Raw genomic sequence first — 115,343 nt, 5'->3', positions numbered from 1 at the left:
TTATTATTGAATGTAAAACCGATTTGGTCATTTTGTATTCATACTTTGACTCACTTCGTTATATAATAAAGTAAGTGAAAGTTAATGGGAAAAAATAGTACGTTTTTGGTTAATACACGATGTAGAAAGTGATATAATTGCAAAATGCATGTATCATTTTCTAAAGAAGGAAAAATATATAATTAGGTGATAACTTCTATGAAACAGATTTGGCGTATTTATAAGACAGATTTACGGAATGTAGCCAAACATTGGGCTGCAATTGTTATTGTTTTAGGATTAATGATTTTACCATCGTTATATGCATGGTTTAACATTAAAGCTTCTTGGGATCCGTATGGAAATACAAAAGAGGTTCCCATTGCAGTTTCTAACCAAGATGCAGGTTCTAATTTAAGAGGGAAAGATATTAATATCGGGAAAGAGATTGTAGACTCCCTTAAGAAAAATAAAAATCTTGGCTGGAAATTTGTAGATGAAAAACAAGCGATTTACGGAGTTGAGCGTGGGGATTATTATGCAAGTATTACGATTCCAAAAGACTTCTCTGAAAAAATTGCAACTGTTCTGGATGAAAATCCTAAAAAACCAGAACTGGATTACTATGTGAATGAAAAAGTAAACGCGATTGCACCGAAGATTACAGCAAAAGGTGCATCAGGTATTACAGAAGAAATTAGTAAAAACTTTGTAAAAACAGCAAACGGTGAGATTTTTAAAATTTTCAATGACCTTGGAATCGATTTAGAAACAAACTTACCAAGTATCGAAAAAGTAAAAGATCTTGTATTTAAGTTAGAAGCGCAGTTCCCAGAAATGAATACACTTATGGATAAGGCATTAGATGATGCAACTCGAGCAGAAGATGTTGTGAAAGTAGCGCAAAAAGAGTTGCCAGTTGTAGAGAGTGTTATGAATGATGGGCAAGAAGCGTTAGGGAATTTAGATAAATTCTTTGCGAGAAATGATGAAACATTGAATCGCGCTCCGGGAACTATTAAGAATAATTTAATGGTAATGCAAAAAGGTTTAGATGGTGCCGCGGCAATTACGGATTTCTTAAAGAATCCATCATTGGATTTCAATCTGGCACTTCCAGATCCATCCAAGTTCCCAGACTTACCGAATATAACCATCCCGCAAATACCAACACTTCCAGAGTTACCGCAAGTGAATGGCGAGGGATATAAAAATATTGCTAAAAATATTAATCAAACTGTAAATAATGTTTTTAGTTCAATACGTGTCGGAACAACTTATGCACAAGGCGTTATAAACGGATTGCAAAATGGTAATTTTGATCCAGAAAAAGCAAAACAAGACCTTAATAAGGTTTCTGAAAATCTTCAAGGTCGTGCAGATAGTGTTTCATATTTAATTGATGTCTTTACTAAATTTAAGGAATTTGCACCAACTGATTCTGGAAAAGACTTCTTCCAAAAACGAATAGATAAATTAACGAATCTTAAATCAGCTATAGAAAATGCAAATGGCGGCGTTAAAGATATCGCTAATATTATTGGTACAGGGCAAGAAGTGAAACAAGATGTCAGAGATGCTGCTAATAAAAAGTTAGATGCAATAAATAACTTGGTAAATCAAGCAGAAGCAGATTATAATGCGACGTTTGTAGCAGATTTTGAAAAAGCAGTAAGTACAGCTGAGCAATTGAAAAATAAGGCTGACAATGTAAAAGAAGATGCTCAGCAGCTTAGAGGCAATTTAAATCAAGATATAAATAAGGCTAATGAGATATTAAACAATGGTAGAGAGAACTATGATCAGGCTGTAGCGGATTATGCAAAACTAAAAACCAGTCTTGAAAAGGCAAAAGAAGATTTAAGTAATAAAGGTGTTAACGGCTTAGATTCTACAAAAGTAGCCTTAAATGAATTAAATGGGCAGTTTAAAGCAAGTTGGAATTTAGTTAATGACATGATTCCAGTTCTGGAAAGTACAAATAAAGTGTTAGCTGATGTGAATAGTGATAAAAACCTTAATGGTACAATTTCTAAGTTAAATAAAGCAAAAGATGGTTTGCAAAAAGGAATGGAGTTAACTGATAAAGGAATTGACGCTATTAATAAAGGTCAAAAACCAGCAGCTGATGTTATTGAAAGTATTAATCAAGTGTCTAAAAGTGTTTCGGGTCAAATTGGTGACATTTTAGCTAAATATGACTCAGAAATCACTCCAAATTTCAATGCAGCAATTGCTCGCACAAAAGAGATGTCTAAAAACACATCTCAAATTTTAAAAGAGGCAGACAAAAAGCTTCCAGATGTTAAAAAATTACTAGAAGATTCATCAAAAGGCTTAGTAGATGGTAAAAAGAAATTAGCAGACATTAAAGCTGAAATGCCAGCTACTGAGAAAAAGATTAAAGAATTAGCAGATAAAATTCGTGATTTTGAATCTGAAGAGGATTTAAAAGACATCATACGTTTATTGAAAAATGATGTTGAAAAGCAAAGTGATTACTTTGCGAATCCAGTAAATTTAAAAGAGAATAAATTATTTGCGATGCCGAACTACGGTTCAGCAATGTCACCATTCTATACAGTGCTTGCATTATGGGTAGGCGCATTATTAATGGTTTCATTATTAACAGTAGAAGTACACGAAGAGGGCGCGAATTATAAGAGCCATGAAATTTACTTCGGACGTTTATTAACATTCTTAACGATAGGTCTTTCACAAGCGTTTATCGTATCGATGGGAGATATATTCTTACTCGGTACGTACGTAGTCGATAAGTTCTGGTTTGTGTTATTTAGTTTATTTATTGGTGGAGTCTTCGTTTGTATCGTATACTCACTCGTTTCTATTTTCGGAAACGTTGGGAAATCGATGGCGATCATTTTACTTGTACTACAAGTAGCAGGATCGGGCGGAACATTCCCAATCCAAATGACACCAGCGTTCTTCCAAGCAATTTATCCGTTCTTACCGTTCACATACGCAATTAGTGCAATTCGTGAAACGGTTGGCGGAATGCTTTGGGATATCGTAATAAGAGACTTACTTGTGTTAAGTGTTTTCGTAGTAGTTATGATTGTTGCTGCGTTATTACTGAAAACACCAATTAACAAATCAAGTGAAAAATTTGTTGAGAATGCAAAAGGAAGTAAAATCATTCACTAAGAAAAGGTTCCTACCGAGAGCGGTAGGAACCTTTTTGTTTAATCGAACTTTAATTTTTTTAATGCGTCTGCGAACGGGTTGTTTAATGGTTCTTCTTCTTTTTTCTGTTGTTTCATATATTTTTGGACGTCACGTTTATCAGCTTTGTTTCCAGATTCTTTTTTACGTCTCTCTTGGAATGTAGAAAGTTTCTCACGATAGCCACATTTACATGCAAAGATTTGACCTGCACCTTCACCACGTAATTCTAGTTTCTTCTTACATTGTGGGCAACGAGCGTTTGTTGTGCGAGATACATTTTTACGATGACCACATTCACGGTCTTGGCATACGAGCATTTTTCCTTTTTTGCCGTTTACTTCTAACATCGGTTTACCACAGTCTGGACAAGACTTCGTTGAAATGTTGTCATGTTTATATTTTTTATCACTCGATTTAATTTCAGAAACAATTTCTTTCGTATAGTTCTTCATTTCAGAAATGAATACTTCTTTTTTTAGCTTACCTTTTGCGATAGCCTCAAGTTTTTGTTCCCATTCACCAGTTAGTGTAGGGGATTTTAACTCTTCTGGTACTAAATCAAGTAACTGACGGCCTTTTGAAGTAATATGAATATCTTTGCCGCGTTTTTCAATTAAGAAAGAGTTGAAAAGTTTGTCGATAATATCTGCACGTGTCGCTACAGTACCTAATCCACCAGTCGATTTTAACGTATCAGCAAGTTGTTTATTTTGCGTATCCATATATTTTGTAGGATTCTCCATTGCTGAAAGTAAAGTTGCTTCATTAAAGCGTGCAGGTGCTTTCGTTTGGCCTGATGTTTGCATAATTAACTTTACAGTTAATGTATCGCCCTTTTCAATGCGAGGAAGAAGCTGCTCTTTTACGTCATCAGTTACATCATCGTCTTCAAATCGATTTTCGTATACTTCCTTCCAGCCAGCATGTAAAATCGTTTTTCCGCGTGCAATGAACGTTTCACTACCAACTTTAGTACGTAATGTTAGTTGCTCGTATTCGAATGCTGGGAATAAAACAGCTAAGAAACGTTTTACAACTAAATCATAAATTTTGCGTTCTTTATCTGTGAATGCTGAGAAGTTAACGTATCCTTCTGTTGGAATAATCGCATGATGATCGCTTACTTTACTATCATCAACAAATGATTTGTTAGGTTTGATAGGCTTTTGTAATACTTTATGTGCGAAGGGACGGTATTCTCCAACACCACATGCTTTTAGACGTTCTGGAAGTGTTCCAACGATATCAGATGAAATGTAGCGTGAATCTGTACGAGGGTACGTTAGCACTTTATGCTGTTCATACAATTTCTGCATAATATTTAATGTTTCTTTAGCAGAGTAACCGAACTTTTTATTTGCATCACGTTGCAATTCAGTTAAATCGTAAAGACCAGGAGAGAATGACTTCTTCTGTTTCTTATCAATTTCCACAACAGTAGCATGTTGTTTATCTAAACTTTTTACAATACCATCAATTTTTTCTTTATTAAAACTACGGCTATTGCCATTTGCATCTTGCCAAGTAAGTTTGAGTTTCTCCATCGTTTGAGCTTCGATGCCGTAGTAAGTTTGAGCTTTGAAGTTCTTTATTTCATCCTCACGACTAGCAATCATAGCAACAGTAGGGGTTTGTACACGGCCGCAATTTAACTGGGCATTAAAGCGAGTCGTTAAAGCACGAGTTGCATTAAGACCGATATACCAGTCAGCTTCTGAACGCGCAACTGCTGAAGCGTATAAATTGTCATAGGCTTTACCTGGTTTTAAATTTGCAAAACCATCTTTAATTGCTTTATCGGTTACAGAAGAAATCCATAAACGTTTGATTGGTTTATTTAGCTTAACTTTATCGATAATCCAGCGTGCGACTAATTCCCCTTCACGTCCAGCGTCTGTTGCTACAATAATTTCATTTACATCTTTTCTAAGTAGCTGACTTTTTACAGCATTAAATTGTTTACCAGTTTGTTTAATAACCGTTAATTTCAAACGCTCAGGTAGCATCGGTAAATCTTCTAAATTCCACTTTTTATATTTCACATCATAACTTTCTGGATCTGCTAATGTAACGAGATGACCTAAAGCCCAAGTTACAATATATTTACTACCTTCAAGATAGCCGTTTCCTTTTTTATCACACTTCAGTACACGAGCAATATCTCGTGCAACGGAAGGTTTTTCAGCGATTACAATACTTTTTGCCATTTAATTGAACTCCTTTATTAACTATATATCGTCTAATATACCACAGTTTTCAAGAGGAAATGTAAAGGAGGCTCCTATCTTATAGTCAGATGTTTCTTTCTAGAAATTCCTTTTAAAATTATTAATTGAACTAATATTTTTTGATTAGTTGATTAAGTGGGGATGGGATTTTTATGGGATTTATCCCGCATTAACGGGCAGTAAGACCCCCACCTCAAAATTCAGTGGAAGCAAAGAAGTTAGGTAGGGTCGGGCTGCCCGTAAAAGCCCGATTGGTGAAGGCTAATAATCAGTGAGGGATGAACAAAACCCCACTGATTAAAGTTTCACTTTATTATTTAGTGCTCCTTTTTTGATCTTATTAAGAGTATCAAAATATAAGAATACATTTTGATACATGAGAGAAAGTGCTCATGTATCATATTTAAAAATCTAAAAAACTATTTTTAGAAAATTCTATAAAAGGATATTGCGTATATTTAACTATAATGGTAAACTTTAGTAGAACCCGGGGGATGTTGAGAAGAAGAGTGGAATTATTATTTTTATATTAAAATTAAGTGGATGTTCAAGGAGGATATTTATAATGAAAAAAGTTATGATTATGAATCTTATTGGATGTAGCGCAGCTACTGCATCAGCAATTATGGCCGCTTTAGATTGGATTTCTTATGCTTCTTTACTATTGTCTCTAACTGGAATTGGTGCTGCAGCTTCTGCAGCTGTTTGGAGCTATCGTGCTACAATTTTAGGAATGACTAGAATGGGTAAGAGGGCTGCAGCAAGAGCTCTTTAAAAAGGACATTAGGGGGGCAAAATTGCCCCCTAATTATGATGAGGTGTATTCTAAAATTTAATTTTAGAATGATATGTTTATAGGGTATTAGAGTTATGTAATAGAAGAGGCACACAGCTATTTGTGTATTAAAAAACATAACGATTTATTAATTTACTTATATTAGGGAGATAAAAATGTTTAAGTTAATACATAAAAGGGGCATAAATTTATTATCTTTTTTGCTACTCATTCTAGTAGTGGTCGCAAATTCACTTTTTACAATTAAACAGTTTAAAGTTATTGAAGAATTTCATAAAATGGAAATGCCGTTACAATTATTTACAGATTCTTTTGTCACAGTCTTTTTAATTTTAATACAATTGGTTGTGAGTATTACAGTAGTAGTAATAGAAACATTATTTATTACTTTTAGTACAAATTTTATTACTCATAAAAAACTAAAATTCAGCAATTTTTTTCCAATAATAGTTTCTGCGAATATAGCATCTGTGCTATTAAATATGGTTATTTTTTCGATTGCTGGTTTAAACAATTTATACGATGTTCAATGGATAGGGTGGTCTCCAGGATCTCAACTATTTTTGGCAGGTTTTGTTTATCTATATTTACTTAATTTAGATGATTCTATTTCGAATAGATTGAAAATAAAGCTAAGTACAATTATATTTTTAATAACTTATGGTTTGACAGTTATCTTTCAAATGATGATTACTTTTATTTAGTCTAAATAACTTTAGGAGGGTGTAATAGATGGAAAAGAATTTTAAGTTTAAGATGAAAGTAATGTTAGTAGTATCGATTTTATTTGGTGTAGTAGCGGCATATAGTTTGATAAAAACTGTTATAAATTTATTAGGAAATTAAAGCGGATGAAATACTTTAAATTTAAAAGATTGATGAAAAAAAGAAAAGCATTTGCAAATATGGAAGTTTTATTTGGGGATTTTTTAAACAAATTTGCCGATGGCGATAAAAAATTATTGCTATCTTTTTTTTATAATATAAATATATGTATTACATTTGTTTCAATTTTGGCACCAATCTTTGTTTATGAATTAATGCATTATTTTCGTTCGTCTATAAATCCCTTTTATAGTGCGACTGTCTATCTTTTTTTAACAATTTTGATGACAGATATTAATAATGATGATTATGATTCAGAAGAAATTGAGAATATTTCTCAATGGATGCATAAGGCTCAAAACAATAATTTTAAATTACTTATCATAGAAAAATTGCTACGGACATTTGGAACAAAAATTCTTTTTTATTGTATTTTTAGTATCATTTTTATGGTTGAGCTGCAGTTTAGTTACATAACAATATTTATATATGAATGCTTGGTGATAGTAATAGTTTCAGCGATTATTCTATCAAAATTTTTATGGAGTAATCATCAGATTATCTTTTTCTTTATTCATGGACCAAACTATACGAAAAAGAAAGAGCATATAATCAAGTATCAAAACGGCAAGCAGTTGGATAAGTATCGAATGGCGTTAGCTCGATCTTGCCAAAATAGAACTTTCTTTTTACATATATTTTATACTTATCTGTTTGCAATAGCTTCACTATTGATAATCGGCATTTTAAATTTTTATTTTAGCATTAATAAAATTATTATAATTTCCGTTTATTTAGCTGTTGAAAGTGCGATTCTTAGTTTTCTATCTCAAGGAATTATAAATAGCTCAAAAATGTTACAAACTTCTAACTTGAGTGATTTTTATTATATAAGGAAGTTTGATAAGAAAACATATTTTGAGGATTTACTTTCCAAATTTCTGTCAAGAAAGCTTATAGTAATTCTAATTAGTTATTATATTGGTGCATTTATGTTTTATGGAACTTCATTGTTTACAGGTATTACTATTTTTGGTTCAACAATTATTTACTTCTACTCAATAAAAATCATAACTAAAAGAGTATACCGCTTTAAAAAATTATCAATAGAAGATATAAAAAATAATTTCTTTATGTACTTTTTTAATCCTATTGAAGATTTGTTAGTTTTAGGTTTACCATTTGTAACATGTAGTCTTGTGGCTGTTTATTCAATGAAGCTAGGGAATTTATATCCTGTAATGGGCTTTTTTATCGTTTATTCTATTTATTTGGTATTTTATAATTTCCTAAAAAAAGAGAGGTAAAATATGCTGGAATTAATAAATATAAAAAAAAAATATGGTGAATCAACTTATATTTTTGATGGAGTAAATTTAAAGGTAGATGAAATGAAGATTTTAGAGTTAGTTGGTAAAAATGGGATAGGAAAATCAACTTTATTGAATATAATTGGTGGAATGACAAAGTTTGATGGGGAAGTTATATTAAAGAAATCTTCATTAAAGAACGATTTTAAAGAGTATATTGCAAATGTCTCATTAATTGGTAATACACCGTTCTTATACGAATATTTAACGCCTTCGGAAACAATAGATATGGTACTATCTTTTATTAATAGAACTAGATTAGATTCGTCTTTAGAACATTTGATTCAAGAGATTGGGCTTGATAAATATCAAAATACATATACACGTGAATTATCTTTGGGAACTAGACAAAAGCTGTCATTAATATTGGCTCTTCTAGCTTCACCTAGCTTAATTCTTCTTGATGAACCTTTTGTTAATTTTGACATTAGGTCAAGGAAAGTTACTTTGGATTATTTAAAGGATTACATAATTCAAAATAGATCAATTTTAATTTATGCCACGCATTCAACAGATGTTGATTTAGCAAATTTTTCGGATGGAAAAATAATTTTAAAAAGGGATGAGCGATTGAATAAATTAATTTTGGAGAGTGATAACTGTGAAACCTAAATTATTTATCCTTTGTTTTATTGCTTGTTCAGTTATAGGGAGTTTATTTTTCTTTCTGGGGTTTTTATTGCTGCCTAATGAACAGTTTAGTCCTAATTTAAAGCCCTCTTTCATTACAATTTTTAGTAATAATTTAGAAATTCATTTGTTTACAATAATTTTCTCGATTATTAGTTTTGGCTTTTTTTCTTTAATTTTTTTATTTGAACAGTTTTTTTACTTAGGTTTTTCTTTCCATAGCTTGATAGAGAGAACGTCTTTGAAAACAGCAGCATCTTATTTTGCAGGCCATGGAATAATTGAGATCATAAATATGTTTTTTACTGCAACAATAGGTGTATATGTAGCGGTATCCATTATTAATATAATTAGAAAAAAAGAACTTAGTAAAAATTCTTTTATCATATTAGGGAAAAAAATTTTGATTTTACTAGTCATAGATCTAGTACTTTTATTTGTTGCTGCATTATTGGAAACATATTTATCTCCGCTATTAGTTGATAGAAGTTATATAATTTAATTTATTATGATTCAGATTCATATTTTTTACTAAATTACACCGATAGGGGAGCAAGATGAAGAGACTTACAACGAAATTACAGTAAGTCTCTTATTTTGTTATGTAAATACAAATTGTAACTTCAAAAGTTTAATATATTTAAGAGTAATTTTTTTATCTTTTTAATTGAATAGATAAATTTATATTAACGAAATGAAATTGTTAACTTCTTCGATGGTGTGTACTTCATTTATCTTCTATATAACTTGGATGGAGCAAAGAAGTTAGGCGGGGGTCGGGCTGCCGTAAACGCCCGATTGGTGAAGGCTAATAATCAGTGGGGGATGCCCCCACTGATTAAAGTTTCACTTTATATGGAAAAGTAAAGAACTTGTTATTTTACTAGAATAAGAGTAGACTTTGAAGTAGATGAATAAGAAACACATGGGAGTTTGTGGATACAAACTGAGAGTATGGCTACTAGTCCGTCATTGACCATTTGAACCTGTTGGATAATGCCAGCGTAGGGAGAGTGTAAAAGCACATGTTCAGGCACTTTGCGTACGCGCAAAGTGTCTTTTTGTGTATCTCCCATCATTATAGTTAGGAGATGAAAAGGATGAATATGAAAGAAATTAGTAAAGTAGTGGATTTGGTGAGAGAATCTAATCCGCTTGTTCATAATATTACAAATGTTGTTGTAACAAATTTTACTGCTAACGGTTTGTTGGCACTTGGGGCATCGCCTGTAATGGCGTATGCAAAAGAAGAAGTAGCAGAAATGGCTAGCATTGCTGGAGCGTTAGTATTAAATATGGGGACACTTCGTCCTGAAGAAGTAGAAGCTATGCTACTCGCGGGTAAATCAGCAAATACGAACAATGTGCCAGTACTATTTGATCCAGTTGGTGCAGGAGCAACTTCGTATCGAACAGAAGTTGCGAGACATATTCCGGCTGAAATCGATTTAGCAATTATCCGCGGAAATGCAGCTGAAATAGCAAATGTTATTAATGAGAAATGGGAAATTAAAGGGGTAGACGCTGGTACTGGAAATGGAAATGTTGTAAGTATTGCAAGGCAGGCAGCAGACGAACTAAATACAGTTGCGGTCATTACTGGAAAAGAAGATGTTGTTACAGATGGAGAGAGAACTATTGTTATTCGAAACGGTCACCCTATTTTAACGAAAGTTACGGGAACAGGTTGTTTACTAACTTCTGTAATAGGAGCATTTGTAGCAGTAGAAAAAGATTATGTAAAAGCAGCAGTAGCCGCATTAACGTTTTATGGTGTAGCTGCGGAACTGGCAGCTGTTAAAACAGTAGAAAAAGGGCCAGGTAGTTTCCAAATTGAATTTTTAAATCAATTAGCGAATACAACTTCAGCTGATATCGAGAAGTATGGGAAGATTGAGGAGTTAGAGTAAGGGGGATGAAACATACGATGCGCATTGAAACAAAGAAAATGTCTAAGTTATTACAAGTGTATTTTATTATGGGAAGCAATAACTGCACGAAGGATCCTTTAGCTGTATTGAAAGAAGCGTTAGATGGTGGAGTGACACTTTTTCAGTTTCGCGAGAAGGGGGAAGGTTCTTTAATCGGAGAAGATAGAGTGCGCTTTGCAAAAGAATTGCAGACGCTTTGTAAGGAATATAGTGTTCCTTTCATTGTAAATGATGATGTAGAATTAGCCATTGAATTAGATGCAGATGGTGTTCATGTAGGACAAGATGATGAAGGAATTACATCTGTTCGTGAAAAAATGGGAGATAAAATTATCGGCGTATCTGCTCATACAATTGAAGAAGCACGCTTTGCAATCGAAAATGGAGCAGATTATTTAGGCGTTGGACCTATTTTCACAACGAGTACGAAAAAAGATACGAAAGCGGTTCAAGGAACGAAAGGATTAGCTTATTTTAGAGAACAAGGAATTACAGTGCCAATCGTTGGTATTGGTGGGATTACAATTGAAAATACAGCAGCAGTTATAGAAGCGGGTGCGGACGGTGTTTCAGTTATTTCAGCAATTAGTTTAGCTGAATCTGCGTATGAAAGTACGAGAAAATTAGCTGAAGAAGTAAAGAGAAGTTTGTAGGGAAGGACGTGTAGTATTTTAAGTGCTACATGGAGAAATGGACTGCCCCAAATTTTAAACAAACGTTTGATTAAAAAAGCACAAACCTTTTTAAATAAGGGTTTGTGCTTTTTCTTTAAAACATAATAGAAATTAAAAGCATTCCAATGCCGATAGAAGTAAATGTTGCGATTAAACCTGGAATCATAAAGCTATGATTTAATACGTATTTACCGATACCTGTTGTACCAGTACGGTCAAAGTTAATGGCAGCAACGATTGTTCCATAGTTTGGAATGAAGAAATATCCGTTTACTGCAGGGAACATTGCAATCAGTAGTGCTGGTGGAATACCAAGGGATAGTCCAAGTGGCATTAAGGCACGTACTGTTGCTGCTTGGCTGTACAGTAAAATAGATAGAATGAATAGCGCGATGGCAAATAGCCAAGGTGCACTTGTTACTAAATGCTGAATGGATCCTTGAATCATATTTAAGTTTCCGTTAAAGAAAGTATCTCCCATCCAAGCGATACCGAAAATAGCAACAACTGCTGTTGCCCCTGCTTTAAAGACGTTACCAGACACAATGCTTTCTACATTTGGTTTACAGAAAATAATAATAAGAGCCGCGATAGTTAACATGACCATCTCAATTGTGTTCGGCATGGAAAGGCGAGCTAACTTCCCATCAACTATCCATCCTGGACGAAGTGCTTCAAATGAACCAAGAAGTACAACAAGGAAGGTTCCTACAAGGAAAAGGATAACTGATAATTTTGCGCCCTTTACACCTACAAATTCTTTTTTCTCTTCAAGCTTAGGAATCATTCCTTCTTTTAATCGTTTTAAGTATTCAGGGTCCTCACTTAATTCTTTTCCCATCTTACTAGCAACGAATGCTGCTAACATACAAGCAATGAAAGTGGAGGGAATACTCACTTTTAAAATATCTAATAAAGTGATTTTATAGTCAGCTAACATTGCTAAAAGAGCAACTGTGGCAGCTGAAATTGGACTAGCTGTAATTGCTTGTTGAGAAGCGATTACGGCAATCGACATTGGGCGTTCCGGTCTAATCCCTGATTCACGAGAGACTTCTGCAATAACAGGAAGTACAGAATAGGCAACGTGACCAGTGCCTGCACATAGTGTGAATAAATAAGTAACAATTGGAGCAAAAAAAGTAATACGCTTTGGATTTTTTCGTAATGCCTTTTCAGCTAGATGAACAAGATAGTCCATTCCTCCAGCAGCTTGCAAAGCACCAGCAGCTGTAATTACTGCCAAAATCATAAGCATTACATCGATAGGAGGCGCGGTTGGTTGTAAGTGGAAGACAAAAACGAGTATTGCCATACCAACTCCACCCATTACTCCTAAACCAACTCCGCCTAGGCGTGCACCAATAAAAATACAGAGTAACAAGGTAAGAAATTGTAGCCAAAACATGATAAACTACCTCCGAAATTCATTAGTTAAGATATATTCGAATAGTTTAATTTGAATGAAAATTAAATAAATACCCGAAGAAATCCTTGTTGTTTATACATTTTTTATTATATAACACAAAAAAAGTAACATTCACGTACTTTTTGAAATTATTTTGAAAAAGCAATGCATTAAAAATTTGTATTTATATCTCTAAATAAGTAGACATTTTGATTTATATGTTGTAATCTTTGAAAGAGAATAAATTAATTCTCATAGAACTCCCATATCGTTCAACTCGTTCAGCGAGAAAGGCAAACTGATGGAAACATGAGGACGCAAAACTACAGGAGCTAAGGTCGAAAGGCTACGCTAGCCAGTTACCGGACGGATAGGGTTGGTCTTGGCCAATGCTTTTACATTGGCTTTTTTTTATTCTCGAACATATTGAGAAACATTTTCAAACAAAATATTCATATATTTTGTTTTTTTGTTTATGTTAATTAAGGAAGGTGGATATTAATGAAAAAATATTGGCATAAGTTATCGTTCCTTCAAAAGAACGTCTTATTAACCGTATTAGTTATTTTGACACTTGTTGGAAGTATGGGTGCACTAAGTTTCAACATGTTTCAAAATAGTATGATGTCTTTATTTGAAAGGCAGTCTATTGAAACAGGAGAAATAGTATTGAAAAAATTGGATGTAGAATTAGTTAGAGACATGGCGAAAGATCCTACAGCCGAAAAAGTGAAAAAAGAAAAGTTAACAGAGAAATTAGATGAAGTGTCAAAAGAATTGAAAAGTGTTGGACAAACGTATGTTACAGGAGCAAAGCCGAATGAAAAGCGAGAATTACAACTCGTTGGTTTGACTACAGAGTTAACAAAAGCGTTCCCTATAAAGCCGGGAGATTATTATGAACAACCCGCTCATTGGATGAAGGCATACGATAAAGTCATTGATACGAAAAAGGCCCAAATGACAGAAGTATATGAAGATGAAATAGGTTCGTGGGTGACAATATTAGAACCAATTACAGATGGAGAAAATAATATTGTTGCAATTATTGCGGCTGACTTAGATGCTTCCATTGTTCCTATTACAAAAGAGAAGTTTATGATACAGGGCTTACTCTTTATCATTATTTCATTAGCAATTGCGACTATTACTCAATTCTTTATCGTGCGTCACTCGTTAGCTCCATTAAAAGATTTACGAGAAGGGTTACGTAAAATTGGTGAAGGTGACTTAAGTATTAAATTAAAAGAAAGACCAGATGACATTGGAATTATTAATGTTTATTTCAATAACACGATTGAAAAATTTAAAGGGATTATAGATAAAGTAAGGCAAACTGCTGAGCAAGTTTCTTCTTCTTCACAAGAATTGTCGGCGAGTACAGAGGAAAACAGCATGGCAGTTCAAGAGATTGCAAGTTCTATTGAAGGTTTAAGAGTAGGGGCACAGTCTCAAAAAACTTCAGTACAACAATGTTTAGGAATTGTACATGGAATGGAAGATAAGGTAGAAGAGATAACTGGGGCTGCGAAACAAGTTGCGGTTGCTTCTGAAGGTATGGAGCAACATTCAATTGAAGGTAATGAAGTGATTGGACAAATTATTAATCAAATGAGTTTAATTCAAAATGCAGTACAAGATTTATCTTCCATCATTTATTCGTTAGAAACAAGGTCAAAAGAAATTAGTGATATCGTAACTGTAATTACAGGTATTTCAAATCAAACAAATTTATTAGCTTTAAATGCTTCTATTGAGGCTTCACGTGCTGGAGCAGCGGGGAGAGGGTTTGCAGTTGTTGCTGATGAAGTACGAAAATTAGCAGAACAAACGGAAGCGTCTGCTAAAGATATAGCGAAATTAATTGGTGAAACACAAGCTGAGACAGAAGATGCTGTAGTTTCAATGCAAAAAGGTTCAAAAGAAGTAGAAACTGGAATTTCACTTGTTCAAAGTAGTGGAAATTTCTTTGAAAAAATCTCCAAATCAGCGCAATCTGTTACAGATCAAGTAAAAGCTGTTTCGGGTAATTCGAGTGACATTTTACAAAATAGCCAGAATATCGTTCAAGTCGTAAATGAATTATCACATATTGCAAACACTTATGCCAACAGCAGTAGTAATGTTGAAGAAAGCATGAAAGAGCAAGAAATATCAGTACAAGATATTGCAGAATTAGCGACTTCTTTAAGTTGGCTTTCTCAGGAATTACAAGAGCTTATTGGTGAGTTTAAAAGCGAATAAGGAGAAAGTTCAATTCTAATCAAAGGGGATATCTCCGCTACTGATTATGAATTGAACGAATCTGCCCGTTAATAAGGGATGAAAAAGGTGTGAATTTTCACACCTTTATTATATTTAAGAGAGGAATTTACATAAATATGAAATTAGCAATTTCTTATAATGAGATGGTAAAAGAATTTTTAGGGAAAGTAGAAGGAAGTATTAAAATACCTAAAGATGTGCAAGGAACGGAACTTAGGATAAAAAGGAAAACTGAACTATTTCCAAATTTGACTCATATTGTAGATTTAATAGGAGCGACTGCAACGTGGTTATATCATATTTCTAAAGAAAAACATATTGTCGTGCTTTATCATGTAAGAGGAAGTTTATTTCCGATTACTATTGAAGTTTCTAATTTTCTCTCCTATGAAAGTTTGAATTTACAGATTGAAGAGCAACTGGAACAAATTAAAGAAATGAATGAGGAAGAAATAGAAGAGTTTCAAAACGGTAATACATTATATGAAATGTCACCTATTATTATTGGTAAAACATATTATGAGCTACAAGACACGAATACATTACAATTTGTATTTAGTAAAAATATGCAAAGTGTAGAAATAATATTTAATAGTGTTAATTGGAAGGAAACAACGATTACTCGTTATGCACAACAAATACAAGGTGTTTTAATTGGTACATCACGAAATAAGAATAATTATATAAAGAATTTTAATATTATTACAGAGGCCGAGATGGCACTTTATAGTCAAGTGAATGATACGACAGCAGTATATCCTGAGAAAAGTATCGTCGATATGTTCTATAATACTGTTACTCAATTTCCAAATCGTATAGCTTTATCTTCAAGGGAAGGTACTTTAACTTATGAGGAGCTAAATAAAAAAAGTAATCAAATAGCTCATATGTTAATTAAAAATGGCGTCCAATTAGGAGACTATGTTGGAATATTTATGAAACGTAGCATAGACACAGTAGTAAGTATGGTAGCTATATTAAAAGCTGGTGCAGCGTATGTTCCGATTGATCCAGATTATCCGGAAAGTAGAATACAGTACATTATTCAAGATAGCCAAGCGAAAGTTATATTGATGAAAGAGACGCCTATAACATGTGATGGAGTTCAAACAGTTTCAATGTATGATAGTGAAACTTGTGAAGATATAGATGTAAAGTTGTCTATTCATTGTGATGATGTAGCTTATATGATTTATACGTCTGGTTCAACAGGGAATCCAAAGGGAACGATGTTAGCACATAGAGGGGTTGTTAATCTGTACACTTGGATGCAAAAGCAATATGAATTGACAGAAGAGGATGTATTTGCCCAATTTCCTTCTTTTAGTTTCGATGCTTCTGTATGGGAGTCATTTGCTTCTTTATTCTGCGGAGGAAACTTGTATGTATTATTAGAGGAAGAGCGATTGTCTGTAGAAGCATTTGCAAATGCAATCTATAAAGTGAAAGCAACTTCGATCTTGGCATTAGCAACAATTTTTGTTCGACAAGTAGCAACTTATTTAGCAGAAGAAGATATATATAAGCTAGCTTCCCTAAAAAGAATTGCGATTGGCGGTGAAATGTTGCCTGTAGAGGTTATTAAATTGTGGAGAGAAAGGATAGGTACAAATGTTGAAATTCATAATGTATACGGACCGACAGAATGTACTGTAGTGACGACAACCTATAAAATACCTAGTCAGTTAAATGAGGATGTTGCGAGTATTCCCATTGGTAAACCATGTGCTAATTATCAAGTTATGATTTTGGATGAGAATATGAATCTTTGTCCAATTGGTGTACCTGGTGAATTATATATAGATTCAGTAGGATTAGCAAAAGGGTATTTTAATAAGCCTAATAAAACAATTGAAGCTTTTATTCAGAACCCTTTTAATCCTATAGTTAATATATACAAAACAGGTGATATTGTTAAGTTGTTAGAGGATGGAAATATAGAATTTTTACATCGGAAAGATGATCAAGTAAAGATTAGAGGACATCGTATTGAACTAGGAGAAATCCAAAGTAAAATTTCTCAAAATCATAATATAAAAGAAAATGCTGTTTTTGCTAAGAAGAGTAAGGAAGGTAGCCAATATTTAATCGCGTTCTATACAACTTTAAATAAAAAAGAAATACCAGAATTAGTTTATCAGTTACAAGAGCAATTACCAGATTATATGGTGCCATCTAAACTAATTTATATTAATGAATTACCACTTACACCTAATAAAAAGATTGATGTTAAGAAGTTAGCTCAGTTAGAAGAAAAGTATGAACCGGTTCGTCTACAAGAATATGTTGCACCTTCTAATAAAGCAGAGAAACAAATAGCGCGCGCTTGGGCGGAAGTATTAGGAATTTCAAAAGTTGGAGTGCATGATGATTTCTTTACAATTGGTGGACATTCATTAAAAGTATTACGAGTCTTAACATTGTTAAAAGAAGATTTTTCACATTTAACAATTCAAGATTTCTTTAAAGAAAGAACGATATATGGATTAGCTCGAATTGAGCGAGAAGTAAAAGTAGAGAAAGAAGAAGTATTTCGTGAATATAAACTGATTCACGAACCAGATAATATTACGTATGCAAACGTTTTGGAAGAAACCCAGATTTCAAATGTCTTTTTAACAGGAGCTACTGGTTATTTAGGATCACACATATTATATGAATTGTTGAGAGATACATCTGCTACTATTTATTGTTTAGTAAGACCAACCAAAGATGTGCAACAAAGAATTATAGATACATTAACAGGCTACTTTAGTGATATATGTGAAGAATGGTTACAGCGTATACAGGCCGTAGCTGGTGATCTGGGGGAAGAGTATCTTGGGATGAGCGAAGAAGAATTTATGTTCATCAGTTCTAAGATGGATACGATAATTCATTGCGGTGCAGATGTAAGACATTTTGGAGATGTAAAACAATTTGAAAATATAAATGTCCAAGGAACTAGCCGTATGCTAGCATTAGCGGAGAAAGGTGCTACATTCCATTTTATTTCTACAATTGGTATCCCGTTAGAATTAGCGGTAGATCAATGGGATACATACATGAAAACTGGTGATTTTAATTACAGTGTAGACTTAGAGAATGTATATTCAAATAGTAAACTACAAGCGGAAAACATTGTTCGTGAAGCAATGAAAAATGGTTTGCGCGGAAATATTTATCGTGCAGGTAATTTAGCATGTCATTCAGAAACAGGTTCGTTCCAACAAAATATTGAAGGAAACGCATTTTATCGTCTTATTAAAACAATGCTATTAATTGGGAAAGCACCAAATGTGAAGTGGAAAGTTGATTTCACACCAATTGATTTTGCTAGTAAATCAATTGTATCGTATTTAAAAGATTCGCAAATTGTAGGAGAGACGTTACATATTTGTCATCCACATCAAATTGAGTTTGAACAATTTATACAGTTAATTGGAGAGTGTGGATACAATCTTGAAATGGTTCCACTTTCAGAATATGTAAATACCGGACTTGAATTAGCGAAGGAAAATGAAGTAATAGCAGAGTTAATTGCTTCTCAAGTTGCAGGAGATGGAGCGCAGCAATCTGAAATTGTAATGGGTACGCGTAGAACGAATGAATGGATTAAGAAAAAAGAATTGATAGTACCAGCAATCAATAAAGAATTTATACAGCAGTTATTAGCTCATGGTGAAAAAGTTGGATATTTTCCAAAAATAATGAAATGATTATGCATGCTTTTGTTTGTTCAATAAAATAAATCATGCTACAATGAAAACGAATTAAGGACCGGGGAGCCAATTGGCTGAGAGGATGTAAGTAAACATCGACCCTCAACCTGATCTGGATAATGCCAGCGTAGGGAGTTACTTAAAGTGATGTAGCATATGTTATTCTATAATAACTTGCATACAAGGCTTTCCTACGCAGTAGGAAAGCCTTTTCTTATTTTTGAAATCTAATTTTATAAGGGGGATTTTATTATGTCACAACAAGTTACAATGTCATTTTCAGTAGTACCACAAGCGAAAACGAAAGATGTATATTCTGTTGTCGATAAAGCAATTGAAGTTGTGCAACAATCGGGAGTTCGTTATGAAGTAGGGGCAATGGAAACAACTTTGGAAGGAGAATTAGATGTACTTCTTGATGTCGTTAAACGTGCGCAACAAGCTTGCGTCGATGCTGGAGCAGAAGAAGTGATTACTTCTATTAAAATCCATTATCGTCCAAGCACTGGTGTAACGATAGATGAAAAGGTTTGGAAGTACCGTGATGAATATGCAAAACCAGAAGCAATCTAAACTTATTACAACTATTTGGCTTATCCTTCTCATTGCGATATGGGAAGGATCTGTTTCATTATTTAAAATCGAACCGTGGATTTTACCAAAGCCTTCTGCCATTGTTCAAGAATTAATTGGGATGAAAGATTTACTATTACCAAATACGATGCAAACACTGCAGGAAGTTATAATTGGACTATTCTTTGCAATTTTATTGGGGACGAGCATCGCAATTATTATGGACGTTATACCGTTATTTCGTATTTTAATAAATCCATTGCTCGTTATTTCGCAAACAATTCCAATTGTTGTACTTGCACCGCTATTTATTATTTGGTTTGGATATGGGATGTTGCCGAAAGTAATGGTCGTAATACTCGTTTGTTTCTTCCCAATTGCGCTTAGTATTTTAGAAGGTTTTCAAACAGTAGATAAAAACATGTTGAAGCTTTTACAAACAATGAAGGCGACAAAATGGCAAGTTTACCAGAAAGTAAAATTTCCAGCAGTGCTTCCATACTTTTTCTCCGGTTTAAAAATTGCAGTTACATATAGCGTAATGGGGGCAATTATCGGAGAATGGCTCGGTGCAAGTGAAGGATTAGGCGTTATGCTTACGAGGGCTACAAAATCCTTTTTGACTGCCCGAGTATTTGGTGTTGCAGCAATCATCGTTATAGTGACATTATGCCTGTATTTTATCGTAGAGTTTATGGCAAGAATAACAGCACCATGGATATATAGAAAGGACGGCAGAAAATGAAAAAAGGTTTGAAAGTTATGTTAGCTGCCTTAGTAGCGGTAGGTGTGGCTGGATGTAATCCGGCGAAGAAAGAAGAAAGTGCAAGTAAAGATCAAAAAGTAAAAGTAGTATTAGATTGGTTTCCAAATACGAATCATACTGGCTTGTATGTAGCGCAAACGAAAGATTATTACAAAAAGCAAGGATTAGATGTAGAAATTATTCAACCAGGTGACAATGTAACAGCAGAGCAAATGATAGCATCAGGAAAAGCAGACTTCGCAATAAGCGCACAAGAAAATGTAACATTAGCTCGTGTGGAAGGAATTCCTGTTGTATCTGTAGGAGCGATTATTCAGCATAACACTTCAGCGTTTGCATCGCTTAAGAAAGATAATATGACGTCACCGAAAGATTTTGAAGGTAAACGTTATGGCGGCTGGGGAGGACCAGCGGAAGAAGCGACATTAAAGACGATTATGGATAAGCATCAAGCTGATTTTAATAAAGTTGAAAAAATCATCTTAGGACAAACAGATTTCTTTAAATCAATCGGCCGTGATGCAGATTTCGAATGGATTTATTACGGTTGGGATGGTATTGAAGCGAAGCGCCAAGGAAAAGAGTTAAATACGATTATGGTGAAAGACTTAGATCCAGCGCTTGATTTCTATAGTCCTGTTATTATTACGAGTGAAAAACATACGAAGCAAGATAAAGACTTTGTGAAAAAGTTTATGAGTGCAACAACAGAAGGTTATAATTTTGCAATTAAGGAACCGAAAGAAGCTGCTGATATTCTAATTAAAGCTGTTCCAGATGTAAATAAAGATTTAGTTCAAGAAAGCCAGAAATGGTTAAGTACGAAGTATCAAGATGATGCGAAAGCATGGGGAGTACAGAAGGAAGAAATTTGGACGAATTACATGAATTTCTTATATGACAACAAAGTTATTAAAAAGAAAATCGATGTAAAAGATGCTTTTACAAATGAATTCCTTCCAAGTGAAAAATGAGCGGATTACAAATAAAAAATATAGTGAAATCTTTCGACGGAAAGAATGTATTAGAGAATATTAGTGCCTCTATACAAGAGGGAGAGTTTGTTTCTTTTGTAGGACCGAGTGGTTGCGGGAAAAGCACATTATTAAACATGATTGCAAATGTTGAAAAACCAACAAGCGGGAACGTAATGTATAAAGATAAGCAAGTACAAGAGCAAGATGTTGTTAGTTATATGCCACAACAAGATTTATTACTACCGTGGCGATCAGCTTTGCAAAATATCGTTCTTCCGTTAGAAATTGAAGGAAAGCCGAAAAAACAAAGGCTGACAGAAGGAATGGAAGCATTAAAGCAGTTCGAACTAGATGAATATGCAGACCATTATCCAGATGAATTGTCTGGTGGTATGCGTCAAAGAATTAGTTTTCTGCGCACATATTTATGTGAAAAGCCAATTATGCTGCTTGATGAGCCTTTTGGAAAGTTAGATGCATTTACAAAAATGGAAGTACATAGCTGGCTTTTAAACTCTTGGCATCAAGAGAAGCAAACAATCGTTATGGTGACACATGACTTAGATGAGGCAATCTTGCTTTCAGATCGCGTATTTATTTTATCTCAAAGACCAGCGTCAATTGTTGGCGAGGTACAAGTGAAATTACCTAGACCGAGAACGATGGATATGTTAACATCACTCGAATTAAAAAAGGATAAAGAAGAGATTTTAAGTGTGTTAGCTCCTTATATGAAAAAATAGAAAAAGCCTTTTAACAGTTTTTAGTATAATTACTGTTAAGAGGCTTTTTTTAGAATATGAAAAGATGGAGAAGGAACAAAAGGGAAAATAGAGAATAGAATATAACAGAGTAGTTTATACTCTTAATATAACAAATGTTAAAGGAGTGAAAGGATAAAATGACTTTATCAACTGTTCTTCAAATGGTTTTAGCTTGATATGGGAGAAGTCTGCCCATTTTTTAAGATTAAGCTAAATTGAAGACAGCAGGTAAAGAACCTTAATCCTTTTTTACGATAATATGTAATGGGTAAGGTGTATTCACCTTACCCATTTTTATATGCATAATTAAATAAGGCTTCATACTGTTGGTCTCTCTATTTAGCTTATGGACGATAAGTAAAGGAGAGAAAAAAATGAGTATATTAACAGTAGAAAATTTAAGTCATTCGTATGGTGAGAAAACCATCTTATATAATGCGTGCTTTCGATTATTAAAGGGGGAGCATGTTGGGTTAGTAGGGAAAAATGGGATTGGAAAATCAACACTGCTAAGAATTTTAACAGGAGAACTTATACATGATGATGGGAACATTGAATGGTTTCCACATGTGAAGGTTGGATTTTTGCAGCAGCATATAGATTTACCAGAAGGGATAACAATTGAAGGATACTTGCAAAGTGCATTTTCTAACTTGTATGCAATTGAATACGAAATGTTAAAAATTTCAAAAGAGATGACTGAGGCAGTAGAAGTAGAAAAATTGTTAGTAAGGTATGGAGAGTTACAAACTATATTGGAAAACTCTAATTTCTATCAAATTCATACAGAAATTGAAGAAGTAGCAATTGGTTTAGGGCTGTTTGAAATAGGATTGGAAAAGGATGTTTCAAAGTTAAGTGGAGGACAGCGGACAAAGTTATTACTAGGAAAGCTTCTTCTAGAAAAAGCTGATGTTTTATTGCTAGATGAACCAACGAACTATTTAGATACAGCACATATAGAATGGTTACAATCGTACTTGAAGTTGTATGAAAAAGCTTATATTATCATTTCGCATGACGAAGTGTTTTTGAACAATATTACGAATGTCATTTACCATCTAGAAGAACGAAAAGTTAAGCGATATGTAGGGGATTATGAAAAGTTTTTACAAAGTTATCAAGTGCAAAGGAAACAATTACAATCGGCGTATGTGAAACAACAAAAAGAAATTGCTCAGTTAGAAACATTTATTCAAAAAAATAAAATTCGAAAAGCAAAACAGGCAAAAAGTCGAGAGAAAGTATTGGAGAAAATGCGAAGGGTTGAAAAGGTAAATAATGTACCTCAGTCCTGTTTTGCTTTTACTGTTTATAATGAACCAGTAAGTCGTATATTACAGGCTGAGAAACTAAGAGTGGGTTATAGTGAGCCGTTATTTCCAGACTTGAATTTACAAGTGAAAAAAGGAGAAAAGATAGCTATTGTTGGTCAGAATGGTATTGGAAAAACGACAATATTAAAAACGTTATTAGGTCAAATAAAGCCGCTAAGCGGTTCGATTTTTGTTGGGGACCGAGTAAATCCTGCTTATTTTGCACAGGAAGAGTTTGCTTCAGAAATAACACCGTTAGAGAAAGTTTGGGCACAACGACCAGATATGACAAAGAAAGAAGCGCGCCAAGCATTAGCGAAGTGTGGATTAAAAGAAGAACACGTATTAAAACCTATTCGTTTATTAAGCGGTGGAGAGCAAACGAAAGTGCGTTTATGTGAACTTATCGTAACGAAAAGCAATGTTTTAATTTTAGACGAACCGACTAATCATTTGGATGTAGAAACTAAGATGGCTTTACAGGAAGCGTTACAACAATACAAAGGAACGATTTTAATTGTCTCACATGAACCTTCTTTCTATGAATCGTGGATAACAAAAGTATGGAATATAGAAGATTGGAATGCTGAACAATATGAATAAAGAAAAGGCATTAGCTTTTATGAGCTAATGCCTTTTCTTTGTGATTAACATGATTTTCGAGAACTCTTACATGAGAATTGTATGAAGAAGCACTCTTATGGTGCGCTTATAAGCGTGCTTTTTCTTTTGTTATATTTATAATAATACGAAAGCCTTTCCCTAACAGGTGACTATCTTTCTTTATATATATAGATAGTTCAAAACGGAATGAAAATAATTCCTATATGTAAAGGATAATGTGGATATTATAGGAAGACAATAGAAATTAAAGGAAATTCATGTAAAATTCAAATGAACTTCATATAAACTTCATATTAGAAACTAAATATAATTATAATAGGTTATTGTGATATTTTTGATTTTTCATAAAATTAAAAGTTTGAATTTAGGAAGTCTTGCTCGAACCTAAATTCAAACTTTAGTGAAATAATTAATGGATATTACGTCTAGTTTTCGCTAATGACGGCATTTAAAAGTTCGGCAGGATTACCCGTTCCTGCACCACCAATTGTAATAGATCCACCAGGAGGAATTTCGCCATTCCATCCTGCGTTCGTAATTACATAATGATTATTTGTTTTACTACTAATTTTAGAATCCCAAACTTGTGTTAAATTGCCGCTATAATCAAATTCTAATTTCCAATTTTTAATAGGAGTCGTTCCATTATTTTTGATTATAATCGAGAAGTTATAACCGCTGCCCCAATTCGAAGTGACTGAAAATGTAGCAGTGCCATTTCCATCAGGAGGTGTCGTATTAGCTTCATCCGTTTTGACAGTAAGAGCGGTAGGTTGTGATTTATTTCCAGCAGCATCTTTGGCAATTACTGAAAATGTGTATTCCGTATTAGGTTTTAAGTTTTTAATTGTAATGCTATTTGTTGTTGCACTCCATTTTTCTTCTCCGGCAGTAATTTCGTATTCAGTAACGCCTACGTTATCAGTGGATGCAGTCCAACTTAATTGAACTGAGCTTGAATTTTTATTCGTAACTACAATATTTTTAACATTTGTTGGTGGCTCAGTATCTTTTTGACTAATAGGTCCACCAAGTAATTCTTTTACTAGCGTATCAAGTAATTTTGGACCACTACAACTATATTTTGGACTTGTACGGCAATCCCCGCTTAGTTCCCAAAACATTGCTCCACTTAAACCCTTCGTCTTTATATAGTCTGTTTTATATTTCATAGATTCATTGTCATCGTAGCTAATAAATGTGCCTGTAGTCGCATTATATAAGTAAGGTACTTTAGCTGTGTCATTCCAGTAGCGTACAAAACCATTTTTATTAACGTAATTGGCTGCTAAATCACCGTAATCATACACACCTGTGTCACCGGTAGAATAATCATCCCAAGTACCTTTAGAAGCAAGTTTCCCATCACTACCTGGTTTGCAAGGTTGATATTGTCCGTTATTTTCTTTTCCACAACTTTTCCAGCCACGTCCGTAAAAAGGTACGCCTAATACTAGTTTATCCACTGGAACACCTTCATTTGTATAAACATTTATAGCACCATCTACGTAAAAATTCGTATTTGCTGCTGGGTCATTTGGATCCTTGTATAGAGCTGCATTATGATTAGAAGTAGCTTCCCATCCACCGTGGAAATCGTATGTCATAATATTAATCCAATCGAGTATTTGAGAAATTTTCTTTAGCTCTGTATGATCAGCGTAGCGTTGGCTTGCACCTGACGCGATTGTTAGTAAATATTGTTTGCCATCTTCAGCACCTGCTTTATTCAAAGCATTTCGGACGTCTTGAAGAAGGAGAGTGAAATTTTGTTTATCTTCAGGACGATAACTACCACCAGGAATCGTTTCAACGCCCGGATATTCCCAGTCTAAATCTACGCCATCAAACCCATATGCGCGAAGAAAAGCTACTGTAGATTCAGCAAATACTTTTCTTGTTTTTTCATCAGCGGCCATATCAGAAAAGCGGTTAGACCAAGTCCAGCCACCAACGGAAATAATTGTTTTTAAGTGAGGATATTTAGCTTTTAATCGTTTTAGTTCTCCGAAATTTCCGCAACGGGCATATTTATCGCAATCTTCCCAAGTTGTACCTGAGCCAGGATACGATTTGGTAACATCAGCCCATGGTTCACCGAGTACGAGAGTACCATTAGGAACCTCTTTATTTTGCAATGGTACACCAGATTCTTTACAGTTCCACGTTTGTTTATTTGGATTATCAGGATGGGTAGAAGGATTTCCATGTTTTCCATTCCAACAAATATCCGCGAAAGCATAGTTAAGGTGAGTAAGTTTTGATGCATCAATGTCAGCAACTTGATAATTACGTCCGTAAACGCCCCACGAAGGAAAGTACCCAACAATTTTTTGACTTTGCTTTGGTGAATCTGCTAATGCGAGATTTGGAGTAATAAAATTTGTGAGAAAAAGAGGTAAGAAAAGTAGTAAAGATAGTAATAGCAGTGTGAATTTTTGAGACCTCATAGCCATTTCTCCTTTCAAAATAAAAGATATATTTAAAGGCATACGCCAATAAATCAAAATGAATCTAGACGTATGAAACGTCTAGATAAAATGATCAGACATCACGAAGTCTATACAAGGGAGCTGGGGGTGATTAAATCGTAACAAATGTAAGATTTAGTGTAAACGCTTTATTCAGTTGTAAAAGACTTTCTCAATACAAAAAGGCTTGAATACAAACTATATATGAAAACGAAAGGTCGGTATGGGAGGAAATAGCTCATTATAAATAAATTTGAGAAAAAATTGTATGGAGCCAATTATTAAAGACGTAGAAAGATAAGGAAATATCATGTAAAATAATAGTAAAAATATGTAAAGGAGGGAACAGTGTGGATGTGTTTTTGAACATTGCTGAAGAAAAAATTCGACAAGCGATACGGAATGGTGATCTTGATTATCTTCCGGGAAAAGGAAAACCACTACAATTAGAAGATCTTTCAATGGTACCTCCAGAACTTAGAATGAGTTATAAAATTTTAAAAAATGCGGGAATGATTCCACCAGAGATGGAACTACAAAAAGATATATTAAAAATAGAGGATCTAATTGCTTGCTGTTATGATGAAGAAGAGAGAAAGAAATTAAGAGAAGAGTTAACAGTAAAAACGCTTCGTTTTCAGCAGGTAATGGAAAAGAGAAAGATTAAAGATAGTTCAGCTTTTCGTATGTATCAAGACAAAGTATTTCGTAAACTACGCTAAGAGGGATAAGATGACTACATTTAAAACGATAGAAGAATTAGCGACCTATATCGAAGAACAACAATTGGTACTTCTGTTTATTAAAACGGAAAATTGTGGTGTTTGTGATGTTATGCTAAGAAAAGTAAATTGCGTATTAGAGAATTATGATTACTTAGAGAAAATAGAGATATTACTACAAGACATGCAAGAGATTGCGGGGCGATATGCCGTATTTACAGGACCGACAATTTTATTATTTTATAATGGAAAAGAGATCCTTCGGGAATCGCGCTTCATTTCAATTGAAAATCTAGAGAGAACCATTCAATTATTCGAGGAATAAGGGAGGCTTTTATATGGAATTTATTATTGTCATACTATTATTTGTTGTAGTTGGAATAATCGTAACAGCAGTTCGATCGAACAAAAAGAAGGTAAATCTTACAAAACAAAATAACATTCATAATTCATCTAACAGCTCATCACCATTATTTTTCTTTGCTGGATCTGATAATGATAGCTCGCATGATGGTGGCTCACATGATTGTGGAGGGTCTTTTGGCGGAGATAGCGGAGGAAGCTGCGGTGGCGGTGGTGATTGATGAAAATGCGCCTTATATAGGCGTATTTCTTTTTAAACAAACGTTTGATTAGTTGGCTTACATATTGCATAAACACAGTTAAACAAACGTTTGATTAATATTTTTAATATACTAAGGGGAATGGAAATGAAAAGGGAACCGAAAGTGAAAAATAAGGGGAAAGTAGTGTTATTTTTATTAGCTGCGGGAGGCGTATTTCTTGTTAAATTAGCATTTAAATTTGGAACGATACATATGATTCGAACTTGGTTTGAAAGTACGTTTTCTTAAATAAGGAATATATCCTCTTGCGATAGAGGTTTTTGATTTGTTATTATTAGACTGAACGGTCGGTTTAAAGAGGTGTGAATATGAGAAGAAGCGCAGAAGAGATAAAGAAAGAAATTGCATATAAAGCAGAAAGTCTATTTTCACAGAAGGGCTATGCAGCTACATCTATGGAAGAGATTTGTGAAATTACAGAGCGAAGTAAAGGAAGCATTTATTATCACTTTAAAAGTAAAGAAGAATTATTTTTATTTGTAGTGAAACAGCATACGTATGATTGGGTTGAAAAATGGAATGAAAAAGAGAAGTTGTATAGTACTAGTACTGAAAAACTATATGGTCTCGCGGAATATCATGTAGAGGACATACAGCAACCAATTTCAAATGCAATAGAGGAATTCTCTATGAGCCAAGTTGTAAGTAAAGAGATTCTGGATGAACTGTTAGCTTTAACTAGAGAATCATATGTTATGTTTGAGAAATTAATTGAAGCAGGTATACAGTCTGGAGAGTTCCGTGAAGATAATGCTCGTGATCTTATGTATATTGTGAACGGATTATTATCAGGGCTTGGAGTACTTTACTACGAGTTAGATTATAAAGAGCTGAAACGTATTTATAAAAAGGCAATAGATGTATTGTTAAAAGGAATGGCAGCTGAATAATAAGTCAGTTGCTTTTCTTACAAAACAAATTAGACCGAATGGTCGGTTTATGGAAGGGGAATGAAAGTGAAAGCTTTATTTAAAAACCGAGCATTTATGCTCGTTATGGCATCTGATATTTTACAACAATTTGCAATTTGGATCAGAAATATGGCTCTTTTATATTTCATAATGGAGCGGACAAATAATGATCCAGTTTCAGTGTCTCTATTATCTGTCATGGAGTATGCACCTATCTTTATTTTCTCGTTCATTGGTGGTGCATTAGCAGATCGTTGGAATCCGAAAAGAACAATGGTCGCTGGAGATGTGTTGAGTGTACTGTCTATTATAGGAATTGTCCTGTTGTTAAAGCTGGATTATTGGCAGGCTATATTTTTTGCAACACTCATTTCCGCGATTGTAGGTCAGTTTTCTCAGCCCTCATCTTCGCGTATATTTAAGCGCTATGTAAAAGAAGAACAGGTAGCAAATGCGATTGCATTTAACCAAACATTACAGTCATTATTTCTAATTTTTGGGCCAGTGGTAGGATCGCTTGTGTATACACAACTTGGTTTATTTACGTCACTATATAGCTTAATCATTTTATTTTTGTTATCTGCTATCGCCCTTTCATTTTTACCAAAATGGGTTGAAAAAGAGCAAGTGGCGAGAGATTCATTAAAAAATGATATAAAAGAAGGTTGGAAGTATGTTCTTCATACGAAAAATTTACGTATGATTACGATTACTTTTACAATTATGGGTTTAGCTGTTGGATTAACGAATCCATTAGAAGTATTCCTTGTAATTGAACGTTTAGGCATGGAAAAAGAAGCTGTTCAATATTTAGCGGCAGCTGATGGAATAGGTATGTTACTTGGTGGTATTGTTGCTGCAGTTTTCGCTTCAAAAGTGAATCCGAAAAAGATGTTTGTATTCGGTATGGGTATATTAGCGATTTCGTTTTTAGTAGAAGGGCTATCTACATCATTTTGGATTACTAGTTTCATGAGATTTGGAACAGGTATTTGTTTAGCTTGTGTTAATATTGTTGTCGGTACGCTTATGATTCAACTTGTACCAGAAAATATGGTTGGAAGAGTAAATGGGACGATTTTACCACTGTTTATGGGGGCAATGCTAATTGGAACTTCATTAGCTGGAGGATTAAAGGAACTAACTTCGCTAGTTACTGTGTTTTGTATAGCAATGGCACTTATTTTATTAGCGATAGGGCCAGTTCTACGTATGCAAATAAAGAAAGAAGATATCGCTAATAAAGAGGCACTAACAAATTCATTAGCTTCAAAATAACTATTGTAAGGGAGCAATATTGCTCCCTTTTTCTTTGAGGAACTTTTGACAACTATATGAGCCAATTATATACTGATGTTGTAAAAACGATTTTACAGGTTAGGAGCAATGGTGTGAAAAATCAAATCTATGAATTACGCACTGAAAATAATATTTCACAAGGCGCATTAGCTGATAAATGTAAGGTTTCTAGACAAACGATAAATGCAATTGAGAATAATAAATATGATCCAAGTTTAGCGTTAGCATTCCGCTTAGCTGAAGTATTAGGAACAACTGTTGATAAATTATTTTTGTACAAGCAGTAGAGTCGTTCATTATAAGGCGCACCTTTAAAAATAAAAAAGATCCTCTTCTTATGAGAAGAGGATCTTTTTTTAGAGCGTTTTAGTCTTTGGACTAGGTGGTGTAACGGATGTATTATTTTCTGGAACTCTAGTTAGTAAGAATCCTCCGATAATAAACAGAACAATAATACTAAGAACACCAGCGTTTGTTTTTCCTGTTAATTGCGTTGTAACACCGACTAATACCGGACCCATAATTGCGGCAAACTTCCCAAATATATTATAAAATCCGAAGAATTCATTAGCAGATTCTTTTGGTACTAGTTTTGCAAAGTATGAACGACTTAGTGCTTGAATACCACCTTGAGATGTAGCAACTAACATTGCTAAAATCCAAAAATCAAGTGTCGTTTTTAAGAAATAAGCATATGTGCAAATAATGATATAAATAATGATACCGACATATAACATTTTTTTACCAGTAAATGTTTCAGATAGTTTTCCGTATAGTAACGCAAATGGACAAGCGACAATTTGTGTTACAAATAATATGATTAATAGATTCGTTGCACTGATACCGAGGTCGGTTCCGTAAGCTGTAGACATAGTAATAATTGTATCGACTCCGTCAATATAGAAAAAGTAAGCAATTAGAAACATAAATACAGTTTTATATTCTTTAATATTTTTAAAAGTATCAGCAAGACGTTTGAAGCTCATTTTAATAGGTCTTGGATGACGCTCAATATAGTGTGTTTGCTCTACGTTTTTAAGCATTGGAATTGTAAATAACCCCCACCAAAGAGCAGTTATCGCGAATGAAATTTGACTAGCAATGCCAACTGATAAAGGGATAGTTCCTTTTTGAGCAAGAATAATAAGAGCGATACAACCGATAAAAGGAATAGTACTCCCAATATAGCCTAAAGCGAAACCTCTTGTAGAAATTCGATCCATTCTATCTTCAGAAGTGACATCTACTAAAAATGCATCATAGAAAATGTTGGCTCCAGCAAAACCAACTAAGGCGAGCATATAGCATCCTAATAATAAGTACCACTGAGATGTTGGAACGACTGCTAACATACTTGTAAATACGATACCAAGTCCAAAGAAGAATGTGAAAAATCGTTTTTTAAATCCTTTATAATCAGCAACTGTGCCGAGAATAGGAGCAAGTATAGAAATTAAAAGTGTAGCGAACGAGTTTGCATATCCCCAATATGCTGTTGAAGTTGCACCAGATAGCCCGGCTTCTTTTGCAGCTGCTTTAAAGTAAATTGGAAATAATGCAGTTGTAATGACGAGCGAATATACCGAGTTCGCCCAATCGTATAATATCCAGCTTTTTTCTTGTCTGGACATTTTTTTCATATAGTGTTCCCCCTTAAATTTGTTCTCCTAACAGTGTACAAAAATAAAAATTATAAAAAGAGAAACAGTGATGATTTTTACAGAACTTTTACATATATACACAGTTCTTTACAATTGGAGTAAATCCTCTACAATTGATCCGTCTGTTTCGCCTAAGTGTAAACCGAGTAGTCTAGCGATAGTTGGACCTTCATCAATAAGTCTCATATACGGGACGGTAACGCCGGTTTTTATTCCTTTTCCAGCAGCGATAAAAATTGTTTCATAGTTAGGTTTTGTTGGAGAGTATCCATGCGTACCAAATGTATATTTTTTACTAGGCGTAACATCTTTTTCAGTAATTTCTTTTATAAAATCTCCTGTATAGTTTTCAGTGAAATAATACCCCTCTTGCGCTTCTAACATAAATAAACAATTACCATCTGCACCGCAGTCTTTCGCAGCTTCATCATGAAGTATAAATTCAATTCCATTCTGTTTATTTTGCAGCAGTTCTTCAAGGAGTAGTTGTACTTCTCGAATTGTATCCGTATCATTTTTGTCTTTCACATATACATAGGCAGACCCGTCGCAACTTTGACAATAGGCCTTCCAATCTACTAATAGCCCTTTTTTATTTATAGATACGAGGCCTTTTTGTTGGAATAGCACATTTAATTGAATCGCTTTGTTTTCACTTAAAGCGCTATGGTCACCAAGAGCGATAATTGTACTCTCTTCGTATAGGTCACTGTCTTTTAAAGTTTGAATAATTTTCCCGAGCCGCTCATCATGTCTATGAATTGCAGCTATTGTTTCGTTAGATTCAAAGCCATGATAATGTCTTTGCGTGTCTAAATCAGTGAAATGTACGAACATAACATTAGGCTTTTTCGTCTGAATGGTGTGTACAGCAGAGGCGAGGACGAAATCATCCAGCTCTGGTTGTGATAAACCATTTCTTATATGGCCGAAACGAAGATTTAAATCTAATTGGTATAGTGGGCTACCGCTAAATAAGGAAACTAACACTTGATTTTGCCAAGGTCTATTGGGGAAAATTTCTGGTAAATTGTAATCAATGTTTGCTCTCCCAGTAACAGGCCATAGAAGGGCAGCTGTCGTTAAATTTGCTTTACGCGCTTCATCATACAATGTTGTTCCTTTTATCGATTTTCGGTACCAATGCCAATCAGGTGATTCACGTCCTGGTTGAAGTAACGTATTACTAACAACACCGTGCTTGTTAGGGTAATTACCGGTTACGATTGTTGAGTGGCTTGGATATGTTACAGAAGGATAAATTGGTTCTACTTTTTCGACAACCGTGCCCTTTTTTATTAGAGATTGGAAATGAGGTAGTTTTTGTAGTATAGGAAAATCTAAAGCTGATAAACAGTCGAATGATAAAATAATGACACGATTCGTTAATGCTTTATCCATAAAGTAATCCTCCTAATTATATAAAACCTATTCTTATATATTACTATTAATACCTAGTAATAAAAATATGTTTCTGAATAAAATTTATTGTTTATTTTCAGAAAAATTAAACATATAATAAGTATAAGGGAATCTATGGACGGAGGGAATAGTATGGACTGGTTAGATGGATTCGGTATATTTTACATCATTGGTGGCATCACAATTCTCCTTGTATTTGCTATTTCATATTTACTAAAGAAACGTTTTCCAGACAAACAGTTTGATATTATATTTGCACTGATTGTAATACTTCTTTGCTTAGCATCATTTCCTGTTACCATGATGTTTATTGGTGGGTGGGAAGGAATGGGATATGGATTTATTGGTTTCTTCGTTCTACTAGGTACACTTATTGGTATGATTGCACATCAACTTGTAAAAATCTCTCGAAAAAGCTACGTATAAAACTGTAAAAAATGAAAAGAATATATAATAATAAGAAAATTAGCTATTGTTTTAAAAAAGAATTTGTATTATGATAATCAACAAATTTATTTCGTTATAACGATGAAAAAGGACTAGTACATATTCAACCTTTTTAGCAGAGAGAGAATCCGCCAGGCTGAAAGATTCTTAAAAAGGCAATATGGAACCTGCCTTTGAGTTCTGCATATGCAGCGGGAATTTCCCGTTATCAAAAAGAGAGCATGCGCAATTTTTGTGCATGAATCAGGGTGGTAACGCCGGCAAAGCTCGGTCCCTATTTAGGGACGCGGGCTTTTTTGTATTTTCTAGAAGGAGGAAGACTGACTATGGCAAAAGAACAAGTGCAAGCCATTACGAAGATGGAAGAGGACTTTGCGCAGTGGTATACCGATATTGTAAAAAAAGCCGAACTTGTTGATTATTCAAGTGTAAAAGGGTGCATGATTTTACGTCCGTATGGTTATGCCTTATGGGAGAATATGCAGAAGGTGATGGATGAGAAGTTAAAAGAAACTGGCCATGAAAATGTATATATGCCAATGTTTATCCCAGAGAGTTTATTGCAAAAAGAGAAGGATCATGTTGAAGGATTTGCTCCTGAAGTAGCATGGGTTACACATGGCGGGGATGAAAAGTTAGCGGAAAGACTTTGTGTACGTCCTACATCTGAAACTTTATTCTGTGAGCACTTTTCAAAAATTGTGCAATCCTATAATGATTTGCCAAAGTTATATAATCAGTGGTGTTCAGTAGTTCGTTGGGAGAAGACAACTAGACCATTCCTTCGTACGACTGAATTTTTATGGCAAGAGGGTCATACAATCCATGAAACGGCAGAAGAATCGCAGGCTGAAACATTAAATATTTTAAACTTATATGCTTCTTTCTGTGAGGATTATTTAGCGATACCAGTTATTAAAGGACAAAAAACAGAAAAAGAGAAGTTTGCTGGAGCAAAGGCAACTTATACAATTGAAAGTTTAATGCATGATGGAAAAGCGCTTCAAACAGGAACATCTCATAACTTTGGGACGAATTTCTCAGAAGCATTTGATATTAAGTTTTTAGATCGTAACGGTAAATGGCAATATGTGCACCAAACATCTTGGGGTGTATCAACAAGAATGATAGGCGGGCTAATAATGGTTCATAGCGATAATAATGGACTTGTAATGCCACCAAAAGTCGCTCCAGTGCAAGTTGTTATTGTACCAATTGCTCAGCATAAAGAAGGAGTTTTAGCAAAAGCAACAGAGTTACAAGGACATATTCAAAAGGTTGCACGAGTAAAAATAGATGCTAGTAATAAAACGCCTGGTTGGAAATTTAATGAGTATGAAATGAAGGGTATTCCAATTCGATTAGAAGTTGGCCCTAAAGATATTGAAAAGAATCAAGTTGTACTTGTAAGAAGAGATACGAAGGAAAAAGAGTTTGTACCAATGGATCAATTAGAAGAACGTATTCCAGCATTACTTGAAGAAATTCATATTGCTTTATTTAATAAAGCAAAAGCATTTCGCGATGAGAATACGTATGCTGTGACAAATTTCGAAGAGATGAAAAAAGTAGCTGACGAAAAGCAAGGCTTTATTAAAGCGATGTGGTGCGGGGAATTGGCTTGTGAAGAGAAACTAAAAGAAGAGGTGGGAGTATCTTCACGTTGTATGCCTTTTGAGCAAGAGCATTTAGCTGAAGAATGTATTTGTTGTGGTAAAGAAGCTAAACAAATGGTGTATTGGGGAAAAGCATATTAATACTCTTTTGATAGGGGATAAAAAGGACTTTGGGCTGCATAATAAAATGCAATCCAAAGCCCTTTTTGGTTTTATACAGTATTTCATGTATTCTTTAGATGGAAGGATGTTGTTCTTATTTTACGTTTTTACGACGAATAAACAGTAACATACCAATTAGGAATGTTGAAAGACCCATTAAAATAGATATAGGGTAATGCGTTGCAGTATTAGGTAATTTATCACCTTGTTTTTTTGTATTATCTTTTACATTACCACCTTGAGAACCGTTGCCCTTCTGAGAATTGCTATCGCCTTTAACACGATTGCCGCCGTGAGAGCCATTACCGCCTTGAGAACTGCTATCACCTTTAACACGATTGCCACCTTGAGAGCCACTGCCACCAGAACCGTTACCGCCAGAACCATTGTCACCAGAGCCATTGCCACCAGAACCGTTACCACCGGAACCATTGCCACCAGAACCGTTACCGCCGGAACCATTACCACCGGAACCATTGCCGCCAGAGCCGCTACCACCAGAACCATTACCGCCGGAACCGTTGTCACCAGAGCCACTGCCGCCAGAACCATTGTCACCAGAGCCATTGTCACCAGAGCCATTGCCACCAGAACCGTTACCGCCGGAACCATTGCCGCCAGAGCCACTGCCACCAGAACCGTTACCGCCGGAACCGTTGCCGCCAGAGCCACTGCCACCAGAACCGTTACCACCGGAACCATTGCCGCCAGAGCCACTGCCACCAGAACCGTTACCGCCGGAACCGTTGTCACCAGAGCCACTGCCACCAGAACCGTTACCGCCGGAACCATTGCCACCAGAGCCACTGCCACCAGAACCGTTACCGCCGGAACCATTACCGCCGGAACCATTGCCGCCAGAGCCGCTGCCGCCAGAACTACTATCGTCCTGAGAACCGTTATTTCCTGGAGGTTTATTATTATCCTTTAAATTTCCTTCGGCAAAATGATCGCTATTTTGTACAATAGCGTTTGTTAATGGTTGGAAGTTCTCAGTTGCAGCATTACCGATATTTAAACCGCTAAAAAAAGATAAAGAGAGTGTTGATGCTAAAATGAAGATTTTCGTCATGGTTTTCCTCCTAAGAAATTAATATTCCATCTAAAATACATCCCTTTGTAATATTTCTTAGGAAAAAGAGTTTTATGCAAAAAAAACTATATATAGAAAAAGGTGGTGTATTTGTCAAAGCAGAAAAGAGTTAATGTAGATTTCCTACAAATAGTAGAGGCGGGGAATTTACATTCATAACGGTAGAGGAAGTGGCAGTAGATGAAAGAGTACATAGCGTTTGATATTGGCGGTACGCAAATTAAGTATGGCATTGTTTCAGAAGTAGGGAGAGTATTAAAGCGTAAAACAGTTGCAACAGAAATTCATTTAGGCGGAGAACAAATTATTCAAAAACTTATATATGTATCCAAAAAAATAATGAATGAACATACTATTACAGGAATTGGTATTAGCACTACGGGAATTGTTGATATTAATAAAGGAATTGTGACGGGAGGTGCGGATCATATTCCGGGATATAGTACTATTCCTATTATTGATAGATTGCAAGAGATATTAAAAGTTCCAGTATCGATTGACAATGATGTGAATTGTGCAGCGTTTGGAGAAAAGTGGAATGGTAGTGGAAGAGAGAAAGAGAACTTTATTATGCTCACCCTTGGAACAGGAATTGGAGGAGCAATTTTTATAGATGGAGAATTGTACCGAGGACATTCATTTAGTGCTGGTGAATGGGGGAATATGTTAATAGAAGGAAAAACGTTTGAAGAGGTTGCTTCGATTTCAGGATTAATTCGGCTTGTAAGAAAATATAAAGGCAAAGGCGAGTGGAATGGGAAAAAAATTTTCGAGTTGTATGATAAAGGAGATTGGGAAGTTGCTCAAGCAGTTGGGATCTTCTTTAAACATTTGGCGATCGGAATTAGTAATCTTGCTTATATTTTTAATCCAGAAACGATTATTATTGGTGGAGGAATTACCGATAGAGGAAATGAGTTTTTAAAAGAAGTAAAAGAGGAGGTCAGTAAATACTTAAATCAAGAGATTTATAATAATTGTGAGATTGAACTTGCACAAAACGGTAATTGTGCAGGAATGATTGGTGCTATTTACCACTTCTTACATCATCATAAGTAAATTATATGAATGTTTTCATATAACTGAGAATTTATCCTTTTTATCGCTAGGTAAATAATGCTACAATATAAGAGAAGAATACAATATTTTCCGATTTGGAAAATGCTTTGTAGAAAGGGAGAAACTTCATGCCTATTATTTTAGAAAAAGGTCAAAAGATCGATTTAACGAAAGGACAACCAAAAGTAGCAAAACTACAGGTTGGCTTAGGCTGGGATCCAATTGGGCAATCAGGTGGATTTCTGTCTTCATTATTTGGAAGTAAACCAAATGTAGATTGTGATGCATCTGTTGTTATGTTAGAAGGAGATCGTTTTTTAAACAAAAATGATTTAGTTTACTTCGGAAATAAACTTTCTACTTGTGGTAGTATTATTCATTCAGGAGATAATTTAACAGGCGAAGGCGCTGGTGATGACGAAACAATTTTCGTAGAATTACATAAAGTTCCGAGCCGTATTAATCGTTTAGTATTCGTTGTAAATATTTATGACTGTGTAAATCGTCGTCAAGATTTCGGGATGATTCGTAATGCATATATTCGTATTCAAAACCCGCAAACTGGTGAAGAATTAGCACGCTATAATTTATCGGATAATTATGCTGGCAAAACGACTCTAATTGCAGGTGAAATGTATCGTCACGGAAGTGAATGGAAGTTTTCAGCAGTTGGAGAAGGAACACAAGATAAAAACTTAAGTGAGATTGTATCACGTTATCAATAAAATAACCGAGGAGGAATTGTATATGGCATCAATTTCATTGAAAAAAGGACAAAAGGTAGACTTAACAAAAACGAATCCAGGTCTTTCAAAAGTTCTTGTAGGACTTGGTTGGGATACGAATCGTTATGATGGACAAAACGATTTCGATTTAGATGTTAGTATTTTCTTAGTAGGTGCTAACGGTAAAGTTTCAGGTGCAGAGGATTTCGTCTTCTATAATAACCCAAAAGGTGCGAATGGTGCTGTAGAGCATTTAGGAGATAACCGAACTGGCGAAGGTGAAGGCGATGACGAATCGATTAAAGTAGATTTGAAAAATGTACCTGCACATATCGAACGTATTTGCTTCACAATCACGATTTACGATGGAGAAGGACGCAGCCAAAACTTTGGACAAGTTTCTAACTCTTTCGTACGTATTTTAGATGAAGAAAAGAATGCAGAATTAATTCGTTACGATTTAGGAGAAGATTTCTCTATTGAAACAGCCGTAGTAGTAGGTGAATTATATCGTCATGCAGGTGACTGGAAATTCAATGCAATCGGAAGTGGATTCCAAGGTGGGTTAGCGTCTCTATGTAATAATTTTGGTTTAGATGTAGAGTAATAGATTTGATTTATATATCCATCGGTGAAATGCGTGTATACCGATGGATATATTTTTAAAGATAAAAATATAGAGGTGAATATAGATGGTTATTCAATTACAAAAAGGACAGAAAATCGATTTAGGTAAGACAAGCCCTGGTTTAACAAAAGCAGTAATTGGTCTTGGATGGGATATTAAATCTTATGACGGTGGATCAGATTTCGATTTAGATGCATCTGCCTTTTTATTAGATGCAAACGGAAAATGTACGAAGGAAACTGATTTTATTTTCTATAATAATTTACAGTCTCCTTGTGGATCTGTTTTACATACAGGAGATAACCGTACAGGCGAAGGCGAAGGCGACGATGAGCAACTTGTTGTAGATTTGAAGAAGGTTCCAGCAGATGTTCATAAAATTGCTATTACAGTTACGATTTATGATGCAGAAGGCCGTAGTCAAAACTTTGGGCAAGTTGGAAATGCGTTTGTTCGTTTAGCGAATGAAGAGACGAATGAAGAAGTTCTTCGTTTTGATTTAGGGGAAGATTTCTCCATCGAAACAGCAGTTGTCTTTTGTGAATTATACCGTCATAATGGACAGTGGAAGTTTAATGCAGTAGGAAGTGGATTCCAAGGTGGTTTAGGTGCGCTTGTAAGAGCGTATGGCTTGGATGCATAGAAAGGAAACGATATTCGTTTCCTTTTTTTGACCTTTCTATAAATCTAGCAAAGAATAGGGGATAAAGGTAAGATGAGTATTTTGCAAGGAATCCTTGATACGTATGCTCAGTTTTTCGACTTGGACATGTGGATTAAAGTGTTGCAAGATCCAGTATCTTGGGGATTAATAGGTACACTTGTTGTACTTGAAGGGTTGTTATCTGCTGATAACGCACTTGTGTTAGCGGTAATGGTAAAACACCTTCCGGAAGAAAAACGTAAAAAAGCGTTATTCTATGGACTTATTGGAGCTTATGTGTTCCGCTTTATTGCGATTGGAATCGGGATGTTCTTAATTAAATTAGCATGGGTAAAAGTGTTAGGTGCACTTTACTTAGCGTGGCTTTCAGTTAAATACTTCATTGATAAAAGAAAAGGTAATGCAGAAGAAGAGGAATCTCATGGTATGAACCAAAATAGTATTCTCTTCAGAATGTTCGGTGTCTTCTGGGGAACAGTTGCGATGGTTGAATTAATGGATATCGCATTCTCTGTAGATAGTGTACTTGCTGCATTTGGTGTATCTAATGAAGTTTGGATTTTACTATTAGGCGGAATGCTAGGTATTTTAATGATGCGTGGTATCGCTGGTGTATTCTTAAAATTGTTAGAGCGTATTCCAGAACTTGAAACGACAGCATATATTTTAATTTTAATTATTGCAGCAAAAATGTTATTGTCTGTTATTCATATTGAAATAAGCCATACAGTGTTCTTCATTATTTTAGTTGTAGCATTTGGAGCAACATTTATACTTCACTACATGAAGAATTCTGGACAAGCTAAAGAAGAAGTAGCAGCTACTAAAGAAGACAATAAATAATTGAAATGGGTTTGCTCGTTTTGCGAGCGCCCATTTTTTATAACCAAAAATAGTTTATAATAGAAGAAGGACTTAGAAAAAACGTAAATGTTTTTGGAGGTGAACTGTTGTGTTTTCACGTTTTACACTTCAACCATATGCATTAAAAGATGAATCAGATTTAAAGCAATTTGAAGCGCTTTTAGAAAAACGCCCACAATATGAGCTGACAGAGAATGAGATGAAATTTAGTTATATAGCATGTCGAATCCTAGGCGTTCCTAATGATGTAGATGAATATTTTAATGGACTGTTTGATTATAGTGAAGCGAAAGGAATCGAAGTTTTACACGAACAAAATTTAAACAAAGTGATTGATTCAGAAAAGCTTCGTCATATTCAAGAAGTGTTCGGATTACATCAAGAAGCACCAAATGGTCTGACAGTAAATAGGTTAGTTGCACACTTATCTGGGAAACAACTTTTACCGAAAGTAGACAACCCTGATTTACAGCATTACATACATACGACGTTTATTGCAGTATTGAAATTATATGAGAAACAACATAATCAGTCGTTAAAGACAGAAGGCTTCCGTCGTTTCTTAATCGACATAATTAAACTAAGCGAAAATTACGTAGCGAAGTGGTTCTCTACGATTAATTATAAGAAACAGATGCCACGTATCGTTTGGTATGGTGATGCACAGGAAAGCCGTATATATTTCTTATATTTTCTTATTATGCTCGGTTGTGATGTGCTTTATTATCACCCCGAAGGAAAAGATGGATTTGAAAATATTGATGAAGAGGGAAGAACTTTTATTGTGCCCCATCCGGGTCGCATTTCTCTTGAACCATTCCCTGATCGCCGCCGCGAGCGTGTTGCAACAGTAGCGTATCAAGCTTCGAAAGAAATTGAACAAGTACTTCACCACGATAATTCACTATTATATAAACCGTGGCAATTCCGTTCGTATACACCTGTAGCACGTACGTTAAAAACGACATATGATGAACTCTTTTTAATTACGAAAGAAAAGGCATTTGTACGTCCAACATTCTTTGTTGAAAATAAACATATTTATATTCCTTCTTTATTTGCGAAAATATCAGGCGTTTCAAAGAATGATAAAGAATATTTTCAACGATTAAAGGCTGTTACATCATTTGATAACAGTTTATTAATTAATACATTCCCGTTTACGAAAGAGCAAAAAGCAAACTTCCAATATCATTATCGAGATGCATTGGACCGAGCTGGAAAATTACATCCTGATCTAATTATGAATAGCCATTGGTGGCCGCATAAGCGTTTACCGGAAGGTTTACAACATGGGATTGCAGAGGCGATTATCCATACGTGCGAAAGTGAAATGTGCAAACCAATTGCGAAAGAGACGAAACAAGATGTAGCGCTATATGTTTTCGCACAACTTTCTCAAATACCACCCAATATTTTAGAACAGCTTGAGAAATTTGATTATTCACAAGATGTACCGAAAATTGTTATATTTAATAATGAGAAGAGCGGAGAATTAACTCGTTCTGACGCTGTTTTATTACTATTTTTAAATCAAATTGGAGTAGATGTATTCCATTTCAATCCCACGGGCAGAAACGATATTGAACCATATGTTGAAGCGGGAGCATTTGATTCCCATTGGCTTGAAGAAGTTAATTTCGATCTTGAGTTTCATGGTTCATCAGCCTATAAAAATTTATCACAAACAATAAAAGGACTATTTCGTCCATTTTTATAAGGAAAGGGAGAATACCATATGAATAACCCAGTCGTACTAGATTCGAAAACTGAATTGAATGAGCAAACCGCACAAGATGTTCGCTTGCAACTTAGACAAGATGCAGATGTGCAACGTATTTATAACGCAGTAGATATTAAAGATCAATTGGAATTAATTGAACTTGGAAAAGAACCTTCTATGGAAATTTCGCGTTTTGCTGATCAAATTTTACATACAATGTCATTATCAAAGATAGAAGATTCTGGTGAATTGTTAAAGCAACTTGGTAAAATTATGGACAGATTTGATAGTAAAGACTTTGCAGAAGAAAAAAGTGGTTTCTTCTCGCGCATGTTCAAAAAAGCGGATAAAATGATAGAACAAATCTTTAGTAAATATCAAACGATGGGCCGCGAAATTGATAAGGTTTATGTGGAAATTACGAAGTACCAAGATGAGATGAAAAAATCAATTGGAACGTTAGATGGCTTGTATGAGCAAAACTTAAAATATTATTTAGACTTAGAGAAGTACGTAGTAGCAGGAGAAATGCTATTAGAGCGTTTAAATACAGAATTAGTTCCGATGTATGAAGAGCGCGTGCGTAATAATGATCAATTAGCAGGTATTGAATTAGAGTCGCTTAAAAACTCGGTTGAAATTTTAGAGCAACGTATTGATGATTTAGAAAAAGCGCGTATGGTTGCGCTACTTACAGCGCCGCAAATTCGCATGATTCAACGTGGTAATAATAAATTAATTGGTAAAATCAATACAGCATTTATTACAACGATTCCTATCTTTAAAAATGGTATTATTCAAGCAGTAAATGCGAAACGTCAAAAGCTTGTTGCAGATTCTATGGCTGAACTTGATCGCCGTACAAATGAATTACTTAAGAAAAATGCACAAAATATCGCAACGCAAAGTGTAGAAGTAGCGAGATTATCAGGTTCTTCTAGTATTAAGATGGAAACGCTTGAGGAAACTTGGAACATTATTTCAAGAGGTATGCAAGAAACACAACAAATTGAAGAACAAAATAAACGTGAGCGTGAAGAAAGCCGCAAGCGTATGGCTACATTAACGGAGAATATCAAAAAAGAATTACAAGGATAAATGAAAAGGCAATGAGGAATATTCCTCATTGCCTTTTAGTTTCTCTTCACTAATTTAATAATCTCATTCACAATAAGTGGAATGATACTCAATAAGAGAACAAATCCCCAATCTCGCATCGTTAATGCATGTACACCGAATATATTTGCAAGGGGCGGGATGGAGATGATACAAACTTGCATAAGAACACCGATAAGAAGGGAGAAAACTAAATATTTATTTGTAAAGATCCCAATTGAAAAAATTGATTTCGTTCTTGAACGCAAGTTAAATGAATGAACGAGCTGAGAAAAACTAAGGACGACAAATGCCATCGTTTGAGCGTGTAATAGAGCATCGTCATCAATTCGCTCTGGGAAAAGAGGGAATAAATTTGTATCTCCAGTATAGAATTTTGCTCCGGCGATAAAAGCTATTAGCGTTAAAAGTCCAATGATAACTCCATTGAAAATTAGGAAAGGAACGCTGCCACTAAATAAGCTTTCTTTTGCATGTCGTGGTTTTTCCTTCATCACATCTGGATCTTCAGGATCAACCCCAAGTGATAATGCAGGCAGTGTATCTGTAATTAAATTCACCCATAAAATATGAATAGGTCGTAGTGGTGTTGCCCAGCCGAGTAAAATTGCTAAAAATAAAGCGATAATTTCTCCGAAGTTACAAGAGAGTAGGAAGAGAATTGATTTTTTTATGTTGCGATAAATATTTCTACCTTCTTCAACAGCTTTCACGATAGATGAAAAATTATCATCTGTTAACACAACATCCGCTGCCCCTTTTGCAACGTCTGTTCCTGTAATGCCCATCGCTACGCCGACATCGGCTTGCTTTAAAGATGGTGCATCATTGACGCCATCACCAGTCATAGAAACGATATTTCCTTTCGCGCGTAATGCCTTTACAATTTTCACTTTATGCTCTGGAGAGACTCTAGCGAATACATTTAAATGATTAATTTTGCTAGCTAGTTCTGTATCAGAAATGTTATCTAATTCAGTTCCAATCATAATTTCCGATATTTCTTCAGCAATGCCAAGTTCTTTGGCAATTGCAAAGGCGGTATCTTTATGGTCACCAGTAATCATAACTGTGCGAATACCGGCTTTTTTACATTCTGTAATTGAATCTTTCACTTCAGTTCGTGGTGGATCAATCATACCGACAAGACCAATAAAGATAAGATTTTCTTCAAGATGATTTATATCCACATCGTTTGAATTGTATTGTTTAAATGCGAATGAAAGTACTCTTAAAGCTTCTTGAGACATTGCTCCGGCAGCTTCTAATATTTGATTTTTATCAGAATCAGTTAAAATCTCGATTTTGCCGTTTTTAAAAATATGGGTACATCGAGGTAAGAGCTTATCAATAGCGCCTTTCGTCATGCTATAGTAGCTTTCATCGTATGTATGTACGGTTGACATCATTTTACGATCTGAATCGAAAGGTACTTCGTTAACACGTTCATGTATTTTTTCTAAATGATCTTTTTGCATGTTAAAAGTGGTTCCAGCAACGAGAAGTGCAATTTCAGTCGGGTCTCCCGTTTGTGATTCGTTAGTGTAAGAAGCATCATTACATAGCACCATATTTTCTAACAATAGACGTTGCGCATCATTATTTACATTTAAACTTTCTAAGCGATCGTATGTGTTATCACTATAAAAGTGAGTAACGGTCATTTTATTTTGCGTTAACGTACCTGTTTTATCTGAACAAATAATTGTGACAGAACCGAGGGCTTCAACAGCTGGTAGTTTCCGAATGATAACGTTTTGTTTAATCATACGTTGCACACCAATTGCAAGAACGATGGAAACGATAGCTGGCAAGCCTTCTGGAATAGCTGCAACGGCTAAACTAATAGCAGTCATAAACATTTCTAACGTATCCCGGCCTTGTAAAAAACCGATGAGGAACATAACGATACAAATAGCTACAGCGACAAAGCCTAAATATTTTCCGACTTGTGCTAAGCTTTTTTGAAGTGGTGTCATATCATCGTCTGCTTCATGTAAAAGGGTAGCAATCTTACCAATTTGTGAGTTCATTCCAGTTTCAACAGCAACACCGACGCCTCTTCCGTATGTTACAAGAGTGGACATAAATGCCATGTTTTTTTGATCGCCGAGTGGTACTTGCTCATCACTTTGCATGGAAGGGTGGTAGATTGCATCTTTATCAACAGGGACAGATTCACCAGTTAGAGCAGATTCTTCAACTTTTAAATTTGCGGTTTCAATAAGGCGTAAATCGCATGGGATATATCGTCCGGCGTCGAGCATAACGATATCCCCTGGAACGACGTGCTCAGATGGAATTTCTTTTAGTTCACCATTTCTCTTGACGATAGCTTTAGGTGTTGCCATCTTTTTCAATGCCTCTAAAGCTTGTTCTGCTTTCGATTCTTGGACAACACCGATAACAGCATTTAAAACTACAACAAGCGCGATAATACTGGCATCCGCCCATTCACCTACAAAGGCAGAAATAAGGGCAGCAATAATAAGGACATATACGAGGACGTCATTAATTTGGGCGAAAATACGCTGCCATAAAGTGCGTTTTTGTTTTGTAGCTAATTCATTAGAACCGTATTGCTTTAAACGTTCACTTACAATCTCATCTGTTAAACCGTGTTGTTCGTTTGTTTCTAGGTCAATCAATGTTTGATCTTTCGTCTTACTGTACCAATTGCTCATAAGTAAGCACCTCCAGTAAAAACAGTTAGCAATGGTAGTGTTGCTATTATTTGTGAGTAGTATGTATGGAGAAAAAATCTAAGGTGAGGTTCTACTTCTATTGTACAATATTTTACAGTTGGTTGAGGGAAAGAGAAGAGTTGTCATGAATTTGTTGGAAATAAAAAAGAGCCTCATATAAGAGAGGCTTTTTTACTTTTTAATTAATGTACCTAATTCTTCTGTAATAGCTTGCATTTCACTAATGCTGAATGTTTCACGTTTCATAACATGATCATAAATATCACGTAAATCTTCGTACATTTCTTCGTTAAAACTAGCAGCTCTCATCGCTCCAGCATTAACCATACGTAATTTTTCTTTAATAGCTTCGACCATGTATTCAACGTTTTCTTCTGACTTTACGGATAAATCCACCGAAGTGTCCCCCTTTAAAATAACATAAGGCTATCTTAACATTTTTTATCATTTTCGTTAATGGATCTTTTCAATCCTATTAAATTAGTAGGGATTTCCTTTATATTTCATAATTGGTTGTTTATACTATAAGTATATATGAAGAAATGCACCAAGAAGGGAAGAAACAAAAACATGGTTCAAGTATTGTTTGTTTGTCTTGGGAACATTTGCCGTTCTCCGATGGCAGAAGCGATTTTTCGAAATCTTGTCGTAAAAGAGGGACTTGAAGAGAAAATTGTCATTGATTCTGCAGGAACTGGAGATTGGCATGTTGGCCATCCGCCACATAAAGGAACACAAAAAATTTTAAAAGAAAATGCAGTCACTTTTGAAGGAATTAAAGCAAGGCAAGTAGAAAAAGAAGACTTAACAAAGTTTGATTATATTATTGCCATGGACAACAAGAATATAGCAGATTTAAAAAGTTTAGGTAAAACTGGAGGCTATATTGGTAGGCTGTCCGATTTTGTTCCAGACGGTGGCTGGACAGACGTTCCTGACCCTTACTATACAGGGAATTTCCAAGAAGTATATGACCTTGTAACAGAAGGGTGTGCAAAGCTATTAGCTTTCATTCGAAATGAACAAGGAATATGAGGAAGCTTAGAAAGAAATACTTTCTAACATAAGAAATGAAAGGGTGAAGGAATATGGCAAAGAAAAATAATATTGCTCGAAACATTGCGATTGGTGTAGCTGCAGGTGTAGCGGTATCCATGTTAAAGAAAGAAAACCGTGAAAAAGTAAAAAATACAGCAGAAAAAGCAAAAACAAAGATGATTGAAATTGGTGAAAATGCAAAGATCAAAGAAAAAGTGCAAACTGTTACAGATAAAGGACGCGAACTTGCTGATTTCAATGTGGTAAAAGCGAAAGTAGCAGAAATTAAAAAATTAACGCCATCTGTTGTAGAGACGTTAAAAGAAACGAAAGAAATTTTTAGTAAGAAAAAAGTTGAGCCAGAAGAAAAGCCAGAAACGATTGAAATTCAAGCTGTATCTCCAAAGGTAGATGAGCTGAAAGCAGAAGAAGAGCCAGTAGTTGCTGAAGATGGTGGTATGAAAGAAGCGCGTGAATTATTTATAAAAGACTCAAATGCAGTGGAAAAAAAAACTGAAGCGTACATTGAGTTAAAGCAAGATAAAGAAGAGAAGAAAAGCGTTTAAACATATATGAGAAAAATTTTAGAAAAGGTGAGAAGAAATCGTACTTATTCGTTTGGTAAAGATTTATATGACCGGACGATGCGCGATGATGTAGCGGGCTTGGCAGCACAGCTCGCTTATTTCTTCTTGCTTGCAATTTTTCCTGGGCTCGTTTTCTTAATTACGCTTCTTGGATTTATTCCCATTCAAACAGAGGATGTGCTTAGTTTATTAGAGGTTTATGTACCAGATGATGCAATGAACTTAATTGAGGTAAATGTAGATAAAGTTGTAAACCAGCAAAATGGTGGTTTATTATCATTTGGTTTATTATCCATGTTATGGTTTGCCTCAAATGGTGTTAATGCGGTTATGAATGCTTTTAACCGCGCTTATGACGTAAAGGAAACACGTTCTTTTATTACAACAAGAGCGTTATCAATTGTGTTTACATTAGCTATTATTTTTATGATTGTCTTTGCTTTAATTGTTCCGGTATTCGGACAAGTTATTGGAGCAGCAGTGTTTAAAGCACTCGGTTTATCAGATAGTTTTTCTTTCGTATGGAGCATTACACGATTAGTAGCGAGTTTCTTCGTACTATTTGCTTTGTTTAGTTTCTTATATACATTTGCACCAGATCGAAAGTTAAAAAGAAGAGAAGTTATTTCAGGGGCGTTATTTGCTACTGTAGGATGGATTGTGGTGTCTTACTCATTTGCTTATTATGTAGATAAGTTTGCGAATTACGCCAATACATATGGTGGTCTCGGTGGTATCATTATTTTAATGTTATGGTTTTATTTAACTGGATGGGTAATTTTACTTGGCGGTGAAATTAATGGTTTACTCCACCATTATAGAACCGGTGACAATAATTCCCGTAATGAATAATGAGTTCTTGTTCCATAATAAAAAGGAACAGGGGGGATATTTCATGAGTAATAATAAAAAGAACCATAATAATAAAAGTAATAATAAACAAAAGAGCAGTTCGCATCCAAAGCATAAAACGAGTAGCAGTGCGAACGGTCATAATAGCTATCACTAAAAAAAACGGGTCCTCTATGAGGGACCCGTTTTATTTGCTTCCTTTTAGTAATCGTAAGCCATTCAAAATGACAAGAATCGTACTTCCTTCATGGCCAATAACACCGAATGGAAGAGCTAAAAATTGCAAGAAGTTTGAACAAATTAGCATGGCAATAACGGCTAGCGAAAAGATTACGTTTTGCTTCACAATACGGTTCATTCGTTTTGATAAACGAATTGCTTGGGAAAGGCGAGATAGTTCGTTCTTCATCAGTACAACATCTGCAGTTTCTAAAGCTACATCTGTTCCTTCCCCCATTGCGACACCAATGCTAGCAGTAGCTAGGGCAGGTGCATCATTTATACCGTCTCCAACCATTGCTACTGTACCGTATTTTTCTTTTAACTTTTTAATCGTTTCAACTTTTGTTTCTGGTAAGCATGATGCATAATATTCCTTTATATTACTTTCAGAGGCAATTGCTTTTGCCGTTTCTTCATTATCTCCAGTAATCATAATTGCTTCGACACCAATGCTTTGTAAATCACGAATAGCAGCTATTGTTTCTTGGCGAAGCGTATCTTTTAAAGCGATAAGTCCAAGAATGCCTCCCTCATCACTAATATAAACGACAGTTTTACCTTCTTTTTCAAGTGAGGCAGAAATACCATTATGAAATGTCTTTGTTTCTTCACCGATAAAATCAGCTTTACCTATTTTATAAGCGTTGTTTTCCAATATTCCTTTTAGACCAAAACCAGTTACATCTTCAACCTTTTCTGGTTTTTTTAAAGTAATGTCGTACGCATGTTGTGCATATTTAACAATGGATTCAGCTAAAGGATGTGTAGAGTGACTTTCAATTGATGCTGTAATATAAAGTACTTCTTTTTCTGTTATATTTTCTCGAACATATACATCTGTTACGGTAGGTTTACCTTCTGTTAATGTTCCTGTTTTATCAAACGCGATTGCTTTCACAGAAGCAAGGCGTTCTAAATGTATACCGCCTTTAAAGAGAATACCGTTTCTCGCTCCGTTAGAAATGGCTGATAACGTAGCTGGTGTAATGGCAGCTACGAGCGCACAAGGAGATGCGACTACAAGTAAGATCATAGCGCGATAAAACGTTTCATTCCAGCTCCAGTCAAGTAAGAAATGAGGAACGAACATCATAAGCGCAACAACGAGTAGTACACCTTTTACGTATGTTCCTTCAAACTTTTCAATGAATAGTTGTGATGGTGATTTTTCACTTTGTGCACTTTGGACGAGACGGATAATCTTTTGGAATAATGTTTGATCGCTCGGCTTCGTAATTTTAACTTCGATAGCACCACGTAAATTTACAGTACCGGCAAATACTTCATCGCCATGTCTTTTCTCATTTGGAATAGGTTCTCCTGTGATTGCTGCCTCATCGATATTTGTTTCACCGTTATGAATCGTACCGTCAGCAGGAACACGTTCACCGGGTTTAATTAAAATAATGTCGTTAATTTGTAACTCTCCAACAGGAACACGTTCCTCAGTTCCGGTGGAAATACGTAATGCTTCTTCAGGCTGTAAGTCAAGAAGAGCGGAAATTTCTTTTTGGCTCTTACTTAACGTATAAGATTCCATAGCACCGCTGAGTGCAAAGATGAAGATTAAAATAGCCCCTTCTGCCCAGTAGCCAATAATTGCAGCACCAATAGCTGCAAAGAGCATTAGCATTTCAACATTTAGCTCTTTTTCTTCAATCGTATCTTCAATTCCTTCTTTTGCTTTTGCATATCCACCAACTATATAAGCAAGGATATAGCAAGTAATACCTACATTCATTGCATCGTTCTTTGTAAATAACCAACCAACTAAAATAAAAATACCAGATGCTACTGCAAATACAAGTTCATAATGTTTTTTTAATGTGTCCCATAAAGAGGGATGAGAAATTGTTTCTTTTGCGTGTAACGTTTTTACTTCTGAGTTCATTACTACTCGCTCCTTCCGAATTCTTATTGAGAAAAATAATCAAAATCGAAACCCCTATAAAACGACGAAAGCTGCCATCCATAATGGATAGCAGCATTTCTGTTGAATCTGTTTTTAATCGTTCTTATGTTGTAATTATTCTATAGTATATCATATGTTTTTATGAGATGGTACGGTTTTGTTTCAAGTATAAACGGAAAACTTGTGTTTTCGCAATTCCTTTGGTATATATGAATATTGTTCATAAAAAGGTCGGAAAGGAAGACAACAAGTGAAGACAGAGAAATTTTTTACCCATCCGATTGGCGTATTTATTGCTGCAATAGTAGCAACTTTTTTATGGGGAAGCGCATTTCCTTTTATTAAATTAAGTTATGTTGAACTTGGAATTCAACCACAAGAAGTTGGAGAGCAAATATTATTTGCCGGTTATCGTTTCTTTTTATCTGGATTCATGCTCTTATTATTCTTTAAAGTGTTAGGAAAAGATATGAGCTTCAAAAAAGGAACGGGGAAACAGTTAATACAAATTGGTTTATTCCAAACGTTTCTTCAATATATCTGTTTTTATATTGGAATGAGTTATAGTTCGGGAATTGAAGGAGCTATCATTTCAGGGACATCATCATTCTTTCAAATTTTACTCGCCCATTTTTTATATAAAGATGATGCCCTCAATATGAGAAAAATAATTGGCGTATCGATTGGCTTTTGTGGCGTCGTTTTAGTAAATATGCCAAGTGATGGTAGCTTATCATTTCATTTTGGAATCGGAAGCTTATTACTTCTTAGTGCAGCAATGCTGTATTCATATGGAAACATATTAGCGAAAGAAGGTAGTAAAACGTTAGATGTTGGCTATATGACAGCATACCAAATGATGTTTGGTTCTATAGGATTATTATGTATAGGGGCTTTACAAGTTGGAGTAATGCCATTTACATTTAGTCTACATGCACTACTTATGCTGATTTATTTATCTTTCTTATCTGCAGCTGGTTTTTGCATTTGGAATACAATTATGAAGTACAATAAGGTTGGAAAAGTATCTATGTATATGTTCTTTATACCCGTATTTGGTGTGTTATTATCGAGCATGATTTTAGGTGAAGCAATTCATTCATTTGTGTTACTCGGTTTAGCATGTGTAGCCGCGGGAATTATTGTGGTAAATCGGACGCCAGCTAAGCAAAAAATAGAGAAAGAAAAACAAGTAGCATAGAAAGCAGAAAAGCGATTACAATGGAAGAACAGTACTGTTCTTCTTTTTTTATAGAAAAAGGATAATAGACTAAGTGTAACGAAAAAAGATACAAAAAGCATTTATTGAGGAGAACATATTATGAATCTACTTTACGTGGTGTTAATTGGGCAAATACTTCTTTTTTTAATTGGTGCAATTTATGCAATGCGGCAGACAAAAAGAACGAAAGATAATATGCCGTTACCTTTAGCAATCCGTCTTATTCTTAGTTTTTCTTTAACAGGTAGTGCAATTTGGATATGGTTACAAGATCCATCTGTAGAGTATAGTACGTGGGTTGCACTTGGTATGACTTTATCGACTGTGGGAGATTTGTTTATGGCTGGGCTGATTCCAATTGGTCACAGGTTAATTGGTGGGATGGTTACTTTCGCTCTTGCTCATTGTTTTTATGTAAAAGCATTTTTGCAAACAGGAATTTCGTGGAATGGTTTTTGGATTGGCTTACTCGTATATGGGCTCTTTCTAATTGTAGGATGGTTCTTCTTTATCCGAAATGATAAACAGGATAAATTGTTTACGATAGGAGCTCTAATTTACGGATTGTGGGTTGGAGGAATGGCTTGCTTTGCATTCGCCTTATATTATGAAAATACAGGAATATGGTGGATACCAGCGTTTGGTGGTTTACTGTTTGTGATTTCTGATTTTATTATTGGCGTGACAGATATCGGAGGGCGTAAATTGAAGTATGAGCCACTTTGGATTTGGTTTACATATGTAGCTGCTCAAATGTGTATTGTATATGTGGGATTATAAAAAGATACTCTCAAAATAGTGAATAGACTATTTTGAGAGTATCTTTTTTGCTTGTTTAATTTGATCAGTATTGCCATTTTGAAATTTCTAATATTATAATTTTATAATTCAGAATTTTGTAGAAAAATAACGGTTGTATTATTTATAATAAAAGTAAAAAGATGATGAGATGGTGAAATGATGCAAAAGAAAAAACGTTGGCGTGAATTCTTTGGAACTATTGCAATTGCATGTTTATTGGTGTTTTTGGCGAAAATTTTTGTGTTTTTCCCTACGACTGTAAAAGGAGCATCTATGAGGCCAACGTTGCAAGATGGAGATAAGGTAATTGTTAATAAGTTAGCAAAACAATTTGAAAGCTATGGGAGAGAAGATATTATTGTTGTGAAAACAGATAATTTTTATGTCAAAAGAGTGATTGGATTATCTGGAGATATAATTGAGATGAGAAATGATCAATTATATGTAAATTCTGAAGTGAAAGATGAAGAGTATTTGGATAGTAATAAAAAACAAGCAGAAAAAAAACTTATGAATTTAACAGAGGACTTTGGACCGATTACAGTTCCTAAAAATAAGATTTTTGTTATGGGAGATAATCGCTTAATAAGTAAAGATAGTAGAAATGGTTTAGGTTTTATTGATAGAGAAGATGTGTTAGGAAAGTTAGCAGGCATTTATTATCCGTTTGAACATATGAAAATAATAAAGTAAAAAACCAAGCAAATTTTAGTTTGCTTGGTTTTTTTGTTAAACAGTAGGAGATTCGTTAGATACAAACATATCTTCATGTTTCTTTGTAGTACTTAAAACGAATTTATGTTGTAGCAATTGTAGTTTAAATAACGCCAAAGGATCATGATATGTTTCTGGATTGCTTCTTAGCGTTGCTAATGTTTGCTCGTCTTCCTTTATCTCAAGTTGAGCTGCATCCACATTTTGTTTCAATATGCTAAGTGGATCTTTAAAGAACATCATGATATCACGTTCTAATGCACCTTCAAATACTTCAAATTGTAGGAAGAATTGTTTTGAAATTGTGTGAGCAATTTCTGTATAGTCTTCTGTTTCAATATATTGTTTATATTTGTTGGCGAGCATAGATTGGTTTTTTTGCATATTACCAAATAATTTTCCGGCACTTTTTAAGAAAAACTGTGTTGGTGTAAAGCGTAATAAAATATTGATGTTCGTTACTGTAATTCGATTTGTCATTCGTACAACATCTCGATTCCAATCATCTAATAATTTGAAATCGCAAGGAAGTTTCATACGTTCTTCTTTATATAATTTATTAAACGTTTCACTCATTTCATCTAAATAAGCTTGAGCTTGAATAAATTCATTATGTGCTGTTTCAATCCATTCTTGAATAGACCCAGTAAATTTAGGAAGAAGTACCTGTTGTACATGCTTTTGAACTCGTTCATTCATTGCAGCATTTAATTCTTCATGAACTAGTTTGAAATCACTATCTTCTTGAACAAGATCAGAGCAGCTCTGTAATAATTCAGGAATTTGAGAATGTATATCTCGTGTAATTTCTTCTTTCGTTAAAAGATAGGATTCGGTAATAGAGCGAATTTTATCTTTTTCAAGAGCAGTAAGGTTATTAATAAATCCAGTAAGTTTCACTGAGATGTGTTTATTCCAGCGTACGGATTTTACTAATGTATTTTCTAATTCCACACGTTCATTTATGAGATAAGCAATTGTCTTTTGCGTAAACCATATTAGCTTTTCTATACGTTCTTTTTCTATATCGCGTTTTGCAAGATTAGAGAGAATAGATTCTGTTACATCTCCAAGTTGCTGACTACTCTCTTGCGAAGGAGAGTATGGGAAGAATTGTGCATCTGGAAAATGTACTTTAAGTTTACTAATTAGTTTTTCATTAGTAGTCGTATTATTTGTGTGTAATACGAAGTGAATTTGTAAGTTTGGTACTTGTTCACGTAAATAAATTAACGTATCAATTTCTTCACTATGCAATGGTGAAGAAGAATTTAATACGTAAACAAGGCTATCTGCTGCTTGTAAGTATTCAAAGTATGCATTGTTTTTATCCAATTGTCCTTGAATGGATGGTGTAATAAGAAATGTAAACTTATTTTTTCTTAAAAATCTACTTGGTAGCTTAATTTCTATACATTTTTTCTCAAGTTCTGACTGAGCAGATGTAGCCGCTATTTGATGGAATTCATCAAGGTTAGAGATATTTCTAATATCTAACTCGTTAAATTCTGTTATTTCAGTTTGACTAGCGTCTTTAAATAGAATAGGAGTTGTTAAAGTTTCAGTTAAGATGTTCTCTCCTAATATTGAATTAACAAATGATGTTTTATCATGGTCACTAGTTCCAGCTATTAGTAGTGGTGTGACATTTAAATCACATAGTTCATGGACGAGTAGCGTAAATTGATGACTTAAATCTACATCATTTTTCTCAGCCCATACAGCGATTGTTTCGAATAAATGAGAAACTATTTCCATATTTACATCTGCTTCAGCTGATGTATTAGAAAGTAAGGATCCAGCACTTTTTACGAGTAATGATTCTAAGGTTGTAGGTGAGACTTCATTCCATGCTAATACTGCTGCAGAGACAACTAGAGAATCTTTTGCTTTCGTTAAACTGAACCAATTTGTTAATAGATTTGGTACAAGTCCGTTTAATTCATGCATAAAATGATTTCCGGTAATTAATGCAAAGTATGTTTCTTGATAGCGAGTAGAAATTTCATTCCAATCGTCATTATTGTCTGTTTCAATATGCAAGAATAAATGATTAATACTTTGAATCCAAGGAAGGTATAAGGATTCATGTTGGTAGCTATTCCAAAGAGCAATAACAAGTTCTTTAAATTGAGCTTGATCAACAGCATATAGAGCTTTTAAAGACTCATAGAAATATTCAGGCTTAATATTTTTAGTAAATCCTTTGTTTATGTAATTTATTAATGTATCAAACCAGTGTAAAGATTGTGTTCGAATACCTTCTTGAACAGCTAGTTCGATAGCGTTGTTCCAATCTTCTTGTTTTTCATAGAAAGAACGTGCAATTGCAGTAATATTTGGGTAATCCGGTTGGAATGCAACAGCTTCACTAATCGTCTTAAAAGCAAGTCCTAAACGATCTTGTTCGATATAAAGAGAAAGAAGTTGTAATGAAACTTCCATCGTAAGAGTTGTATCTTCTGTTTGAATAGATTGATAAATTTCTTCTGCCTTTGGTAGGAATCCTAGTTCAAAATAAGCATCTGCAATATTTTTTGTTGCCCAAAGTGCAAGAGTATTATTAACTTTTTCCCATTTAAATATAGCTGCTTCAAAATCTTTATTTTGATAATAAAATTCACCTTGAGCAAATCGAATATTAGAAATGTTGGAGAATTCATTTTTAGATTCATTTATATATGCTTCACCGAGTACTTCCGATGCAGGAGTAGAAGTTTCTTCTGTTAAAAATGTTTTATAGTAAACTTTTTGAATAAATTGATTTTCAATGGTCATGTTCGTTCCCCCCTGTATAATTTAGAAAAATGATGTTGTATGTAAAAGGGTTCATGTTCTTTTAATAGGTAGAAGTTGTATTATATAGACCAAACTATGTTTTTGGTAGATATATCATTTTTCTTGAGAGTTAAACCGTTGCGAAAAGTAACTTTCCTTTATTGTAACAAAAAAACACGCATATGAATTTTTATTTTTTATCAGGACATTTGCAGGCAGTAAGAATCTAATCTCAAAATTAGTGAATGTAAGTGAGTTATGTGGGAGTCGGGATGTCTGTAGAAGCAAGATTGGCATAGGTTAATAATTACAAAACTCCCACTGATTAAAGTTTCACTTTATCTCTGTTAAAGGAAAGAATAGAAGTAGAGTTCATTATAAAAACAATGTATAGTGAATATGTATACCATGTTTGCCTTAAAGATAGAAAGGGTACAATGTGGAATAACGATCGTGCATAGGATGTGTCTTCCGAATGGAACAACATATTGGCGAGTTAATCGCGCATTATGGCTATTTTGGAATTGTTATAGCTTTGGCTGGTGGGATTGTCGGATTACCGATACCAGACGAGTTTTTATTGACCTTTGTTGGTTATAATGTTTCAAAAGGAGTTATGTCAGGAACTGCTGCTTTTTTAAGTGGGATGGCTGGTGCGATGTTAGGGATCACGTTAAGCTACATATTAGGTTTAAAACTTGGGCTCCCTGTTTTAAAGAAATATGGGCCGAAAATTAGAATTAAAGAACATCACATTGAAAAAACACATATTTTATTTGAAAAATATGGGCCATTTCTTTTAATGATTGGTTATTTTATACCGGGAGTACGTCATTTAACAGCATATTTTGCTGGGGTATCAAATTTGACACTTTGGCGTTTTTGTTTGTACGCTTACGGTGGTGCGCTCATTTGGATAAGTGTTTTTATTGGGCTTGGCTGGAAGTTAGGCGAGAAGTGGCGCTTCGTTGAGTATAGTTTACATCATTATGGAATATGGATTTTATTAATTTCAGCAGTTGTTACATGTGTTGTATGGTTGTACATAAAGAAAAAGAAAAACCGCTAATAGCGGTTTTTTTAGCTGAAAGCAATAAATAATACACCAGCTGTAATAAAGACTACACCAACACCGGTCATAAAGTTTAACTTTTCACCGAGGATAATCATAGCGAGAATGATAGAAAATACGACGCTTAATTTATCGACAGGAGCTACTTGTGAAACCTTTCCTGTTTTGAGGGCAAGAAAATAAAATAGCCATGACGAAGCACCTGCAATCCCACTTAATGTGATAAATAGCAGTGCTTTTTTATTTAGCAGTACGTCGCCGATATTTTGAAATTTACCTTGTATGATAATAACGCCTATCATAAATAATGCCATAATAATAGATCGAATTGTTGTTGCAACGTTTGCATCGATGCCGTCTAAACCAAACTTTCCAAAAATCGATACAAGGGCAGCAGCAATTGCTGATAATAGTGCAAATAAGAGCCACGAACTCATAGTAAAATTCCTCCAATCTTACAGTATTATACATGAAAATGATTCTCATGTATAAAGTTGAAGCAATTGAGGTTTATAGGAAGCGCGACTTCAACTTAACTTCTTGTTCCACCTGAATTTTAAGGTGGGAGTTTGACTGCCCGCAAATAGTGGGCTAAATAACGAAATAATCCCCACCTTATATTTTTAATAAGGTGGGGATTATTATACTACTCTGCAATTTCCTCATATAAAAAGTACGTTACATTATAAATATGTTCTACTTCATCGTCTGTCATAAACAGTAATTCATCACGCTCAATCCCTTTTTTCTTTTCAATAAACTCAATCATGTTTTTGCGTTCTTCTCTCTTCATCAATTTTATTTCTCCTCTCAATCTGTTTTAATACAGTTTATTTAAGTTACTGCTATTATATAACAGAATCTTTAGAAAGTTCCACCTATTTTATTGTTTTTTTCAAAAGAACTTTTCGACAAAACAAGCCCACCTAAGGGGGGGCTTGTTTTATTTTATAGTCGTAAAAACTCAGGCTCCGTCGTACCGGCACCATCGATGTAATAAATTGTGTCGGGATTGATTTTTATCAATACGTAATTAGGGTCTTCAGGACCGAGTAACCAACGTTTTAAGCTATTATTCCAAAACTTGTTTTTTAATGTCGAGTCTTCCTCGATTGAAGCTAACCCTTCAACTTCAATATAATCTTCATCTAATTTTTTTCCTTCTCGTCCGAGTAATACATGGACATTAGGATTGTTTTCAATATCTGTTATCTTTTTTGATTGTCGATCTGTTGCAACGTACAGTACAAAATCTTCATGGAAAAACATCATAAAGGCGCTATGAGGTTTCTCATTTCGTACTGTAGATAATACACCGGTACGTTGACCTTGAATAATAGTTGCGATTTTTTCTTTTAAGTGCATAATTTTAACCCCTTTTCACAATTTATAATTCTGTCTGTTTAAACAAGATAATTTAAATATCTTTCATACTGTTTTCTTCAATCCGATTTTTTAAACGTAATTGTGATGAAATCGGACAAGTTAGGAGAAGAATAATAATAATATTGTAGAGAAATACATACGATGGAAGGGTGAAAAGCATGTTTAATAAAATATTTCTTATAGTAGCACTTATAGGTGTACCACTATCTGTACTTGGAAAAACACTTCATTGGCCAGAAACAATTATGTTCGCTGTGTATTGTATTACGATTATCGCGTTAGCTGGTTTTATGGGGAGAGCAACAGAGAGTTTAGCAATTGTATCTGGTCCTAGAATAGGCGGATTATTAAATGCTACTTTCGGTAATGCTGTTGAACTTATCATTTCAATTTTTGCACTTCAAGCAGGGTTAATTGAAGTGGTGTTAGCTTCTTTAACGGGTTCTGTACTTGGAAATTTATTATTAGTAGGAGGACTATCCTTCTTTGTAGGTGGACTTAAATATAAAAGGCAAAGCTTTAACGTTTACGATGCAAGGCATAATTCAGCTTTATTAATATTTGCTGTTGTCGTGGCCTTTGTTATTCCAGAGATCTTTTCAATGAAGATGGACGTTGGCAAGACGTATCAATTAAGTATAGGTGTTTCTATTATTATGATTATCATGTACATTGCTGCATTACTATTTAAGTTAGTTACGCACCGTGGTGTATATCAACATAAAAGTGACGAAGTAGCGCATGAAGAAGAGCCAGAGTGGTCGAAAGGGAAGGCACTCCTTATTTTAGCGATAGCAACACTGGCGGTAGCTTATGTATCAGAGGCGCTCGTGCATACTTTTGAAACTGTTGCAAAATCATTTGGTTGGTCAGAATTATTTATAGGGGTTATTATCGTTGCAATTGTTGGAAATGCAGCGGAACATGCATCTGCAATTATTATGGCTTATAAAAATAAAGTAAATATTGCAGTCGAAATTGCAATAGGTTCTACATTACAAATCGCCATGTTTGTTGCTCCTGTACTAGTATTGCTATCTATGTTCTTCGCGCAGAGGATGCCTTTAGTATTTACCATACCAGAACTTGTATCTATGATTACAGCCGTTTTCTTAACGATTGCGATTTCAAATGATGGAGATACAAACTGGTTTGAAGGCGGCACTTTACTAGCGGCGTATGTCATTATGGGAATTGGTTTTTATTTATTATGAAAAATAGGCATAACAATTGTGCTCAGAGAAAACAATAAACAAAGTAGTATATATACCTTTACATAGGAAGGAGCCAGACAGGTGAAACGAGTATACAGCATATGTCTTTCAACTATGGTCTCGTTTATTTTATTATTTCCTAACATGAGTTTTGCAAAGACAACAGTAGGAACAAAAATGCCTTCATCTGTTTTAAATATTTCAAAAGACAATACATTTCCAAATGATGCGCAAGATTTGCCACGTTTACAGCCAAGTAAGTTTGCTCAAGAACTATTGAAAACAGCTAATATTAAAATTGAAAATCCAGACTTAATTCGGATGTTTAATGAAACGACAATTTCAAATGCGCCGCTTGCAGTAGGGTACCGGGCAAAAATTTATTTAGGTCAATGGGCTTTACATTATGAATCAGTAGACACATCGATTAATTGGGAATATAAACAAGTGAATCGAAATGTGTATGATAATCGCGGAGGAGACCGTTTATATCCACTTCGCTATAAGCAAGAAACACAAAAGACGGTTGAAGGCGATTTAACAGCAGATATGAAAGATGCTGCAGATGTGAAAAAAATGATGCTTCTCAAAGCGCTTGAAAAAGTACAATTGCCCCTTTCGTTTAAAACAACTATTGGTTATGGTACTGGACATGAGCGTGTGTATAATATTAGTCCGAGTCAACTCGGATATTTATATGCTTATACACCAGCAGTAAATGAAAAGGGAAAAGTAACATTTGGAGAAGTGTATCTTGTATTAAAGGGAAATCAAAAAAGACTTGTTGTGAAAAATATTACTTCTCAAGGAATTGGAGCGGCGATTCCAATTCATGATTATTTATTTTTTAAATTCATTTCTTCCTCCCACTCGCAATAACATAAAAAAACGTCAGCTTATAAGCTGACGTTTTTTATAATGTAATGTTTGCTGTTTTTGATAAGAAATCTTCTGTCGGATAGTAGCTGTTTTTTACAAGAACATTTGGTCCAAGACATTTTACTGCAGGACAGTGACAGCTTAATGATTTTGCTGTTTTTGAAGCACTCCATTTGTCATATGCTTCTTGTAATGTGTTTGTTTGTATGTTTCCTAGAAGTGGAACATCACCAAAGTCCGTCACAATAATATTTCCATCGAAAATATTTACATTTAAACGAGAACGGCCATCTGGATCATTACGAACAGTGACATTTTTGCTCTCTTGTAATTTTTTAAATGTGGCAATGTCTCGCTCGTCATCGCTACAAGCATAGAAAGGTAACGTTCCAAATAACATCCATACATTTTCATCGCGAATTTCTAGTAAATGCTCAATAGCATCACGAATTTCAGCTTTTGTTAAAATCTCTAGATTACTCGCGAAGTCACTTGGATACATTGGGTGAACTTCATGACGTTTACAGCCCATCTCTTCGACGATTTGACGGTGAATATGTTCAATATGTGGTAGAGTTCTTTTGTTTAACATTGTTTCGGCCGATACAAGTACACCTGCATCTGATAGAGCCTTACTATTTGTAATCATTCTTTCGAATAATTTTGCACGTTGTTCGTAAGTAGGTTTACGCTCCATCATTGCAAATCCGCCTTCAACGAAGTCATCAATTGTTCCCCAGTTATGAGAGATATGCAACACGTCTAAATAAGGAATAATTTGTTCGTAACGTGCTAAATCTATAGTTAAGTTAGAGTTGATTTGAGTGCGAACGCCTCGTTCATGGGCGTATTTTAAGAGTGGTGTTACATAGTTGTCGACGGATTTTTTTGAAAGCATAGGTTCTCCGCCAGTAATACTTAAAGAACGTAAATGAGGAATCTCATCTAATCGTTTTAATAAAAGATCCATCGGAAGCGGATTTGGGTCTTTCGGCTGTAACGTGTAACCAACAGCGCAATGCTCACAGCGCATATTGCATAACGTCGTCGTTGTAAATTCAACATTTGTTAATAGTAGTTTGCCGTACTCTTCAAGGTCCATATACGCTTCCCATGGATCGTAAGAAGGAGTAATCGGCTTCATTTTTTGTGATATCGTCATATGAAATACTCCTTTGACTATTGAAATAACAATTTGTCCATTCTCTATAATAGAAGAATATGTGCTTTTTATAAAGTGAAACTTTTTAGCGTGAAAAGAGAGAGGGCTTACATTATAGTGGATGACTGTGACAAAATTGATGAAATTTCATGCCCATAGCAATCATTTTTGCGGTATAATAAAAGCAACTCGAATTAAAAGGAGAGTGCCTTCATGGGAAAAGCAATTCAAGATAAAGATACACAATTAGTATATTTAAAAGAGCGTTTAAATATGTTCATTGAAGTAATTGATACAATTGAACCTGAAGAAGTAGAATTAGAAGATGTAGATCGTCTTCTTGCAATGTTAGATGAATTAGAATTAAAATGTGAGCAATTTAAAAAAGACGAATAATATATTAAAAAGGCTGCCAATTCCAATTTGGTAGCCTTTTTCTGTGCGGATAATAGAAGGACGATAGAAAAAGAGGTATAATCAAGTTGTGAAAAATTTCATTTATGCTTTAATAGCGTGAAACAAATAAAAAGCTAAAGAGCATAACAATGGAATTTTCAGCTCATAACGTTTTGGTAGCGTTCACAATTGAGGGGGAAGTAACAATGGAAAAGCTTCAAGAAAGCATGTATCAACTAATTGTTGAAACGTCAACGAACTTACCGAAAGATGTTCGTCGTGCGATTCAACAAGCGAAAGAGCGAGAAAATGCAGGGACTCGTTCTGCGATGGCACTTGGCACAATTACAAATAATATTAAAATGGCTGATGATAACATCTCACCGATTTGCCAAGATACAGGGATGCCAACGTTTAAAATTTATACACCAGTTGGTGTGAACCAATTAAAGTTGAAGGAAGCTATCTATAATGCGCTTGAGCGGGCGACAAAAGATGGTAAACTTCGTCCAAATTCTGTTGACTCTCTTTTTGGAGACAATAGTGGAAATAATTTAGGACCAGGTACACCGGTTATTAAGTTTGAACAATGGGAAAAAGATTATATTGATGCACGTTTAATCCTAAAAGGTGGTGGCTGTGAGAATAAAAATATTCAATATAGCTTACCGTGTGAACTAGAAGGACTTGGACGAGCTGGCCGTGATTTAGAAGGAATTCGTAAATGCCTTCTTCATGCAGTATACCAAGCACAAGGTCAAGGATGTAGTGCTGGTGTAATTGGTGTTGGTATCGGGGGAGACCGCACATCAGGTTATGAATTAGCAAAAAATCAATTATTCCGTACATTAGATGACGTCAATCCAGTACCAGAGTTACAACAACTTGAAGAGTACGTATTAGAAAATGCGAATAAGCTTGGCATTGGTACAATGGGATTTGGTGGAGAAACCACTTTACTGGGCTGTAAAATTGGCGTGTATAACCGCCTGCCGGCTAGCTTCTACGTATCTGTGGCGTATAATTGCTGGGCATATCGCCGCCTAGGTGTAACAATCCATCCTGAAACAGGTGAAATTATGGATTGGTTATATCAAGAAGGTGAAGATACACTTCAGCATGAAGCACAAGAAAAAACAGAGCAACGTGAGATTGTATTACAAGCACCAATTACAGAAGAGCAAATTCGTGGACTTCGCGTTGGTGATGTTGTAATAATTAATGGCATGATGTATACAGGTCGTGACGCAATCCATAAGCATTTAATGGATAATGATTGTCCAGTAGATTTAAATGGACAAATTATTTACCACTGTGGTCCAGTTGTTGTGAAAGATGACAATGACAATTGGCAAATTAAAGCGGCAGGTCCAACGACAAGTATTCGTGAAGAACCGTACCAAGGCGATATTATGAAGAAATTTGGTATTCGCGCTGTTATTGGAAAAGGCGGTATGGGTGCGAAAACATTAGCGGCTTTAGAAGAACACGGCGGCGTGTACTTAAACGCAATTGGCGGTGCGGCGCAATATTATGCTGAATGTATTAAAGAAGTGAAAGATGTTGATTTCTTACAATTTGGTATTCCAGAAGCAATGTGGCATTTACGCATTGAAGGTTTTAAAGCAGTTGTAACGATGGACTCTCATGGTAATAGTTTACATGCAGATGTTGATAAAACATCACTTGAAAAATTAGCGAGCTTTAAAGAGCCGGTATTTAAATAAACAAAAATGCATCTCGAATCTTTCGAGATGCATTTTTTGGTATATATAGAAAAACATGCACAGCATGAAAGTAAGTAAGTAAACAGAAACTACAGGTACGATTATATATGGAAAGGAGACTATTTATGAAATATAAATGGTTATATATCGGTCTCATTTTTTCAATTATGATGGCACTTGTTCCAGTTTCGGCATTGGCTTATACAAATACTCCACATAACTGGGGAATCCCGCGTCCTAAAAATGAAACAGTACCAGATGCAGGAAAGTTATATACGGATTTACTGCAAAAAAATGGCGGGTTTTATTTAGGAGATACGAAGAAAAAAGATATTTATTTAACATTTGATAATGGATATGAGAATGGATACACAGGGAAAATCTTAGATGTATTAAAAGAGAAAAAAGTACCAGCAACTTTCTTTGTAACTGGGCATTACATTAAAACACAAAAAGATTTATTGTTAAGAATGAAGGATGAAGGACACATTATTGGAAATCATTCTTGGAGTCATCCTGATTTTACAGCGGTAAATGATGAGAAGCTTCGTGAAGAATTAACGAGTGTAACGGAAGAAATTAAAAAAGTAACTGGGCAAAAAGAAGTGAAATATGTACGTCCTCCGCGCGGCGTATTTAGTGAAAGAACGTTAGCTCTTACGAAAGAAATGGGCTACTATAATGTATTTTGGTCACTTGCATTTTTGGATTGGAAAGTGGATCAGCAAAGAGGATGGCAATATGCGCATAATAATGTTATGACGATGATTCACCCAGGATCTATTTTATTACTTCATGCAATATCAAAAGATAATGCAGAAGCACTTGCGAAAATCATTGATGATTTGCGCGAGAAAGGGTATCATTTTAAAAGTCTAGATGACTTAGTAAAAAGCAATCAACCGTAAGCATGTATGCTTACGGTTTTCTCATGCTATAATGATGTGTAAAAAGGATGGGGAAACGTATGTGGAGCGAACATGTTACGTTAGAGTATCCGTATCATTTTGAAGAAGTATTAAAACGTTTATCTTTTGATCCTCTTAACGTCATTCAATTAGATGAGAAAGTCATTTATATCCCGCTTTGTATAGACGAGGAACAGGTTATTGTTCGCTTACAAGGGATTGGTACTGTTCAAAATCCACAGTTTTGGATTTCTAGTCAGACAGGAAATCCGGAGAAAGTCATGAAACGAATGAGGGCCATTTTTCATTGGAATGAACCGTTTCAAGATATACAAAATCATTTTTTAAACACATCATTACGTCCACTATTTGAAACATATGCTTATACTCCAATTATTTTAGAATTTGATTATTTTGCTTGTCTTCTTCGCTGTATCATTCACCAACAAATAAATTTGAAATTTGCTACTGTGTTAACAGAACAATTTGTGAAACGGTATGGAATAGAGAAGAACGGTGTATTCTTTTTCCCCACTCCGGAAATAGTAGCAAATATTTCAATAGAAGAATTGAGAGAGCAGAAGTTTAGTCAGCGAAAGGCTGAATATATAGTAGGATTAGGTCGAAGTATTGTCAGTGGTACATTAAATTTAGCGAGTATAGAAAATGGGACGGAAGAAGAAGTTTCAGCACAATTGTTGCCAATTAGGGGAATTGGTGCATGGACAGTGCAAAACTTTTTAATGTTTGGGCTTGGACGGAAAAATATGTTCCCGAAAGCGGACATTGGGATTCAGCGTGCAGTGCAAGGTATATTTCAATTAGATGATAAACCTGATGATGCATTTTTAGAAAAAGTGAAACAAGAGTGTGAACCATACTGCAGTTATGCAGCGTTATATTTATGGAAAAGTATAGAGTAGAGGTGTAATAATGATACAAAAGCAACATGAGAGTAAGTTGGAAGTTGGTCAAACGTTTCCTGTGACAATTAAACGTCTTGGGATTAACGGAGAAGGCGTTGGTTATTTTAAGAGACAAGTTGTTTTCATTCCAGGGGCATTACCAGGAGAAGAAGTTGTTGCAGAAACAACGAAAATTCAGCGTGGCTTCGCTGAAGCGAAAGTGAAAAAAGTTCGTAAAGCTTCACCGCATCGTGTGAAAGCACCGTGTCCAGTATATGAGGAGTGTGGCGGTTGTCAGCTGCAACATTTAGATTATAAAGAACAATTGAATCAAAAGCGTGATATCGTTGTACAAGCATTTGAGAAGTACATGAAAAACAGTATGGAAGAGAAAATTCGTCCAACGCTTGGCATGGAAAATCCATGGCATTACCGTAATAAGAGTCAATTACAAGTGGGGCGTAAAGACGAAAAGGTTATTACAGGGCTATATAAACAAAACTCACATCAGTTAATTGATATTGCTCACTGTATGATTCAACATAAAGCAACGAATGAAGCGACAAAAGTTGTAAGACGTATTTTAGAAAAATTAAATGTTTCTATTTACAATGAGAAAAAACAAAAAGGTTTAGTACGCACAATTGTAACACGTACTGCAGTTCAAACAGGGGAAGTACAAGTTACACTTATTACAACAAAAGAAGAATTACCAAATAAAGAACAATTTGTTGCAGAAGTACAAAAACAGATGCCAGCGGTTAAATCAATTATGCAAAATGTAAACTGGCGTAAAACATCTGTTATTTTTGGAGACAAAACATTTAAATTAGCTGGAAAAGAAGTAATTCAAGAAACACTTGGCGATTTATCATTTGAATTATCAGCACGTGCATTCTTCCAGTTGAATCCAGAACAAACAATTGTTTTATATGATGAAGCGAAAAAAGCAGCTGCGTTAACAGGCGATGAGAAAATTGTAGATGCGTATTGTGGTGTTGGTACAATCGGACTTTGGCTTGCAAATGATGCAGCGGAAGTACGTGGTATGGATGTAATTCCAGAAGCGATTGCAGATGCAAGAAAAAATGCGAAGCGTCACGGATTTACAAATACGAAATATGAAGCAGGTAAAGCTGAACAATGGTTACCGAAATGGGTAAAAGAAGGATGGCGTCCAGATGTAATTGTTGTCGATCCACCACGTACAGGTTGCGATGATAAATTACTGGAAACAATTTTAAAAGTGAAGCCGAAACAAGTTGTGTATGTGTCTTGTAATCCTTCTTCATTAGCACGTGATGTACAAGCATTAATGAAGAGCTATGAAGTGGAGTATGTGCAACCAGTTGATATGTTCCCGCATACAGCTCACGTAGAAAATGTAGTGAAGCTTGTTAGAAAGTAAAGTTTATTAATATTCCCTCATGGTATGAGGGAATATTTTCTATGAAGGAGAATATTATGCATAATTATAAATTAACGATTCAGTACGATGGTGCACGTTTTAAAGGATGGCAACGTCTCGGTAATAACGATAATACGATTCAAGGAAAAATCGAAAGTGTCATATCTGAAATGATCGGAAAAGAAATTGAAATTATCGGTTGTAGTAGAACAGACGCTGGTGTACATGCTTTGAATCAAGTTGCTAACTTTCAAAGTGATGAGAAGTTAGTGGAACATAAAGTGAAAAAATATTTAAATCAATATTTACCTAATGATATTAGCATTACGAATGTGGAAGAAGTACATGATCGTTTCCATGCTCGTTACAATTCTAAAGCAAAAACATATCTGTATAAAATTTGGAATGAAGAGCATACAAATCCATTTATGCGTAAATACAGCATGCATGTGAATAAAAAATTAAATGTGAAAAGCATGAAAGCAGCTGCAAAACATTTAGTTGGTTCACATGACTTTACTGCTTTTTCAAATGCGAAATCAAAGAAAAAATCTATGGTTCGAGAAGTATATACACTTGATGTGATGGAAGAGGCAGGGTTTGTACAAATTAGAGTAAGTGGTAACGGCTTCCTTCATAATATGGTAAGAAAAATTGTTGGGGCATTAATTGAAGTTGGATTAGGACAATTAGATGCTGAAGCAATTCCAAACATTTTAGAAGAAAAGCAGCGCAATCAAATTAATTGTCTTGCTGAGGCAAGTGGGTTGTATTTAGAGAATGTTGAGTTTTAATGGCAAATAAAAAAATCGGGCTAAGTAGCTCGATTTTTTTAGTATTACGAAGATTTTTCATTTTTTATACGTAGCTTTAAATTCCAAAAAGCAGCAAGCATAATAGCTGCAAAGGAGCCAAAAATTGTTCCTAATAGCTTTGCATAAGGAGAGCTGCTTACATCGGCATTAATGAATAACATCATACAGAGCATGGCAGGGAAAAAGTATAAGTATTGTAATAACTTTAATTTTTTATCATTACTCATATATATAGCCCCTTTCTAGCATGTTATACGTTTATTATAACATATTTTACCAACTTGTTTTTGCACTTGGAGACATGTTCATTTCATATGTGTAAATGCAGTTTTTTAATTCGATATTGTAAGTTTTGCCTACTTAATCCTAAAAATTTTGCAGCTTGTGAAATGTTGCCATGATTCTCTTTAAGAATTTGATTAATGTAGTTCTTTTCCATTTTTTCTATTGTGTGTTTTAAAGTTTTAGGTGCATCAGTATTGTGATTAGTTAGTGCATGCTGCATATTGAATTCTGTTTTTATTCGTTCACGAAAGCGAGTAGGCATATGAAACGCTGTAATGATGGTTTCATCTTCTATCAAGTTCATGGAACCTTCAATTATATGTTCCAACTCCCGTACGTTTCCAGGCCAATCGTATGCATAGAAAAATTCTCTTACATTTACATCTACATCGGTTACGTTGAGCCCAAATTGAGTATTATATTTTTCAATAAAGTGCTGAACAAGAGCTAGAATATCTTCTTTTCTTTCACGTAAAGGCGGAAGACATAAAGTAACGACGCTTAATCGGTAATATAAGTCTTCTCTTAATCGATTATGTGCGATGGCTTCGAAAGGATCTTCATTGATAGTTGCTATAATACGAACATCAATTTCTTTTTCGTGTGTGCCTCCGATTCTTCGTATTGTTTTTTCTTGTATAGCTCGTAGTAACTTCGCTTGAAGTGCTGGACTTAATGAGTTGATTTCATCTAATAACAAAGTTCCTCCATTCGCTTCTTCAAATAAACCAGCTTTATCGATAGCTCCTGTAAATGCACCTCGGTTTGTACCGAATAATAAGCTTTCCATGAGTGTATCAGGTATAGCGGCACAGTTCTGTGAAATAAAGGGTTTTGTTGAACGCTGACTTTCATTATGGATGCTTTGTGCAAATAGTTCTTTCCCAGTGCCTGTTTCTCCTACTAGAAGTATGGAGGAAGATGTACGAATTACTCTTTTTCCTTCAGTAATGATTGATTGAATAGCTTCAGAATCACCAATTATGTGATCAAAGGTAAATTTAGTACTTTGTTTTCGAGAAGGGCCCATTCTTATTGTTTGCTTTAAGTTACTAATTTCTTTTGATATTTCAATAGCGCCTTTAATTTTTCCATTTTCTATTATAGGGAAAGTATCGTTAATCGTTGTAATTTCTTGTCCTTTATTGTTAAAATACGTTTGTTTTATATTTTTGTTTGTTTTTCCTAATTTTAATGCCTCTATAAGAGTACTATTTTTATTTTCTTCAAATGCAAATATTTCTAAAGGACTTTTATATAATACATCTGAGCGTTCCATTGATTCAATTTCCATCATTTTGCGGTTATAGATAATCGTTTTACTTTCCTCATTAATAATATGAATCCCGATATCGAGTTCATTGAGTAAAGTTTCATATAGCATGTTCATTTCAATGATCTGTTTAAAATTAATGTCTTCTGTACGCATAGATTATCTTCTCCTCATTTCACCCTATGAAGACTGACTTTTTATAATTTTATTAAAATTCTTATAAAACCGCAAAATTTTTTTGCTATTTTTCTTTTAAAACTTTTCAAATGATAGAAAAATTTTGCGGTTGTGCACGCTTTTTTGTGTAAAACTCTCATTTAATATATGAATTAGAGACTTGGTACGCATTTTGCATAAATAATATTTGAAATCTCTAGAGGGGAGAATATGAATTTTTACAGGATATACAACGTTTCGGTGTCAATTAATAAGAGGGAGGGGTTTATAAAGTGAAGACAGTTATAGAAGGTGTGTATAGTCCTTGTTATGGAAAAGTAGAGAAGTTATTTGTTACGGAAAGTTCTTACGTATACGAGTGGGAGAAATTAGCGTTAATTGAAACAATAGATAAACAGAAAGTAGAAATTAAGATAGGAATCAGTGGTTATATTGAATCATTAGAAGTAGTAGAAGGACAAGCTATTGCTGATCAAAAGTTATTAATAACAGTAAGGGATGACCTTTTAGTAACAGGCAGTGATTAATGTAAGTGATATGTATTTTTGCTATTTTAAATCATTATTTTTACGGTGAATAATTTTAAAAACGCTTACATTAAATGGATTGGCAAAGTGAAAAGGGGGGATTTATATGATGGATCAAAACCAAGGATTAAAAAGAGAATTGAAAAGCAGGCACATATTTATGATTGCACTCGGTGGAGTTATTGGTACAGGACTTTTTTTAGGATCAGGTTATACGATTCATGAAGCTGGACCTGGAGGAGCAATTGTAGCGTATCTTGTCGGTGGATTTGTAATGTATTTAACGATGCTCTGTCTTGGAGAGTTAGCGGTTGCGATGCCTGACGCAGGGTCTTATCAAACGTATGCGACAAAGCATATTTCTCCTGCAGCAGGTTATGTAGTGGGATGGATGTCGTGGTTAAACTGGTCTGCTACGATAGGTATTGAATTAATTGCAGTTAGTATTTTGATGAAACGTTGGTTTCCTGATGTACCGTCATGGATTTGGTGTGTAGTGTTCGCGGTACTGCTCTTTGCTATTAATGCGTTATCTTCAAGAAGTTTTGCGGAAGTGGAATTTTGGTTTGCAAGTATTAAAGTAATTACAATTATTGCATTTATTATTTTGGGCGGGGCAGCAATGTTTGGGTTTCTAGATATGAAAGGGAATGAACCAGCGCCAATGTTCTCTAGCTTTACTGATTATGGTGGATTGTTTCCAAATGGATTATCAGCCATTTTAATTACAATGATTGCAGTTAATTTTTCTTTCCAAGGAACAGAATTAGTTGGTATTGCAGCAGGTGAGAGTGAAAATCCAGAGAAAACGATCCCGAAGGCAATTAACAATACAGTTTGGCGTATACTTGTTTTCTTTGTACTATCTATTTTTATTCTTGCTGGACTATTCCCTTGGCAGCAAGCAGGAGTAATAGAAAGTCCATTCGTAGTTGTATTTGATAAAATTGGTATTCCTTATGCAGCAGATATTATAAATTTCGTTATTATTACAGCAGTACTATCCGTTGCGAATTCAGGATTATATGCAACTTCGCGTATGCTATGGTCTATGTCTAATCAAGGAATGATTAGTCCAATTTTTGGAAAGTTATCTAAAAACGGTGTTCCTATTTATGCATTAATCGTAAGCACAATTGTAGGGTGTCTCTCACTACTATCAGGTATTTATGCGGAAGATACAGTTTATTTATGGCTGCTTTCTATCGCTGGATTCGGAGCGATACTAGTTTGGGCATCTATTGCTTTATCAAATTTATTAGCTAGAAGGTCATACATGAAGCGGGGCGGGGATGTTAAGGACTTGAAATTTAAAACACCATTGTATCCATTTGTACCACTTCTTGCGTTAGTATTAAATTTAACAGTAATCGTTGGCATGGCCTTTATTCCAGAACAAAGAATGGCATTGTATTGTGGTATTCCATTTATGATTGTTTGCTTACTGTTTTATCGTGCTACAAGAAATAAGGGAAGTAATGTAGAGCATATTGAAAAGACAAATACAACGGAAGTAGAGAGTTTATAATAGTGATTAATTAGGAGACTGTAAAATTGTAAACAGTCTCTTTTTTTGTGAAAATAAAGCTGGAAACATACTATGTATGCAAAGGGGAATTAGCGATGAATCCAGAAGTTTCGCAGTTGTTAAAACAAATAGATTCAAGGAAAGAGGAATTACTAGAACTTACAAAAACTTTAATTCGTTTTGAAACACCAGCACCGCCAGCGAGAAATACAAATGAAGCACAAGAATTTGTTGCAGAGTTTTTAAGAAAACGAAATTTTAGTATTGATAAATGGGATGTATATCCGAATGATCCGAATGTTGTTGGGGTAAAAAAAGGGATAAAAAGTGACTCATATAAAAGTCTTATTATTAATGGACATATGGATGTAGCCGAAGTGTCAGCAGATGAGGCGTGGGAAACAAATCCATTTGATCCATTTATAAAAGATGGCTGGTTAGTTGGACGTGGCGCAGCAGATATGAAAGGTGGGCTGGCTGGAGCGCTATTTGCCATTCAACTTTTACAAGAAGCTGGTATTGAATTACCTGGAGATTTAACTTTTCAATCGGTAATTGGAGAAGAAGTTGGAGAAGCAGGTACACTTCAATGCTGCAAAAGGGGTTACGATGCTGATTTTGCAGTAGTAGTGGATACGAGCGATTTACATATGCAAGGACAAGGCGGTGTCATTACTGGATGGATTACAGTGAAAAGTCCACAAACGTTTCATGATGCAACGCGCAGACAAATGATCCATGCTGGAGGACGTTTATTTGGAGCGAGTGCGATTGAAAAAATGATGAAAATTGTACAAAGCTTACAAGAATTAGAGCGCCACTGGGCAGTTATGAAAACATATGAAGGCTATCCATCTGGAACAACAACAATTAATCCAGCTGTTATTGAGGGAGGAAGGCATGCGGCGTTTATTGCGGATGAGTGCCGATTGTGGATAACAGTGCACTTCTATCCGAATGAAACACATGAACAAATAATAAACGAAATTGAAGAGTATATTGGAAAGGTGGCAGCTGCCGATCCATGGTTAAGTGAAAATCCGCCACAATTTAAGTGGGGCGGAGAATCAATGATTGTAGATCGTGGGGAAATTTTCCCTTCATTAGAAGTAGATAGTGAACATAAAGCTGTAAAAAAACTTAGCTCAGTACACGAGTCTATTCTATCAAAAAATGCAATTTTAGATATGTCTGCAACGGTAACTGATGGTGGTTGGTTTAGTGAGTTTCACATTCCAGCGATTATATATGGACCAGGTACATTAGAAGAAGCACATTCTGTAAATGAGAAAGTTGAAATTGAACAGTTAATTGAATTTACAAAAGTGATAATAACATTTATATATGAATGGTGCCACACGAAAAAATAGATTTGTATAGTAAAATCGTACGAGTATGTATACTTGTACGATTTTTTAGTGAACTATTTCAGAGTTGAATATAAACAACTGAAATAGTTCTTTATTTTGCTATGTCTTTCGTTTCATTTCAAGTAATTTCTCTTTTGCTAATTCAACGGCAATCGCATCATCTAAATAGCCAATTGGAAAGAGATAGTCGGGAATAATATCTGTCGATAAAATGAAATAAAGTAATGCGCTCCCAAGAACTGCACGTTCTTCTTTTGAAATGGTTTCATTACAAAATTGTTGATACATATCTGTTAATTGTTCAATAAAAGGACCAGCACTATCAATTTGCTCTAATTTGCTTGCAAAACTGTCATGAATACGTTTTTCGCCTTCTGTTGTCTGGGCATAGCGTTCGTAATTTTCGAGTTCTTGTTTTACGCGAGTTGTAGTGTAATCGAAATCGAATAAGTTAGAGGATTGTAAAGTTTGTTGAATGGTATCAAGAGATGTGTACATATCCGTTTTTTCTTTATTAATGTGAGGAGAATCAGGGTACATTTCATCAAATAACAATTGGGGTGGAACTTGAAGACATTCTGCAAATTTTTGTAGATGTTTTTGTTTTGGTGGTTGTTTGCCATTAATAATTCTTGAGACTGTTGCAGGATCAATATTTGTAAGTATTCCTAGTTGGCGCATAGATAAGGCGCGTTCTTTTAAAAGTTTTTTTATTAATTTACCAAGCCGATCATTCGGGTTTTCATTAGCCATAGTGCAGGCACTCCTTTTTTAGTGTTGAAAAAATGTTGAGCATTTATTACAAGTATATGAAACAGACAGGCACAGTTGCTCAACATTTTCATAATATGCATTGAAAAGTGAGAAAAAGGGGTGACTATTTATGAGTACGGCAGGCTTATTTTCAATTCTTTTAATCGGGATCGCTTCTAATTTAGATAATGCAGGTGTTGGAATTGCGTATGGCATTCGTAAAATTCGTATTTCGTGGTTTAACAATTTTATCATCGCATTCTTCGGGTTTTTATTTACTTTACTAGCTGGATTTTTTGGGAACTGGATTGCGTTATTTATTTCAGAGTTTACAGCAAACCTGATTGGAGCAATCGTTTTAGGGATAATCGGGGTGTTTATTTTATGTCAGCCTTTCTTGAGTCAAAAAAATACTGTAGGTTCTAAAGGTGATAATGTACTTATGGGAATTTTACGTGATCCAGAAAAAGCAGATTTTGATGGCTCTAAAACAATTAGTTTTTCTGAAGCACTTGTTTTAGGAGTTGCATTATCTATTAATAATATTGCAGGTGGGTTTGATGCTGGGGTAACAAATTTAAATCTTTGGCTTACAGCGACTATTTCTGGGGTGTTTAGTTTTATTTGCATAAGTGGTTTTGCATATGTAGGGAAACGATATTTAGCAGCATACTTAGGGAAATGGGCGACGGTTATTGCAGGAGTGTTATTAATACTTATTGGGATTGATCAGTTGTTGTGAAAATAGAAAAGCAATGTTCGAGCATTTCCTCGGAAATACTTGAATAAATTGCATATATCGACATCGGATATTTACTTCTTAATAAATAAAAAGCACCTACATACTACATAGGTGCTTTTTAGCGTATGTCTTCAATTAATTGCTCTGATTCTTCATGCATACTGTATTCACTTAACACTTGGATGCAAAGCCATTTTAATTCCTCGATAGTATGCTCAAGTTCTTCAGGAAGCACATGATGAATGTCTTCAAGTCCCATCCCGAAATGAATAAGTTCAAGTACTTGATCATCGATATTCCGATCCATTAATAATTCAAGTACTTCTAAATTGAATATGTATCGGTGAGCTTCGTCGAGTGAAACAACTTTTAACTTCAAGCTTTCTACAATACTCAATATAAAAAGAAGGATTGTTTTTTCAAGAACAGGTTGTTTTCCCATTTGAAATATTAGTTTCATCTTTCACACCTCCACATATAGCGCTAGGTTGTACTATATTATTCAGGAGGGGGGAACAAATATGCATGATATAGAGAAACTTTCAGCACTGTTTTTGTAAGAGGATTGATAACTGACAAAAGTGAGGTTTTGGTGAAATAAAAAATCCTGCTAGTATAGCAGGATAACTCGCGATTAAAAAATACTCCAGCCTTCTTGAGCAGAAAGAAGTTCAAGAATTTTAAAACCAGCAATACTATTTCCGTTTGCATCTAAAGCTGGTCCGAAAATGCCGATTCCCATATCGCCTTTTACGCAGCCGAAAATACCACCCGCTACACCACTTTTTGCAGGGATACCAACGCGTATTGCAAATTCACCAGATTCGTTATACATACCACATGTGACCATAAATGTTTTGCAAATTTTTGTAATATGTTTAGGGATGATTTGTTTCTTTTTATATGGATCATATCCATCCATTGCAAAAATTAAGCCGATACGTGCTAAATCAATGCAGTTTACTTCAACTGCGCATTGACGAGTATATAAATCCATAAGTTCTTCAATATCACAATCGATAATACCGTTTTGTTTCATATAATAGCAAAGCGAACGATTTAGATAAGCTGTCTCTAATTCTGAATCGGCAACTTTAGAGGAATAATTAATAGTAGGGTTATCTGTTATTTCACGTACAAAATGAAGAATACGTTCCATTTTTTCCTCGTTATCTTTTCCTGCTAACATGCTTGTAATAGCTAATGCTCCTGCATTTATCATTGGATTAAGGGGTTTGGATGGACTTGTCGTTTCTAACTTAATAATAGAATTAAATGGGTCACCCGTTGGTTCCATTCCAACTTTAGAAAATACATATTCTTCACCACGGTCTAAAAGGGCAAGGGCAAGTGTAATTACTTTGGAAATACTTTGAAGAGTAAATAGTGTTTGTGAGTTGCCTGCATGGATATATTCTGTTTCTTTATGGAAAATGGCAATCCCTAAATCGTCTGGATTTGCATTTCCTAGTTCGGGGATATAAGTAGCAAGTTTTCCTTTTTTCGTATATGGTTTTACTTGTTCTAACAACTGTTGTAAGTTGTTTGTTTCAATGCACTGCATAGTACCAACGCTCCTATTTCGAATTAACTAAGTTTACTTTTCCCGATATGCTCGGAAATAAATAATAACATGAAAAAGTGGAATGATAAAACGAAAGTTATATGTTCTATAGTAGGTCGTTCTTTCAAGTCCTTTGTATTAAAAAAGGAGAATTTCCCTTTTATATAACAGTTTGGAAATAGGAGATTTATCCATAAAAAATTCGAAAATAAAAACTACACATCTATACAACTATATGTTATTATGGTTATGTAAATAGAAAGCGTTTTCTAAGGCGTACTTATAATGATAACGATTTCATAAATTTGATAGGGGGAATTAAAATGTTGCAGTTTTTACAACGTATTGGTAAAGCGTTAATGCTTCCAATCGCCGTACTACCAGCAGCAGGATTATTGCTTCGTTTAGGGCAACCAGATGTATTTGATATTCCTGTTATGGCACAGGCCGGTGCAGCAGTTTTTGATAATTTAGCACTCATTTTTGCAATTGGTATTGCAATCGGTCTTTCAGTTGATGGTAGTGGTGCAGCAGGTCTTGCAGGTGCAATTGGTTATCTAGTTATGAAAAACAGTATTGATGCACTTAGTAAGGGATATTCTACTGTAGAATTACAAGATAAATTAGGCAAAGTCCAAGATTTAATAGGGAATAGCGCTAATGTTGATCCATCTAAGCTTGCAGATACAATGACACAAGTATCTAAGGCAGCCGAATTATCGACTAAAGTGGATATGAAAGTTTTAGGTGGTATTATTGTTGGTGTTATAGCGGGACTTCTTTATAATAAATTCCATAAGATTAAACTTCCAGAATGGTTAGGGTTCTTTGCTGGAAAACGTTTCGTCCCAATTGTTACATCGGTTGTGATGTTAATATTAGGAATTCTATTCGCACAAATTTGGCCAGCAATTCAAAATGCTATCGATGCATTAGCTCATGGAATTGTTAATTTAGGGGCAGTTGGTTCAGGTCTATTTGGTTTATTAAACCGTCTATTAATTCCAATCGGTTTACATCATGTAATGAACACATACTTCTGGTTCGTACTTGGTGACTTTACAAATGCAGCAGGTAATGTTGTAAACGGTGATATTGCTCGCTTCCTTGCCGGAGATAAAACAGCGGGTATGTTTATGACTGGTTTCTTCCCAGTTATGATGTTCGGTTTACCAGCAGCATGTTTCGCAATGATTGCGGCTGCAAAACCAGAAAAACGTAAAATGGTTACAGGTATGTTAGGTGGTCTAGCATTAACTTCATTCTTAACTGGTATTACAGAACCAATTGAATTCTCATTCATGTTCTTATCACCAGTATTATATGGTATTCATGCTGTATTAACAGGTCTGTCTCTATTCATTACAACAACACTTGGCATTCACGATGGTTTCACATTTAGTGCCGGTGCAATCGATTACTTCTTAAACTTTGGTATTGCAACAAAACCAGTATTACTTGCGGGAGTCGGTTTAATTTACGCAGTAATTTATTTCGTTGTATTCTACTTCTTAATTAAGAAGTTCGATTTAAAAACTCCTGGTCGTGAAGACGAAGAGGAAGTAGCTGAAGGTGAAGAAGCTCCAGTTGCAGGTTCAATTGGTGAAACTTACGTAGCAGCTTTAGGTGGAAAAGAAAACTTAACAGTTATTGATAACTGTGCAACACGTCTACGCTTACAAGTAAAAGATGCTGGTCAAGTAAATGAAGCAGCATTAAAACGTGCTGGTGCAAAAGGTGTTATGAAATTAAGTAATACAAGTGTACAAGTTATCGTAGGTACAAATGTTGAATCTGTTGCCGATGATATGAAAAAACACGTATAAATAATGAGATAAGAGGATGTCCAAAAAGATTGATAACATCAATTTTTTACAGGATATCCTCTTTTTTTGTTAACAATTTAACGGGAATCTTACTTTTGTAAATTTTCTTTTTCTTTTTTGTACATATGGGTTGGTAATATGTGTAGTGCGTGATAAAGTAGGGATGATATAGAATGGATTATCCATAATCTACTAAAATAAATCTTTAGTAGAGGAATTAAATTATTGGTGAGTAAGGGGAAAAAAGCAATTATGGATCAGGAAAAAAATAATGCGAATGGGAAAGCAAATCGGCCGATTGTATACATAAAAAGGACAATCATTTTCGTCTTACTATTATCACTTGTATATTTCATGTATACAAAAATTGTTGCGCATAATAAGAAAGAAGAAACTTTAAAAGCGGCAGCAGAAATGAAGAAACAAGAAGAGCTAAAAAAGAAAGAAGAAAAAAAGAAACAAGAAGTACAAAAGCAAAAACAAAAAGAGCAGGAAGAACAAGTGAAGCAAGCGCAAGCTGCGGAACAGCCTGTTGAAGGACCACCTCAAGAAATTAATGAAAACGCTCAATTGGACCAGTATTTACAAAACGCAGGATTTAGCGGGACAGCTGTTATTGTGAAGAACGGAAAAGTTCTTCTGAATAAAGGGTACGGTATGGCAAATAAAGAGCAGCAAGTACCGAATAATTCAGAGACGACTTTTTATATTGGTTCTATTTCAAAGGCGTTTGTAGCAACTGCTATTATGCAATTGAAAGATCAAAATAAATTACAAGTTGAAGATACTGTTGCGAAGTATATTCCAGATTTTCCACAAGGTAATAGTATTCAGCTAAAACATCTATTAACACATACATCAGGGATTCCAGAATATGAGCAAGGAAAAGAAGATATTTCCCATGAAGAACTGATAAAGCGGATAGGAAATCAAAAGCGTATTGGTGGTCCAGGAGAGAAGTGGAAGTATTCCGATTCGAACTACTCTATACTTGCATACATTGCCGAGAAGGTAAGTGGACAGTCGCTTGAAGAATATATTAAACAACATATTTTTGCTACTGCCGGTATGAAACATTCTGGTTTTGGCACAGCGTTAGAACAAACAAGATTCCCATCAACGGGTTATAAAATAGTAAATAATAATATGACAACACCTAATATTCCGAGCATGTCACAACTATATGGTTGTGGTGATATATATACGAGTGCACATGATTTATATTTATTTAACGAAGCGTTATACTCTGGAAAGTTAATTTCAAAAGCGAGTTATGATCAAATGTTTACAGCCGTGAAAAAAGATTACGGATTTGGCTGGTACGTAGACCCAGGAAGCTATTCGAATCACGGTGTAATGCCAGGTTGGAATTGTTTAAATGGATTTAGTAAAAATGGTAGTGTGTATGTTGTTTTATTATCTAACATTCAAAACAACATTAAATCATTTGGTAAAGTGAATAATGACATTTATACGATGTTGCGAAATATTGAAGTGTAAGAAACTATCCTTTTGGATAGTTTTTTTTTGCCCTGAAACAAATATTTCTTTTAGAAAATGTATGCCTTACCTATCACAAAAATATCTATTTTGTATACATTAAGATGTATGGATGTAAAATTTTATAATCTAAAAATAATAGGAGGAGAAGTGTATGTGTCTGTTCAGAAAATATTGGCATAAATTATCAAGATTGTTTAATAGACAATTAAGCTATTTTTTAGATGATAAATTATTGCCTGCTGTGGAACGACTTTTATTTTCGCAAAACTTTGCAAGGTTTATTCAAAGAAACTCTAAGCAAGCTACGGAAGAATTTATAAAATCAAGCCAATTTCAATCTATTATTTGCAACATTTTAAAAGAATGCAATACATCACCTTTTAAAGAAATTGCAAAGCAGTATTTAGGTAAAAATGTTGAAATTACGGTGACAGTTGGACAATTAACAGGCGTTATTGTAGCAGTCGGTGATGATTTCTTAACATTGCAAGAAGGTATAGGAACTGAAGTTTTATTACCATTTACAAGTATTATATCAATTAAAGAAGTGTAAGAAAGGAGAGCTATATATGTTATTTACTGATGAATTACGTAACCATGTTGGTGAATTAGTGCAAGTTGTGACAGCTGTAGAAATTGTTACAGGCATTCTTTTATCTGTGACAGATGGGGCGGTAAGTGTTCGTACTTCTCCTTCTTATGGACCACCGGAAGATGTAATTGTGCGTACTCCTATTATTGCTTATGTTCGCTTGGAAGGGTAAGCGTGATACAAGTATGAGAGTATCAGTTGTTATTCCAGCGCACAATGAAGCGAGTACTTTATCACAAGTTTTAGTAGAAGTGGAGAAGCTCAAGCCTTACGAAATTATTGTAGTAGATAATGGCTCGACAGATGGAACGAAAGACATAGCGTTACAACATCATTGTCACGTGATTTATTATAAACATTCTCTTGGCAATGATGTTGGACGGGCTATTGGAGCTAGAGAAGCAAAAGGTGAAATTGTTTTGTTTTTAGATGGTGATATTGTTATTGATAGTAAAGAGTTACAACGTTTCGTGAAAGGAATTCGACAAGGGCATCAAATTGTTGTGAATAATTTAACATGGTCGGTTTATTTAAAGATGAGACCACATTATACGACAGTTGGAAAGTTCATGTTGAATCGTTATTTGAATAAAAAGGAGCTTGTTGTTGGATCTTTAATTGCAATTCCACATGCGATGAGCAGGGAAGTTATCGAGAAACTTGGGTGGTGGAATTTAGCAGATCCAGCACTATTTCAAGCGATAGCGATGTCTAGAGGAGTAGATATTGTTGATACGGCTTCGGTCGATGTAATTCACACAAATAAGGTTCGTCCTGTGCATACAGGAACATCACCTGGTTCTCCTTATCCGAAAGCGACTAGCCGTATTATGGGTGATCATTTACGTGCTTTGCAATATGTAATCGAAACATATGGTAAACGCGGCGGTTTTTCGGAGGGAAACAGGGATAGGGAGTTTATAGGGAACTATAAACCAGTTGTATTAAAGAAGGAAAAAGCGAAATATAGTGCGATTATACCAGTGTCAGAAGAAAAAATGACGATAAGATTTGTTATACAAGAAGTAAAAAAAGCAGGGGTAGATGAAATTATTGTTGTCGCGAATGGAGCAGATTTTGAGACTGTTAAACAGGCAAAGCTAGAGAATGTTATTGTTGTTGAATTCGGGGAGGCGCTTGGACATAATGTAGCACGAGCGATAGGTGCCATGCATGCTACGGCAGATATTTGTTTATTCGTTGATGGTGATTTTGTTATTCCAGCAAAAAAGCTCACTCCATTTTTGCAAGCTGTTGAAGATGGAAGTGACGTGGTTTTAAATGATTTACAATGCTTATTAGATATGTTTCATCCTGCAGATCCAATTAGTATGGGGAAATATTTTGTGAATTTAGTAGCGAAAAGACCGGATTTATGGAATAACTCATTAACGGCAGTACCACATGCTATGCATAAAAGGGTAATAGAGAAAATAGGATATGACTCGCTTGTTATTCCGCCATTAGCTCAAATGAAAGCTATTTTGGAGGTTTTTTCTATTACAGCAGTAGAATTTGTAGATGTTATAAAAACCAATCGGGTACGCCCGGAGCAACATGGATTTGTAAATGGACGTATTCCGGCATTTGACCGTATTTTCGGTGATCAACTTGAGGCGATTGCTTATCTATTACAATATACAGACGAACGTGGGAGTTTTACAGATGGAGATCGCGATAGAGACACTATTCAACAATTGAGAAAGGAAGAAAAGAATACAGATGAATGCTAGTAGTAAAGTAGCTATTATTGGATTAGGGTATGTTGGTCTTCCTTTGGCAGTCCATTTTGCAGAAAGAGGACATACCGTACTTGGATTAGATAAAGATACTAGAAAAATAGAATCGATTATAAAAGGAGAAAGTTATATTCCAGATGTTTCTTCTAAAGTGTTGCAAAGTTTATTGACTAAAAATAAATTAATAGTAAATACACCAGATAAAGGTATTACTGATTTCCAAAGTAGTGATTATGTTATTGTTACTGTTCCAACTCCAATTAATGAACGAAGAGAACCAGATTTAAGTGCCCTCATTTCAGCTTCGCATTATATACAACAAAATCTCCAAAAAGGACAAACCTTCATTTTTGAAAGTTCCACATATCCAGGCACACTTGAGGAAGTTATTATTCCTATTATTTCTCAAGCTGGCCAAAAGGTAGGAGAAGATTTCTATATCGGATATTCCCCTGAGAGAATTGATCCAGCAAATAGTCAATATTCAGTTCAATCTATTCCAAAAGTTATTAGTGGACAAACAGAAAAGTGTAAACAAAAAGTACAGGATTTATATAGTACCATTTTTGACGTAGTTGTACCTGTTAGTTCGCCGAAAGTAGCAGAGATGTGTAAGCTATTTGAAAATATTCAGCGCTTAGTTAACATCTCTTTAGTAAATGAGTTAAACACATTATGTGAAAGTTTAGGGATTGATTTTTATGAGGCCATTGAAGCGGCATCTACAAAACCTTTTGGATTTACTCCGTATTGGCCAGGACCAGGGATAGGGGGGCACTGTATTCCCGTAGACCCCTTATATTTTCAATGGAGAATAAAAAAGAATGGGGCAATTAGTCAATTAATTGAGGCGGCACATGTAATTAATGAAGAAATGCCAGAGAAAATAGTCCGGAAAGTAAAGGGTATGGTGCAATCACCCGGACTAGTTTTAATTGTAGGAATCGCATATAAGAAAGATGTAAATGATTTGAGAGAATCACCGGCTTTGCCAATTATTCAATTACTAATAAAAGAAGGATACGAGATAAAATACCATGATTCATATATTTCTTCCGCGGAAATTGGAGATAAGGTGTATCAATCTGTTGCTTTGGATGAACAAACAGTTAAAGAGGCAGGTTGTATTTTAATTTTAACTGACCACTCTAATATCGATTGGAAGCTTTTTAAAGGAATGAACCGAGTAATAGATACAAGGGGAATTATAAAGAAGGTGAGTGTATGAGTAAGAAATGTTTAATTACAGGTGGGGCCGGATTTATTGGATCTCATTTAGCTGAAGAGTTGGTGAGAAGGGGTTATAAAGTCACAATTGTGGATAACTTCTATAAAGGGAAAAATAAGTATCATAATGAGCTAATGAGAGAGATTCGAGTTATTCCAATAAGTGTTTTAGATAAAAATTCTATTTATGAATTAGTAAATCAACATGATGTAGTGTTTCATTTAGCAGCAATTTTAGGTGTTAAAACGACAATGGAAAAAAGTATAGAGCTCATTGAAACGAATTTTGACGGAACGAGAAATATTTTACAAGCAGCATTAAAAGGAAAGAAGAAAGTAGTTTTTGCATCTACTTCAGAAGTGTATGGTAAAGGCAAACCGCCTTTCTCTGAAGAAGGAGATCGATTGTATGGGGCAACTTCTAAAATTCGTTGGAGTTATGCAGTTTGTAAAACGTTAGAAGAAACATTATGTTTAGGATACGCATTAGAAGGCTTACCTGTAACGATTGTTCGTTATTTTAATATTTATGGTCCAAGAGCGAAAGATGGTCCATATGCAGGGGTAATCCCGCGATTTATCCGTGCAGCTTTGCAAGGAGAAGACATTCTCGTATATGGAGATGGAAAGCAGACACGTTGCTTTACGTATGTGAGTGATGCGGTAGAAGCAACAATTCGGGCAATGGATGAGAAGGTAAATGGTGAGATTATTAATATAGGTTCTGAGAACGAACAGAGTATAAAAGAAGTAGCAGAAACAATTAAAAAACTAACGAAATCTTCTTCGAAAATTGTACAAGTTCCTTTTGAGGAAGTATATCCACATGGCTTTGAAGAAATTCCGAATAGAAGGCCGAACGTAAAGAAGTTAAGAGAACTTGTTCAATTTCAAGCGACAGTAACGTGGGAACAAGGATTGAAAGAAACTATTAAATGGTTTCGTGAAGAAAACAATGGCTAAGTCGCTATCAGTTATTATTCCTGCAAGTAATGAAGTAGATACGATTTCAGACGTTATTCAATCGGTCAAACCGTTAAATCCAGTAGAGATTATTGTCATAGCAAATGGTTGTAATGATGGTACAGAAGAGGTTGCTGATCAGCTAGGTTGTAAAGTAATCAGGTATACAGAACTATTAGGAAACGATGTTGGGCGTGCAGTTGGTGCAAAACATGCGATAGGTGATGTATTACTATTTATAGATGGGGACTTTGCTATTCCAACTTCCAAATTACAATTGTTTCTTAATCCAATTTTACATGATCAGACTGACATCGTTTTAAATAATTTGGACGCATTGTTTTTAAAGAAACAAAAACCCCATTCCGTTACAGTGTGGCGTCAAATATTAAATGCAATGTTAGAGCGTGAAGAATTAAAGATAGATTCTTTATTATCTGTACCTCATGCGTTGACGAAAGAAGTCGTCCAAAGTATTGGATATGAATGTTTAGTTAATCCTATTGTAGCTCATTTACGTATAGCACAAAGTAAATGGAGAATTAACCGTCATTGTGCTATTGATGTTATTACGCCGAATAAATTTCGACCGATTGAACATGCTGCATATGGAACGAACCTTTCTCAATCTGAAAGACGAATGATAGGTGATCATATAGAAGCAGTTGCAGAACGAATAGTAAGCAGTGATATACGCGGGGGATATTATGATGGAAATAGGAAAAGGGATAGCGTCTATCATACTTTAAATTTCGAAGATTTTTATCAAGGATGGGGCGTTACATCCAATTTGTATAGAGAAAAGCAACTATCGGTTGTTATTCCTGTACAAAATGAAGAGAAAACAATTGGAAAGGTTATAGAAGAGCTTCGTAAAATTGAACCTTTTGAAATCATCGTTGTCGTAAATGGTTCGTCAGATAAAACAGCAACGATTGCAAAAGACAAAGGCGCAACAACCATTGTATATAAAGAAGCCCTTGGAAACGATGTAGGGCGTTCACTTGGAACTTATTTTGCAAAAGGAGAAATTGTGTTATTTATAGATGGTGATTTTGTTATTCCAGCTAGTGAACTATATCCTTTTGCAAAAGCTATTGCAGATGGAAAGGACGTCGCATTAAATGATTTAAATCATTATTTAGATTTAAGAGTACCACTTCATCTTGTAACTGCATTTAAGTATGCACTAAATTTAGCGTGTGATAGAAAGGATTTAGGGGTAGGCTCACTTATTGCGGTACCTAATGCATTTAGCCACAAGTGTTTGAAAGCAATTGGATATAAATCTTTATTGTCACCTTGTGTAGCACAGGTGAAGGCTCTTCTTTCTGGATTTGAAATTGCATGTGTATGTCGTGTTGAGGTTGATAAGATGAACCGTATTCGTCCCAGTGAACATTTTGCAAAAATAGGTCATCCTCCAGCTGTACTTCGAATTATAGGTGATCATATAGAAGGACTAGAGCAAATAATTGCATCAACAGACAATCGTGGCGGATTCTATGATGGCAATAGAAAAAGAGATGTTTTATAGAAGTAACAAAAAAAGTGTACAACATGTGTACACTTTTTTGTTCTGTTATAAAAACTATAACAGATTAGGAGATAAGAGTATTACAGCTCTACAATGGGTATTGTTCTTATATTACAAAATAGGACTCGTATATAAGGATACCAAAAAAATACAATTAAGGAAAGGGTTAATTTTAAAGACTTTTAAATGAAGTTAACACTATATATATAGTAGTTTGCTCAACATTTCACAAACATGTCACAACTATTTCGTTCACTTTCGTAAAAAAGTAGTATTCTAAGTGTGTAAGCTGTTATATAAAAAATCTTAGTCCTGTACTAATCAAAAATGGAGGAGATTAGGATGACTCAAGTATTAGAAAATGTTAAAAACGCATGGGAAAACTTTAAAGGTGAAAAATGGAAAGCAGAGATTGATGTTCGCGATTTCATTTTAAATAATGTAAACGTTTTCGAAGGAGACGAATCTTTCTTAGCAGAAGCAACTGAAGCAACGAAACAACTTTGGGATCAAGTAATGGATTTAACAACAAAAGAACGTGAAAACGGTGGCGTTCTTGATATGGATACAAAAATTGTTTCTTCTATTACATCACATGACCCAGGATACTTAAATAAAGATATTGAAAAAGTAGTCGGTTTCCAAACTGATAAACCATTTAAACGTTCTTTACAACCATATGGTGGTATTCGTATGGCAGAACAAGCTTGTGAATCTTATGGGTACGAAATGGACAAAGAACTTAGTCGTATTTTTAGAGATTGGAGAAAGACTCATAACCAAGGTGTATTTGATGCTTATACACCAGAAATGAGAAATGCACGTAAATCAGGTGTTATTACTGGTCTTCCAGATGCATACGGTCGTGGACGCATTATCGGTGACTATCGACGCGTAGCATTATATGGTATTGATCATTTAATTGAAGCGAAAAAAGCTGATTTGAATTTAACTGGTGGTGTAATGAGCGAAGATACAATGCGTTTACGCGAAGAGTTATCTGAGCAAATGCGTGCACTTCAAGAACTAAAACAAATGGCTGCTTCTCATGGTTTCGATATTTCTAAACCAGCAACAAATGCACAAGAAGCATTCCAGTGGTTATACTTCGCATATCTTGCAGCGATTAAAGAGCAAAACGGAGCTGCAATGAGTCTTGGACGTACTTCTACATTCTTAGATATTTACATTGAAAGAGATTTAGCAAATGGTACTTTAACAGAAGAAGAAGTACAAGAAATTGTAGATCACTTCATTATGAAATTACGTCTTGTGAAATTCGCAAGAACACCTGATTATAATGAATTATTCTCTGGTGACCCAACTTGGGTAACTGAATCTATCGGTGGTATGGCATTAGATGGTCGTCCATTAGTAACAAAGAACTCATTCCGTTTCTTGCATACATTAGATAATTTAGGACCAGCTCCAGAACCGAATTTAACAGTTCTTTGGTCTAAACAATTACCAGAGAACTTTAAAAACTACTGTGCGAAAATGTCCATCAAAACATCAGCAATTCAATATGAAAATGATGACATTATGCGTGCTGATTACGGCGATGATTACGGAATTGCTTGTTGTGTATCTGCAATGAGAATCGGTAAGCAAATGCAGTTCTTCGGAGCTCGTGCAAACTTAGCGAAAGCATTATTATATGCAATTAACGGTGGTAAAGATGAAAAATCAAAAGCACAAGTTGGTCCTGAGTACGCACCAATTACTTCTGAAGTACTAAATTACGAAGAAGTTATGCATAAGTTTGATATGACAATGGAATGGTTAGCGGGTCTATATTTAAACACATTAAATGTTATCCATTACATGCATGATAAATATAGTTATGAACGTATTGAAATGGCACTTCATGATACAAATGTTCTTCGTACAATGGCAACAGGTATCGCGGGTCTATCTGTAGTAGCAGACTCATTAAGTGCAATTAAATACGCACAAGTAAAACCAATCCGTGATGAAAATGGTATTGCAGTTGACTTCGAGATTGAAGGAGACTTCCCAAAATACGGTAACAATGATGATCGTGTAGATGAGATCGCTGTAAATCTCGTGAAAACATTTATGAATAAACTGCGTAAACATAAAACATATCGTAATTCCGTTCATACAATGTCAATTTTAACTATTACATCTAACGTTGTATACGGTAAGAAAACTGGTAACACTCCAGATGGACGCCGTACTGGAGAACCATTTGCACCAGGTGCAAATCCAATGCATGGACGTGATACAAAAGGTGCATTAGCTTCATTATTATCTGTAGCTAAATTACCATATGAAGATGCACAAGATGGTATTTCTAATACATTCTCTATTATTCCAAAAGCACTTGGTAAAGAAGATGATGTACAAGTACGTAACTTAGTATCTATGCTTGATGGCTATGCAGTAAAAGAAGGCCATCACTTAAATATTAACGTATTTAATCGTGAAACATTAATGGATGCAATGGAACATCCTGAGAAATATCCACAATTAACAATTCGCGTATCTGGTTACGCTGTAAACTTTATTAAATTAACTCGTGAACAACAAATTGATGTAATTAACCGTACAATGCATGAAAGCATGTAAATGAAAAAAGTGTCCCTTCGCTTTTAATACATAGCGAAGGGAGGCTGTTTCAATAAAGGAGGAAGTAACATGGTAAAAGGAAGAATACATTCTGTAGAGTCTTGTGGTACTGTTGATGGCCCAGGGATTCGTTATGTCATATTTACACAAGGGTGTTTATTACGTTGTCAATATTGTCATAATGCTGATACGTGGGAAATCGGTAAAGGTAAAGAAATAACAGTTGAAGAAGTGATGCAGGATGTGACATGTTACCTTCCATTTATTGAAGCCTCCGGAGGCGGTATAACAGTTAGCGGTGGAGAGCCATTATTACAGCTAGACTTTTTAATTGAGTTGTTTAAAAAGTGTAAAGAGGCTGGTATCCATACAACAATCGACTCTTCTGGTGGGTGTTATTCTGAGGAACCAGAATTCCAAAATAAGCTAGATATTTTAATGGATTATACAGATTTAGTTTTATTGGATTTGAAACATATCGATTCCAAAAAGCATCGTAAATTAACAGGGAAACCAAATGAACATATTTTACAATTTGCTCGTTATTTATCGGATAAGAATAAAGCGATTTGGGTACGACACGTATTAGTTCCTGGTGTTACGGATAATGAAGAGGATCTACAAAAACTATCTAGCTTTATTCAAAGTCTGTCTAATGTTCAAAAAGTTGAAGTGTTACCATATCATAAGCTTGGTGTATATAAATGGGAGGCGCTTGGACACAAGTACCCACTCGCAAATGTAGAACCACCTACTGAGAAAAATGTAGAACATGCTAAACATATTTTACAAGCGGTCTAATCCAAATATTGGATTAGGCTTTTTGCTTTCTTTACAATAAAATCTAGAGTATATATTGATAAAAGAGTATACTGAAAGTAGAATATCCATAATTTTGTACGGACTAAGTGGATAAATTTACATAATTGTAAAGGGAAATCAAAATAGTAAAAAGAATTAAGAAGTAAAAGAGTGAGTATCATGGAATAGAGAAGATTTGTAAGTTATTGCGAAAGCTCTTATAGGAAAGTATAATGTAAAGATATGAGCACAGATAGGATTAAGGGGTCAATCTTATATGCTTTGCATATCCACGACAGGTACATAGCTGAAAAGGGAATTATTAGAATCTGTTTATGTAATTTTTAAGGAAAATGTTTTTCCTATTGTCGTATATGCAATATGGAGAAACAAAAAGCTAGGAGTGGATTTGTTTGATAAAAAACCCCAAGGTTTTAATATTAACTGCACATTACGGTAATGGTCATGTGCAAGTAGCAAAAACATTAGAACAAACATTTCGCCAAAAAGGAATTGAAGATGTTATTGTATGCGACTTGTTTGGAGAATCACATCCATTTATAACTGACATTACAAAATATCTATATTTAAAAAGTTATACAATAGGAAAAGAATTATATCGTTTGTTTTATTACGGGGTAGAAAAAATTTATGATAAGAAAATAGCATCTTGGTATGCGAACTTTGGAAGAAAACGTTTGAAAACACTGTTACAGGTGGAGAAACCTGATATTGTAATTAATACATTTCCAATTATTGCTGTACCAGAATTGAAAAAACAAACGGGGATTTCAATTCCTGTCTATAACGTATTAACGGATTTTTGCGTGCACAAAATATGGATTCATCGAGAAGTAGATCGTTATTTTGTTGCAACGGATCACGTGAAAGAATTGATGGTTGATATCGGTGTACCTGCGGAACAAATTGTTGAAACAGGAATTCCAATTCGGAGTAGTTTTGAGTTAAAGGTAAATTCAGACATCATATATAATAAATATCAGTTATGTAAGAATAAAAAGATTTTACTAATTGTAGCAGGTGCTCATGGGGTATTAGGAAATGTAAAAGAACTATGCCAATCATTTATGTCAGTGCCTAATTTACAAGTAGTTGTCGTTTGTGGAAAAAATGAAGCTTTAAAACATGATTTATTAAGTTTACAGAAGCAAAATTCCGATGCATTAAAAGTGTTTGGGTATGTTGAAAATATTGATGAATTATTCCGAGTTACTTCTTGTATGATTACGAAGCCAGGCGGAATAACATTAAGTGAAGCAGCAGCGTTGCAAGTACCTGTCATTTTATATAAGCCTGTTCCAGGACAAGAAAATGAAAATGCGATGTACTTTGAAAAAAAAGGAGCAGCAGTTGTCATTCGCGATGATAGTGAGGTTTTCGCAAAAACAGAGGCATTATTACAAGATGATGTGAAGCTTCTTCAAATGAAAGAAGCAATGAAAAGCATCTATCTTCCAGAGCCAGCTGGTCATATTGTAGATGCAATTTTGGCAGAAAATCATGCAGAACCGCGTCATATACCTATTAAATCACCTGCTCTTGCACAATCTTTTACTTAATATGAAACCCTCTTTGTATATGTAAAGAGGGTTCTTTATTATTTTCAAAGAAAATTTAGCCAGTTATCCACAAAAAAATGCGCTTTCATTAAACAGTAAAGTCGGAATATTAACAACTATATCCACATTGTCCACAATTTTTAGAAAAATATCCACAATTAAAACAGCTGATATATGCTTTAATATAGAAAAATATTAAGTATTTTTGAAAATTACTAACAATTGCATCAGTTTTGTGGATAAAGTTGTCCACAGCAAAAAGACCCCTTATGCATAAGCATAAGGGGTCTTTTTGCTTACTTCTATCAGTCGAGAAAATTATGTAATGAAAATGAATAATTAGGGGGGAAACTTCTAATTATTCATTTTCACTTTAAATGCTTTTCGAGCGATATCCTGCTGCACGATCTGCTTTTTGAAATTCACGTTGATAGAGAACTTCTTGTGTACTAGATAATGTGTTTTTTGCTTTATCACGTTTCTTTTTATCCATTACAAATCACCTCGTGTCTTAAAGTTACTATTTATCGTTTCCAAAGACATGAGGGGATATACGCATATGGAAAATGTTAATGATTGATTATCATTTCAGAAAATTTAGATTATGCTTCTTTTAATTGATGAGCATCTTGGAAGGTTGTATCTCGCATTGTAGCAAGTGTGTATTGATCTTTTGGAATTTCATATAAGTTATATACTTCTTCGTTTGCGTTAATTTCATCATATACGGCTTTTCTTGTTTCGTTTGCTAGATTCACATATTGCAGTTTTTCTGCAGCTTTAATAGAACGAATATTTATTTTACGAATACGCATGAAAATTGTTTCAATATCTAATTCGTAGAAAAGTTCACTAAAAAATGAATCTTTTGCCAATTTATTATAGCCTTTTCCATGATATGGTTTGCCAAGCCATGTCCCGAGAAATCCAGCTTTTTCTTGCACATCAAATAAAGTAATTGTTCCGATAGGGTTACCCCATTCATCTAAAATTGTGCGTGAAATTAATTCACCACGCTCTTCAGCTTCAATCGTTTGTTTCGTTAAGAATAAATATTCTTCATAAGAATAAGCCTTTTGACGCACAAAAGGGAAGACAGCTGGATCCACCATTAACTCGTATAGAACGTGGCTGTCGTGTAAGTCGCGTTTTTTCAACATACTAACTCCTCCTCACACGAGGGTAGCATGACGAAAAAACACCCCACCCTCGAAATTTTTATATCAATCTTTAAAAAATTTCGGGGTGGGAATCGAACCCACTAGAACCAGTTTCTAACGCTGGTGGCGCACCATTTGCCTTCCCCATTCATCAATTTGAAAATGATAATCACGACACAAATTGATTATGGTTTCATTCAGTTTATAATCGTATAATACTTTATCTAGTCAAAAAAATAAACTAGTTTTTTTTATTTTTTTTGTAAATTATTTTTCCATCAATCATAGTTAGTACAGGCTTGGCTAAATAATGGAAAGGATGATGAGTCCATAACACGAGATCGGCGTCTTTTCCAACCTCGATGCTTCCAATTCTATCCTCTAATCGCAAATTTCGCGCTGGGAATATGGTGATTCCTTCTAGTGCTGTTTTCTCGTCTAACCCTTCTCTTACTGCGACAGCAGCACAAATATTTAAATACTGAATGGGTGTATAAGGATGGTCTGTTGTTATAGAAACTTCCACACCATTTTTGGATAATATATGGTAAGTATCCCATGTCTTGTTTTTTAGTTCGATTTTAGAACGGCGTGTCAGAGTGGGACCAACTGAAACCTTCAAATTGTGTTTCGAAAGCTCTTCAACAAGAAAGTGTCCTTCTGTACAATGTTCAATACGTAGATCGAGGTTGAATTCCGTTGCAAAGCGTAGCGCAGAACTAATATCATCTGCTCGATGGGCGTGGATACGTACGGGTATTTCACGACGTAATGCTTTTAAAATAGGAAGCATTCGAAAATCAGCTTCGTGCCCGTAGTGTTGTGCTTCATAGAATGATTCCCGAAGTAACCCCATAATCCCCATACGTGTTATGGATTCTTTTGTTCCATTACTATGGACTTTTTTAGGGTTTTCTCCAAAGGCAATCTTTAAACCAGCAGGTTCTTGAATAATCATATGATCAATACAAGTTCCAGCTGTTTTTATTACACAAGTAGTACCCCCGATAATATTTTGACTGCCAGGCATAACGTGAACGGTTGTAATTCCATTTTGTACAGCGTCTTGAAAGGCGATATCGAGAGGATGGATTCCATCTAAAGAACGAATATGTGGTGTTGAAACTTCAGATGTTTCATTGGCATCATTTCCAGCCCAACCAGTACCTTCATCATAGAGACCAAGGTGAGTATGGACATCAATAAAGCCAGGTAAGAGATGGAGTGCTCGTGCATCTATAACGGTCATATCTTGAGTAGGTTGAATAAAAGGTTTGACCTCGGTAATTCGCTCTCCTGTAACGAGTACATCGCCTTGAAACTTTGGAGATGTAATAGGGTATACAATGGCTTGTTTGAGCAATATTTTCATAGGTACCTCATTTCTGTTACTTTATAATGCTAATGGAAGTTAAGGGAAAGTAACTGAAAGGTTATTTGTATGGTAATGCTTCGGATCCTAGAAAATGAAAGTTTTAAAAGGGCCCATGTAAAATTGTGTTTTAGAAGTACTACATTGTATGCGAAAGTATATTTTGTAATGCATGGTCTATTGCCGGAAATGTGTATTGGTATCCATGTTTAATTGCTTTACTAGGTAATACATGTTGCCCTTCTAGTACAAGTATGCTCATCTCACCTAATAAGGCGTGAAGCATAAATGAAGGGACAGGCAACCAATGTGGTTTTCTCGTTGCAGCAGCGATGGTCTTTCCAAATTCCTTCATTCTTATAGGTGTTGGTGCTGTCATATTAAGAGGACCATCAATTTCTTTTTTGTGTATGATGAAATCCATCATACGAACGACATCGTCTATATGAATCCATGATAACCATTGTTTCCCAGAACCAATGGTGCCGCCGATATAGAATTGATAGGGAAGTAACATTTTTGGCAAGGCTCCGCCATCTGCACCTAATACAACGCCAAATCTTGTGTAAATTGTTCTTATTCCGAGAGAACATGCTTTAGCTGCTTCTTGTTCCCATAAAAATACTGTTTCTGCTAAAAAGTCATTTCCAGGCGTTTCTTGTTGCTCAGTAAAAGACTCTACTTCAGATGTTCCGTAGTATCCAATAGCACTTGCATTAATAAATGTATGTGGTTTTTTATGGAGTGCCTGCAATTGTTTAATGAGTCCTTTTGTTGTTTGAATTCTACTGTTTAAAATGGCTTTCTTTTGTTTCTTTGTCCATCTACTATTAATAGACTCTCCGGCTAGATTAATAACTACATCAATAGAAGAGAGGGGGAAGGTTTGTAAATCTGGTGTCCATTGAACATACTGAAGTTTAGGGTCGGAAGTTTCAGTAGTTTTTTTTCGTGTGAGGATGTAAACAGTATATCCTTTTTGAACAAAAAAAGTAGAAAGATATTTACCGATAAAGCCTGTACCACCAGAAATTGCGATTTTCACAAGTATTTCCTCCTCATTATATATATTCTTGAAAAGAAAAAATGTTCCTCGACTATGTTAAAATAATAGAGAGGTGAGAGTATGGCTGTCATTACAAAAATAGAAGTACAAAAACGATCGAAAGAACGATTTAATATTTATATTGATAAAGGCCAAGGTGAAGAGTACGGGTTTAGTGTGGATCAAGTAATCTTAATGAAACATGGATTACAAAAAGGCTTAGAAATTGATGAAATAGAGTTAGGAAATATTTTGTACAATGAAGAGGTACAAAAAGCATATTTACAAGCAATCTCCTATTTATCCTATCAAATGAGAACAAAACAAGAAATAGAAGATTTTTTACGAAAAAAAGAAGTGGGACAGGCCATCATCTCTGAAGTCGTTTCGAAATTATTACATGACCGATATATTAATGATAAAGAGTACGCTGTTTTATATACGCGAACGCAAAGTAATGTGAATCGAAAAGGTCCAACTGTTATTAAAAGAGAGTTGTTAAATAAAGGTGTTCAAGATTTACTTATTATGCACAGTTTACAAGAATATCCGAAGGAAAAGCAAATTGAGAATGCCTTGTTTCTCATAGAAAAGAAGAAAAAATCTTATCAAAAGCATTCTTTTTTACAAATGAAGCTAAAGTTAGATGAGATGCTTGTTCGAAAAGGATATTCTAGAGAAGTAATTCAAATTTGTTTGGAAGAATTGAAAGACGAAAGAGATGACGAAAAGCAACAAGAAGCGTTACACTATCATGGGAATAAATATTATGAGAAATATAAGAAGCATGATGGATGGACATTTGAAAACAAGATGAAGCAAGCGTTATATAGAAAAGGATTCTCTATTGATGAAATTGAGATATTTTTGCAAATGAAACGCGAAGAGGAATGAGGAGAATAAGATGAATATGCCAAAACGCTACAGTGAAATGACACCGCATGAGCTAAGGGAAGAAATTGGCGCTTTGAAGGAGCAAGCAGTAAAAGCTGAGCAGCTTGGGATTGTCAATGAATTTGATGTATTAATGAGAAAAATGGCAATGGCTCGTGCTTATATGACGGATATAAACAAGTTCCGTATTGGTGAAATATATGAATTAGTAGAAGAACCTGGTGTATTATTTAAAATTACGTATTTCAATGGGGTATTTGCTTGGGGATATAAGCAAAATGATAATGAAGAGATTGGCATACCAATTTCCTTATTGCAAGAAAAATAAAAACCAGAGAGCACATATCTCTCTGGTTTTCATCTTTGGTAGGCGTTAAAGGAGATAGGAGATTCTAAAATTGGCGTTTTTTACATTCATTTGCCAATATAATGAGAGACTGGGTTTGTTGCGTCTGTCCGTTAACTTGCGCTTTCGCATGTTTTGGACGAGTCCACGTATGGTTAAATAATTCAGAACGACTATCTAAGCGATCACGGTAGCTCATCTTTATCACCTCGTGTAGGAAGTTAATTTAATTTGTACTACTCTTCCTGCTGATTTGCAGCACGCATACGTTCTTGTGGGTGCGTGTTAATTGTGCCGTTAGGTCGCTTTGAAGCGAAGCGTGATTTCGCTTTCGGCTGACCGTCGATTTTGCTGTTGTTTTTTGACTCAGACCAAAATTCGGCTTGTTTACCCATTGCGAACGCCCTCCTCCTCATCAGTTGATACCTCTTTAAGAAGTATCACTTATAGAATGTGCAAAACAGAAGAAACTATCCTTTAGAAATGAAGGGATAAATAGGTAAAAGGAGATTAGAACATGAATGATATTTATGAAGCATTAACGAAAGAATTATTAGACAAGAATGACAAGCTTTCTTACGGACAAGCTCGTGCATGGGTTGAATTACTTTGGGAAGATTTTCAAACAACTTATGCAAAATCAGGGCGTTATCAAGGTGAGGAAATGACTGAGCAAGTGGTACGATCATGGATTAATAATCATGGTGTACGCCTTCATGAAATGCGTACAAACAATCCGAAGTATAGTCATTTAATTAATCAAGAAGATCATTTGAAACATTAAAAAAAGCGACTTGAGTCGCTTTTTTTAATGTGGAAGTAATTCCAGTTTTTTTCGAAGTTTTTCTTCACTAAAAATCCATCCTGTATAGGAACTAATAATATTTAAATTATGGTCGAGCTGAACAATCGCGACAAATGGATAATAATCTTTACTTCGATACCGTAAATCAATGAATCGTACTTCGTAATAATGATCATGATCAAAAATATCCCAGCGATATACAGGAGAGAAAGATAGGAAGGCTGAGATGTTTTCATCTTGTTTAGCTGCTCGCATAATATCATTGTCTGGGAACGGTACCCGATCGAACTTGTCATATATCATGATGTTACCACGGTGCCATCTCGCAACGTAGTAATAATCAGCTGTAACGACTGCTAAATGATAATGATAAAATCGGTAAGAAGGAGAAATGATAATCTTTTCGACATTTTTGAAACGTTTGTGTACAACGCTTCTTATATTTCTGTGCATCATAATTCGTCCGATATAGTAAACAATCATTAATATATATGCTGCTAAGGCAGTGTATCCTTTATGAGAACCGACGAGCATGCAAGCAATTGCAAGTATATGGATAAAGAAAATTACGGTATCGAATGTATTAATCACGCCGAGTGCGACCCATTTTTTTGTGAAAGGCCGTAATGCTTGTGTACCATAGGCGTTGAAAATATCTACAAAGACGTGAAGGAAGACTGCAATAAATGACCAAAGTAGTAGATGAAGATATGGAGCGTCTGAAAAGAAGGCGAAAGAGATGCCACTTATAAGGAATGACCAAAGAATTACCGCGGGAATGGAATGAGTAACTCCGCGATGATTTCTTATATATTTAGCGTTATTACGCAATTTTAAAACTGTGTCAATGTCAGGAATGTTGGAACCAGCAATTGTAGCAAGCATAACAGCTTGTGGGCCAATATCACTTTGTGCTATGGCTGGGTCTAATGTTGCTAAGCTACCTAAAGTGATACCCATAACAAGGTGAGTGGCTGTGTCCATAGAAATCCACCTCCGTTTTTTATTAATGTAACTCTTTTTATTCGATACCTCAAGTCCTTTGCCTTCAATTTCCTATGTCATCTTACTTAAATTTTTTCCTAAAATCTTTATAATAGTACTTATATGCAAAAAAATGAGGGGGATCAAGTTTGACACTTGAAATACTAAAAAATTTTAATATAGAGCAGTTTCAAAATGATTTAATTGGTTGGTTTGAAGAAGAACAGCGCGACTTACCGTGGAGAAAGAATAAAGATCCATACCGCGTTTGGGTTTCTGAAATTATGTTACAGCAAACAAGAGTAGAAGCTGTAAAACCATATTACGCAAATTTTATGGGGAAGTTTCCTACACTTGAAGCGTTAGCGAACGCAGATGATGAAGAAGTATTAAAAGCATGGGAAGGTTTAGGGTATTATTCTAGAGCACGTAATTTACACGCGGCTGTAAAAGAGGTAAAAGAAGTATATGGCGGAATAGTACCGAGTGATGTAAAGAAAATTGAAAAGTTAAAAGGAGTAGGACCATATACAAAAGGTGCTATTTTAAGTATCGCATATGGTATACCAGAGCCAGCAGTTGACGGAAATGTTATGCGTGTATTATCTCGCATTTTATCAGTATGGGATGACATTGCAAAACCAAAGACTAGAAAAGTGTTTGAAGAGATTGTGCGTGAAATTATTTCGAAAGAAAATCCATCTTATTTTAATCAAGGTTTGATGGAGTTAGGTGCATTGATTTGCATTCCAAAAAATCCATCTTGCTTACTTTGTCCTGTACGTGAGCATTGCAGAGGATATGCTGAAGGTGTTCAAAAAGAACTACCAGTAAAAAGTAAAGCGAAAGCTCCTACAATGGTACCGCTTGTTGCAGGAGTACTTCAAACTGAAGATGGTCGTTACGTTATTAATAAACGTCCAAGTAGCGGATTATTAGCTAATATGTGGGAGTTTCCGAATATTGAACTTGGCGAAGGGATTCGAAGTCAGAAAGAACAGCTTATAGATTATATGAAAGAAAAGTTTGAGCTTTCGATTTCTATTGATGAGTACGCAATGAATGTACAACATACATTTACTCATCGTACTTGGGATATATTTGTATTTTACGGAAAAGTAACCGGTGATATTGTTGAAACAGATACATTGAAACTTGTATCGAAAGAAGCATTTGGGCAGTTACCTTTCTCTAAATCGCATCGTACGATTTATGAGAGTTGTGTTGAGAAAATTACAATGCAATAAACAAAAAAGTGTTCCCTAAATTGGGAACACTTTTTTAATCGTAAGAAATTTTTGTCCCATGAGTCCAACTGGCATCACCTTCTTGTAAGCCGCCCCTTGATTCGATCTCTATTACAATTTCTTTATAAATACTTTGCCCTTCCGCATTTAAATAGGGCAAAATCTGTTGTAATGAATGATGAAAATAAGCTAATTCATCTTCTTTCCATTCGTTTTTTGAAAGCATCGTTAGTTCAGTCATATCGCGTCCTATATACATATTTCCACCTCCATTTTCTATAGTTTGAATGAGTAACAAGAGATGTATGCGGAATTTTTTTAAAAGAAAATTACGGATAGCTTCTAGTTGAATTGGTTACATTATTGATTGTGGAGGTGAGAAAGATGAGTAAAAAACAACAAGGTTATAACAAGGCAACTTCTGGTGCTAGCATTCAAAGTACAAATGCTAGTTATGGTACAGAGTTTGCAACTGAAACAAATGTACAAGCAGTAAAACAAGCAAACGCACAATCAGAAGCAAAGAAAGCACAAGCTTCTGGTGCACAAAGTGCAAACGCTAGTTATGGTACAGAATTTGCAACTGAAACAGACGTGCATGCTGTGAAAAAACAAAATGCTAAGTCAGCTGCAAAACAATCACAATCTTCTAGTTCAAACGAGTAATGAAAGAAAAACACTTCTCCAATTCGAGAGAAGTGTTTTCTTTGTGTGCGGGTCATTGTAATGAAAAGAAAGTGAACGACATAACTTCTAATAAGTCAACAAATGTTGTCAAAGGAGAAGGAAGTTAAAGATTAGAAATATGTAATTAGGAATAATAACTGATGAAGAAATCCAAAAGGGGGTAAGTAATGAACGATTTTGATAAGTTGGTGGGAGAACAATTGGAAACGATGGATGAGCTGTTAAAATTGCAATCACACTTAGAGAAGTATCAACAAATTGAAATGAATGAAAAAGATACGTGCGATAAAAAAGAACTGCATTTTATCCGTCAGGAAATATATAGAACAGAAGTAGCGTTGAAGATGTTACATGAGAAATTTGAAGAACAAACGAATAGTGTAATCCAATCTTTTACAACTGAAAAAATGATTTCAAATTTAGGATAAGATATATTATTGCCTTCAGGTGAAAAGTCCTTCAAATAGAGAGGGGCTTTTTCTATTACATGTCCTCGTTTATAAATAATACAGTACAATCCTTGTGTTCTGAGAAGATTGGGTATTATTGTATTCAACGATAAACCTCCTGCATATTCAGTGTGGAAAATAGAGTCTTATCCCTTTAGTTTTAAAATTTTGACAAAAAAGTTATAATAGAAGAAAAGTGAATGCCGTTCAAAGGGCATTTGCAGTTGAAAGAAGGGAGCATATATGGGATTTCCCAAAGAAGGAGAAAAAGTACAAATACATAGTTATAAACATAATGGCTCCATTCATAGAATGTGGGAAGAAACAACAATTTTAAAAGGGACACAGAGTCTTGTGATCGGAGCGAATGATCGTACAGTAGTTACAGAATCGGATGGCCGAACATGGATTACGCGTGAACCAGCAATTTGTTATTTTCATGCCAACTATTGGTTTAATGTGATTGGGATGCTTAGGGAAGAGGGCGTATATTATTATTGTAATTTAAGCTCCCCTTTTGCGTATGATTCTGAAGCATTAAAGTATATTGATTATGATTTAGATATTAAAGTGTATCCAGATATGACATATACGCTTCTAGATGAAGATGAGTATGAAAAACATAGTCAAATTATGCAGTATCCACCTGTTATCGATACAATTTTAAAACGAAATGTAGCACATTTAACACAGTGGATTCATCAAAGAAAAGGTCCGTTCGCACCAGACTTCGTAGATATGTGGTATGAACGATATTTAATGTACAGAAATTAAAACAAACCTGCAGGGGGCTTCCCGGCAGGTTTGTCCTATTAGAGGGGGGATTATGTGCAGGGCATAAAAAGATATTTACAATTTGTTAAACCATATCGATGGCTTATCGCTATTACAATTATTATTGGACTAGTTAAGTTTGGTATCCCACTTATTATGCCGTGGTTATTAAAGTATATTATCGATGATGTAATTCAAGGCGGAGGTTCACTTCAAGATAAAACATCTCAATTAATAACAGCGATTGGAATTGCTTTTTTTATTTTTGCGGTATTAAGACCACCGATTGAATATTATCGTCAATATTTCGCGCAGCGTATCGCAAATACAATACTGTATGATTTGCGGAAGTATATTTTTGGTCACTTACAAAAATTAAGTTTACGTTATTACTCCAATACAAAAACAGGAGAGATTATTTCGCGTGTCATCCATGATGTAGAACAAACGAAGGATTTTGTAATTACTGGTTTGATGAACGTCTGGTTAGATACTGCAACAATTGCTATTGCCATCATTGTTATGTTTTCTATGAATATAAAATTAACATTTGTTGCGTTATTGATTTTACCTATTTATGTAATTGCAGTGAAATATTTTTTCGGACGTCTTCGGAAATTGACGAAAGAGCGTTCACAAGCGTTAGCGACGATGCAAGGATATTTGCATGAACGTATTCAAGGAATGCAAGTGACACGTAGCTTTGCGTTAGAAGAGTATGAGGGGAAGCAGTTTGAAAAAAGAAATAATGAATTTTTAACGAAAGCATTAACCCATACAAGTTGGACGGCGAGAACATTCTCGGCAGTAAATACGTTAACAGATTTAGGTCCATTACTTGTGATTGGTTTTGCAGCATATGAAGTAATTCAAGGGCAGTTAACGCTAGGGACGATGGTAGCTTTTGTTGGATATATGGATAGTTTATATAGTCCGCTTCGCCGCCTTGTTAATTCATCTACAACATTAACACAATCTTTTGCATCGATGGACCGTGTGTTTGAACTGTTAGATGAAAAATACGATATTGTTAATGTGCCAAATGCGGTACAAACGAAAAAATTAAATGGAGAAATTGTATTTGATAATGTTTCTTTTCGTTATAATGCAGATGAAAAAGAGATATTACACAACTTGTCATTAACTATGCAGCCTGGAGAGAAAGTAGCGCTTGTAGGAGCGAGTGGGGGAGGAAAGTCATCTCTTGCTAGTTTGATCCCGCGTTTCTATGATGTTTCTGAGGGAGCGGTTTATGTAGATGGGATAGATGTAAGAAAGTATAATATGAGAAATTTACGTAGTAATATTGGAATTGTACTGCAAGATAATTTATTGTTTAGCGATACAATTGGAGCAAATATATTATATGGAAATCCGAAAGCTACAGAGCAAGAAGTGATTGCAGCTGCCAAAGCTGCGCAAATTCATGATTTTATTATAGACTTACCAGATGGTTATAATACTGTCGTTGGAGAACGTGGTGTAAAGCTATCGGGCGGGCAAAGACAACGTGTGGCAATTGCACGAGTGTTTCTAAAGAATCCGTCGGTACTTATATTGGATGAAGCAACTTCGGCATTGGATTTAGAAAATGAAAGGTATATTCAAGAGGCGCTTCAGACGTTAGCTGCTGACAGGACGACGATTATAATCGCACATCGATTAGCGACGATTACGCATGTTGATACGATTATTTACATTGAAGACGGTGAGATTAAAGAGACTGGTTCTCATGAAGAGTTAATGCGAAAAAAAGGATTTTATTACAATTTATATCAACTTCAACATATAACAGAAACAGCTCCTTTAGCATAAAAGGAGCTGTTTTTTTATTCGTCTTCTTTTTTATCATCGATTTGGAGTTCTTTTTCTGGTTTATGGTATGTGTAGAAGCTATCTACAAGTAAATCTAAATGCTCTACTTCTTCACTATAGTTAATAATGGAAGAAATAAGAGGGAAGAGATGTAGCCATGTTTTATATGCTTCTTCATCGTCCTTATTTTGATATTCCATAAAGATATCAATTAATTCTTGTTTACCTGTTTCAACTTCATCAAGCATCTCAACAGATTGTTGTTTTTTTGCTTTACCAATAAATTTTAATAAAACTTGTTCATGATAATGCGTTAATGAGTCAAGTTCGTTTTGTATAGATTCCTGAAACTCTTCCGGCATGTAACGCAGTTCGTTTTCAGTACGGTGTAATGATTTTAACGTACTTAAAGCACGGCTTGTTGTCGCTAACATTTGTCTGAATAAAACGAGCTTACGAATTTTTGCGAACTTTACTTTTTTCGTGTAGCTTCTTTCTTCTTTATACAGCAAATAGTAATGGTTTAATTTGATCATTTTTTCTTTCATACGATCAATATCAGTTTTTAGCGTTGTAAAATCAGAAGCTTGCCTGCTATTCATTCGAATCCATTTTACAATTTCTTCTGTATTATCAACGATACGATGATAAAGTTTTGTTTCATATTTCGGCGGCATAAATACTAAATTTACAAGTGAAGCCGCAATAATACCAATCATAATCGTCGCAAAGCGAAGTAAGGCAAAACTAAAGAAATCTTCGCCTTGATACTCCATAATGGCGATAACTGTTACTAAAGCAATTGATATTGTGTTTTCTAATCGTAATTGCAGTGTAAGAGCAATTACTAATATACATGTTAATCCAATAATAAAAGGATTATGTCCAAAAGCAGTAGCAAATGCGATAGCAAATATCGCACCGATTACATTTGCTTGAATTTGTTCAAGTGCGGTTAAATAAGAACGGTATACAGACGGTTGAACAGCAAAGATAGCTGAAATTCCCGCAAATACCGGACTCGGTAATTGAAGTAAAATACAAGCAAATAAAGCTAACGTGATGGCAATACCCGTTTTTAAAATGCGAGCACCAAGTTTCATACCCTTAATAAGATCCTTTCTCTTGTCATAATGAATGTACAACATGATACTATACATTCATTACAATATGTTAGCAAGTGATATTTTAGTGACGTTAAAAGAAATTAGTATTCATTTTATCGCGCTAATTGTGAACAGTAAGATTCCCGCCTCTAAATTCAGTAGCTGGATGCCGGTAAACGCTCAATTGCTGTAGGCTAATTAAAGTTTCACTTTATAATTTTTCCTAATTTCTTTTAAACATCAGTTTTTAGTAAAAAGACCTGCTGAATTTCAGCAGGTCTCAAATTGTTACTATAGATTACTATGAGAAGTGTACTTCGTCAATTTTTTCTTAATAATGAAAATTACTCATGTTACTCTGTTGAGATAGATGGATCTGCCTGTTCTTTTTTCGGGATAATTTCAAAAAACTGGTTTTGTATATCATCTAATAACGGGGTTAACAAAGCAACTTCCTCATATTGCTCATGCTCGTTTAGTACACGAATATAGTCTAACAATAATTCAGTTACATCTTTCAAACCGTTTTTACTAATTGGTTGTAATGTAACATTTGCCCCTTTTGCGATTCTTCTTTTTAAGGCTTGTTCTGTTAAGCCTAAGTTTGAATCATGACGTAAATAAACAACACCGCCAGTCATGCCGGCGCAAATCCATGGACCAGGGTCACCTAAAACAAGCGCTCGCCCATTTGTCATATATTCAAAAGCAAACCCTTTAATATTGGAGTATGCCCCTATATTCCCGTGCTCTTTTTCACGGAGTGGTTTTGTTATTCTACCTCCAATTATCATGTCTGCCCCAGAAAGGCGAATGCCAGCGCGAGCATCAGCGTTCCCTTGCACGTATAGTGCCCCTTTTTGTGCACCATATCCAAATCCTTTTCCGACAGAACCGTTATAATATACTCCATCTTCTCCTTTTGATTTCGTTATATAAATACCACCACCAAAGGAAGTTTTACCAATGCCATCTTGTGCGCCGCCATTTACGTGTATAAATAAATTTTCACTATTGTAAGCACCTAACCCATTTCCGGGAATAGAACCATTCGTATACTTTAATGTAAGTGGTTCAAGTTGAGTAGCTTCATATAGTTTACTGCGAACGCGATAACATGATTCTAGACCACCCATAACGCGTTGCTCTACACCAACGCCTACTAATTCTTTTGAGTCAGCGGAATGAACGGTTTTAAATTGTTTTTCCGGCACGTCTTCTGTTGTTGTAACAGATGGATGTTCTATTATTTGTAGTAAATTACATAAGTTTAATAAATTTTCGCCTCGAACTTGCTCTAATAAATCAGAACGCCCAACAATTGTTTGTAAATTTGTATACCCAAGCTGTCCTGTTAATCGTTGTAGTTCTACACCGAAAGAGGTGAATAAATTTAACAGGCCGGCAACTGCGCTTTCTAATTCGCGCGGGACGAAGCGGCGTAATCCGTGTTCTTTTGCTTGTGCTTCAGACTCGATTTGTGTCGCAATTCCAACATGGCAAGTATCTAGATGGCACCCACGGCAAGTAGTACAGCCGATTGCAATCATTGATAGTGTGCCAAATCCAATACGGTTTGCTCCGAGGAGCATGATTTTCAAGGCATCATTTACACTTCGAATACCACCATCTGCCCAAATCTCTACTTTATGTCTCATGCTTGCTTCTAATAAAGCGTTGTGAGCGGCTTTAACACCAATTTCTACAGGGAGACCTACATGCTGCAATGCGTGAATACGTGCAGCACCTGTTCCGCCATCGAATCCGCTAATGTTAATAAAATCAGCGCCAGCTTTGGCGATACCGACAGCAATTGTTCCGATATTAGGAACGACAGGGACTTTCACGGCTACTTTGGCAAGTTGATTAGCTGTTTTAATTTCTGTAATCATTTGAGCTAAATCTTCAATTGAATAAATATCATGGTTATTAGAAGGTGAAATTAAATCTGAGCCGATTGTCGCATTACGTGCTTCAGCTATTTTGGCTGTCACTTTTGAACCAGGTAAATGTCCACCCTCTCCAGGCTTTGCGCCTTGACCGATCTTGATTTCAATTAAGTTTGATGAGTTTAGTAGTTCGGCATTTACTCCAAATCGTCCAGATGCCACTTGTTGTCCACGTGTATGTGGGTATTTCCCAATCATATCTTTAATTTCGCCGCCTTCACCGTTCAAGCTAATCATATTTAGCTGATCGGCCGCTTCTGCATATGCGCGAAAGGCGATTTCGTTTTGAGAACCAAATGACATAGAACTAATAATAAATGGTAAATTATGATTTTGAATGCCGATAGATACTTCTTCAGTTGGAACGACATGTTTTGTTTGTTTCGTTTGAACAAGGTGTCTGATTGCGATTGGATTATTCTCTTCTAGTTCACTTAACTTGTCACGGTAATCATCATAAGAATTTCCTTTTGCAACATCGCCAATTGCTTTCCAAATTCGCGGGAATATATGAAATGATTTTCGCATTCTAATTTTAGGATTGTTATAATCCTCTGCTCGTATTTTTGCATCTTCAGTAAGTGATTCAAGTGAAAAAGCTAAATCATTTGAACCGAAGAAATTTGTAATTTGTAATATATTTGCAATTTCTTCATGTAACCCAATAGATGAATAGAGACGTCCGTAACCACGTAACTCATGAATTCCAATTGTTGAAATGACTTTTTCTAATCCTTTATTAAGTGCATTATACAGATTCGTAATTGGTGTTTTTGTTCCATCATTTACAGTGGCGAATAATAAATATGGATTAATACCATCTGCTCCTAATCCATATAGTGTGACAATGTCATGTAAGGAGCGAAGAGCACCAGAACGTATAACGAGAGAACAATTGCGGCGTAATTTATTTTCACTTAATGCTTGATGTACTTTAGCAGTAACTAAATGTGGATCAATCCACAAGCGTTCATTTAGATGGGCTTTTGCGTCATCTAATACTAGTAGAGAAGCACCATTGTTAACAGCAGCTATCGCTTCAGAACTAATGCGGCTTAATGCACATTGCAGAGTTTCTGACGAGCTGAATGTAGCAGAGATTGTGGCGATAGAGTTATGAGTCATAAATAACTCTATGAGTTGTTCATACGTAATTGTGTGTAATTCCTCTGCAATAGGTTGTGCCACGCTGCCTTCTAAAATAATTGGTGAAAGCATTTCAACTACAAATGGCCGTTTTGCGCCGCTTAATAAACTTGGACGCTCTCCAAGTACAGTACGTGTAGAGAAGTGTTCAATTTCACGGTCACGGTCAATTGCAGGGTTTGTAACAACAGCTACACTTTCTTTAATAAAGTCAGCGATATTTCGTCTATCAGTATCGAGTGCGGCAAGTGGTGAGTCATGCCCAAGTGAGCGTATTGGCTCAACGCCTTTTGTTGCCATCTGTTCAAGGAGCTGAATATGTTCTCGGTCCCATCCGAAAGCGACGTATTGTTTCGTTTCAACTTGAACAGAATCACATAGCCCTTGGATTTTTTTCGTTTCAGGGATAGATAAATTTAAATGGTAATTGGTAGTATCAATTCGCTTTTTAAAACGGTTATATACTTGGATTTGATATTTGTCATATTCATAAAGAACAAGTTCATCTTGTTCATTCCATTTTAATCCAACCTTTTCTCCAGGGGCGAGTGGTTTTGGTTCTGCTACATATTTAGTTGGTGATACAACTCCAGGTTCAGAAGAGAAAATATAAGAGCTCTCTGTCTCTACTTTCCATACTGGGCGTAATCCAAGGGAATCAACACTGAAAACAGCTTCATCTTTAAAACGGGAAATGATGCCAGCTGGTCCTTGTGCAAAATGTCCCCATGCTTCACGTATATACGTATATAAATCTTGTAAAGGTGTTTCATAAAGTTTAATTTCATTAATAATTGGAGGGAACAATATTTCCATTGCTTCAAATAAACTGTAGTCGTATTGAACAAGTAGAGTTTCTAAGATGCGGTTTAAATCTTGAGAGTCACTGCCTCCAGCAGTAAGTGGTACATCAATCATTTCAGCTTGATCGCGTAATTTTGCGATTGTGTTAATTTCACCATTATGTCCGAGAATGCTAAATGGTTGTACACGAAAAAAATTAGATAATGTATTAGTAGAGTAGCGGTTATGTCCTAATGTCATAGTTGAAGCGATAAGTGGATGTTGTAAATCATTATAGTAGGCAACAAGTGTATCACCAGCACCTAGAACTTTATATACAACATGATCACGACTTAATGAAGCAACATGAATTGCTTCGTTTTCCTCTATTTTTATTGTGACAGAAAATAATGTTTGCTCAATATTTGTAATTTCGTTTTCTGCGATAAGGGCAACTTGCCAAAATAAAGGTTCTTCTTGTTTACCAAGTGGACCGAGTGCATCGGAGTTTGTTACATCATCACTTTCGAAAATGATTGTAAATTTTTTGTTGTTTAATTGCGTACGAATATAATCTTTTAAGATAGTAATGTTTTCTTTTTTATTTAGAAAAAAATGTCCAACGATAAAGTGGGGATGATCCACAATCGTTGGATTATATCCGCTACTTTTTAGTTTTTCATTCCAAAGCGCTTTTGGTACATCAATGTGAATGCCGATGCCATCGCCCTCACCATTAATGAAACCAGCTCTATGATTCATTTTGACGAGTGATTGAATACAAAGGTCAATGTTTTCTTTTGTAGCAATTTTTCGTTTCTCCATAACGGAAACGATTCCACACGCATCGTGTTCTGCATTTCTATAATCTCGAAATAAAGACGGTGTCCATGTATTTTTTGTATTGAGCATCCGTCAATCCCCCCTCTTGTAAAAGTTAGAATAATCTTACTATTTAAGGTGCAAATCACCTTGTACACAGAGATAGTAATGCTGTAAAAGAATATAAAACAGATAATTATGAATAATTATACTATTAATACGGGATTTATGAAATAGAAAAAAGGAAAAAAGAAAGGTGAGCTTTCTTTTTTCCTTTTAATGACGGGATTATTTATTGTCTGCTAGGGCAGCAAATGCTCTGCCGACAGCTTCGATTGTATATTCAATATCTTCTTTTGTATGTTCTGTCGTTAAGAACCATGCCTCGTATTTAGAAGGTGCTAAGTTAACTCCTTCTTGAAGCATAAGCTTGAAGAATTTACCGAACATTTCACCGTCTGTATCTTGTGCGGCATCGTAATCTTCAATTGTATTTGTTGTGAAGTATACAGTTAAAGCTCCTTTTAGACGGTTTAATGTAATGTCGATATTATGTTTCGTTGCTTGCTCTAAAATTCCTTTTTCAAGCATTGCACCAAGTTCATCTAATTTCTCATAAAGTCCTTCTTGTTGAAGCACTTCTAGACAAGCGATACCTGATGCCATAGAAGCAGGGTTTCCTGCCATTGTACCAGCTTGGTATGCAGGTCCAAGCGGAGCAACTTGTTCCATAATTTCTTTCTTACCACCGTAAGCACCGATCGGTAAACCGCCGCCAATAACTTTACCAAGCGCTGTTAAGTCAGGTGTCACACGAAGTAAGTCTTGAGCACCACCGTACATAAAGCGGAAAGCAGTAATAACTTCATCGTAAATTACTAGTGCGCCAGCTTCGTGAACAAGTTCATTCACTTTTTCAAGGAATCCTGGTTTAGGTTCTACAATACCGAAGTTTCCAACAATCGGTTCTACAAGGATAGCTGCTACTTCATGACCCCATTTATCTAACGCCTCTTTTAAAGTTTCTACATTATTAAATGGAACGGTAATAACTTCTTGTGCGATACTTTGTGGTACGCCAGCTGAGTCAGGAGTTCCTAAAGTAGAAGGACCAGATCCAGCTGCCACAAGTACTAAATCAGAATGACCGTGGTAACAACCAGCAAATTTCATGATTTTTGTGCGACCTGTATAAGCACGAGCAACACGAATCGTTGTCATCACTGCTTCTGTACCAGAGTTTACAAAACGGACTTTATCTAATGCAGGCATTGCTTCTTTTAACATTTTTGCGAATTTTACCTCTAGCGCTGTTGGTGTTCCGTAAAGTACCCCATTTTCAGCAGCTGTTGTAATTGCTTTTGTTATATGCGGATGAGCATGTCCAGTAATAATAGGACCGTATGCTGCTAAATAATCGATATATTTATTTCCGTCTACATCCCAGAAATAAGCGCCTTTCCCGCGTTCCATAGCAACAGGAGCGCCGCCGCCAACTGCTTTAAAAGAACGAGAAGGACTGTTAACACCGCCAACGATATGCTCTAAAGCTTCTTTATGTAATTCTTCTGACTTTGTGAATTTCACTACAATTCATCTCCTTACAAAAATCTATGTATTATTCTAACATGTTTTTCGAAAAGACGTATTGTTTGTGATAGCGAAGGCAGTTGGGTAAACTATTCGTTGTGACATTTAGGAGGGGGGTCCGATTATGAAATCGGTAATTGAGGTACAAGGGTTACGTAAAGAGTTTACAGCCTATTCAAGTCGTCCGGGCTTAAAGGGTGCATTTCGCGATTTATTAAATCGTAATTATAAAATAGTACCAGCAGTAAATGATGTATCTTTTACTGTAAAGCAAGGTGAAATGGTTGGTTATATCGGTGAGAACGGTGCTGGTAAATCAACAACAATTAAAATGCTTACGGGGATTTTGACTCCGACATCAGGGCAAATCACAGTAAATGGAATGAATCCACATAAACAAAGAGAAGAATTTGTAAGAACAATTGGTGTTGTCTTTGGACAGCGCTCGCAACTTTGGTGGGATATTGCAGTCCAAGAATCGTTTCGTTTATTAAAGAAAGTGTATGGTGTATCAGACGCTCAGTATAAGGAGCATATGGAGCACGTAATTGAAACGTTAGATATAGGGCCTTTATTAGATAAACCAGTTCGAAAATTATCTCTCGGTCAAAGAATGCGTTGTGAATTAGCAGCAGCCTTAATTCATAATCCACCGTTATTATTTTTAGATGAGCCAACAATTGGGTTAGATGTACTTGTGAAATTGAAAATACGTGAATTTTTAAAAGAAATGAATGAACGTTATAAAACAACAATTTTATTAACTACTCATGATATTACGGATATTGAAGCTTTATGTGAGCGTGTTATCATGCTGGATGAAGGAAATATTATGTATGACGGTTCTTTAAATAATCTTCGTACGCAGTGGGGAGCAGAGAAGGAAATACACTTTCAGTTTGTTGCACCAGTTTCCTATCAAGCTTTATCAATGGTTATGCCAGATAATCATGTCGTTTGGTCGAAAGCAAAAGAGGAAAATGCATGGGTTGCAAAAATTCCGAATGAAGAAGTTATTATTTCAATGCTGATTTCTAAAGTAGTACAAGCCTTTCAAATTAAAGATTTAAAAATTAACGAAGTGTCTACAGAGGAAATTATTCGTAACATTTATGAAGAAGGTATTACGCATGGGTAAGTATATTGAAATGATTCGAATTCGCTTTTTAATGATGCTTGCGTATCGTACAAATTACTATAGTGGGATTTTAATTTATACGATTAATATCGGTGCTTACTATTTTTTATGGCAAGCAATTTATAGCGGAAAAGAGAATATTGAAAGTTTATCTATTTCGCAAATGACCACGTATATCGCAATCGCGTGGATGGCACGTGCCTTCTATTTTAATAATATAGATAGGGAAATTGCGATGGAGATTCAAGAAGGACGTGTGGCTGTAGAATTAATTCGTCCGTATAACTATTTGGGAATGAAAGTTATGCAAGGTCTTGGCGAGGGGATATTCCGTTTTGCCTTCTTTTCCATTCCAGGCATGGTTATCGTTACGTTATTATTTTCGTTGCAAATTACAACGAATTTTCAAACTTGGTTATATTTCTTCTTATCCTTAATATTTAGTTTTATTATTAATACACAAATTAATTTAATGACGGGAATGCTTACGTTTTTCCTATTTAATAATAGTGGGATTATGTATGCAAAACGCGTTGTTATTGATTTATTTTCAGGTCTATTATTACCAATTAGTTTTTATCCGTTATGGGCCCAAAAAGCAATGATGTTTTTACCGTTTCAGGCTATTAGTTATATTCCAAGTATGATTTTTTCTCAAGGTATACAGGGGAGTAAGTTGTATGAGGCTTTAGTATTTCAAGTGATTTGGGCGATTGTACTTATTATTCCAATTGTACTCATGTGGAGAACGGCGAGAAAACGTCTAATTGTACAAGGGGGATGATGAGATGCTATATATAAACTTATTTTTACAATATGCAAGTCAATATATAAAAACGAAATTGGAGTATCGAGGCGATTTTATCGTTGGTTTACTTTCTGATTTATCGCTTCAAGCAGTTAATTTAATATTTATTCTCGTTGTATTTGGGCATACACAAGCATTGAAGGGATGGAGTCGAGAAGAGGTAATCTTTATTTATGGTTTCTTTTTAGTACCATTTGCCATCTTTTCAGCTTTCTTTAATATATGGGATTTTAATGATCGATACATTATTAAAGGGGAGATGGATCGTGTATTAACGCGACCGATCCATAGCCTATTTCAAATTATATTAGAAAGAATGGAACTTGAATCTTTAATTGGAGCTATTACAGGGATTTTTGTAATGGGATATGCAGCTGTGGAGTTACAATTATCTTTTTACTGGTATGATTTCTTCTTATTTATATTGATGGTAGGAGGAGGAGCACTTGTATATGGAGGGATATTTGTTACGCTTGCGAGCCTTGGTTTTTGGTCGGATGCGAAAAGTTCAATTATGCCCCTTATGTATAACATAGGTAATTATGGGCGCTATCCTGTTAATATTTATAATCGTGTAATTCGTTTCATTTTAACGTTTGTTTTACCGTTCGCGTTTGTTGGAGTATATCCAGCAGCATACTTTTTAAGAAAAACAGAATGGAATAGTTATGCATTCGCGACGCCACTTGTTGGTGTTATCTGTTTTACGATTGCAATCAACCTCTGGAACCAAGGAGTAAAAAGATACCGTGGCGCGGGTAATTAATTATAGAAGCTTGTTCGTTTCTAAGGGATAAATCAGTCCTCCACCTCATACATATAAAATGAGGTGGAGGACATGTTATGGGGATTTATTCTATTAATTGCAGCAATCGCTATTTTGAAAAGTGTCCAATTATTATGGAGTTCTTATTCAGATTCAACGCGTTTTTTTTCGCTGTATAATTTGGCCACATTATTTTTGATCTATACAACAGTACTGATCGCGTTTGGATTAAGTTACGTTGTATTAGAGGAAATGGGTTTCGCAGTTTTGAAAGAGGACGGAGAAAGTTTGAACGTTCATTCTTTTCAACTCGTTGAAGTTTGTTTATATTTTAGCGCAGTTACTTTATTGTCTGTTGGATATGGTGACATATCTCCGATTGGAATTGGGCGATGGATTGCAATTGCAGAAGCGCTAATTGGATATACACTCCCTTTTGCTTTTGTGATGAGGTCTGTAATAGACAATGAAAAATAAGGAAGCATTTGTTATAGTAAAGGAAAAGAGTAGGAGTGATAACAATGATTACAGTAGGAGAAATGGCACCAGAATTCACATTAGAGGGAAGTAACGGAGAAGAAGTTAGCCTAGCTGATTTTCGCGGTAAAAATGTAGTTCTCTATTTTTACCCGAAAGATATGACGCCAGGATGTACAACTGAAGCATGTGATTTTCGTGATGCGTATGGAGTATTTCAAGAGAAGGATACGGTTATTCTTGGAGTAAGTCCTGATTCAGCGAATAGACATTTGAAATTCATTGAGAAACATGAATTACCATTTACACTTTTAGTAGATGAAGATCATAAAGTAGCAGAGTTATACGATGTTTGGAAGTTAAAAAAGAACTTTGGGAAAGAGTATATGGGAATCGAGCGTTCTACATTCCTTATTAATAAAGACGGTGAACTTGTAAAAGAGTGGCGTAAAGTGAAAGTGAAAGGACATATTGAGGATGTTCTTTCTTATATAAAATAAATCTACGTTGGAGATAAAATATGCAGAAACAAGGCAAGTGTCTATACATATTTTACTGCCTTACATAAAGTGGAAGTGTAGGGCATACCTCCTCAGATGATAGTATTCCAAGTGCGATTATGTCGCACTTTTTTCTATGTAATATATGAAGAAAAAGGGAAAGATACATAAAAACAAGTCCTGAATATAAAAATAAACCACATACTTATAGTAGAAATATTGACGATTTATAAGAAAAGGAGTACACTCTTTATAAGAATTATAAAATAATAATCCGTATAGAATCGGGGTGCATGACGGTGGTCAAAGAAGAATTAAAAGAAGCGCTAGAAATGCTGAAAAATACGGGTGTACGCATTACTCCACAGCGTCATGCTATTTTAGAGTACCTTGTGGAATCAATGACGCACCCAACAGCGGATGATATTTATAAAGCATTAGAAGGTAAGTTTCCAAATATGAGTGTTGCAACTGTCTATAATAACTTACGTGTGTTTAAAGAGGTTGGACTTGTAAAGGAATTAACTTATGGAGACGCTTCAAGTAGATTTGATTATGTTACAAGTCAACATTATCATGTGATTTGCGAAAAATGTGGTAAGATTGTTGATTTTCCTTATGGAGGCTTGGAAAAGCTGGAAGAGGAAGCTGCGAAAACGACAGGCTTCGTTATCAATAGTCATCGCTTAGAAATTTATGGCGTTTGTCCAGAGTGTCATAAGGCGTAATATATAATAAAGAAAGAGGCTGACGGCTATACGTCAGCCTCTTTCTTTATTATATAAGGATTAGCGTGAGGTTAATCGGGATTTACAGTGCTAAGTTAGTAAGAAGGGTTAGATAAAAGTTTGTCGAATTTACTTTGTATTGGTGGAAATGAATTCTTGGAGGGGACATTTTGAAGAAATATGAGATTAAAAGTGACATTCCAACATTGGAAGAATATAAATATTTATGTGATTCTGTGGGATGGACTAATTATATGAACTTTGAGGTGGTGGAAATATCACTTCAAAATTCGATTTACTGTATAACAGTCAAGGATAATAATCAAATCATCGGCATGGGCAGAATTGTTGGTGATGGGGCTATCTATTTCTATATTCAAGATATAGTGGTTCATCCAGAGTATCAAAAGAATGGTATTGGAAAGAAAATAATGAATACTTTAGTAGAATACTTAAATCAGAATGCTCCAGATAAAGCATTCATTGGTTTGTTTGCGTCGCAAGGGAAAACGTCATTCTACGAAAAATATGATTTTAAAGATTATTCGCCTAACATGACAGGGATGTTTACTGTTATTTCGAAAAAATAGGTGTAATAAATTTAATAAAACAATTAAAAAGTTGATTTCTTAAGAAATCAACTTTTTAATGAGTTGAAACGTTTGTAGTGTTGCAAACTCGTATTTCCCTTGATACTTATGATTTATAACTCTTCTTATTATACTTTTCATCAAATTCTTTTCCTTCTAGATCTCGATCTAGTGTTAAAGGTTGATTGCAGTGCATACATGCATCGACACGGCCGAGCATTTTTGTTGGCTTATCACAGCTTGGACAAATAATTTGGATAGTCTTAGTAGATAACATACCAATCCAAAAATAAACGACAGTGCTAGCGATAACAGCTAAAAAGCCAACCATCATAAAAGTTGTCATGATAATAATGTTTTCGCGGAAAAAGACACCTAAGTATGCAATGAAGAGGCCGATAAATACTAAACTTAATGCAAAGGTCCGGATTTTATTGATTTTGTTTGAATACTTAATGCTCATTCTCACCACACTCCTATAATAATAATATAACATAAAATTTAGAATTTTCACTCTCGCGTAAATTGATAAAGAGATAAGATATGAAATGGATAGGAGAGGAGCCATGAAGAATGAATAGGTGCTATAATGAATTTTAAGTTTTTAACGGGATGTGAAATTTTTTTGTGAAAAGTATTGACCCTGTATATACTGCATGATATATTAATAACCGTCGCTGATGCGGAAACGCAGAAAACGACAAAAAAGAAATTGAAAAACTTAGTTGACATTGAAAAATGAAGATGTTAACATAAGGAAGTCGCAAATGAGCGACCAATTAGTTCTTTGAAAACTGAACGAAACAAACAACGTGAAACGTCAATTTTTATTTTTAGATGCTAGACAAACTAACTTTA

Annotated in this window: 109 protein-coding genes, 1 pseudogene, 3 riboswitches and 1 other annotated feature; of the genes and pseudogenes, 79 read left to right on the top strand and 31 right to left on the bottom strand. The window is 35.0% G+C overall.

Annotated features, from left to right (window positions below):
* Positions 1-198 precede the first annotated feature (198 nt).
* Entirely contained in the window at positions 199-3,144 is a 2,946-nt protein-coding gene (locus AC1Q51_RS24070) for a YhgE/Pip domain-containing protein (protein WP_090978211.1), read from the top strand.
* A gap of 38 nt (positions 3,145-3,182) precedes the next feature.
* Here the strand turns inward: AC1Q51_RS24070 and topB are convergent, their stop codons facing one another.
* Positions 3,183-5,372, bottom strand: coding sequence for a DNA topoisomerase III (gene topB, locus AC1Q51_RS24065; protein WP_090978213.1), 2,190 nt, complete (start codon positions 5,370-5,372; stop codon positions 3,183-3,185).
* Between the two features lie 586 nt (positions 5,373-5,958).
* Between topB and AC1Q51_RS24060 the strand changes: the two genes are divergently transcribed.
* The 7 genes from AC1Q51_RS24060 to thiE all read left to right on the top strand — a co-directional run bounded on the left by AC1Q51_RS24060 (position 5,959) and on the right by thiE (position 11,598).
* Positions 5,959-6,168: a hypothetical protein gene (locus AC1Q51_RS24060; RefSeq protein WP_090978215.1), complete on the top strand. Its 210-nt coding sequence runs from the start codon at positions 5,959-5,961 to the stop codon at positions 6,166-6,168.
* Positions 6,169-6,344: 176 nt separating this feature from the next.
* A complete protein-coding gene (locus tag AC1Q51_RS24055) occupies positions 6,345-6,893 on the top strand; it encodes a hypothetical protein (RefSeq protein ID WP_097913222.1) in 549 nt (182 codons plus the stop codon).
* 174 nt (positions 6,894-7,067) lie between these two features.
* Entirely contained in the window at positions 7,068-8,321 is a 1,254-nt protein-coding gene (locus AC1Q51_RS24050; protein ID WP_257130310.1) for a sugar transporter, read from the top strand.
* 3 nt (positions 8,322-8,324) lie between these two features.
* Positions 8,325-8,996, top strand: coding sequence for an ABC transporter ATP-binding protein (locus AC1Q51_RS24045; RefSeq protein WP_090978220.1), 672 nt, complete (start codon positions 8,325-8,327; stop codon positions 8,994-8,996).
* The gene (locus AC1Q51_RS24040; protein ID WP_090978222.1) at positions 8,986-9,516 is read left to right on the top strand and encodes a stage II sporulation protein M; all 531 of its coding nucleotides are present in this window, start codon (positions 8,986-8,988) and stop codon (positions 9,514-9,516) included. The genes AC1Q51_RS24045 and AC1Q51_RS24040 overlap by 11 nt, the downstream gene beginning before the upstream one ends.
* A gap of 413 nt (positions 9,517-9,929) precedes the next feature.
* A riboswitch (TPP riboswitch) is annotated at positions 9,930-10,042 on the top strand.
* Between the two features lie 72 nt (positions 10,043-10,114).
* A complete protein-coding gene (gene thiM / locus AC1Q51_RS24035; RefSeq protein ID WP_097924646.1) occupies positions 10,115-10,924 on the top strand; it encodes a hydroxyethylthiazole kinase in 810 nt (269 codons plus the stop codon).
* 17 nt (positions 10,925-10,941) lie between these two features.
* Positions 10,942-11,598, top strand: a complete 657-nt coding sequence (thiE, locus tag AC1Q51_RS24030; RefSeq protein WP_488192531.1) for a thiamine phosphate synthase — start codon at positions 10,942-10,944, stop codon at positions 11,596-11,598.
* Positions 11,599-11,713: 115 nt separating this feature from the next.
* Here the strand turns inward: thiE and AC1Q51_RS24025 are convergent, their stop codons facing one another.
* Complete coding sequence (locus tag AC1Q51_RS24025; protein ID WP_064532153.1) at positions 11,714-13,027, bottom strand: anaerobic C4-dicarboxylate transporter family protein; 1,314 nt, start codon at positions 13,025-13,027, stop codon at positions 11,714-11,716.
* Positions 13,028-13,309: 282 nt separating this feature from the next.
* Positions 13,310-13,394, top strand: a riboswitch (cyclic di-GMP riboswitch).
* A 134-nt stretch (positions 13,395-13,528) separates the two neighbouring features.
* Between AC1Q51_RS24025 and AC1Q51_RS24020 the strand changes: the two genes are divergently transcribed.
* The 7 genes from AC1Q51_RS24020 to AC1Q51_RS23990 all read left to right on the top strand — a co-directional run bounded on the left by AC1Q51_RS24020 (position 13,529) and on the right by AC1Q51_RS23990 (position 23,992).
* Positions 13,529-15,271 (top strand): methyl-accepting chemotaxis protein, encoded by a 1,743-nt coding sequence (locus AC1Q51_RS24020; RefSeq protein ID WP_000761077.1) that lies wholly within the window; start codon positions 13,529-13,531, stop codon positions 15,269-15,271.
* A gap of 137 nt (positions 15,272-15,408) precedes the next feature.
* Complete coding sequence (locus tag AC1Q51_RS24015; RefSeq protein WP_098447634.1) at positions 15,409-18,990, top strand: non-ribosomal peptide synthetase family protein; 3,582 nt, start codon at positions 15,409-15,411, stop codon at positions 18,988-18,990.
* Between the two features lie 52 nt (positions 18,991-19,042).
* Positions 19,043-19,144: riboswitch (TPP riboswitch) on the top strand.
* A gap of 101 nt (positions 19,145-19,245) precedes the next feature.
* Positions 19,246-19,566, top strand: coding sequence for an MTH1187 family thiamine-binding protein (locus AC1Q51_RS24010; protein ID WP_000082906.1), 321 nt, complete (start codon positions 19,246-19,248; stop codon positions 19,564-19,566).
* Positions 19,538-20,311 carry an ABC transporter permease gene (locus AC1Q51_RS24005; protein ID WP_001057164.1) on the top strand — a complete coding sequence of 258 codons (774 nt, stop codon included), beginning with the start codon at positions 19,538-19,540 and terminating at the stop codon, positions 20,309-20,311. The genes AC1Q51_RS24010 and AC1Q51_RS24005 overlap by 29 nt, the downstream gene beginning before the upstream one ends.
* Positions 20,308-21,306 (top strand): ABC transporter substrate-binding protein, encoded by a 999-nt coding sequence (locus AC1Q51_RS24000; RefSeq protein ID WP_000715573.1) that lies wholly within the window; start codon positions 20,308-20,310, stop codon positions 21,304-21,306. The genes AC1Q51_RS24005 and AC1Q51_RS24000 overlap by 4 nt, the downstream gene beginning before the upstream one ends.
* Complete coding sequence (locus AC1Q51_RS23995; RefSeq protein WP_000016079.1) at positions 21,303-22,052, top strand: ABC transporter ATP-binding protein; 750 nt, start codon at positions 21,303-21,305, stop codon at positions 22,050-22,052. The genes AC1Q51_RS24000 and AC1Q51_RS23995 overlap by 4 nt, the downstream gene beginning before the upstream one ends.
* Before the next feature lie 395 nt (positions 22,053-22,447).
* On the top strand, positions 22,448-23,992 hold the full coding sequence (locus AC1Q51_RS23990; RefSeq protein ID WP_492331774.1) for an ABC-F family ATP-binding cassette domain-containing protein: 1,545 nt from the start codon (positions 22,448-22,450) through the stop codon (positions 23,990-23,992).
* 446 nt (positions 23,993-24,438) lie between these two features.
* On the opposite strand, the gene AC1Q51_RS23985 is transcribed toward AC1Q51_RS23990, so the two are convergent.
* Positions 24,439-26,463, bottom strand: a complete 2,025-nt coding sequence (locus AC1Q51_RS23985) for a glycosyl hydrolase family 18 protein (RefSeq protein ID WP_071714726.1) — start codon at positions 26,461-26,463, stop codon at positions 24,439-24,441.
* 371 nt (positions 26,464-26,834) lie between these two features.
* Between AC1Q51_RS23985 and AC1Q51_RS23980 the strand changes: the two genes are divergently transcribed.
* From AC1Q51_RS23980 to AC1Q51_RS23950, 7 genes are all read left to right on the top strand, one after another.
* Positions 26,835-27,206, top strand: a complete 372-nt coding sequence (locus tag AC1Q51_RS23980) for a DnaJ family domain-containing protein (protein ID WP_000382378.1) — start codon at positions 26,835-26,837, stop codon at positions 27,204-27,206.
* A 10-nt stretch (positions 27,207-27,216) separates the two neighbouring features.
* Positions 27,217-27,531 (top strand): thioredoxin family protein, encoded by a 315-nt coding sequence (locus AC1Q51_RS23975; protein ID WP_071714727.1) that lies wholly within the window; start codon positions 27,217-27,219, stop codon positions 27,529-27,531.
* 13 nt (positions 27,532-27,544) lie between these two features.
* Positions 27,545-27,790 carry a hypothetical protein gene (locus tag AC1Q51_RS23970; RefSeq protein WP_000394364.1) on the top strand — a complete coding sequence of 82 codons (246 nt, stop codon included), beginning with the start codon at positions 27,545-27,547 and terminating at the stop codon, positions 27,788-27,790.
* 126 nt (positions 27,791-27,916) lie between these two features.
* The gene (locus AC1Q51_RS23965) at positions 27,917-28,060 is read left to right on the top strand and encodes a hypothetical protein (protein WP_000817981.1); all 144 of its coding nucleotides are present in this window, start codon (positions 27,917-27,919) and stop codon (positions 28,058-28,060) included.
* 80 nt (positions 28,061-28,140) lie between these two features.
* Entirely contained in the window at positions 28,141-28,722 is a 582-nt protein-coding gene (locus AC1Q51_RS23960; RefSeq protein WP_001254447.1) for a TetR/AcrR family transcriptional regulator, read from the top strand.
* 66 nt (positions 28,723-28,788) lie between these two features.
* The gene (locus tag AC1Q51_RS23955) at positions 28,789-30,021 is read left to right on the top strand and encodes an MFS transporter (protein WP_000645358.1); all 1,233 of its coding nucleotides are present in this window, start codon (positions 28,789-28,791) and stop codon (positions 30,019-30,021) included.
* 56 nt (positions 30,022-30,077) lie between these two features.
* A complete protein-coding gene (locus AC1Q51_RS23950; protein WP_002023181.1) occupies positions 30,078-30,329 on the top strand; it encodes a helix-turn-helix transcriptional regulator in 252 nt (83 codons plus the stop codon).
* A 69-nt stretch (positions 30,330-30,398) separates the two neighbouring features.
* Here the strand turns inward: AC1Q51_RS23950 and AC1Q51_RS23945 are convergent, their stop codons facing one another.
* Together AC1Q51_RS23945 and AC1Q51_RS23940 are read right to left on the bottom strand one after the other, a co-directional pair.
* Entirely contained in the window at positions 30,399-31,682 is a 1,284-nt protein-coding gene (locus tag AC1Q51_RS23945; protein WP_000738820.1) for an MFS transporter, read from the bottom strand.
* Positions 31,683-31,790: 108 nt separating this feature from the next.
* Complete coding sequence (locus tag AC1Q51_RS23940; protein ID WP_090978238.1) at positions 31,791-33,104, bottom strand: alkaline phosphatase family protein; 1,314 nt, start codon at positions 33,102-33,104, stop codon at positions 31,791-31,793.
* Between the two features lie 153 nt (positions 33,105-33,257).
* On the opposite strand from AC1Q51_RS23940, the gene AC1Q51_RS23935 reads away from it, so the two are divergent.
* Positions 33,258-33,551: a YesK-like family protein gene (locus AC1Q51_RS23935; RefSeq protein WP_141553430.1), complete on the top strand. Its 294-nt coding sequence runs from the start codon at positions 33,258-33,260 to the stop codon at positions 33,549-33,551.
* 93 nt (positions 33,552-33,644) lie between these two features.
* Positions 33,645-33,851: a binding site (T-box leader), on the top strand.
* A gap of 47 nt (positions 33,852-33,898) precedes the next feature.
* Complete coding sequence (gene proS, locus AC1Q51_RS23930; protein WP_090978240.1) at positions 33,899-35,329, top strand: proline--tRNA ligase; 1,431 nt, start codon at positions 33,899-33,901, stop codon at positions 35,327-35,329.
* Between the two features lie 115 nt (positions 35,330-35,444).
* Here proS and AC1Q51_RS23925 read toward each other — a convergent pair whose 3' ends face one another.
* Positions 35,445-36,422 (bottom strand): LPXTG cell wall anchor domain-containing protein, encoded by a 978-nt coding sequence (locus tag AC1Q51_RS23925; RefSeq protein ID WP_098284452.1) that lies wholly within the window; start codon positions 36,420-36,422, stop codon positions 35,445-35,447.
* Positions 36,423-36,623: 201 nt separating this feature from the next.
* Between AC1Q51_RS23925 and AC1Q51_RS23920 the strand changes: the two genes are divergently transcribed.
* The 7 genes from AC1Q51_RS23920 to AC1Q51_RS23890 all read left to right on the top strand — a co-directional run bounded on the left by AC1Q51_RS23920 (position 36,624) and on the right by AC1Q51_RS23890 (position 43,204).
* Complete coding sequence (locus AC1Q51_RS23920; protein WP_090978242.1) at positions 36,624-37,502, top strand: ROK family protein; 879 nt, start codon at positions 36,624-36,626, stop codon at positions 37,500-37,502.
* 128 nt (positions 37,503-37,630) lie between these two features.
* On the top strand, positions 37,631-38,227 hold the full coding sequence (locus AC1Q51_RS23915) for a TerD family protein (protein ID WP_001121586.1): 597 nt from the start codon (positions 37,631-37,633) through the stop codon (positions 38,225-38,227).
* A gap of 22 nt (positions 38,228-38,249) precedes the next feature.
* Positions 38,250-38,834 carry a TerD family protein gene (locus AC1Q51_RS23910; RefSeq protein WP_000146729.1) on the top strand — a complete coding sequence of 195 codons (585 nt, stop codon included), beginning with the start codon at positions 38,250-38,252 and terminating at the stop codon, positions 38,832-38,834.
* An 85-nt stretch (positions 38,835-38,919) separates the two neighbouring features.
* Complete coding sequence (locus tag AC1Q51_RS23905; protein ID WP_000236649.1) at positions 38,920-39,498, top strand: TerD family protein; 579 nt, start codon at positions 38,920-38,922, stop codon at positions 39,496-39,498.
* 72 nt (positions 39,499-39,570) lie between these two features.
* On the top strand, positions 39,571-40,362 hold the full coding sequence (locus AC1Q51_RS23900) for a TerC family protein (protein WP_023520991.1): 792 nt from the start codon (positions 39,571-39,573) through the stop codon (positions 40,360-40,362).
* Positions 40,363-40,471: 109 nt separating this feature from the next.
* Complete coding sequence (locus tag AC1Q51_RS23895; RefSeq protein ID WP_492331773.1) at positions 40,472-42,103, top strand: YceG family protein; 1,632 nt, start codon at positions 40,472-40,474, stop codon at positions 42,101-42,103.
* A gap of 18 nt (positions 42,104-42,121) precedes the next feature.
* Entirely contained in the window at positions 42,122-43,204 is a 1,083-nt protein-coding gene (locus AC1Q51_RS23890; protein WP_001064413.1) for a toxic anion resistance protein, read from the top strand.
* A 35-nt stretch (positions 43,205-43,239) separates the two neighbouring features.
* Here AC1Q51_RS23890 and AC1Q51_RS23885 read toward each other — a convergent pair whose 3' ends face one another.
* Both AC1Q51_RS23885 and AC1Q51_RS23880 read right to left on the bottom strand, forming a co-directional pair.
* Complete coding sequence (locus tag AC1Q51_RS23885; protein WP_000073697.1) at positions 43,240-45,906, bottom strand: cation-translocating P-type ATPase; 2,667 nt, start codon at positions 45,904-45,906, stop codon at positions 43,240-43,242.
* Positions 45,907-46,098: 192 nt separating this feature from the next.
* A complete protein-coding gene (locus AC1Q51_RS23880; RefSeq protein WP_000366196.1) occupies positions 46,099-46,323 on the bottom strand; it encodes a DUF1128 domain-containing protein in 225 nt (74 codons plus the stop codon).
* 174 nt (positions 46,324-46,497) lie between these two features.
* Between AC1Q51_RS23880 and AC1Q51_RS23875 the strand changes: the two genes are divergently transcribed.
* From AC1Q51_RS23875 to AC1Q51_RS23865, 3 genes are read left to right on the top strand one after another with little or no spacing between them, the layout of a single operon-like run.
* Positions 46,498-46,962, top strand: coding sequence for a low molecular weight protein-tyrosine-phosphatase (locus AC1Q51_RS23875; RefSeq protein WP_000250916.1), 465 nt, complete (start codon positions 46,498-46,500; stop codon positions 46,960-46,962).
* A gap of 53 nt (positions 46,963-47,015) precedes the next feature.
* A complete protein-coding gene (locus AC1Q51_RS23870) occupies positions 47,016-47,531 on the top strand; it encodes a DUF4075 domain-containing protein (RefSeq protein WP_001085387.1) in 516 nt (171 codons plus the stop codon).
* A 6-nt stretch (positions 47,532-47,537) separates the two neighbouring features.
* Positions 47,538-48,404 carry a YihY/virulence factor BrkB family protein gene (locus AC1Q51_RS23865; protein WP_001226536.1) on the top strand — a complete coding sequence of 289 codons (867 nt, stop codon included), beginning with the start codon at positions 47,538-47,540 and terminating at the stop codon, positions 48,402-48,404.
* A gap of 187 nt (positions 48,405-48,591) precedes the next feature.
* Here AC1Q51_RS23865 and AC1Q51_RS23860 read toward each other — a convergent pair whose 3' ends face one another.
* Positions 48,592-50,517, bottom strand: a complete 1,926-nt coding sequence (locus AC1Q51_RS23860; RefSeq protein WP_001083755.1) for a heavy metal translocating P-type ATPase — start codon at positions 50,515-50,517, stop codon at positions 48,592-48,594.
* A 271-nt stretch (positions 50,518-50,788) separates the two neighbouring features.
* Here AC1Q51_RS23860 and AC1Q51_RS23855 point away from each other — a divergent pair, with 271 nt between their 5' ends.
* From AC1Q51_RS23855 to lepB, 3 genes are all read left to right on the top strand, one after another.
* Entirely contained in the window at positions 50,789-51,739 is a 951-nt protein-coding gene (locus AC1Q51_RS23855; RefSeq protein WP_000845702.1) for a DMT family transporter, read from the top strand.
* A gap of 120 nt (positions 51,740-51,859) precedes the next feature.
* Positions 51,860-52,540, top strand: a complete 681-nt coding sequence (locus AC1Q51_RS23850) for a lysoplasmalogenase (RefSeq protein ID WP_001051080.1) — start codon at positions 51,860-51,862, stop codon at positions 52,538-52,540.
* Between the two features lie 177 nt (positions 52,541-52,717).
* Positions 52,718-53,254 carry a signal peptidase I gene (gene lepB, locus AC1Q51_RS23845; protein WP_000983310.1) on the top strand — a complete coding sequence of 179 codons (537 nt, stop codon included), beginning with the start codon at positions 52,718-52,720 and terminating at the stop codon, positions 53,252-53,254.
* Between the two features lie 36 nt (positions 53,255-53,290).
* Here lepB and AC1Q51_RS23840 read toward each other — a convergent pair whose 3' ends face one another.
* Positions 53,291-56,053, bottom strand: a complete 2,763-nt coding sequence (locus tag AC1Q51_RS23840; RefSeq protein WP_097946533.1) for a tetratricopeptide repeat protein — start codon at positions 56,051-56,053, stop codon at positions 53,291-53,293.
* Between the two features lie 475 nt (positions 56,054-56,528).
* Between AC1Q51_RS23840 and AC1Q51_RS23835 the strand changes: the two genes are divergently transcribed.
* On the top strand, positions 56,529-57,122 hold the full coding sequence (locus tag AC1Q51_RS23835) for a DedA family protein (RefSeq protein ID WP_000434878.1): 594 nt from the start codon (positions 56,529-56,531) through the stop codon (positions 57,120-57,122).
* 11 nt (positions 57,123-57,133) lie between these two features.
* On the opposite strand, the gene AC1Q51_RS23830 is transcribed toward AC1Q51_RS23835, so the two are convergent.
* From AC1Q51_RS23830 to AC1Q51_RS23820, 3 genes are all read right to left on the bottom strand, one after another.
* The gene (locus AC1Q51_RS23830; protein WP_000100295.1) at positions 57,134-57,562 is read right to left on the bottom strand and encodes an EamA family transporter; all 429 of its coding nucleotides are present in this window, start codon (positions 57,560-57,562) and stop codon (positions 57,134-57,136) included.
* Positions 57,563-57,771: 209 nt separating this feature from the next.
* Positions 57,772-57,918: a BH0509 family protein gene (locus tag AC1Q51_RS23825; protein WP_000817786.1), complete on the bottom strand. Its 147-nt coding sequence runs from the start codon at positions 57,916-57,918 to the stop codon at positions 57,772-57,774.
* Positions 57,919-58,073: 155 nt separating this feature from the next.
* The gene (locus tag AC1Q51_RS23820) at positions 58,074-58,490 is read right to left on the bottom strand and encodes a pyridoxamine 5'-phosphate oxidase family protein (protein WP_000550219.1); all 417 of its coding nucleotides are present in this window, start codon (positions 58,488-58,490) and stop codon (positions 58,074-58,076) included.
* Positions 58,491-58,669: 179 nt separating this feature from the next.
* Here AC1Q51_RS23820 and cax point away from each other — a divergent pair, with 179 nt between their 5' ends.
* Entirely contained in the window at positions 58,670-59,725 is a 1,056-nt protein-coding gene (gene cax / locus AC1Q51_RS23815) for a calcium/proton exchanger (protein ID WP_000482136.1), read from the top strand.
* 81 nt (positions 59,726-59,806) lie between these two features.
* On the top strand, positions 59,807-60,604 hold the full coding sequence (locus tag AC1Q51_RS23810; RefSeq protein WP_002098868.1) for a YfkD famly protein: 798 nt from the start codon (positions 59,807-59,809) through the stop codon (positions 60,602-60,604).
* 34 nt (positions 60,605-60,638) lie between these two features.
* Here the strand turns inward: AC1Q51_RS23810 and yfkAB are convergent, their stop codons facing one another.
* Positions 60,639-61,766, bottom strand: coding sequence for a radical SAM/CxCxxxxC motif protein YfkAB (gene yfkAB, locus AC1Q51_RS23805; RefSeq protein WP_000156022.1), 1,128 nt, complete (start codon positions 61,764-61,766; stop codon positions 60,639-60,641).
* A gap of 213 nt (positions 61,767-61,979) precedes the next feature.
* On the opposite strand from yfkAB, the gene AC1Q51_RS23800 reads away from it, so the two are divergent.
* The 6 genes from AC1Q51_RS23800 to truA all read left to right on the top strand — a co-directional run bounded on the left by AC1Q51_RS23800 (position 61,980) and on the right by truA (position 67,904).
* Positions 61,980-62,162, top strand: a complete 183-nt coding sequence (locus AC1Q51_RS23800; protein ID WP_000513558.1) for an SE1561 family protein — start codon at positions 61,980-61,982, stop codon at positions 62,160-62,162.
* Between the two features lie 206 nt (positions 62,163-62,368).
* Positions 62,369-63,889 (top strand): class I fumarate hydratase, encoded by a 1,521-nt coding sequence (fumA, locus tag AC1Q51_RS23795; protein ID WP_000413528.1) that lies wholly within the window; start codon positions 62,369-62,371, stop codon positions 63,887-63,889.
* Between the two features lie 125 nt (positions 63,890-64,014).
* The gene (pdaA, locus tag AC1Q51_RS23790; RefSeq protein ID WP_000875957.1) at positions 64,015-64,797 is read left to right on the top strand and encodes a delta-lactam-biosynthetic de-N-acetylase; all 783 of its coding nucleotides are present in this window, start codon (positions 64,015-64,017) and stop codon (positions 64,795-64,797) included.
* Positions 64,798-64,856: 59 nt separating this feature from the next.
* Positions 64,857-65,720 (top strand): DNA-3-methyladenine glycosylase family protein, encoded by an 864-nt coding sequence (locus AC1Q51_RS23785; protein WP_000269415.1) that lies wholly within the window; start codon positions 64,857-64,859, stop codon positions 65,718-65,720.
* Positions 65,721-65,730: 10 nt separating this feature from the next.
* Positions 65,731-67,110, top strand: coding sequence for a 23S rRNA (uracil(1939)-C(5))-methyltransferase RlmD (gene rlmD / locus AC1Q51_RS23780; protein WP_000615211.1), 1,380 nt, complete (start codon positions 65,731-65,733; stop codon positions 67,108-67,110).
* Between the two features lie 56 nt (positions 67,111-67,166).
* Positions 67,167-67,904, top strand: coding sequence for a tRNA pseudouridine(38-40) synthase TruA (gene truA, locus AC1Q51_RS23775; protein WP_000553114.1), 738 nt, complete (start codon positions 67,167-67,169; stop codon positions 67,902-67,904).
* Between the two features lie 44 nt (positions 67,905-67,948).
* Here truA and AC1Q51_RS23770 read toward each other — a convergent pair whose 3' ends face one another.
* Together AC1Q51_RS23770 and AC1Q51_RS23765 are read right to left on the bottom strand one after the other, a co-directional pair.
* Positions 67,949-68,152 carry a hypothetical protein gene (locus tag AC1Q51_RS23770; protein ID WP_000063861.1) on the bottom strand — a complete coding sequence of 68 codons (204 nt, stop codon included), beginning with the start codon at positions 68,150-68,152 and terminating at the stop codon, positions 67,949-67,951.
* A gap of 83 nt (positions 68,153-68,235) precedes the next feature.
* Complete coding sequence (locus AC1Q51_RS23765) at positions 68,236-69,639, bottom strand: sigma-54 interaction domain-containing protein (RefSeq protein ID WP_001258420.1); 1,404 nt, start codon at positions 69,637-69,639, stop codon at positions 68,236-68,238.
* A 293-nt stretch (positions 69,640-69,932) separates the two neighbouring features.
* On the opposite strand from AC1Q51_RS23765, the gene AC1Q51_RS23760 reads away from it, so the two are divergent.
* The 3 genes from AC1Q51_RS23760 to AC1Q51_RS23750 all read left to right on the top strand — a co-directional run bounded on the left by AC1Q51_RS23760 (position 69,933) and on the right by AC1Q51_RS23750 (position 73,085).
* Entirely contained in the window at positions 69,933-70,187 is a 255-nt protein-coding gene (locus AC1Q51_RS23760; RefSeq protein WP_000859489.1) for a biotin/lipoyl attachment domain-containing protein, read from the top strand.
* A 106-nt stretch (positions 70,188-70,293) separates the two neighbouring features.
* Complete coding sequence (locus AC1Q51_RS23755; RefSeq protein ID WP_000969253.1) at positions 70,294-71,715, top strand: amino acid permease; 1,422 nt, start codon at positions 70,294-70,296, stop codon at positions 71,713-71,715.
* Positions 71,716-71,810: 95 nt separating this feature from the next.
* On the top strand, positions 71,811-73,085 hold the full coding sequence (locus AC1Q51_RS23750) for an acetylornithine deacetylase (protein WP_001067762.1): 1,275 nt from the start codon (positions 71,811-71,813) through the stop codon (positions 73,083-73,085).
* 99 nt (positions 73,086-73,184) lie between these two features.
* Here AC1Q51_RS23750 and AC1Q51_RS23745 read toward each other — a convergent pair whose 3' ends face one another.
* Complete coding sequence (locus AC1Q51_RS23745; protein WP_001262773.1) at positions 73,185-73,838, bottom strand: DUF1232 domain-containing protein; 654 nt, start codon at positions 73,836-73,838, stop codon at positions 73,185-73,187.
* Positions 73,839-73,968: 130 nt separating this feature from the next.
* On the opposite strand from AC1Q51_RS23745, the gene ytaF reads away from it, so the two are divergent.
* Positions 73,969-74,580 carry a sporulation membrane protein YtaF gene (gene ytaF / locus AC1Q51_RS23740; RefSeq protein ID WP_000100747.1) on the top strand — a complete coding sequence of 204 codons (612 nt, stop codon included), beginning with the start codon at positions 73,969-73,971 and terminating at the stop codon, positions 74,578-74,580.
* Positions 74,581-74,698: 118 nt separating this feature from the next.
* On the opposite strand, the gene AC1Q51_RS23735 is transcribed toward ytaF, so the two are convergent.
* A complete protein-coding gene (locus tag AC1Q51_RS23735; protein ID WP_000766603.1) occupies positions 74,699-75,040 on the bottom strand; it encodes a DUF3969 family protein in 342 nt (113 codons plus the stop codon).
* A 174-nt stretch (positions 75,041-75,214) separates the two neighbouring features.
* Positions 75,215-76,144, bottom strand: coding sequence for a glutaminase A (gene glsA, locus AC1Q51_RS23730; RefSeq protein ID WP_001149850.1), 930 nt, complete (start codon positions 76,142-76,144; stop codon positions 75,215-75,217).
* A 69-nt stretch (positions 76,145-76,213) separates the two neighbouring features.
* Between glsA and AC1Q51_RS23725 the strand changes: the two are divergent.
* The 13 genes and pseudogenes from AC1Q51_RS23725 (at position 76,214) to AC1Q51_RS23665 (ending at position 90,504) form a co-directional block, all read left to right on the top strand.
* A pseudogene (locus AC1Q51_RS23725) lies at positions 76,214-76,326 on the top strand (transcriptional regulator).
* Between the two features lie 141 nt (positions 76,327-76,467).
* Positions 76,468-77,970 (top strand): N-acetylglucosamine-specific PTS transporter subunit IIBC, encoded by a 1,503-nt coding sequence (gene nagE, locus AC1Q51_RS23720; RefSeq protein WP_000938908.1) that lies wholly within the window; start codon positions 76,468-76,470, stop codon positions 77,968-77,970.
* 252 nt (positions 77,971-78,222) lie between these two features.
* Positions 78,223-79,470 (top strand): serine hydrolase domain-containing protein, encoded by a 1,248-nt coding sequence (locus tag AC1Q51_RS23715; RefSeq protein WP_000371817.1) that lies wholly within the window; start codon positions 78,223-78,225, stop codon positions 79,468-79,470.
* Between the two features lie 154 nt (positions 79,471-79,624).
* Positions 79,625-80,026 (top strand): LSm family protein, encoded by a 402-nt coding sequence (locus tag AC1Q51_RS23710; protein WP_000335542.1) that lies wholly within the window; start codon positions 79,625-79,627, stop codon positions 80,024-80,026.
* A 16-nt stretch (positions 80,027-80,042) separates the two neighbouring features.
* On the top strand, positions 80,043-80,237 hold the full coding sequence (locus tag AC1Q51_RS23705) for an LSm family protein (protein WP_000899476.1): 195 nt from the start codon (positions 80,043-80,045) through the stop codon (positions 80,235-80,237).
* Positions 80,238-80,250: 13 nt separating this feature from the next.
* A complete protein-coding gene (locus AC1Q51_RS23700; RefSeq protein ID WP_025118422.1) occupies positions 80,251-81,798 on the top strand; it encodes a glycosyltransferase family 2 protein in 1,548 nt (515 codons plus the stop codon).
* Positions 81,788-83,032: a nucleotide sugar dehydrogenase gene (locus AC1Q51_RS23695; protein ID WP_000994262.1), complete on the top strand. Its 1,245-nt coding sequence runs from the start codon at positions 81,788-81,790 to the stop codon at positions 83,030-83,032. Before AC1Q51_RS23700 ends, AC1Q51_RS23695 begins: the two co-directional genes overlap by 11 nt.
* Positions 83,029-83,994, top strand: a complete 966-nt coding sequence (locus tag AC1Q51_RS23690) for a UDP-N-acetyl-alpha-D-glucosaminuronate decarboxylase (protein WP_000037053.1) — start codon at positions 83,029-83,031, stop codon at positions 83,992-83,994. The genes AC1Q51_RS23695 and AC1Q51_RS23690 overlap by 4 nt, the downstream gene beginning before the upstream one ends.
* The gene (locus tag AC1Q51_RS23685; protein WP_139213322.1) at positions 83,987-85,531 is read left to right on the top strand and encodes a glycosyltransferase family 2 protein; all 1,545 of its coding nucleotides are present in this window, start codon (positions 83,987-83,989) and stop codon (positions 85,529-85,531) included. The genes AC1Q51_RS23690 and AC1Q51_RS23685 overlap by 8 nt, the downstream gene beginning before the upstream one ends.
* Entirely contained in the window at positions 85,500-85,721 is a 222-nt protein-coding gene (locus AC1Q51_RS23680) for a hypothetical protein (RefSeq protein WP_002094217.1), read from the top strand. Before AC1Q51_RS23685 ends, AC1Q51_RS23680 begins: the two co-directional genes overlap by 32 nt.
* Before the next feature lie 152 nt (positions 85,722-85,873).
* Positions 85,874-88,123 (top strand): formate C-acetyltransferase, encoded by a 2,250-nt coding sequence (gene pflB / locus AC1Q51_RS23675; RefSeq protein WP_000195468.1) that lies wholly within the window; start codon positions 85,874-85,876, stop codon positions 88,121-88,123.
* Between the two features lie 69 nt (positions 88,124-88,192).
* Positions 88,193-88,924 carry a pyruvate formate-lyase-activating protein gene (gene pflA, locus AC1Q51_RS23670; protein ID WP_000238463.1) on the top strand — a complete coding sequence of 244 codons (732 nt, stop codon included), beginning with the start codon at positions 88,193-88,195 and terminating at the stop codon, positions 88,922-88,924.
* A 413-nt stretch (positions 88,925-89,337) separates the two neighbouring features.
* On the top strand, positions 89,338-90,504 hold the full coding sequence (locus AC1Q51_RS23665; protein WP_000594694.1) for a diglucosyl diacylglycerol synthase: 1,167 nt from the start codon (positions 89,338-89,340) through the stop codon (positions 90,502-90,504).
* Between the two features lie 373 nt (positions 90,505-90,877).
* Here the strand turns inward: AC1Q51_RS23665 and AC1Q51_RS23660 are convergent, their stop codons facing one another.
* The 4 genes from AC1Q51_RS23660 to AC1Q51_RS23645 form a co-directional block, all read right to left on the bottom strand.
* Positions 90,878-90,997 (bottom strand): YfhE family protein, encoded by a 120-nt coding sequence (locus tag AC1Q51_RS23660; protein WP_000358482.1) that lies wholly within the window; start codon positions 90,995-90,997, stop codon positions 90,878-90,880.
* Between the two features lie 109 nt (positions 90,998-91,106).
* A complete protein-coding gene (locus AC1Q51_RS23655; RefSeq protein ID WP_000914737.1) occupies positions 91,107-91,664 on the bottom strand; it encodes a GNAT family N-acetyltransferase in 558 nt (185 codons plus the stop codon).
* A 241-nt stretch (positions 91,665-91,905) separates the two neighbouring features.
* Positions 91,906-93,036, bottom strand: a complete 1,131-nt coding sequence (locus AC1Q51_RS23650) for an amidohydrolase (RefSeq protein ID WP_000698297.1) — start codon at positions 93,034-93,036, stop codon at positions 91,906-91,908.
* Between the two features lie 139 nt (positions 93,037-93,175).
* Complete coding sequence (locus AC1Q51_RS23645) at positions 93,176-94,081, bottom strand: TIGR01777 family oxidoreductase (protein ID WP_000684406.1); 906 nt, start codon at positions 94,079-94,081, stop codon at positions 93,176-93,178.
* A gap of 81 nt (positions 94,082-94,162) precedes the next feature.
* Between AC1Q51_RS23645 and recX the strand changes: the two genes are divergently transcribed.
* Together recX and AC1Q51_RS23635 are read left to right on the top strand one after the other, a co-directional pair.
* On the top strand, positions 94,163-94,975 hold the full coding sequence (recX, locus tag AC1Q51_RS23640; protein WP_000268513.1) for a recombination regulator RecX: 813 nt from the start codon (positions 94,163-94,165) through the stop codon (positions 94,973-94,975).
* Between the two features lie 10 nt (positions 94,976-94,985).
* A complete protein-coding gene (locus AC1Q51_RS23635) occupies positions 94,986-95,303 on the top strand; it encodes a YfhH family protein (protein ID WP_001057023.1) in 318 nt (105 codons plus the stop codon).
* A gap of 64 nt (positions 95,304-95,367) precedes the next feature.
* Here AC1Q51_RS23635 and AC1Q51_RS23630 read toward each other — a convergent pair whose 3' ends face one another.
* Both AC1Q51_RS23630 and AC1Q51_RS23625 read right to left on the bottom strand, forming a co-directional pair.
* Positions 95,368-95,520, bottom strand: coding sequence for a YpzG family protein (locus tag AC1Q51_RS23630; RefSeq protein ID WP_000122093.1), 153 nt, complete (start codon positions 95,518-95,520; stop codon positions 95,368-95,370).
* A gap of 37 nt (positions 95,521-95,557) precedes the next feature.
* Positions 95,558-95,716: a small, acid-soluble spore protein K gene (locus AC1Q51_RS23625; RefSeq protein WP_000517891.1), complete on the bottom strand. Its 159-nt coding sequence runs from the start codon at positions 95,714-95,716 to the stop codon at positions 95,558-95,560.
* A gap of 122 nt (positions 95,717-95,838) precedes the next feature.
* On the opposite strand from AC1Q51_RS23625, the gene AC1Q51_RS23620 reads away from it, so the two are divergent.
* Complete coding sequence (locus AC1Q51_RS23620; protein WP_000998159.1) at positions 95,839-96,105, top strand: YfhJ family protein; 267 nt, start codon at positions 95,839-95,841, stop codon at positions 96,103-96,105.
* Positions 96,106-96,129: 24 nt separating this feature from the next.
* Here AC1Q51_RS23620 and AC1Q51_RS23615 read toward each other — a convergent pair whose 3' ends face one another.
* The gene (locus AC1Q51_RS23615; RefSeq protein WP_000379115.1) at positions 96,130-97,110 is read right to left on the bottom strand and encodes a metal-dependent hydrolase; all 981 of its coding nucleotides are present in this window, start codon (positions 97,108-97,110) and stop codon (positions 96,130-96,132) included.
* 149 nt (positions 97,111-97,259) lie between these two features.
* Between AC1Q51_RS23615 and mutY the strand changes: the two genes are divergently transcribed.
* On the top strand, positions 97,260-98,357 hold the full coding sequence (mutY, locus tag AC1Q51_RS23610) for an A/G-specific adenine glycosylase (protein WP_000171382.1): 1,098 nt from the start codon (positions 97,260-97,262) through the stop codon (positions 98,355-98,357).
* A 34-nt stretch (positions 98,358-98,391) separates the two neighbouring features.
* Here the strand turns inward: mutY and yfhS are convergent, their stop codons facing one another.
* The gene (yfhS, locus tag AC1Q51_RS23605) at positions 98,392-98,616 is read right to left on the bottom strand and encodes a mother cell protein YfhS (RefSeq protein ID WP_000275439.1); all 225 of its coding nucleotides are present in this window, start codon (positions 98,614-98,616) and stop codon (positions 98,392-98,394) included.
* A 125-nt stretch (positions 98,617-98,741) separates the two neighbouring features.
* Here yfhS and AC1Q51_RS23600 point away from each other — a divergent pair, with 125 nt between their 5' ends.
* From AC1Q51_RS23600 to AC1Q51_RS23585, 4 genes are all read left to right on the top strand, one after another.
* Positions 98,742-99,023 (top strand): gamma-type small acid-soluble spore protein, encoded by a 282-nt coding sequence (locus AC1Q51_RS23600; RefSeq protein WP_000039034.1) that lies wholly within the window; start codon positions 98,742-98,744, stop codon positions 99,021-99,023.
* A gap of 188 nt (positions 99,024-99,211) precedes the next feature.
* Positions 99,212-99,472, top strand: coding sequence for a YgaB family protein (locus AC1Q51_RS23595; RefSeq protein WP_000997586.1), 261 nt, complete (start codon positions 99,212-99,214; stop codon positions 99,470-99,472).
* Between the two features lie 264 nt (positions 99,473-99,736).
* Positions 99,737-100,267, top strand: a complete 531-nt coding sequence (gene ntdP, locus AC1Q51_RS23590) for a nucleoside tri-diphosphate phosphatase (RefSeq protein ID WP_000506627.1) — start codon at positions 99,737-99,739, stop codon at positions 100,265-100,267.
* Between the two features lie 54 nt (positions 100,268-100,321).
* The gene (locus tag AC1Q51_RS23585; RefSeq protein ID WP_001161604.1) at positions 100,322-102,082 is read left to right on the top strand and encodes an ABC transporter ATP-binding protein; all 1,761 of its coding nucleotides are present in this window, start codon (positions 100,322-100,324) and stop codon (positions 102,080-102,082) included.
* Between the two features lie 14 nt (positions 102,083-102,096).
* Here the strand turns inward: AC1Q51_RS23585 and AC1Q51_RS23580 are convergent, their stop codons facing one another.
* Positions 102,097-103,185, bottom strand: coding sequence for an aromatic acid exporter family protein (locus tag AC1Q51_RS23580; RefSeq protein ID WP_000765787.1), 1,089 nt, complete (start codon positions 103,183-103,185; stop codon positions 102,097-102,099).
* 43 nt (positions 103,186-103,228) lie between these two features.
* Between AC1Q51_RS23580 and AC1Q51_RS23575 the strand changes: the two genes are divergently transcribed.
* A complete protein-coding gene (locus AC1Q51_RS23575; protein WP_153601216.1) occupies positions 103,229-103,381 on the top strand; it encodes a hypothetical protein in 153 nt (50 codons plus the stop codon).
* A gap of 160 nt (positions 103,382-103,541) precedes the next feature.
* On the opposite strand, the gene AC1Q51_RS23570 is transcribed toward AC1Q51_RS23575, so the two are convergent.
* Both AC1Q51_RS23570 and hemL read right to left on the bottom strand, forming a co-directional pair.
* Positions 103,542-107,978: a glutamate synthase-related protein gene (locus tag AC1Q51_RS23570; protein WP_492331772.1), complete on the bottom strand. Its 4,437-nt coding sequence runs from the start codon at positions 107,976-107,978 to the stop codon at positions 103,542-103,544.
* Between the two features lie 198 nt (positions 107,979-108,176).
* Positions 108,177-109,475 carry a glutamate-1-semialdehyde-2,1-aminomutase gene (gene hemL / locus AC1Q51_RS23565; RefSeq protein ID WP_142335492.1) on the bottom strand — a complete coding sequence of 433 codons (1,299 nt, stop codon included), beginning with the start codon at positions 109,473-109,475 and terminating at the stop codon, positions 108,177-108,179.
* A gap of 127 nt (positions 109,476-109,602) precedes the next feature.
* Here hemL and AC1Q51_RS23560 point away from each other — a divergent pair, with 127 nt between their 5' ends.
* The 7 genes from AC1Q51_RS23560 to AC1Q51_RS23530 all read left to right on the top strand — a co-directional run bounded on the left by AC1Q51_RS23560 (position 109,603) and on the right by AC1Q51_RS23530 (position 114,485).
* Positions 109,603-110,616 carry an ABC transporter ATP-binding protein gene (locus AC1Q51_RS23560; protein ID WP_000843655.1) on the top strand — a complete coding sequence of 338 codons (1,014 nt, stop codon included), beginning with the start codon at positions 109,603-109,605 and terminating at the stop codon, positions 110,614-110,616.
* Positions 110,609-111,400 (top strand): ABC transporter permease, encoded by a 792-nt coding sequence (locus tag AC1Q51_RS23555; RefSeq protein ID WP_090978268.1) that lies wholly within the window; start codon positions 110,609-110,611, stop codon positions 111,398-111,400. Before AC1Q51_RS23560 ends, AC1Q51_RS23555 begins: the two co-directional genes overlap by 8 nt.
* Before the next feature lie 4 nt (positions 111,401-111,404).
* Positions 111,405-112,190, top strand: coding sequence for an ABC transporter permease (locus tag AC1Q51_RS23550; protein WP_090978270.1), 786 nt, complete (start codon positions 111,405-111,407; stop codon positions 112,188-112,190).
* Positions 112,191-112,262: 72 nt separating this feature from the next.
* Entirely contained in the window at positions 112,263-112,667 is a 405-nt protein-coding gene (locus tag AC1Q51_RS23545; protein WP_000964345.1) for a potassium channel family protein, read from the top strand.
* Positions 112,668-112,711: 44 nt separating this feature from the next.
* Entirely contained in the window at positions 112,712-113,167 is a 456-nt protein-coding gene (gene bcp, locus AC1Q51_RS23540) for a thioredoxin-dependent thiol peroxidase (RefSeq protein ID WP_000633711.1), read from the top strand.
* Between the two features lie 299 nt (positions 113,168-113,466).
* A complete protein-coding gene (gene perR / locus AC1Q51_RS23535) occupies positions 113,467-113,895 on the top strand; it encodes a peroxide-responsive transcriptional repressor PerR (RefSeq protein ID WP_000237829.1) in 429 nt (142 codons plus the stop codon).
* Positions 113,896-114,065: 170 nt separating this feature from the next.
* Positions 114,066-114,485: a GNAT family N-acetyltransferase gene (locus AC1Q51_RS23530; RefSeq protein ID WP_000759744.1), complete on the top strand. Its 420-nt coding sequence runs from the start codon at positions 114,066-114,068 to the stop codon at positions 114,483-114,485.
* 106 nt (positions 114,486-114,591) lie between these two features.
* On the opposite strand, the gene AC1Q51_RS23525 is transcribed toward AC1Q51_RS23530, so the two are convergent.
* Positions 114,592-114,948, bottom strand: coding sequence for a YgzB family protein (locus AC1Q51_RS23525; RefSeq protein ID WP_000025058.1), 357 nt, complete (start codon positions 114,946-114,948; stop codon positions 114,592-114,594).
* Positions 114,949-115,343 lie beyond the last annotated feature (395 nt).

This window comes from Bacillus sp. MT94 (genome assembly GCF_058792475.1).
Note: the sequence above shows the minus strand (reverse complement) of the source record. Positions and strands in the feature narration are given on the sequence as shown.

Coding starts and splice junctions, on each gene's coding strand:
- AC1Q51_RS23580 (WP_000765787.1), bottom strand. CDS start 103,185: ATGAAACTTGGTGCTCGCATTTTAAAAACGGGTATTGCCATCACGTTA.
- AC1Q51_RS23920 (WP_090978242.1), top strand. CDS start 36,624: ATGAAAGAGTACATAGCGTTTGATATTGGCGGTACGCAAATTAAGTAT.
- AC1Q51_RS23995 (WP_000016079.1), top strand. CDS start 21,303: ATGAGCGGATTACAAATAAAAAATATAGTGAAATCTTTCGACGGAAAG.
- thiE (WP_488192531.1), top strand. CDS start 10,942: ATGCGCATTGAAACAAAGAAAATGTCTAAGTTATTACAAGTGTATTTT.
- AC1Q51_RS24025 (WP_064532153.1), bottom strand. CDS start 13,027: ATGTTTTGGCTACAATTTCTTACCTTGTTACTCTGTATTTTTATTGGT.
- AC1Q51_RS23935 (WP_141553430.1), top strand. CDS start 33,258: ATGGACTGGTTAGATGGATTCGGTATATTTTACATCATTGGTGGCATC.
- AC1Q51_RS23945 (WP_000738820.1), bottom strand. CDS start 31,682: ATGAAAAAAATGTCCAGACAAGAAAAAAGCTGGATATTATACGATTGG.
- AC1Q51_RS23750 (WP_001067762.1), top strand. CDS start 71,811: ATGAATCCAGAAGTTTCGCAGTTGTTAAAACAAATAGATTCAAGGAAA.
- AC1Q51_RS23615 (WP_000379115.1), bottom strand. CDS start 97,110: ATGGACACAGCCACTCACCTTGTTATGGGTATCACTTTAGGTAGCTTA.
- AC1Q51_RS24060 (WP_090978215.1), top strand. CDS start 5,959: ATGAAAAAAGTTATGATTATGAATCTTATTGGATGTAGCGCAGCTACT.
- AC1Q51_RS23715 (WP_000371817.1), top strand. CDS start 78,223: ATGGATCAGGAAAAAAATAATGCGAATGGGAAAGCAAATCGGCCGATT.
- AC1Q51_RS23655 (WP_000914737.1), bottom strand. CDS start 91,664: ATGTTGAAAAAACGCGACTTACACGACAGCCACGTTCTATACGAGTTA.
- AC1Q51_RS23830 (WP_000100295.1), bottom strand. CDS start 57,562: ATGAGTTCGTGGCTCTTATTTGCACTATTATCAGCAATTGCTGCTGCC.
- AC1Q51_RS23595 (WP_000997586.1), top strand. CDS start 99,212: ATGAACGATTTTGATAAGTTGGTGGGAGAACAATTGGAAACGATGGAT.
- rlmD (WP_000615211.1), top strand. CDS start 65,731: ATGATACAAAAGCAACATGAGAGTAAGTTGGAAGTTGGTCAAACGTTT.
- fumA (WP_000413528.1), top strand. CDS start 62,369: ATGGAAAAGCTTCAAGAAAGCATGTATCAACTAATTGTTGAAACGTCA.
- AC1Q51_RS23650 (WP_000698297.1), bottom strand. CDS start 93,036: ATGAAAATATTGCTCAAACAAGCCATTGTATACCCTATTACATCTCCA.
- yfkAB (WP_000156022.1), bottom strand. CDS start 61,766: ATGACGATATCACAAAAAATGAAGCCGATTACTCCTTCTTACGATCCA.
- AC1Q51_RS23890 (WP_001064413.1), top strand. CDS start 42,122: ATGAATAACCCAGTCGTACTAGATTCGAAAACTGAATTGAATGAGCAA.
- AC1Q51_RS23860 (WP_001083755.1), bottom strand. CDS start 50,517: ATGAACTCAGAAGTAAAAACGTTACACGCAAAAGAAACAATTTCTCAT.
- AC1Q51_RS23885 (WP_000073697.1), bottom strand. CDS start 45,906: ATGAGCAATTGGTACAGTAAGACGAAAGATCAAACATTGATTGACCTA.
- thiM (WP_097924646.1), top strand. CDS start 10,115: ATGAATATGAAAGAAATTAGTAAAGTAGTGGATTTGGTGAGAGAATCT.
- AC1Q51_RS23525 (WP_000025058.1), bottom strand. CDS start 114,948: ATGAGCATTAAGTATTCAAACAAAATCAATAAAATCCGGACCTTTGCA.
- AC1Q51_RS24015 (WP_098447634.1), top strand. CDS start 15,409: ATGAAATTAGCAATTTCTTATAATGAGATGGTAAAAGAATTTTTAGGG.
- AC1Q51_RS23950 (WP_002023181.1), top strand. CDS start 30,078: ATGAGCCAATTATATACTGATGTTGTAAAAACGATTTTACAGGTTAGG.
- AC1Q51_RS24050 (WP_257130310.1), top strand. CDS start 7,068: ATGAAAAAAAGAAAAGCATTTGCAAATATGGAAGTTTTATTTGGGGAT.
- AC1Q51_RS23620 (WP_000998159.1), top strand. CDS start 95,839: ATGAATGATATTTATGAAGCATTAACGAAAGAATTATTAGACAAGAAT.
- AC1Q51_RS23560 (WP_000843655.1), top strand. CDS start 109,603: ATGAAATCGGTAATTGAGGTACAAGGGTTACGTAAAGAGTTTACAGCC.
- pdaA (WP_000875957.1), top strand. CDS start 64,015: ATGAAATATAAATGGTTATATATCGGTCTCATTTTTTCAATTATGATG.
- AC1Q51_RS23910 (WP_000146729.1), top strand. CDS start 38,250: ATGGCATCAATTTCATTGAAAAAAGGACAAAAGGTAGACTTAACAAAA.
- AC1Q51_RS23870 (WP_001085387.1), top strand. CDS start 47,016: ATGGCAAAGAAAAATAATATTGCTCGAAACATTGCGATTGGTGTAGCT.
- AC1Q51_RS24020 (WP_000761077.1), top strand. CDS start 13,529: ATGAAAAAATATTGGCATAAGTTATCGTTCCTTCAAAAGAACGTCTTA.
- AC1Q51_RS23850 (WP_001051080.1), top strand. CDS start 51,860: ATGAATCTACTTTACGTGGTGTTAATTGGGCAAATACTTCTTTTTTTA.
- AC1Q51_RS23705 (WP_000899476.1), top strand. CDS start 80,043: ATGTTATTTACTGATGAATTACGTAACCATGTTGGTGAATTAGTGCAA.
- AC1Q51_RS23865 (WP_001226536.1), top strand. CDS start 47,538: ATGAGAAAAATTTTAGAAAAGGTGAGAAGAAATCGTACTTATTCGTTT.
- AC1Q51_RS23690 (WP_000037053.1), top strand. CDS start 83,029: ATGAGTAAGAAATGTTTAATTACAGGTGGGGCCGGATTTATTGGATCT.
- AC1Q51_RS24005 (WP_001057164.1), top strand. CDS start 19,538: ATGAATATGCAAAACCAGAAGCAATCTAAACTTATTACAACTATTTGG.
- AC1Q51_RS23575 (WP_153601216.1), top strand. CDS start 103,229: ATGATACTATACATTCATTACAATATGTTAGCAAGTGATATTTTAGTG.
- recX (WP_000268513.1), top strand. CDS start 94,163: ATGGCTGTCATTACAAAAATAGAAGTACAAAAACGATCGAAAGAACGA.
- AC1Q51_RS23555 (WP_090978268.1), top strand. CDS start 110,609: ATGGGTAAGTATATTGAAATGATTCGAATTCGCTTTTTAATGATGCTT.
- AC1Q51_RS23625 (WP_000517891.1), bottom strand. CDS start 95,716: ATGGGTAAACAAGCCGAATTTTGGTCTGAGTCAAAAAACAACAGCAAA.
- AC1Q51_RS23940 (WP_090978238.1), bottom strand. CDS start 33,104: ATGGATAAAGCATTAACGAATCGTGTCATTATTTTATCATTCGACTGT.
- AC1Q51_RS24045 (WP_090978220.1), top strand. CDS start 8,325: ATGCTGGAATTAATAAATATAAAAAAAAAATATGGTGAATCAACTTAT.
- AC1Q51_RS23820 (WP_000550219.1), bottom strand. CDS start 58,490: ATGCACTTAAAAGAAAAAATCGCAACTATTATTCAAGGTCAACGTACC.
- AC1Q51_RS23685 (WP_139213322.1), top strand. CDS start 83,987: ATGGCTAAGTCGCTATCAGTTATTATTCCTGCAAGTAATGAAGTAGAT.
- AC1Q51_RS23800 (WP_000513558.1), top strand. CDS start 61,980: ATGGGAAAAGCAATTCAAGATAAAGATACACAATTAGTATATTTAAAA.
- cax (WP_000482136.1), top strand. CDS start 58,670: ATGTTTAATAAAATATTTCTTATAGTAGCACTTATAGGTGTACCACTA.
- AC1Q51_RS23875 (WP_000250916.1), top strand. CDS start 46,498: ATGGTTCAAGTATTGTTTGTTTGTCTTGGGAACATTTGCCGTTCTCCG.
- AC1Q51_RS23990 (WP_492331774.1), top strand. CDS start 22,448: ATGAGTATATTAACAGTAGAAAATTTAAGTCATTCGTATGGTGAGAAA.
- AC1Q51_RS23695 (WP_000994262.1), top strand. CDS start 81,788: ATGAATGCTAGTAGTAAAGTAGCTATTATTGGATTAGGGTATGTTGGT.
- AC1Q51_RS23765 (WP_001258420.1), bottom strand. CDS start 69,639: ATGCGTACAGAAGACATTAATTTTAAACAGATCATTGAAATGAACATG.
- ytaF (WP_000100747.1), top strand. CDS start 73,969: ATGAGTACGGCAGGCTTATTTTCAATTCTTTTAATCGGGATCGCTTCT.
- lepB (WP_000983310.1), top strand. CDS start 52,718: ATGATGCAAAAGAAAAAACGTTGGCGTGAATTCTTTGGAACTATTGCA.
- AC1Q51_RS23680 (WP_002094217.1), top strand. CDS start 85,500: ATGATGGCAATAGAAAAAGAGATGTTTTATAGAAGTAACAAAAAAAGT.
- AC1Q51_RS23835 (WP_000434878.1), top strand. CDS start 56,529: ATGGAACAACATATTGGCGAGTTAATCGCGCATTATGGCTATTTTGGA.
- AC1Q51_RS23545 (WP_000964345.1), top strand. CDS start 112,263: ATGTTATGGGGATTTATTCTATTAATTGCAGCAATCGCTATTTTGAAA.
- AC1Q51_RS23635 (WP_001057023.1), top strand. CDS start 94,986: ATGAATATGCCAAAACGCTACAGTGAAATGACACCGCATGAGCTAAGG.
- AC1Q51_RS23915 (WP_001121586.1), top strand. CDS start 37,631: ATGCCTATTATTTTAGAAAAAGGTCAAAAGATCGATTTAACGAAAGGA.
- AC1Q51_RS23570 (WP_492331772.1), bottom strand. CDS start 107,978: ATGCTCAATACAAAAAATACATGGACACCGTCTTTATTTCGAGATTAT.
- AC1Q51_RS23630 (WP_000122093.1), bottom strand. CDS start 95,520: ATGAGCTACCGTGATCGCTTAGATAGTCGTTCTGAATTATTTAACCAT.
- AC1Q51_RS24010 (WP_000082906.1), top strand. CDS start 19,246: ATGTCACAACAAGTTACAATGTCATTTTCAGTAGTACCACAAGCGAAA.
- topB (WP_090978213.1), bottom strand. CDS start 5,372: ATGGCAAAAAGTATTGTAATCGCTGAAAAACCTTCCGTTGCACGAGAT.
- AC1Q51_RS23825 (WP_000817786.1), bottom strand. CDS start 57,918: ATGAAGAGAGAAGAACGCAAAAACATGATTGAGTTTATTGAAAAGAAA.
- AC1Q51_RS23925 (WP_098284452.1), bottom strand. CDS start 36,422: ATGACGAAAATCTTCATTTTAGCATCAACACTCTCTTTATCTTTTTTT.
- AC1Q51_RS24000 (WP_000715573.1), top strand. CDS start 20,308: ATGAAAAAAGGTTTGAAAGTTATGTTAGCTGCCTTAGTAGCGGTAGGT.
- AC1Q51_RS23745 (WP_001262773.1), bottom strand. CDS start 73,838: ATGGCTAATGAAAACCCGAATGATCGGCTTGGTAAATTAATAAAAAAA.
- AC1Q51_RS23735 (WP_000766603.1), bottom strand. CDS start 75,040: ATGAAACTAATATTTCAAATGGGAAAACAACCTGTTCTTGAAAAAACA.
- pflA (WP_000238463.1), top strand. CDS start 88,193: ATGGTAAAAGGAAGAATACATTCTGTAGAGTCTTGTGGTACTGTTGAT.
- bcp (WP_000633711.1), top strand. CDS start 112,712: ATGATTACAGTAGGAGAAATGGCACCAGAATTCACATTAGAGGGAAGT.
- proS (WP_090978240.1), top strand. CDS start 33,899: ATGGCAAAAGAACAAGTGCAAGCCATTACGAAGATGGAAGAGGACTTT.
- AC1Q51_RS23840 (WP_097946533.1), bottom strand. CDS start 56,053: ATGACCATTGAAAATCAATTTATTCAAAAAGTTTACTATAAAACATTT.
- AC1Q51_RS23660 (WP_000358482.1), bottom strand. CDS start 90,997: ATGGATAAAAAGAAACGTGATAAAGCAAAAAACACATTATCTAGTACA.
- pflB (WP_000195468.1), top strand. CDS start 85,874: ATGACTCAAGTATTAGAAAATGTTAAAAACGCATGGGAAAACTTTAAA.
- AC1Q51_RS23785 (WP_000269415.1), top strand. CDS start 64,857: ATGTGGAGCGAACATGTTACGTTAGAGTATCCGTATCATTTTGAAGAA.
- AC1Q51_RS23600 (WP_000039034.1), top strand. CDS start 98,742: ATGAGTAAAAAACAACAAGGTTATAACAAGGCAACTTCTGGTGCTAGC.
- AC1Q51_RS23770 (WP_000063861.1), bottom strand. CDS start 68,152: ATGAGTAATGATAAAAAATTAAAGTTATTACAATACTTATACTTTTTC.
- glsA (WP_001149850.1), bottom strand. CDS start 76,144: ATGCAGTGCATTGAAACAAACAACTTACAACAGTTGTTAGAACAAGTA.
- AC1Q51_RS23550 (WP_090978270.1), top strand. CDS start 111,405: ATGCTATATATAAACTTATTTTTACAATATGCAAGTCAATATATAAAA.
- AC1Q51_RS23985 (WP_071714726.1), bottom strand. CDS start 26,463: ATGAGGTCTCAAAAATTCACACTGCTATTACTATCTTTACTACTTTTC.
- AC1Q51_RS24055 (WP_097913222.1), top strand. CDS start 6,345: ATGTTTAAGTTAATACATAAAAGGGGCATAAATTTATTATCTTTTTTG.
- nagE (WP_000938908.1), top strand. CDS start 76,468: ATGTTGCAGTTTTTACAACGTATTGGTAAAGCGTTAATGCTTCCAATC.
- AC1Q51_RS23710 (WP_000335542.1), top strand. CDS start 79,625: ATGTGTCTGTTCAGAAAATATTGGCATAAATTATCAAGATTGTTTAAT.
- AC1Q51_RS23970 (WP_000394364.1), top strand. CDS start 27,545: ATGGAATTTATTATTGTCATACTATTATTTGTTGTAGTTGGAATAATC.
- AC1Q51_RS23965 (WP_000817981.1), top strand. CDS start 27,917: ATGAAAAGGGAACCGAAAGTGAAAAATAAGGGGAAAGTAGTGTTATTT.
- AC1Q51_RS23905 (WP_000236649.1), top strand. CDS start 38,920: ATGGTTATTCAATTACAAAAAGGACAGAAAATCGATTTAGGTAAGACA.
- AC1Q51_RS23975 (WP_071714727.1), top strand. CDS start 27,217: ATGACTACATTTAAAACGATAGAAGAATTAGCGACCTATATCGAAGAA.
- AC1Q51_RS24070 (WP_090978211.1), top strand. CDS start 199: ATGAAACAGATTTGGCGTATTTATAAGACAGATTTACGGAATGTAGCC.
- yfhS (WP_000275439.1), bottom strand. CDS start 98,616: ATGTATATAGGACGCGATATGACTGAACTAACGATGCTTTCAAAAAAC.
- ntdP (WP_000506627.1), top strand. CDS start 99,737: ATGGGATTTCCCAAAGAAGGAGAAAAAGTACAAATACATAGTTATAAA.
- AC1Q51_RS23900 (WP_023520991.1), top strand. CDS start 39,571: ATGAGTATTTTGCAAGGAATCCTTGATACGTATGCTCAGTTTTTCGAC.
- AC1Q51_RS23755 (WP_000969253.1), top strand. CDS start 70,294: ATGATGGATCAAAACCAAGGATTAAAAAGAGAATTGAAAAGCAGGCAC.
- AC1Q51_RS23960 (WP_001254447.1), top strand. CDS start 28,141: ATGAGAAGAAGCGCAGAAGAGATAAAGAAAGAAATTGCATATAAAGCA.
- AC1Q51_RS23700 (WP_025118422.1), top strand. CDS start 80,251: ATGAGAGTATCAGTTGTTATTCCAGCGCACAATGAAGCGAGTACTTTA.
- truA (WP_000553114.1), top strand. CDS start 67,167: ATGCATAATTATAAATTAACGATTCAGTACGATGGTGCACGTTTTAAA.